The organism is Brucella rhizosphaerae (assembly GCF_002252475.1).
Taxonomy (GTDB): Bacteria; Pseudomonadota; Alphaproteobacteria; order Rhizobiales; family Rhizobiaceae; genus Brucella; species Brucella rhizosphaerae.
Genome location: NZ_NNRK01000035.1, coordinates 230686 through 344550, shown reverse-complemented (window position 1 = coordinate 344550; position 113865 = coordinate 230686). Strand labels below are relative to the sequence as shown.

Here is a 113865-nt window from a genome sequence, read left to right as displayed (position 1 = left end):
GAGCGTGGTTTTCCCTGCTCCGAGAAAGCCCGAAAGAACGGTGACTGGAAGCCTTTTCATGGCATCTCCTTTGCTGGCGGATTTTGTTTAAGAACTGCAAAAGCTCCGGTATGAAGGATTACGCAGTATTGCTGGCTATTAATGTTATATCATTACATTACTTCGGCAAAAAAGAGGCGGCAAAGCCACCCGGTTGAGAGAATGAAGCAGATAATCCAAAGCGCTAAACAATTTGCAGTGACGTCTCTGAAAATCGGCGTGCCGAACTGTCAGATTTCTCCAGCAGCTCGGCACTAAGAACTGATCGCTTCTGGGTGGGGGTCCAGAACGGGGGCGCGACCAGTACTACTTCGACAAACAGTTTTTAAGGGAATCTGCCAGATTTCGGATAAGCTCCGGATACAGATCAGGGCCGTCCTTCAATTCTGAACCAAGAGGATCAAGAACACCGGTTTTGGCATCAGTGCCATCGATGACTGTGTTAACCAGCTTGGGCTCAAACTGCGGCTCGGAGAATACACATACTGCACCGAGCGATTTGATCTTCTCGTGTATGTCCTTGATACGCCCTGCACCCGGCGCTTGTTCAGGGCTCACAGTGATCGAGCCAGCAGCCTTTACCTCGAACCGATTTTCAAAATACTGATAAGCATCGTGAAAGACGATAAAAGGCTTGTCTTTGACTGGCTGGAGTTCACTGCTGATATCTTTTGTCAGAACATCCAGCTTTTCAGCATAATCGGCAGCATTCTTTTCATATTGCGCCGCATGTTCGGGATCATTTTCACTCAGAACTTTAGCGATATCGCCAACCAGAACCTTGCCATTCTGAGGGTCGAGCCAGAAATGCAGGTCGAATTCTGCATGGTGGTGGTGATCATCGGCCTTTTCCGCAGCTTCATTGCCGTGGTCATGGTTATCCTGAGAACTGGCTTCGGCGCTGTGATCATGCCCCTCCCCATCGTGCTTTTCGTGCGCATGACCTTCGTCGCCATGTTCATGTGCCTCGAATGGGCCGCCTTCCCGGAACTTAAGCTTCGTCAATCCATCCGCTTCGCCAAGCGCAACAATTTTTGCACCCTCACCGAGAGTATCGAACGGCTTGTCCAGAAAAGTCTCCATTGAAGGCCCTGCCCAGAAAATGACCTTGGCGTGTTCAATGGCCTGAGCATCAGATGGTTTCAGGCTGTATGAATGTTCGGAACCTGCGCCCTGAACAATAAGCCGTGGGTCGCCAACGCCCTGCATCACGGCAGCGACCAACGAATGTAGCGGTTTGATCGAAACCACGACGCCGCTACGTTCGGCAGCGGAAGCCGCTCCGCCCAAAACAGCCATAAACGCGGATGCCAACAAAAAGGATTGGAAATGTTTCATGGGTCTCTCTTGAACGCCAGCCACAGTTGAACAACATATACAAGTGATATGTTATTCTATTACGTAATTTGCGTTATGCTATAACGTCTGCGATAAGGAGGCACAACCTCTTTTTGGAGAATTGTTCACAGCGCTTAACCGGGCGACGCAAACAAACCCGAATCGGCTTATCGTTCACACATCCTGAGACAAGAATTTCGAGAGCGCCGTTTGTCTTTCAAGACAATGTGCTGACGCTCTCACGAAGGCAGCGAAAGCTCATATTATATGGCCAGTAAGACCGCCCTCCCCGCATATTCCACGCGGGAACCATTGATCGAACTAAAAGGTGCTGGCGTTTATCGCGACGGGCGGTGGCTTGTGCGCAATGTTGACCTGACTATCCATCGTGGTGAAATCGTCACACTTATCGGCCCCAATGGTGCAGGTAAGAGCACGACGGCCAAAATGGCACTGCATATTCTCAAGCCCGATGAGGGCGCAATCCGTCACATAAAAGGCCTGCGAATTGGATATGTGCCGCAGAAGATCAATATTGACCGGACTATGCCGCTTTCTGTCGAGCGTTTGATGACGCTGACGGGTCCCCTGCCCAAGACAGACATTATCGGTGCGCTGGACGCCGTCGGGATCACACATCTCCTCAAGGCAGAGATCGCCAATCTATCCGGTGGCGAGTTTCAGCGCGCTCTGATGGCGCGGGCGCTCGCGCGCAAGCCGGACATTATGGTGCTTGATGAGCCGGTACAAGGCGTTGATTTTTCCGGCGAAGCAGCCCTTTACGAGCTGATTGCCAAATTGCGTGATGATACCGGTTGCGGCGTATTGCTGATTTCCCACGACCTTCATCTGGTTATGGCCGCTACTGACCGCGTCATATGCCTCAATGGTCATGTCTGCTGTAGTGGAACGCCACGCGATGTTACCGCCAGTCCGGAATATGTACGATTGTTCGGGAGCCGCGCCGTCGGCCCTCTCGCCGTTTATGAACACCACCATGATCACACCCATCTGCCTGACGGCCGCGTCTTACATGCCGACGGCTCAGTGACAGATCACTGCCACTCAGAAGACGGCCATCACCATGACGGTGAACATCATCACCATCATGAGGAAGGCAAACCCCATGCTTGACGATTTTTTCACCCGCGCTCTGATTGCCGGGGTCGGATTGGCGCTGACCACAGGCCCGCTTGGCTGCTTCATCGTGTGGAGACGGATGGCCTATTTCGGTGACACCATGGCCCACTCAGCGCTATTGGGCGTGGCTCTGGCGCTGATTCTCGATATCAATCTGATGATTGGTGTTTTTGCCGTGGCGGTCGCCATTTCAGCAATTCTTTTATTGCTGCAAAAAAGGCATTCACTGTCTGCGGATTCGCTTCTGGGCATTCTTTCGCACGCAACATTGTCTCTGGGACTGGTTATCGTCGCCTTCATGACATGGGTGCGCGTCGATCTGCTATCGTTCTTGTTTGGTGATCTGCTCGCCGTTTCGCGTCTCGACATCGCATTCATTTATGGTGGCGGAATTCTGGTTCTGGCAGTGATTGCATGGCTGTGGCGTCCACTGCTTGCCGCAACTGTCAGCGAAGATATTGCACGTGCGGAAGGGCTGAACCCCGCCTTGTCACGGATCATCTTCATGCTGTTGCTGGCACTTGTCATCGCTATCTCGATGAAGATCGTCGGCATTCTTCTGATAACATCGCTTTTGATTATTCCTGCCGCAACAGCCCGGCGGTTTGCCTCCACGCCTGAGCAGATGGCAATCATGGCGTCAATCATCGGCGCACTTGGCGTTATCGGCGGGCTCTATGGTTCGGTCGAATTTGACACGCCATCAGGCCCATCAATCGTCGTTGCCGCACTGGCTATTTTCATTTTAAGCCTCCTGCCATTACATAGGAGAGAGGCTTCACCGAAACGGAACGCTGGACAATGAGCAATCACCACGACCATCAGCACGCCCACAGTCACCCATCGCATGATCTGACCCGCAATCAGACGCTCGTTTTTGATGTGCTGTCCAAGTCGGATGGGCCCCTCAGTGCCTATACGATCCTCGATCAGCTTCGCGATGACGGTTTTCGCGCTCCGTTGCAGGTTTATCGTGCTTTGGAAAAGCTGCTTGATTACGGAATGGTACACCGTCTCGAAAGCCTGAATGCCTTCGTCGCCTGCGCGCACCCGCAATGTCACCAGCATGGCCTGATTGCTTTTGCCATCTGCGATCAATGCGGACAGGTGACGGAATTTTCCGATCCGGCTATCGAGAATCTCGTCAGCGCCTGGAGCGTCCAAAGTGGCTTCAAGTCACGCAAAACGACGCTTGAACTGCGTGGCCGCTGTGAAAAATGCGGTGAGCATTGAACTTAGGTAACGCTTACTAAATTGATGCCTGCTATATTTTCCATCCAGGGGAATAGCAGGCAGATCATTATGGTGCGCAACAAACCGTCTCACGAGCGACGCAGGGAAGAGCGACAGCGCACGCGGCTGCGATCAGGTAAGATTATCGACCTTGATGGACGCTTTATCATCGAGTGCCAGTTCTGCGATATTGCTCCGCATGGAGCAAGATTGAGAATCACTGACGTCCCCAGTCTCCCCGAACGCTTCTGGCTGTTTGACGACTTCTACGCGAGAGCACTTCTGGCCCAGATCGTCTGGCGCGATAAACGCGAAATCGGCGTTCAGTTCATTACCGACGCTTCAGTACCTACTCTCGATGAAGACCGTTTGAGCCAGTTGGCAGGGAAATATTACTCGCTGTGAGTGGCTGCGGCTGCCGCCTGCTTGCCAGCTATTTCCGATGAAGCTCCACCGCGCATGTTCATGGCGCGGATCTCTTCTGCCGAAATGTAGTTGAACTGTTCAACCAGTAAATCCTTGATTACCGGTTCTGGAAAGCGTGCGTTCAAATCGGTGATGACCGACGCCCGCACTGCTTCGAAGTTCACTTTCTCGACTTCCTTGGTATCGGAGTAGCTGCCGTAGAACTTGCGGAAAATCTCATCGCTGATGAAATATTCCAGCGGTACGGTGAGCTTTTTGCGAATATTCGAATCGACCGTATAGACCAGCTGCGCCACGACATATCCCGCAACGCTGCCATTGGAGATGATCGGCACGCTCATGACGTCGGTCTTGACGTAATCGAGCCCGCCAAACGCACCTCCATTCGCTTGCACCTCACCCGACGGCGCATCGTTCTGGCGCACGGCAAAGAACAGCGAACCAAGGGCGACAGCACATATCCAAAGACCGATTGCAATTATGCGGATCATCGGGCGTGACCGAGCCTCGCGCTCTGCATGCTGTAGGTGCCGTCTGCGTCCTGCGTTTCGAGAGCGCCACGGATAAGATCAGCGAGTTCGCCAACCGCACGCAGGTGCAACTGCAAAGCTTCGCAATTTTTCTCCAGCTTCTGCTTGAGGCTGTCGAGCAGTGGCTGCAATCCCTTCATCGTGGCAGGTTCAGCAAGGCTTGCAGCCTTTTTGATTGCCTTGTTGAAATCATAAAGACCGCGGCTTTTGCGCGAGTTGATGTCAGCAAGGTCTGGATGTCCACCTTCAAGCAAAAGGCGAGTTTCCGTATCGATGACGTCTTCAAGACGCTGAATAGCCCGCACAACCGGCTTAAGTACGGGCTGCTGCTCCAGTTCCTCTGCTGGATTGACATCCAATGCTACTTCCGGCGCTTGCGGCAGCAGGCTGATTTCGGAGCTTGTGTCGGTCATGTTCGGGTTTCCTCAATTATATGTATCAGCGGGTCGCGCTCTCGTTCACTCGCCAGAGCGGTTTCGGTAAAGGCGGATCAGCCTTAAGCGCGTTCTCCACTTTCATTGTTTTCCAGTTGTTTTTGAATGAGCTGCCGTTCAAATCCATGAACGATATCCTTCGATACCGTGTCCTGGCTCATTCCCTGTCCCAGATCGTTAACGACATCTCCCAAAGCCAAAGTTGCCGAATTCTCCGCCCGTTGCTTCATCGCTGCCTGCGCTTCAAGCATACGGGCGATGCCTACACCGCCCGTATCTGCCATCTTGTTAGCCATGGCCTCGGCCATCATCGATTTCCAGTAATCACCTGCGATACCCTTGCCAAAGGTGGCTGTCGTATCGCTGGTAAACATCGACTGGACAAAAGATTGCAGCATGAAAGCTTCAAACTTTCGATAGGCCGGATTGGTTGCATTCTGGCCTTCAGGGTTGATTCTTACCCCCGAGCCCAGACTTTCAGAAAAACTCACAAAATCACGTGGCAAACCTGTATCCGCATCAGCCACCATCGGGCCTGTGCTTGCCGATATCGACTTCAGTCGTTCAGTCGCCAAGCGATAGGCTTGCGGATCAGCCGCCCGCGCTACGTCCAGCACCAGATCTGACGGCGGATTGATCGCCATACAACTCGTCCTTCTTCATCTCTTGATTGCACAATAGTTCGCCAAACTTGACTGAAGCTTGCGGTACGAATCGGCTTCAGTTTTATGACAAAGGCGAGGTCAACGCGGTTTAAATAAGCTCACCAGGTTTTAACTAAGTCATTGTTATTATTATATAATAATCTTTACAATCTGTGATCCGATCAATCACGATGAGGACGTTTTCCGGCTGATAAGCTCTTCAATGAGACTTGCGAGCTCTCTTCTTTCGCTATCATTTCGTACCGTTTCCAGCCGATCTTCAAGAAGTTCTACCCGACGTTGTTCTTTTAAGAGGCCGCTGCGCTGTGATTCGATCTGTTGTTCAATGTGCTCACTTTCTGACGCATTGCCTCCGAGACGTTTGATAAGCAACGTGGGATCAACTGTGAATGCACTGCCATCGTATCGCCGATCCTGCATGGCGATCAGTGCTTCTCGCTCCTCATCAAGCACCTTCTTGCGATTATTGGATACAGCAAGGGATGCTTCCAGCCGGGCAGCGCCCAGCTTTTGTAATTCAATCAGCTTTTTGAGATTACGGGCATTGGTTTGGGCCATGAAATCCTCAGAACAGATTGCGCAACTGCGTAGACGTTTCGCCAATAAAAAACCGCAGCAGTTCCGGTAAAATGAAATAGACGACCAGCAAACCACCGCCGAGTACGAAAGGCATCGACACAAAATAGATAGGAATCGTCGGCGTAAGCTTATTGATCAGTCCAATGGCGAAATTGACCAGAATCGCGAAGACGATAAATGGAGCCGCAATACGCAAGGTTGCCAGAAATGCGGACGAAAGCGCGTCGCTGATATCGATCATCGCGGCATCAGGTCTGAAATGACCTTCAACGGGTATCGCGGTGTAGGAACTCAGCAGCGCCCGCAAAATCTCCAGATGCATATCCGTAACGAAAAAAAGAAACAGCGCACTGAACGTGACAATGGTCGCAAGCGTTGCCTGCGGCTCTGGCTCGGTAATCGCATCCGCCGGTGAACCGGAATAGCCCACCGCCATCGCCATCATATTGGCCATGAATTGCAGGGCCCAGAAATAAATATGTGCCAGAATCCCAATCACCGCACCGATGAACATCTCGCTCAACATCAAACGAAACATCGCCAGTGGATGGATGCCATCCAGACGGGGTACGATTGCCTCAATCACCAATGGCAGAACGGCGAATGAACAGGCGAGCGCAATGAACAACCGCACCTGCAACGGAATGCGCCCGCTGGAAATACCTGGCATCAGCATCAGGCAAGCACCAACGCGGCAGAATGCCAGCATGGCTGCGAAGACAAGCTCATTTATTGGCAGCTGTGTGATGGGCAACGGGTTCTCTCCCCGTCAGGAAATCGCGCCGAGCGATTTCACTTCGACACCACGTGCAATTTCAACATGCGACAGAACAGGCAAGGTCGCAAAAAGGCGCTCGATGATCATGCGGATATATGGACGCGCTTCAGGAGAAGAAACCAGAACAAACCGCTCACCGCTATCAAAATGCTTGCGTATGGCAGCCGTGGCTTCTGTTCCAAACTGCTCAAGCTGGCGCGGGTCAATGTCGAACTCGACGATTTCGCCCTTGTTGTCACGCTTTAAGCTCTGATGGAATACCAGATCCCAGCGGTTGCCAAGACGCAGAACATTGAGCACGCCATTATCCGACAGATCGCCACATATCTGCTGCGCCATACGCATACGAACATGTTCGACAATCATTTCAGGACGACGGACCAGGGGTGCGATCTCCGCAATCGATTCAAGAATCAGATGCAGGTTGCGGATTGAAACACGCTCCGCAAGCAGCAGCTTCAAAACAGCCTGAAGCCCTGAATAGGAGATATTTGCGGGGCAGATATCCTCAAGAAGCTTGCGATATTCCGGCCCAAGACGATCCAGCAGAATCCGCATATCTTTATATGAGAGAAGCTGTGCCAGATTGTTGCGAACAATTTCGCTCAAATGTGTGAGCAGCACCGACAGATTATCGACGGTCATATAGCCATCGCGACGCAGGTCAGACGTAAATGTCTCCGGCACAGAATAGGCGCGCATGCCAAAAGCCGGCTCGCGCACTTCTTCACCGGGAATAGACGGAATTGGACGTTCGCCCAGCACGACGAGAATTTCACCGACCCGCAGTTCATGGCTTGCAACCGCAGTGCCATGAATCTTGATGCGGTAGCTTTTGGGTGGCAGAGAAATATCGTCTGTCACTTTGATCTCAGGAATAACGAAACCGTATTCCTGCGCAAACTTCTTGCGCATCTTGGCAACGCGATGTGCCAGCTCCTGCTGCGATGCGATCAGGCGCGCTGAAAGCTGCTTGCCGAGGCACAGTTCAATCTGGGTGGTTTCCAGCGAAGCTTTAACGGAGTTGCGTTCCTGCTCATCGGCGTCTCGCTGCTTTGACTCAGCTTCCGCAGCGAGCGCATCACGTTCCTTGGCTTGTTTGCGTGGAACCGCGATCCCCACAAATGCCATTGCGCCGCCCAACAGGAAGAATGGAAATGCCGGGAGCCCGGGCATGATGCCCAAAACAAACATCAGGAATGATGCAATCAGAAGCGCCTTTGGATAAGCGCCGAGCTGTCCGAAAATCGCCTGATCGGCAGAGCCGCGTGTGCCGCCTTTGGAAACCAGAAGACCAGCCGCAAGCGAAACGATCAGCGCCGGGATTTGCGTGACAAGACCGTCACCAACGGAAAGCTTGGTAAAAACGTCGGCTGCTTCGGAAATATCCATGCCATGGCGGGTGACGCCAATGATGATACCGCCAAAAATATTGACCGCCGTGATGATCAGACCAGCAATCGCATCGCCGCGCACGAATTTTGAAGCACCGTCCATCGAACCGAAGAACGAGCTTTCCTCTTCCAGTTCACGACGACGATGCTGTGCCTGTTTCTCATCGATCAGACCAGAGGAAAGGTCAGCATCGATTGCCATCTGCTTACCGGGAATAGCGTCGAGCGTGAAGCGGGCACCGACTTCCGCGATACGCGTTGCACCCTTGGTGATGACAAGAAAGTTGACGATGATCAGGATAGAGAAAACGACAAGACCGATGACGAAATCGCCACCCATCACGAATTGCGAGAAGCCGTGAATCACATGGCCTGCTGCCTGATAGCCTTCATTGCCGTGCGTAAGAATAACACGCGTCGTCGCAATATTGAGAGACAGGCGCATCATGGTCGCGATCAGCAACACAGTCGGGAAAGCCGAGAAATCAAGCGGACGCTGAATCCACAGCGAAACCATCAGGATAAGCACGGAAAAGGCAATGGAAAAGGCCAGACCAATATCCAGCACAATTGCAGGCACAGGCAGAAAAAGCACAGTCAGAATAATGACCATGCCGGCAGCAAGACCCAAGTCGCTGCCTGTCAGAATTCCACTCTTTTTTGAAGGCTTAACTGCTGCCTGCTGCACGTCCGTCTCCTGTTGTCGGACGGAACATAAACGGTGAAGCTTGCGCGAGGGCTACGTCAGGGAAACAGACGTCTCTTCTGTAGTAAGGTTCTAAAACCCTTTTTCGATGCGCGAATAGGCAAGAAGCGTAAAGGAATTGATTTGTGCACCCACAAATGGGGCAGTAAAGGCAAGAACGACAAAAATGACGATGATTTTCGGCACGAAAGTCAGCGTCATTTCCTGAATTTGCGTCAAAGCCTGAAACAGCGCGATACCAATGCCCGCAAGCATTGCTGCAAGTACGGCCGGACCGCTGGCCATAAGCACGGTCCAGACCGCCGAATTAACGATATCGAGCGCATCAGCTTCGTTCACGAGAGTTGTCCTTAGCTGATCTTGACGCCCTGGCCAATCAGCATCGTCTTGCCGTCTTCCAGTTCGGCAAGCATACCCGATGACTGAATGGTCACGGATTTGACGACACCGGAAACCGTTCCGTCAGCGCTCGTCAAGGTGCGGCCAATCCAGCCTTCAGCCTGCGACAGCGATGAATTTGCGATCAGCGTTTCGAGCTTGCTGTTCATCTGAACAGCCTGCTCAACATTGGAGAAGGTGGCAAGCTGAGAAACATACTGCGTCGCATCCATCGGCTGCGTCGGATCCTGATTCTGCATCTGTGTGACCAGAAGCTTCAGAAAGGAATTGTAATCCACGCTGGCCTTGGCAGCGGCATTACTGCCAGACGAATTGGCTGTATTGTTCGTCGCATTGTTTGCACCGACTGTCGATGTGGTGGTCATAGACTTGCCTCCGTAGGCTTTTCGGATTGTTTGACAGGCGTGGTCGGGACAGTTTCGCCCATCAGCTCTGCCTCGCGCTGGTACTGCGCACGAATTGTCTTCAATGCTTCAAAGACACGCCCATTATGCACCAGCTCATCAACAAGCTTGAGCGCATTGAGGATTTCCGTGTCCTTGAATGCCGCAAACATGCCCTTCAGCATCTGTGCAAATGTATTGCGAGCCTGCTCTCTCAGAGCTGGCTCAATCAGGATCATCTGCGCCGCAAAGTAGAGCTGGCGCAGCGGCGTTGTCGTCTCATCAGGCTGCAGAACATGGTTTTCCAGCAGAAAAGTCGCATCATTCAACAGTTCGAGCGACACTTTCCGATCTGTTTTCAACACCGCGCCGTTGATGTAGATTTTCTCACCCGCGCGCAGCGAAAGACGGATTGCCGACTTGTCGTTGTTCGACTTGCTATTGGTCGTCATGTCAAAGACCATCCCGGATGGACTGGGTTATCTCGACCAGGGTGTCGTAATCGCTGCTTTCGCCCTGCCGAATGCGTTCCATCTCTTTGAGAATGAAGATGCCAACCGAAATGATCGCGGCCTTGAGCTCCTTCGGCAGCACATTTTCTTCTGATCCCAGATCATCAATGATCGTAGTCCAGAGTTTGGTGGTGAAGTAGGAAGCATCAATGCCTTCGCGCGATCCGGCTCCATTAGCCTTGGCAGCGGCAAGCATCTCGATCGAACGGTCAAAAAGCATCCGCTCGCGTTCCTTGGCGCTCGCCATATCATCATTCATGACGTCTTCGTAGCGCAGCTGGTACATATAGTCTCCGTTTTCCGGCACCACGCATACGGACCGCCTCATGCTGCCCGGTGCGTGATGTTCAACTTCGGGGCGGGTTAGCACCCCAGAGCATCGGCCCAAAAATCAGAATCGGTTTTTGGAAAGCGCGATGCGTCGATTCAATCATTCAGAGCATTCTTGTGCAGCGCCAGAACGAGCACACAGCGCTCCAATAGTCTAACTATTTCAAATAGTTGAGCAGGCTCATATTCTGCAGCTGAACTGTCAGTGCATAGGATGTTTCAATCTGTGTCATCAAAGCGTTGACGCGCGTTGCTGCCTCGTATGGATCGACTTCCTCGAGGTTGAGAACCGATTCATTGAGGATCTTCTGCTGTGCTGCGATGCGGGTTGTCGCGGCATTGGTACGTTGCTGCGCGAGGCCAAGCGTTGTCTGCTCTGAAGTTGTTTCCGTGATCGCCTGCGTTGTGGTCTGCATGGCCTGCGTCGTGAGCGCCTGAAACGCGGAATTGTTCAAGCCGATCGCCGCGAATTCGGAAACCATCACTGCCGACATGATGGTTTTGCGGAAACCGTCAGCATTGGCAGAAATCGAAGTTGCGGCAGTTTCGCTTGGTGAAATGCGGCTTTTGATTACCGTGTCAGAGGCGTTCGACCAATTGGCATCCCAGTTGGCATCATTGAATTGTTCAGCAAAATCGCCTTCCAGAAAGGCTTTCATGTCATCGCCGGTAATATTTGCAACCTGCGGGTCGTTCATACTGAAACCGAAATGGTCTTCAAATGCCTGACGCACTGCTGTCTGGGCGGCACTGCCTTCTGTGTAGTCAGCAACCGGCTTCACATCGGTGTTCACACCAGAGAAAATATACTCGCCATTATAGCTGGTATTGAGCAGCCCGGTGACCGAATCCAGCAAGGACTTTGCAGATTTTGCGGCCGTGTCAGCAGCCTCGACTGTACTGTTTGCGCCTGTCAGATCGCCCAGAAAATTCTGCGTGTCTGTAATAATGGTGCTGGTGGCGGTCTGAGTCGTCGTCATCCGCTGCTGGAGCAGCTTGTTCATATCGGTCAACACAGTCAGGCGATCATATTCCTTGCGCAAGGATATGGTCTGGCCAGACTTGGCGCCAAGCGCCAGACCAACATCAAACACCATGCCAGTGGTTGCTTCCTGCTGGGCTTTCCCAAGCTCAGCCTTGGTCTTTGCCACGAGGACCTTGAGAGCTGAAGCTGCACCATAAGTGGAAATAGATTGCGCTTTCATAAGCCTCACACCGCGTTTAGAAGGTCGTCGAGCATGGAGTTGATCGTCGTCAACACCCGGCTCGATGCCTGATAGGAATGTTCAAGATCAAGAAGCAACGCCATTTCAGTGTTGATATCGACACCATTGGCATTGGAGAGAGCCTGGTCGGCCTGCACAGCAACTGTCTGATTGTAGGAGAAATTGGCATTCGCGGCCTTCCGCTTGCCTTCCAGCCAACCAATTGAAGAAGCACTATAATCAATAAGGCTCGAACTTGAGCCGAGCCCTGCTGATGATGTAAAAGTCACCGGCTCCGAGAATGCTTCGTTCAAAGCGCGCAGACGATCACTGAAGCCTGACGCGCCTGTCGCATTGTATTTGTAATTGGCGCCATTCGCACCACCGTCGCGCAAAAGAAGCGAGCTGCCGCCTTCAGATGCCACAAACGCCGAAGACACCTTGATGGTGCCCGCTATGCCAGCCGAAACACCCGCGCCAGGCACTGCCGGGGAGTCTTCCCAGCTGAACAAGCCCGTCTGATCAGGACCTGCGCCTGTCTGGTCAGTTTCAGCAAACATCGTCACCAGACCACGTGCGATCTCGTCAAGCTGCATCTGGTATTGCGGCGCAACCTGATCGCGCAGCTGCAAGAGCCCACTGAGACGGCCTGTGCCATAAGGTTGATCGAACGTGTCGTGTGTAAGCGGCACACCATCAACCAGAACAGCGTTTCCAGCCACGCCGGCAGCCAGACCGCTCGACGTCTGAAAGCTGACCTGACGCGCCGTTGTTTCAAACAGCGTCACGCCGCTTTCTGCGAAAATGACCATGTCATTGTCGCCGCGAACCATCGTTGTAATACCGAGTTCACCGGAAAGCTGTTTGAGAAGTGAATCGCGCTGATCAAGGAAATCGGCAACATCGCTGCCCGCGCGCGTACCACTAACGATCTGCTGGTTGACCTTCTCGAATTTTGCAAGCACGTCGTTGATATTGGCAACTGAATCCGCGATTTCATTATCCGCATCGGTACGCAGCGACTGAATCTGCTTCGTACCGTTATTCAGTGCATTGGCCAGCGACTGCGCTGTCGATACGACGCCATCGCCTAGAGCCGAATTGGATGGTGATGCTGCAAAGACTTGAAGTGCGTCCCGAAGGTCGCCGATCAGAGCTGAGGGAGAGCCGGAAAAATTATCCGCAGAATAAAGCGATGAAAGGCGGTCAAGCCCGCCTGCAAGAATAGAAGAAGAGGATGCCGTGCTGTTGGACTGAATAAAGCGGTTGAACAGCGCCTCATCGGCGGACCTGCTAATGTTCACATAAAGCGAACCATAGGGTCCGGAAGCCAGCGAAGCAGTGCGCCGCGAATAATCGGGATCATTGACCCCCGCAATATTGCGAGAGACGACTGACGTCTGCTTGGACGTTGCCGCAAGCGAGCTTTTGGCCGTCAAAAGAGCAGAACTAAGCGACATCTTTTCCCCATCCTACTTCAAACCGCTTTTGTTGCGAAAACGGTCCAGTTACTTCGAGCATTCCCAGCAAAAGCGAAATGGCTCTGCGTAGGGTAAGTGCATAAAAACAAAGAGTTAGAGCAATTCCAACGATGCATTTTCATCAGGCATCGCTCTAATATCGAAATTCCGGGGAAGGAGGTCCCCACCTGCCCCGGAATTGTTTCAGCTTATCTTTTCAGGTTTACCAGCACGTCCATCAATTCTGAGCCGGTCTGAAAGACCTTCGAATTGGCGGTGTAACTGCGCTGAGCCTCAATCATGTCGGTCAGCTCTTGCGCAATATCAGCGTTGGATTCTTCGAGCGCGCCGGACGAAATCTTGCCCATACCGCCGCCTTCCGGGAAGCCAAGCTGGATGTTGCCGGATTCTGCACTTGGTGAGAACACGTTACCGCTGATAACCGACATGCGATCAGGGCTGGCGACTGTTCCCAATGGAATACGATAGAGCAGCTTCTGCGCGCCATTTTCGTAAAGCGCCACAACTGAACCGTCTTTGCCAATATCAACACCCTTGATCGACGAAGGTGCCTGACCGTTGATAACGGCTTCACTGATCGTATAGTCTTTGGCAAGCTGCTTGGAGGAGCCGAGATTAAGATCCAGTGACTGGCCGTTATAGCCGGTAAGATCAACAGCAACGTCACCGCCCGAAAGCAGCTTACCGTTGGTACCGTCAAAATTCAGCGTCGTTGTGCCGACTTCGACGCCATCAGCGGCATTCTTGATCGAAACATCCCAGGTGTTATCGCCGGTCTTGGTGAAATAGACGTCCAGCGTGATCTTGCCACCCAGATTGTCATAAGCGATCAGCGACGTTTTGTGATTAAATTCGCCGGTAGCGGGAACTTCATCAGTGGATGGCAGATTGACCGTGAAATCGCCCGAAGTACTTGGCGTAGCAACCAGATCGGACTGCTTGACATTCACCCGTTCCAGACCGTCAAAACCATTGGCAACCGTATTAACATTGCCATTTACGTCTGCCGGGTAACCCATCAGGTAGTAACCGGACGTATTGACAAGATTGCCATACTGGTCAGGCACAAACGACCCGGCACGCGTGAGGTAAGGCGTGCCGTCAGCATCGCTTACAACAAAATACCCATTACCATCGATAGCAAGATCGGTGGTTGAAGACGTAGGGCGAATGCCACCCTGATCGGAAATTCCGTAGCGGATATTGGTTTCTACGCTGCCCGAATTATATTGGCCTGCGGTGTTGGGCAGAACGAGAGACGAGAACTGCGCATCAGCGCGCTTATAACCGACCGTGCTCGCATTTGCGATGTTATCCGCGACTGCAGACAAGCGGTTGGCCTGCGCGTTCATACCCGAAACGCCGGTCCGCATCATACCGTAGAGGCTCATTGGCAACTCCTGAGAATTTGAGAATCCGCAGACAAGCTATCGGGCCACGCTTGCGTGAAACTGTAGCCTTTAGGATTTTTACGCTTTTACTGAGGACTCGATCAGTTTCAGGGGATGCCCAAAAAAGGACTACCTTTAAAAACTGCGAAATACTGGGTGTGAGCTTTCAAAGCCCGGAAGGCAGGGCACGAATCTCATTCGATATTGATTGAGTACCCAAGAAAACGTTTTGAATCAACAGGATCAAAACCGAGCTTTTCACGCAATTTCTTGCGGAGCTTGCTAATATGGCTTTCAACGACGTTTTCTTCGACTTCACTGTCGAAAATACCGTAAATCGCGCTGAAAATCTGTGCCTTATTGAGGCGACGACCGCGGTTCGCAATCAAATATTCCAGAATACGGCGCTCGCGACGTGGCAATGGAAAATCCACACCATTTATCTGTGGATCACGGCCATCAGAGAAGACACGGATCGGACCAAGCGCCGTTCCATCGTTGCCAGTCGAGTCCGACGCGCCGGTGCGACGACGGATAGCATTGATGCGGGCAAGTATTTCGCGGACATGAACCGGCTTGCGGACAACATCATCAACTCCGGATTGAAAAAGCTCCAGCGTATGTTCCAGCGATGGGCGATCATTCACGGCAATGACAGGTGCCTTGCAGCGTTCACGAATTCGGGCTGGAAGTCCATTCTGAGCCGCACATTCGCCGATCAGGAAGGCTTCAACAGCCATAATATCCTGATGGGGTACGCTCTCGACCCATTCATTGAAATCATCTGGTGTAAAGCCGGTTGTCGTGATGCCTTCTCGGCCGAACCAAGAGGAGTACCCCTCAGTCACAATATTCCGCTCATCCACGACTACGATCATCGGCCCGCCTTCCGAATCAATATGTTAACCCAAGCAAGACAGAAGTAACGGGCAGGAGGAGTCAGCGGCAATGACAAAAAGTTGCCCGCAATAAATTGGGAGGCATTTTAGTACCATCTAATTTAATGGGAATCGCGATGATTGCAGCGCTTGGGTACTCTTCGACTGAAAACCTTAACGATTGGTTAACGAGCTCACGAAGTTTAACGATTCTTTACAAGCACTTAAAAAATTATCCTCTGTAATAGCTGATATACATATAACCAACCTGTGGTTGTGTGACCTGATTGCGCGTGTATTGCGCCACTCCCTACAACCGGCATTTTTCCTGCTAGCACATTCAACCGGCACAAAAGCTTTTTGCCTGTGGCGTCCAATTTCCGAAGCCTGTGGCGATCATATTTGTCATCACACGACACACATATCGCTTCTGCGCGGGATCATTATTCGGACCCGCATGATAGCGTGCCACGGCCATCGTCCAGTTACCTTCCCGTTCACGAAGACGCTTCAGAAAGCGTGCCGCATAATCCACGTTGAGGCCTGGTTGCAGCATCGCTCCGACGGATGGAAATTCACGCGAATGATAGTAATGATTGATCTGCATGCAGCCCAGATCGATTAGCTTTGCACCCTCGGCGTGTACTTGGGTGAAACGTCTTAAAGCGGCAGCTTGTGAAGGAAAGAATTCGGCCCGGCCCTCAATATTCATTGCATAGGGCTGGAGTGAATTCTTACGTCCGGTTTCGGTCAACCCAACGGCATAGAGAATACCAAGTGGTACATCATAGCGGACAGAGGCTCTGTGCATTTCGCGTTCGCAGACATTCTCTGCTTTGGCTGTTGCTGAACTAGACGACCAGACCGCGATTATGACCACCAAGCCCCAGAGAAGCTTCGCGCTCATTGGCATCAGCCGAAGCACGCGTGCGGGTATTGTTGCGCTCAGTCTGACCGGGTTCGCCATTTTGTCTGCCCTCTCCACCCATGAACTGCGTTTGCGACTGGCCCTGCGCATTACCCCGATTATCCGAGCCATTCTGCATGTCGAATGATTGCTGCCCTTGCTGCTGCGTGCCTGCCTGCTGATGGCCTGCACTCTGGCTTGCCGACGAATGCTGCACTGCGGCAGTGGCACCGCGCTCTGTGACCGTTACAGAAATCTTCGCATCATCGGCGACACCGGCAACCTTCAATGCCTTTTCGATCATTGAACGATCAGCTGCCAGCGCCTGCGCGCCATGCGCTTTATCAGCAACCAGATGCACTTCCACGCCATCGGCGACAAGACGAATACGCGCAGTCACTGCGCCAAGCTCCACCGGGTCGAGCCTGATCTGCAAAGTCTTCACCGCACCGAAGCTTCGCTCGGACAAAAGCTGAATGTCAGCGATGCGCGCTGCTGCGGTCGAGGTCGATTGAGCAGGAGACTTCACATCAACGACTGACGCTGATTTCGCACTTTGCTGCGGTTGTTGCGTGGTCGGACGATCTGGCTCAGCACCATCAGCCAGCGGAATAGAAGCATCGGACTTGAGCGTACTTGCAGCACTATCCGAGGCATTATCGACGGGCTGATCGTTAGATGCAGCAGACACAGTGGAGCTGGTGATATTTTCGCTCTTCTGGGCATTCTTAGGATCAATCAAGGCTGAGGCCTTCTTGTTCGCCTGAACGTTGCTCTTCTGATCCCTTTTCGGTTCCGCTTCAGCCATTGGCATATCAGTAGCAACGGCGCTCGTTGTTTCAGAAGCGACCTCACCCAGATCTGCGAATGCCGACATATTCGCATCCGGCTTGACCGTACTGCCGCCCGCTAAAGCCTGTTTTTCACCCGTCGCGGTCGTTAAGCCTGCGGCGAGGACAAGCAGGTTCTGTGATACGCCAAAGGCAGGTGACTGGGTCGGAGTTTGAGCCGCGGCTTCACGTTCCGTCTTATCGCTATCGTCCGACTGCGTATCGTCCTTCTGCTCGCTATCTCGCGACAACTTGTTCTGCGGCTTTTCAAGAAGCGCGCCAAAGATGTTTGCAGGCTCGGTTTGCTCCTGGTTTTCACCATTCGCTTTCGCCACAGTGCCCTGCTGGGTACCTGTTGCCTTGGCAAGCGAAGCCAATCTTCCAGCCGTATTGAGCAAAACATCTACGCTCATTGAATGGTCTTTCCTAGCAGGGCATCAATCTCCGCAAGCTTGCGCCGCGCGTCATCCATGGTCTTCTGCAAATCATCTTCTGCTTTTGCGGGCGAGGATGGCTTCCATCCAACCGCTGGCGCAACGTCCTGAGCCTCAGTCAATGCTGGCTCTTCTTCAGCATCTGCGATCGGCATTGCAGGAATGTCGGTCTCGCTTTTAACTGGCTTTGCCTTATCCGCCGTCGCAGTGGGCGTACGCGTGACAACCGACCCCACAGCCTCCGCCGCCTGCAAAAGCTGCCTGTCACGCTCCTGCAAGCGATCTGGTGAAATCTGCGATAGTTCCCGCAAGGCGTCTCCAGCGGAATCTGACGCCACATCGCTTGCCGCCGCATAGAGGTTGGCCCGGCTTGGATCAGTCTTCAGATGTTCAGCAAGTTTACGTGCCTCACCCGACATGAAACGGGCTCGCTCAGTCTGGCCGTTCACCAGGGCACCGCGCGCGATTTGCAAATAGAGCGAATATTGCATAACCGGATCGGCAGTACCGATAAGCTTTACCAGCTCTGCATTGCCTATACGGTCATTGAGCTTCAACGCGGCATCAACGAACTGTTTCATGAAATCACGCATGTAGGGCGAACGAGGAAAGCGCTGCAGATAATTGCGCGACAACATGCGTATCTTGTCAGCATCGCCCAACTTGGCCGCAATCGGCATAGAGCGACGGATTGCAGCCTCTTCAAAAAGCGTTCCCGGGCTCTCGAGCCGAACCTGATCAAGCCGCGTGAGGGCTGTGGCAGGATCAAAGGCTGTCATCTGGCTCGCAGTCACCAGAATGATGGAGGATCGCAGCTCTGCCGGCAGCTTTTGCGATAGCGGAACTGAAAACAGTTTCACAACTTCGATGTTCTGCCCCGAAGCATACGCCAACGCGCCTTTAACAAGTTCTAGCGGCACAGTTTCGGTATCCACGCCAGCCAATACTTTGCGTACGGCCTCCGGATTACCGCCATTGAAGAGATAGATAATTGCCGCGTAAATATTCTCAGGCTTCTCCCACACTTCCTTTGGAGCGCGCTCCATGTCGGAACTGACGAAAATGAGAAGCCTGTTGAGCATGACTACTGCTTCGGGTTTTCCCGAGACCAGCTGGTCCTGCAACATGCGCAGCGAACGAACGAGCTTGTACGGCTCGAGAACCGGCAGACTGCGTGGCGCTTCCGTTAAAGGTGTCTGGGCATAGGAAACCGTTCCCCCGCTGGCCAGCGGAAGGCTCGCAACAAATGCCAGCAAGGAACGGGCCACCAGTTTCTTCATGGATTGGACTTGAGGAAAATGTCGATGCGACGGTTTTCAGCGGCGTTCGGATCAGCTGCGTTCTTGGGCTGACGTTCAGCATAGCCTTCAACACGCAACACGCGCTTCTCATCCAGCCCGCCACGGACCAGCATGTAATAGGCCATCTGTGCACGTGCGGATGACAGACGCCAGTTATCATAGGTCGCGCTCTTGAAGGGGCGTGCATCAGTATGACCACTGATGATGACTTCGCCTGGCTGGCGCGAAATAACCTGTGCAATCCGCTCGAGCATCTGCACGACCCGCGCATCCGGCTTGGCCGATCCGATAGTGAACATGCCGAAATCAACCTTGTCAGTCAGCTGGATCATTACACCGCCGTCAACAGGAACCACGGTCACGTCTGGCATAGGCTCAGCTTTCGCGGCCTTGCCTCCATCGGTTACGGTCTCTCCGTCTGCGGCTTTCTTCAGATCAGAAATAAGCTGCTCCTGGCTTTCGGCAGGCTTTTCAACCGCTTCCTTCTTTTCCTCGACCTTCGCATCGGCAGTTTGCTGCGGCGGCGTTGCAGGTGCTGCTTCCGGCTGCGTCAGTTCTTCTGCAGCCTTGCTCGACCAATAATCCGGGCTGAATGGATCACGATAGGCATCACCACCATCGGCACCGGTTTGGGTGCCTGCCTGTGAACTGCCGCCCTCGCCCTTCGTAGACTGATTCTGAAGCACACCCGTCTCATGCGCGAGCTCGGACAAGACCGCATAAGGTTCGCGGAACATCCGGCTTTCTTCCTGCTCAAGCGGCAGAGAAGCTGCGCTGTCATTGATGACTTTGGTGCTGTTCTCTATCTGCTGGTCGCTCTCGAAGCGAACCTTGCCGTTCTGTTCGTCGATATCCTGCACACCTTTGGGGCTCGAATGCCGGTCCATCAGTTTGACGGGATTGAAGTAACTGACAACAGCAGCCTTGCTTTCCTCATTTGCAGCATTGATGAGCCACATGACGAGAAAAAACGCCATCATTGCAGTCATGAAATCGGCATAAGCGATCTTCCAGACGCCACCATGATGGCCGTCATCATCATCGCGCCTGCCGCGACGAACGATAATGATTTCGCGTTTGGTTTCCGGATCGATGCTCATCCTGCGGCAACCCTTAGTTCTTCCAGAACTGGTGCAACGCGCGTTTCAAGCACACGTTCACCAAAGGAAAATGAAAGTTCACCCGATGCTGTTTCCGTAAACCGGCATCCGGTTGGCAGTAGGTCGGCATGCTCCCGCAACGGTTCAAGCAGATGCGGCGGCCCTGCTATTTCCGGCGCTTCCCCCTCAAGAGCAAGCGTACTGATACGCTGCGCGAAACCAGAAACTGCATCGCGTTCCAGCTTTGCTGCGAGAAGAGGCGCAAGAACATCGGCAATCTGTGCTGAAAGGTTGTGTTCCAGACCGCTCAACGCGTCCGTCAAAGCGCCCGCCAGCAGGACTGCCTGTTCGCGGGAGAAATTGGCACGCAATGCCTCGATTTCAGCTTCGTGTTCACGCAAAAGCCTGGTCTTTTCGGCCTCATACAATGCCTCAGCTTCCTTGTGACCGTCTTCGCGACCGGCCTCGAATGCTGCCCGCTTCTCTTCTTCAACCGCGATGATGCGAGCAACTTCAGCCTGTTCGGCAAAAGCCGCCTTTTCTGCCGCTGACGCGTCTTGCACATCTACGCGTCTGGGATGCTCGGCAAGCGGCAAAGGGTGTACGGGCGCCGCAATAATCTCAACCGCATCGTCAGCAATCGGATGCGTTGAAAAATCTGGAAGATAGCGGCTGAGGGCGAGCGTGCTCATAATCAGGCTGCCTCAAGCTCCGGCATGACAGACCGCTGCGTCGATGCGGCTTCCTGCTTAATCGCAGTTTCATGAATCCATTGCTTAAGAACGGCAGCAACACGCTCCTCGTCCATCTCGATCATCTGCTCAAGACGCAACTTGGCTGGCATACGCATGCGCTGGCGCAAATCACTGAGACTGGTTTTCATCTGGTCGGCATAGGCTTCCGGTCCACCGATCACGGCCTTGGCACCTTCACCTGCAATTGCCTGCTGTGTATCGCCGACGAAATTCGGGGCGCCGACATCACCAGCTTCACGCAGAGCAACCTCAGTTCCTGCCGACTTGGCATTCTGGTCGCGCAGCAGCGGACGCACACCGAACCAGATCAGGAGCGCAACAGCCGCAAGGATCGCAAGTGCGTTCACGTAGGAACCGCTCTGACGCATCAGCTGCTCAGACCATGGCGTCGATACCGGGTCCATATCCGCACCTGCCGGATTGAGGAAGTTGACAGCAGTCACGTTGATCACATCACCACGATCAGCATTCAGACCGGCGGCGGTTGCAACGAGATCGCGGATTTTCAGAATCTGCTGGTCAACAAAATCGGCGGGCGGCGGGGTCGTTCCAGCAGTTTCAAGCAGACGCGCCTGATCAATGACCACGGCGATCGACAGACGCTTGACGGCATAGCCATCGCTGACCGTTGAAACAGTCTTGGTGTTCATTTCATAATTGGTCAGCTCTTCACGACGATCGGTCTTTTCCGTGGAGCTTTCGCCATTGCGGTTCTGAATTTCTTCCTGCGGAATATTCTGCTCAACACCCGTCGCATTATCATTGCGGGCGTTGCGGGAATCTCCGCTCTCACGAACAACCCGGACGGAACGTTCAACCCGCGATTCAGGGTCAAAGCTTGTCTCGTTGGTCTGGCGGCGGTCCGTGTCCAGCGAAGCCTGAACGCTGCTCTGGAAATGGCCGATACCAAGATAGGGAGCGAGCGCCTTACGGATGCTTTCGTCCACATTCGAAGCCACTTGCTGCTCAAGTGAGGCGGTCATGAGCGCCGCGCCATTTGCAGCGTCGCCAGCGGATGCCAGCAAACGTCCATTGGTATCAAGAACAGTCACGGAAGATGCATCGAGCGACGGCACTGCGGCAGCAACCAGCTGGCGGATCGACTGAGCGGATTCAGCAGCAAAGCCGCCTTCAGCACGAATGACGACGGACGCCGAAGGTTTCTGATCACCGCGACGGAAAGAGCCTTTTTCGGCCAGAACAATATGGACGCGTGCAGCCTTAACGCCGCGAATAGCCTGAATGGTGCGGGCAATTTCGCCTTCAAGCGCGCGAACGTGGGTGATTTCCTGCATGAAGGAGGTCAGGCCAAGTGAACCCATATTGTCGAACAGCTCGTAACCCGCATTGTTCGAGGTTGGTAAACCCTTCTCAGCCAGATACATGCGGGCCTGCCCAGCCTTACCGATAGGGACAAGCAATGACGAGCCGTCAGATTTGACGTCGAACGCGATTCCCGCTTCGCCGAGCGCCAGACCCATGCGGTTGACGTCATCGCGTGAAAGGCCAACATAAAGCGTTTCATAGGAGGGGCGGCTCAGATAAACGCTTGTATAAAGGATTGCGCCCATCAATGCAGCTCCGACAAGTCCGAGCGCTATAAGCTTTCGCGCGCCAAGCTTGCCGAGCGTTGCCTTAAGCTGTTCGAGTAATTGCTGGAAATTCTGCTGCATCGATACCACCGCCATCCTGATGCGAGCAAAATAGATCGCGAAGCTTGCGCGAAAGTGTCGGCTTGGATGAAGAGGTCATTTAAAAAGAAGAAGGGCGCGGAATGAACCCCGCGCCCTCCAACATAAGCCGTATCAGCTAAGTGATTAGCCGCGGAACAGCGACAGGATCGACTGGCTCGACGAGTTAGCGATCGAGAGAGCCTGAACGCCAAGCTGCTGCTGAACCTGCAGAGCCGACAAACGAGCCGATTCCTTGTTCATGTCGGCATCAACGAGCGTACCAACGCCCTTTTCAACCGAGTCGCTGAGCTTGGAGATGAAGCTCTTCTGGGTGTCGATGCGTGCCTTAGCAGCACCAAGCGAAGCTGCACCAGTGGTGAGCTTGTCCAGAGCAGTTTCAACCGTTTCCAGAGCAGTCTTGATAGCAGCGTCATCAAGCTTTGCAGTCGACGGATCGAAGAAAGTCGCGGCAACGAGATCGCCAGCGATACCGCCGGTACCGGCTGCATCGGCAAATACCTGTACGTCAGCAGCAGCAACGTCAACGGTGTCGATCGTTACAGTGGTGCCGGTACGGTTGTAAGATGCAACAACCTTAAGGTCCGAAGTTGCAGCTGCATCATTTACGAGCAGGTTCGAACCAGCGTAGTTCGCGTTGCTCGCTGACGACTTGATCTGCGACTGGATTGCCTGAAGTTCGGTGGCGACCTTCTTCTGGTCTTCCTGGCTGGCGCCCTGAGCGCTAACCAGAAGCGACTTCATCTTGTCAACCTGGTCCTTGATGTCGTTGATTGCAGTGTATGCAGTGTCAACCTTGCCTGCGCCGAGGCCGAGAGCGTCCTGAACAGCCGAGTTGGCCTTGTTGTCGGACTTCATCGATGTTGCGATCGACCAGTAAGATGCATTGTCAGCAGCTTCACCGATGCGCAGGCCGGTCGAAATACGGTTCTGCGTGGTTTCCAGCGACTTGTTGGTCGAGGAAAGTGTCTGAAGAGCGGTGAGAGCTGAAGAGTTGGTAAGAATGCTAGCCATTGTAATGCCCCTTGGGAAAACAAACTGAGGGACAGGCCGGATTTGAAGTTACCGGCATAGGGGAGCGGCGTCATGCCTGTCTCCACGAAACGCGCGGAGACCCACTATGAGTGCTACCTCTATAACCCAATTGTTAAGAATATATTAATAAAATGTCGATGTTTTTAACGTTCTGCATTTTTGCAATGCAAGCCGCACCCAGATGCTTAACAACCTCTTGATTTAGCACCGTGAACGCCCCGAAACATTCCTATGCTTCGAGGCTAAATTCACGAGAATGATCGTATCAGGCTTCCCACGAGGATATTCCAGCCATCGATCAGCACGAAAAACAATATCTTGAACGGCAAGGATATCACCGTCGGCGGCAACATCATCATACCCATAGACATGGTGAGTGTAGCAACCACAAGATCGATCACCAGAAATGGCAGAACGATCAGAAACCCGATCTCAAAACCGCGACGCAATTCCGAAATCATGAAGGCTGGGACCAGCACGCGGAAATCGACAATACCGTCTTCACCTGTGCGGAATGCCGGATCGGCGAGATCTTCAAACAGGCGCAAATCCTTGTCGCGCACTTCGCGCATCATGAACTCGCGAAACGGGGTCGAAATCTCACGAAAAGCCACTTCCTGTGTAATCTCGTTGCGCATCAATGGCTGCACGCCATTGTTCCAGGCGCGATCAAAAACCGGAGCCATGACGTAGAACGTCATGAACAATGCCAGCGAAATCATCACCATGCTCGCAGGCGCGGTCTGTAGTCCAAGCCCCGAACGCAAGAGGGAAAACGCAATTGCAAAGCGCGTGAAGCTCGTGACCATGATCAGCAGACCAGGCGCTACCGACAGGACAGTCAGAAGTCCGAAGAGCTGCACGATCTGCCCGCTCGCGGCCCCACTGCCAGCAGGCAGAAGATTATCCAGCGACAGGGCCTGTGAATGAGCAGCAGAAATAAATGCCAGCGTCAGCAGGCCAGTAAGGGCAACAATCTTTTTCATTCTACTACCAGCGTCGAAATGAAGACACGGTCCACCGCGCCTTCCGAACGCATCCGCGCCCTCTCTTCAAGATCGGCACGCAAATAAGCCAGCCCCGCCGCCCCTTGCAATTGCATGAGGTTGACGCTGCGCAGGAAGCTCATGAAGTCATCGCCCACACTTGCTGCAACATCTGCGGGAATTTCACGGCCCGGCTTTGCAACAAGTGAAGCCTCCAGCCGGACCCAAGTGGTCTGCGGGATGCCAAGATTGGTAACGATCGGCTGCAATGGCACGATTGTTCCGATGGAACGGGATTCGAATTCACCCTGTTTCGGCTTGTCGTCTTTCGTTGTCGACCTGGCAGCAGCTTGCTGATCGGCGGAAATTACGCCGCCAAGATACCAGCCGCCACCGCCGGCAATCGCGGTCAGCACAGCGACGGCAGCCAGCAGCCCCACCATGGAGGTCTTTGCTTTGCCGTCTTTATCGATTGCTGTATCGCTCATGCCTGCTCAACTTCAGAACGGAGAAATCTGATCGAGAATCTGCTGACCGTATGGCGGCTGCTGAACCTCGCTCAGGCGCCCGCGTCCCCCATAGGAAATGCGAGCTTCGGCGATTTTGTCGTAGGAAATTGTATTGTTTCCGGAAATGTCGCGCGGACGCACAACACCCACGACATTCAATACGCGCAGCTCATAGTTTACGCGGACTTCCTGCGAGCCTCGAATGATCATATTGCCGTTGGGCAATGTGTCGGTAACGATGGCAGCGACCTGCAAACGAATGTCTTCGCTGCGTTCGATCTTGCCTTTGCCCTTGGATGTACTGTTGGAACGGGTATTGACCGATGCATCGATATCACCGCCGCCAGCTGCGCCGGAAAGACTGCTGGTGTCGAACGACGCGCCACCACCGTAAAGGCCTTTCGACACACGCTCGCGGTCGGTCTTGTTATCCATATTCGCCCGATCATTGATCGAGATGATGACGGTCAACACATCCCCGGGCTCAGCTGCACGCGGGTCCTTGAAAAAATTGGTCGATCGCTGATCCCACAATGAATACGACGCCTTGCTCGGACGAGCGGGGTAGCCATTATATTGCGGATTGTTTTTCATGCCGAGATTGGCGGCAACCGGCGACAAGTCTGGCGCACGGCCGATTTCTTCGGGCTTCGTGGCACAACCTGCCAGAAGGGCCAGTATCGCTGTTGCAAGGATCGCTTTGTTCATGCTTCTCGTCATTGCACCGTATTCCCGGTTTCAGCCTGAGCGCTCTGAGCCCTGTTGGATTGAGGCGTTGCAGCCGTGCGCTGTGAACCAACAATGACCCGTGCAAGCTTTGCCGCCTTCTCAGGCGGCATTTCATTGAGAATGATACTCGATACCCGTGGGTTGAGCTTGAGGATCAAAGCGGCAGCCGCTTCATCACCGATAAGCGACATCTGAGCCGCTGCTGCATCGGGTTTCATCTTGGAAATGATATCGACCAGTGAATCCTGCGCCTTGCTGACGAACTCGTCACGACGCTTGAGCCACATCTCATATTCCTTACGCTTGTCTTCCAGCGCACGCATACGAGCTTCCACATCGGCCTTGAGGTCGTTGAGTTGCCTGGTTTGTAGCGCGAAGCGCGCATCTGCCGCCTGGTCATCGATATTGCCGCAAAACTTGCGGATTTCATCGAGATTGCCAATTGGCGCAGACGCCGCAAGCTGCTGCACGGCGGTTGTGGGTGCCACAGCCTTTGCAGACGTCGGGACAGGTGGAAGTGGCTGCTGTGCGAAAGCCGGAAGACTTGCACCAACGAGCAGTGCAAAAGCCGAGCCATAACGGATGATGTTTTTAGCCATGGTCATTGCACCACCAGTTCGGCATGAAGGGCGCCGGACGTCTTGATCGCCTGCAAAATAGCAATGATACCGTTCGGCTTAACGCCAATCTGGTTCAGGCCTTTCACCAGATTCTCGAGATTAGCTCCGGTCAGAATGCCAATTTTGGAATCGGCCTGATTGACGGCGATATCGGTGTTCGGTTCAACTTCCGTCTCGCCATAGCTGAATGGATCGGGCTGGACGACCATCGGCGTTTCTGTGACCCTCACCGTCAAACTGCCATGGCTGATAGCCACTTTGGAGATGCGCACTTTTTCGCCGATGACCACTGTTCCAGTGCGCTCATCCACCACAACACGCGCGACTTCATCGGTCGTAATTGGCAGGCCTTCAAGTTCCGCAAGGAAGCGCGCAGCAGGAACATTCTTCGGACGCTGAAGACGAATGGTTTTGGCATCACGTGCAATCGCCACCCCACGTCCGTAACGACGCTTGGCGAAAACATTGATTGTGTCAGCAGCGCGTACTGCAGTCGTGAAGTCAGGATCACGTAATTCGACAACCATTTCGCTGTCTTTGCCGAAATTGCCTGCAACTTCGCGCTCGACCAGCGCGCCATTGGGGATGCGGCCTGATGTCGGAACGCCTTGGGTTATGCTTGCGGCTTCGCCTTCGGCTGAAAAGCCTGAAACGATCATGTTACCCTGCGCAACCGCATAAATCTGATTATCCGCGCCCATAAGCGGCGTCATAACCAGCGTACCACCTTGCAGTGAGGTCGCATCACCAAGCGAGGATACAGTGATGTCAATACGCGAACCGGTTCCGGCAAAAGCGGGAAGATTGGCCGTCACGATAACAGCTGCTGTATTCTTGGAGCGGGTCGAATTGCGCGGTGCACTGATGCCAAGATTATCAAGCATGGCACGCATGGATTGCTCGGTAAAGGGCGAGTTGCGCAAGCTGTCACCACTGCCTTTAAGACCGATAACGAGACCATAGCCGACAAGCTGGTTTTCACGCACACCCTGAATAGTCGCAATGTCTTTAAGGCGCGCAACTGCGCTGCCCCTGCCAAGCTCGGCATAAGCCATTTTCGACGGATCACCACCAGAGCCGAGCCAGTCCGCATCAGCCTCAACGGCGTTGCCAAACTCACGCGCGTTTTTCGAGGACTCGTCGGCAAAACCAGCGATTGGCTGGAGTGCTATGACCAAAAGAGCGATCAGGGCTGCGCGCGTTTTTCTCACTGCATCCCCACCTGAATGCGACCATCGGCGAGCACAGTGCCTGACACGATGATGCCGCTGTCGATATTGCGAATTTTGATGAAGTCGCCGGCGGAACCTGATTCAAGCGGCGTCCCCATGGCGGTTATGACCAGCGTACCAGAAGTAAATACCAGCGGAGCAGGAACGCCGCGCTTCACCAGCGATGGTTCACCAAGTGCAGAAACGAGGATCGGTTTGCCCGGAAGCAGCGTCTTACGCGCTACTTTGCCTGTGGCCTGTTCCTGAGAGAGAACATACTGGCTTGCCGCTGGTGCACTGATGAAAAACTGCTTTTCCAGAAGTGCGGTATCGCTTACGATCTGACCAGGGTAGACGGTAGCCGATGGAACGACAAAGGCGATACGCTCGGCAGCGCTTGCGCCCGTCACTGCGAACAGCAGAAGGCCGGCGGTGATTGCCAGCCTTGTTTTCCGCGAAAGTGCCTTCGTATAACTCATCGCCATCACCGTTAGCGCAGGTTTTTCGATACGGTCGCAGCCATTTCATCGGCAGCCTGAATGACCTTGGAATTCATCTCATAGGCGCGCTGCGCCGTGATCAGATCAGTGATTTCTTTCACCGGATCGACATTGGATGCTTCGAGATAGCCCTGCTTGATCGCGCCGTAACCCGGATCACCGGGAACGCCGACAAGTGGTCCGCCAGAGGCTTCTGTTTCGCGGTACAGATTACCGCCAAGTGGCTCAAGACCGGCTTCATTGGTAAAATTTGCAAGCGTCAGCTGACCGAGATTGGTCTGATTAACCTGATCCTGCAGCTTGGCAAAGACCTGCCCGGTTTCCGTCACTGTCACCTCGATAGCATCAGGCGGAATAGTGATGGCTGGCTCTATCGCATTGCCATCAAGGGTGACCAGCTGGCCGTCAGCATTCTTGTTGAATGCGCCAGCACGTGTGTAAAGCGTTTCGCCCGTCGGGCTCTGAATCTGGAACCAACCGCGTCCGGTCAATGCCACGTCATACGGATTGCCAGTCTGGTTGAAGCTTCCCTGCATATGGAGATTGCGCACAGCCGCAGTCTGCACACCCAGCCCAACCAAAGCGCCTTCGGGCACAATTGCCTGATTGGCCTGATTGGGGACACCTGCCGTGCGTTCCGATTGATACAGCAAATCAGAAAACTCGGCGCGTGCACGCTTGAAGCCCGTTGTATTGATATTGGCGATGTTATTCGCAATCACTTCCAGATTGAGCTGCTGGGCGTTCATACCGGTTGCGGCAATCGTCAGGGCTTTCATGGCAGGTCCTTAAATCAAAGAGGGAAGCTCAGACTTGACTCAAACCGGCATACGGCTGATTTCGAGATAGGCCTGCACGATCTTGTCGCGGATCGCGATCGCCGTCTGAAGCGACTGTTCAGCTTCCATGACAGAGCTGACTACATCGCGCAGCGGAGCATCGCCTTTAATGCCCTGAATAGAGTTAGCTTCGGCAGCCTGCAGCTTCTGGCCGACCGAATCCGTCATTTGTGACAGGACTTCACCGAACGAAGCGCCCGGAGTGGCAGGAATAGCTTGCGGAGCCGATGTTGAGCCAACGCTCTTTTCAGCAACTGTTTCAGAAAGACGCGACAGGGCGTTGCGCGCCGAAACGCTCATAATCGAGTCGTACATTAAGTGCTCCTCAGGAGATCGATGGTCATCGAGATCAGCTCACGCGCCTGCTTGACGACCTGCAAATTGGCTTCATAAGAACGGTTGGCTTCACGCATGTCCGCCATTTCGACGACCATGTTGACGTTGGGATATTTCACATAGCCACGCGCATCCGCAGCCGGATGGCTTGGATCATATTCTTCGATAAAGGCGGAGGTGTCTTTGCCAACTTCGGCAACCCGGACCTCAGCAGCACCCGTGCTCTGCTCCACTTCCGTGCGGAAGGATACAGTTTTGCGGCGATAGGGATCAGCATCTGCCGTCTTGGCGGTCGCCTGCGCATTGGCAAGATTTTCAGAAACGACGCGCAAACGGGTCGACTGTGCCGACAGGCCCGATGCTGCGATCTTCAAGCTATTCTGCAAAGCGTCTGACATCGCTTACCCCTTCGCCACAGACAGCATCATGCGATGAAACGCTTTGACGATGCTTGTGTTGAGTGAATAGTCGCGGGCGACCTCGCCAGCCTTCATCATTTCGCGTTCAACATCGACCGTATTGCCGGAATGGGTCTGCTCGGTGATGTCTTCAGGACGCAGACGAGCACCCGCAATACCATTCGCTTCGACTTCCAGATGCTGAGGACTGGTTGCAGCCATAGTGAGCTGGGTCTTGTCCAACACATCTGCGAAGGGCTGAACGTCGCGCGCCCGGAAATCCGGCGTATTCGCATTGGCAACATTGCCCGCAACTGTGGCCTGTCGTACCGACAACCACTGCGCCTGCCTTGCAGCCAGATCGAAAAGATGAATGGAGCTCATGGAGTTTCCCGCCTTTATAGTTTGTTAACTTAAAGGTCGGAACTTGCGTCAAGCTTGCGTAGCTTACGTCATAGGGCGTAGGTGCAATGAGAAATTATGTCTTTTGATTAGGTGCGGTCAGTCTTTGGATAAGACCTGCGGTCAACACGAACAATGAGAACACGCAGACAGGTTTCCCTGCGGCTACTTGCGCATCTCAATCACATCACCGGAGGTTGTCGTGAGTTTCCACGTACCCGCCTGGTTGCCTCGCCCGATTGAAACAAGATGGCTGCCATCAGGCAGAAGCGAGCCTCTTTCCACGAACCAATAGCCGGATGTGTCCTCGATCATCGCCATGCCGCCGACCACTTCGCGCAGCGCAAATACCGGCTTTGGGAGAGATTGACCTTCGCCATTGCCATCGCCACCATTCCCAGCACCTGTTCCGGGCAATCCCTTGCCATTGGACATAACCGAACCAGTCGTCGTGCTATCGATGTTCTCATTCGGCGCAACCAGATCGTTGGGCCGGAACGAAGGGAACTGGCGCACAGTCTTCTGTTCCGAACGATCAAGCGGATCAACGATCTTGGTATCCGCCTTTTTGTCAGGACTGAGATCAACGCGCTGCAAATATGTAATGAAAGGAAGCATCGCGCAGCCGACCGCGAGCGTAATAGCCGCGATCTTGAGATAGCGGTCGACCTGGCTTTGCGGCTTTTTAGTTTCCGTTGCGGTAGCTGCTTCCACCTCTGCCGCAAGATCAGCGAGAACGTCCTCTTCCCGCCTCTTGCGAGACCCCTGCATCATGTTCTTCATGTCTGTTTTTCTCCGCGCAACGCTGCGGCAAGGTCGTGATAAGGGTCTTCCGAAAGGCCCGTTTCGGGCGACTGTTGCAGCGCATCATAAATACGCGGCACCAGATCGACGGCCTGATCCAACAACCCGTCATGCCCCTTTTGATAGGCTCCAATTGCGCGCAGATCGCGCGTTTCCTCAAACCGCGCCACCATACTGCGCAACTGTCCTGCAAGCTTGCGCTGTTCCGGCGTCCAGTTATGCTTCGCCAGACGCGATACCGATGCGGGAATATCAACCGCCGGGAACCGCCCCTGAGCCGCAATTGCCCGGTCGAGCACGATATGCCCATCCAGCGTGCCGCGAATGGTGTCTGAAACCGGATCATTATGATCATCGCCATCAACCAGCACCGAATAAATACCGGTGATACTGCCGCCTGCCTCGCTGATGCCCGGTCCCGCCCGTTCAAGAAGGCGTGGCAACTGGCTGAACACACTTGGCGGATAGCCGCGCGAAACTGGCGGTTCTTCAGCGGCAATAGCCACTTCGCGCGCCGCATGCGCAAAGCGGGTGACCGAATCCACGATCAGCAGGACGTTTTGTCCGAGATCGCGGAAATACTCGGCTATCGCCGTCGCGGTATTGGGGGCAAGGCGGCGCATCATCGGGCTCTCGTCACCAGTGGCAACCACCGTTACAGTCTTGTTGAGATGCCCCGCCATAGTCTCTTCAAGCATTTCACGCACTTCGCGGCCACGCTCGCCCGTCAGAGCCAGAACCACAGTGTCAAAATCAGCCGCGCGCGTCATCATGGCAAGCAATGTAGATTTGCCGACACCGGAGCCTGCAAAAATACCGATGCGCTGCCCGAAACAGAGCGGCGTGAAAATATCAATTACATTGACGCCAGTGCGAAGCCCGCGATCAACACGGGCACGGCGCAATGCAGCCAGAGCCAGGCTCTCGGACGCCATGGGCCGTGTGCCAGGCTGTAACGAACCCTTGCCGTCAACCGCTTCACCAAGCGCATTAATGACCCGGCCACGCCATTCCGGTGCCGGGCGAATGCGAAGTGGGCCTTCCTCAAAAACAGCCGCACCAAGTGAAGGAATAATGCGATCATCGAAAGGTTTCACCAGCACCTGACGGTCTGCAACGCGGATGATTTCCGCAAGGCTTTGTCCACCATCAGCACGGATCGCCACCGTATCACCCAAACGCGCATCACGTGACAACCCGCGCACAGCAATTGCCGAACGCGACACATCGCTCACCGTGCCGCCAATGCCGGTCAGCGGCTTTGGTGCTATCGATTGCTGACGTGCAAAAGCGGCGAGCCGCGCGAGCGGGAGGTCAGGTATCATCCGTTTTTGGAGCCCAGCGTTCTGATGGCTTCAGCGACTGTGTTCTCCTGCTGGCCAAGCAGATTGTTGACCTGCTCGAAAGCACGACTGACACTGATCAACCGTGTCATTTCCGTCATACCATCAACATTGGAGCCTTCAATCATGCCCTGCACAACGCCTGCGCTCATATCGTCAACGACTGGCTGCGCGGGCTTGTTCGGCACAACGCCGGAATTGCCCGCATAACTCAAATCCGCATCGGCAGGAATTGAGAATAGGCCGATGGCACCGATCTGCGCACCGTTCTGATAGACCGCGCCATCGCTCGAGATTTTCGGTGCTCCACCATCCGGATTGAGCACAATCGGTGCGCCACCAACGTCAAGAATGGAGTTTCCCGTCACAGACACCAGTTCGCCGGTCGGCATCATCTTCATGCGCCCGTCGCGGGTATAGACCAGACCTTGCGGCGTATTAACCGACATCCAGACATTGCCTTTGACCGCAACATCAAATGGATTGCCAGTTTCAAGCAACGATCCTGCTTCGGTTCGGATGAAGCTCTTGCCAGCAGTCGCAAAGTTTATGTCTTCGCTTGCCTTATTCGACACAATGGTATCGAACTTGGTGCCCTCGCCACGAAAGCCCGGGGTCGAAATATTCGCCACATTATGAGCGATGGCGTTCATCCGCCGCTCGAGCGTTACGAGCGAAGAAAGCCCGACATAGATGGAATTATTCTGCATCGATCAACGTCCGCCCGGCTTGAAGTTTTGCAATGTGGTCAGAATGTTGGCCGAAATGCCAACTGACGACGTTCCACCCAACAGCAGCGACGCAATGGAAGCAGGGCTGCTCGCCGTCGGATTGTTCATTTCATGCATGGCAGTGAAACGCGAAATCAGCTTCGACACATAGTCTGGATCGGACATCTTCGAGAAGTCGACTTTGGCATCGATCATCTTGGCCTGCTTATCGATGTCGGCATTCGACATAGCTGCAGGCCAGCCAAACGTCGTCTGCATCATCGTAAGCAACGCTTTGTCGCCGAGGATTTCGTAAGCATTGGTGATAGTAGATGCCTTGCGCTCAAAATAGAGCGCCAGACGAACGCCTTCATTCTGACTGCCTGCTTCTGTTTCAAGCGTCTGACGGACATATTTGTCCATCACACCTTGCTGTGGAGCAGTGCCTTCCGTCGCCTTGTCACCCTTGCCAGCAAAATCAAACGTTGTTGCGAATTCTTTGTAGCGCTTATCGGTCAGCTTGTTCGCCATGGCGTCATCGTTTTTGACACCTTCGGTAAGGATCTTGCGCACGAAAGCTTTCGCATAGGCCATATCTTCAAGGCCAAATGCCTTCATCGCGTAATTAAAAAGCCGGGTATCAGACATGAAATCGTCAATGGATTTAACCTTGCCGATATTCTCTTTGTAATACGCGGTTTCCCGCTCAACCACAGGCTCCTTCGAGACGCGCTGCAACGACCGCGTCATATCGGACGCAATCAGCCGATAACTCATCATCGTGTTGACCATGCGAGAACCCCCTGAAACTTTTCCCAGCCGTTATGCTCGATCAAGCTTGTCCGAAGCTGATTAAAAATTCAGGTCCACATGATCAGCGTCAAATGGCAAGCTTCGCACAAGGCGCATTCCTTAAGGTGTAAAAATAAGTTCGAACCAACGGGAGTCATGCGCTTTGGGTATTCTCATCGGCCTCGCCATCACACTGGGCTGCATGCTCGGCGGTTTCATCGCCATGGGCGGTCACGTCAGCGTGCTTATCCAGCCATGGGAATTCGTCATTATTCTGGGCGCAGCACTCGGCACATTCTTTGTCGCCAACCCACTCTCGCTGGTTAAAGATACAGGTAAGGCTTGCATGGAAGCCTTCGCAAATGCCGTACCAAAGCAGCGCGATTATCTCGACGTTCTGGGCCTGCTCTACAGCCTGATGCGGGAATTGCGCGCAAAGTCGCGCAATGAGGTGGAAGTCCATATCGACAATCCAAAAGAGTCCGCGATCTTCCAGGCCTATCCGAGCGTTCTGAAAAACGATGACCTCGTACACTTCATCTGCGATTATTGCCGTCTCATCATTGTCGGCAATGTACGTCCGCATGAAATTGAATCGCTGATGGATGAAGAAATCCACACGCTCTCGCGTGACAAGCTGAAGCCCTATCAGGCCATGGTGTCGATTTCGGAAGCGCTTCCGGCACTTGGCATCGTTGCCGCCGTTCTCGGTGTTATTAAAGCGATGGGCGCGCTCAATCAGTCCCCGGAAGTGCTTGGTCACCTGATCGGTGCAGCACTTGTCGGAACATTTGCCGGTATTTTCTTCTCCTATGGTGTCGTTGGCCCAATCGCGACCAAGATCAAATCAACCCGAGACAAGCAAAACCGTCTCTATACAGTCGTGAAGCAGACACTGCTTGCCTACATGAATGGCTCGCTGCCGCAGATCGCGCTCGAATATGGCCGCAAGACCATTTCAGCCTATGAGCGTCCAAGCATCGACGTGGTTGAGCAGGAAACCATGGCGACCACGCCGATCCAGCAGGCTGCCTGATTATGACTACACTGGGCCAAAACCGCAAAAACGACGTGCTTGCAGATAACCTTTTACGCGCAGCCGGACTTTCCGGCGACGACCTCAAATCGCTCGCGCATGTATTCAAGGATGCATCGTCCAATTTTTGTGGCCGTCTCAAACAGGGAAGCGCTGCCGCGTTCGATGCTGAAACTGGTCAGGTAGAAACGGCTGATGATGCCGCCATCAATGCCATTCTCGATCAGGCAGCAATTATCGCACCGCTCAAAGCCGACCGCTGGGGTTGCACTCTCTATCTGACGGCCGACGCAACGCTGGTGTTTTCAGTCATCGAAACCATGTTCGGTGCGCAGGGAAATCTTGGCAGCTTTGATCTCGAACGCCCCTTTGGCATGCTTGAACGCAAGGTTTCCGGCCAGCTGACATCGCATATGGCGGCAGCACTGGATCAGGTGTTTACCGGTGGTGGGCAATCGCTTTTCGCACCCGGCGAATGCTTGGACACAGCCGAATTCAATGGCGAAGACCTTGAGCGCTCGCGCCTCTTCGTCTGCCGGATCGACGTTGTCGCAGCAGGCAAGACCGGTGCTCTGCATCTCCTTTTGCCCAGAAACACGCATAAGCCAATGCAGGATGCAGTGGCTGCTTTCCTGCGCCGTCCGATGAACCAGGCCGACCCTGCCTGGTCCAAGAAGATGCGTAATGAAGTCAGCCGCGCCCGCATTGAGCTTGAGACATTCATTCAACAGGGCAGCATGACGCTGGAAGCCCTTTCAAAACTTGAAATCGGACAGGTGCTGAAACTCCCCGTCGATGCAATGGAGCAGGTACGGCTTCGCGCAGGCGATCAGCAGCTTTTCAAATGCACGCTCGGCAAATCGGGCATCCATTTCACAGTCAAAGTTGGCGACCCTGTCAATCAGGAAGAGGATCTTATCGATGAGCTTGTTGCTGGCTAATCTTCTATCGACGCTTCTGGCGCTCGGCTCGCTTGGCGCACTCATCATCGTGGGCCGCAAGGCCAACGAAACCATCAAACTTGGCAAACTGTTGACGCTGCGCGTGGCTGCGGCCTCTAATGGTCTGGAGCGCGTGGCCAAGTCGCTGCAAAGCCAGCGGACCGACCTGTCGGACGAAACACTCAAGCTGGAAGCCCGTCTTGCTGAAACAAGCCGTGTGCGCCGCGAAATGGACGAAGCAATTGAAGAGCTGAACCGGCTGCGTAAAGCGCTCACGCGCGATATGCGTCAGGCGCGCACCGTCACCGAAACGGCAACACGGATCGATGAGCAGCTGCTTTCGCCTGCAAGCGAGCCTGCGCCAAAAGAAAAAAACGCCTTGCCGGTTTTCGTGCGCCGAGCAGTCAAGAAGGCAACAGTTGAAATTGCGGGGCAGGCATGAGCACCGAAAACAAGGACGAAAATATGCAGCATGAGCTGGAAGAGGCGATTGAAGAATTGCGCGAAGAAAAGCCGCGCAGCGCCAAAGCTGGTGCCTCAAAGCCCAATCTTGAATTGATCATGGGTATCCCGGTTGACGTTCAGGTGGTTCTGGGCGGAACGACCATGCCCGTCGCAAACCTCATGAAGCTTGGTCGCGGTGCTGTCATCACGCTCGACAAGCAGATTGGTGACCCGGTCGATATCGTCGTCAATGGACGCGTGATCGCGCGTGGTGAAGTCATCGTGCTCGAAGACGACTCCTCACGGTTCGGCGTCAGCCTCACCGAAATCATCGGTAAGTAACGGATCGACCATGGCCGATAATGAAACGCAAAAGCCTTCCGACGACAACGTCAGCGGATTGATCGATACACTCACCGGTCCGCAAAAAGCGGCTGCGATCCTTGTCGCCATTGGCCGTCCATCCGCATCACGCCTCCTCAAACATTTCAATGCGGAAGATTTGCGCAAGCTCGCCGGTCATGCCCGAACGCTTGAACCCATTTCACCGCTTGATTTTGAACAGCTCGTAAAACAGTTCGAAGATTCTTTTGCCGAAGGCGCACCTGTGTCAGAAGCAGCGCAGCGTTTTGAAGGCCTGCTGCGTGAAGCACTGCCACAAGACGAAGCAGACGCCGTGTTTGAAGAGCGCGTTCAACCCCAGCTCGTGCAGGAATCCGTCTGGGCCGGGCTTGCACGGCTGCCAATTGAAGGGCTCCAAGCCTATCTCGCTGATCAGCATCCGCAGATCATCGCCTATATTGTTTCCAAGCTTCCATCAGATCTCGCAGCACGCATTTTTGTCGGACTGCCTCCGCAGTTGCGCAGTGCCGTGGTTCAGCGTTCCTTGCATATCGGCAATGTCGCCCCTGCTGCAGCAGATCTTTTGGAAGATGTGCTTCGTCGTGATCTTCTGGGACGCAGCGATGCTGGTCCAGTCAAAGCCCATCACGGCCAGATTGCCAACATCTTCAACCAGCTCGACCGGCAGGAAATGGAAGAGCTCATGGCGAGCCTCAAAGATCTCAGCCAGGACGACATTTCCCGCATCAAAGCAAAACTCTTCAACTTCGAAGATATTGAACGCCTGTCGCAGCGTGCCCGTCTTCTGCTCTTCGATGAAGTACAGACCGAGCAGATCGCAACAGCTCTGCGTGGCGCGGATTCGGCCCTTCAGGAAACGGTGCTTTCGTCGCTTTCTACACGCGGACGCCGCATGGTCGAAAGCGAGCTCGCCGCCGAGCAGGGCAATATCACCAGCCAGAACATTGCCGATGCAAGGCGAACAGTCGCCCGCATCGCGATCGATTTGTCGGAACGCGGCATCATAACGCTCGATTCAGGCGAAGACACAGAATAAGCCGTTGCCGCTTTTCCTGAAATCTTTCTAACTCTTTGTTTTCACGCATGTCTTTATCCAAAAACTGGTTTCCACTTTTGGGAGACATGCTCTAAGAACGCGTGTGACACATGTCCGATGATACCGACAAAGAGAGTAAAACAGAGGAAGCGAGCGAGAAGAAAATCCGCGACGCTCTCGATAAGGGTAATATGCCCTTTTCCCGCGAAGCGCCCATTCTCGCAGGCATCGCGTCCTTTCTGGTTATCGCTGTCTTTGTAGCAGCTCCGGCGACGACAAAACTCGCCGTCTTTTTGCGTGAGTTGATGGACCGCCCGGAGGATTGGACTCTCAACAGCGCAGAGGATGCCAGCCACCTGTTTGGCATTCTGGGAGTGTCAGTCGGTATGGCGCTCCTTCCGATATTCATCATTATTCCGCTGGCGGGTATTGCGGCTTCGGCTTTTCAGAACGCACCACGCATGGTGGGAGAGCGTATCCGCCCTCAGGCTTCCCGGATATCGCTCTTTAAAGGCTGGCAGCGGATTTTCGGGCGTGCCGGTCAGGTTGAATTCCTGAAATCGCTGGCAAAGTTCCTCGCCGCCAGCGTTATTGTTTTCTTCGTCTTCTTCAAAAGTAACAATCTTTTCACTGATGCCATTGCGACCGATCCGAGCGCATTACCGGAATTCCTGCGTGAAAATCTGGTCAGGCTGCTCGTCGCCAATGTGTTGGCAATCACAGCAATTGCCGGTTTCGACCTTGCATGGTCGCGCATTCACTGGAAGCAGGAATTGCGCATGACCAAGCAGGAAGTAAAAGATGAGCACAAGCAATCGGAAGGCGATCCGCTTGTAAAAGCACGCCAGCGCTCTCTGGGACGCGATCGCGCGCGCCGCCGCATGATCAACGCCGTACCGACTGCAACGCTTATTGTCGCAAATCCGACCCATTTCTCTGTAGCACTACGCTATCGACCCAATGAGGATGCAGCCCCAATTGTTGTTGCAAAGGGACAAGACCTGATCGCTCTCAAAATAAAAGAAGTAGCTGCCGCGAATTCGATCCCGGTTTTCGAGGATGTACAATTGGCCCGTGCACTTTATAAACAGGTGAATGTCGACCAGATGATCGCACCTGAATTCTATAAGGCTGTCGCTGAACTCATCCGTGTCATCAATGCTCGACATGCATTACATTGATAGGTTTTAAGATGACTTTAGTATATTCTAATATATTATATCTCTGTTCTTCCGGATCGGCGGTGACAAGATGAAGAGCCTGCAATTCTCAAACGAACGCGAGGCAATCATTGCCGAAAACATCCGCGAAGTCGTTGCTGAACTTCGGTTGGTTGATCCAGCCGACTATATTGCTTTCATCCGCTGCGAGCTGTTTGCCAATATTGCAGATATTGTCAGCTCGGCAACTGAATTGCACTTCTTTCCGGGCACGCTCGAACTGGGGCATGGCGGAGAATTTCACTGTGACTGGTTCACAAGCCCATCCATCGTTCTCGACATGGAGTTCCGTAACAAAGGCGTATATGCCTATTTTCGCCTGACACTTTCGGGGAAAACGGCAAGCGTTGAACTGAGCCATATTGTATTTGACAACCCGGACGACGATCCGGCGCAGAATACGACCCGTCTGATCGATGCTATCGACAATGCCCGCTTGCCTATGCGCAAGACGGCTTAATCGAGAATAACGCTTTTGATCCTGAAAAAGCTACACCGGAAGCTTCACGCATCCGGTGTAATAGTAGTTTTCGTGTAAGCGCGACATCACATCAAATGCTGCACTTCCGGCATTTCAATGATGCCCAGAGAGAGTGCTGTAGCCACTGCAGAAGTACGATTAGAACAATTGAGCTTAATCTTCGCATTTTGAAGATAAGTTACGACCGTCCATCGGGCGATGCTGAGAATTTCAGCGATTTCACCATCTGTCTTGCCGTTGGCTGCCCATCGCAAGCAATCTACCTCGCGTGGGGTCAGAAGAGATGCAGCTGATTTCGTGTTATCACAACCGCACAATGTATTGTGAATAATACCGGAAACACTCAGCAGACGCGGGCGCATCTTGAGAAGAAAATCTTCTCGTGCGACTTGGTCGCCAAGATCAAAGCAGAAAAGTGTACAGCCAACGGCACCCTTCGGGTTGCGGGCTGAGACGGCTATAAACGTATTCCCCAGCCCATGTTTCTCCGCATCTTGCATCATATCCGCGATATCAGGACATGCAGCAGCATCTTCCTTGAGATCGCGCACGATGCCGCTGGAATCATTCTGATAATAGGGAGCGTCATCCTGAAAAATAGGATCAATCAGGAAGTAGTTCTTCGCTGAATATCTCGTCGCCCAGGTCGAAGGAAACGTCATGACAACGGTCAGGTCGGAAGAGTTTGTCTTTGTACAATCACCCATACGCCCACGATATGTGTGCATGATATAGCGACATCCAATCTCGTCACGGATACGCGTCAGAAGCGCAAGCGTGTCGCCCTGGAACGAGGTGCCAAAGAAGGTCTTTTTAAAATTCGGAAAATGAATCAAGTCGAGAGTCATTGCGTAATATCCTTGGTAATAAAGGAAAAAAAGGGCTTCATCTGGTGCCACCCAAAATACCGGTAGCGAATCGACTCCTTCGGACCTTCAATCACTTATAAGTGACATAAAAAATGGGTCACGTTGCAACCCGCAATAAATTGATTGCTAAGTATTACACACAAGAACAGCGCCTAAATATGGCTCCCGCAAATGAAAACTACGTTACTAATGTAACTATGCGGTTTTAACCCTTCGGTAGATGGGCGAATGTTCTATTTTGAAACATCCTGATGGTGTTTCCCGTAAGCCCTGAAGAAGAAATCCAGTGCAGATTCAACATTCTTGATGATTGTCTGCTCAGAAGGAGGCTCACTCAGGACGCCAAAAAGGCGAGGCCGATAAAGGCCGGAAAGAAACAGATCCGAAAGCTGATAAGACTTTTCCAGCGGGTCAAAAGGCTCCAGTTCGCCTGCTTCGATCATCTTGGAAAGATAGTCTGCCATGATCAAATGGCTGCGTTTAGGTCCACGTTCATAAAAACGTGCCGACAGTTCAGGCTTCCGATCGCTCACACCGAGAATGATGCGTTGCGCACGAATTGCAGTCGTCGAAGTTATCAGCGTAACCAGCGTAACACCAAAATCAGCAAGCTCTTCCCGGGTGGAAAAGCCACGATCGATCTTGTCGACCAGCTTGCTGAAAGTCGTCATCCGATAGTGCTCGCACAGAGCGACGAACAGATCTTCCTTGCTGTTGAAATAAACGTAAATCGTTCCCTTTGAGACACCCGCTTCCCGCGTGATGTCGTTCATGCTGGCAGCATCAAATCCCATGCGCAGAAACACATTTTGCGCACCCTCAAGAATCTGCTGGCGCTTTATAGGGTCTTGTCCTGCGGCGAGACGCGTGCGTCCGCCTTCCCCATCAGGTTCAACCGCAAATGTGCCAGCCTCATTGCTATCCAGGGCAGCTGCAGCATTCTCTTCTATGCGGTGTTCACGATTCATTGTACAAAACTCATAATTTTCTCGAACCAATCGGTTCGATGTCACTTGATATGGGCAACTTATTGCTCTAAGTCAACATCGAACCGATTGGTTCGTTGAAGCGGTTATAAAGAAAGTTTCCAAATGTCCGCCCATAAGTCTGTTGATACGGCTGATATCCGTCCATTCCCGACCCCTGCGGCTCAGGGAGAACAGTCCAAAGTGAATGCAGAACCCCTGGGCGAACGGCCAGCACCGCAAACAGCCCCGGATACAGCTGCCCCTGGCGCCACACCTGAAACCGCAAAAGGCGGCAAGAAAAAGGGCTTCGGCAAGCGCGTTGTGCTTCCAGTCGTTATTATCGCTGCTGTAGCAGGTGGACTTTGGTACGGCTATAACTGGTGGACAGTTGGCCGCTTCATGGTTTCAACAGACGACGCTTATGTGCAGGGTGACATCGCGTCTATTGCACCGAAAGTCACGGGCTATATCGAAAATATCCCGGTTGTCGCGAACCAGCACATCAAGGCTGGCGATGTGATCTTCCAGCTTGATGCCGGGGATTACCAGATTGCGCTTAATGAAGCGGAAGCCAAGCTCGAGACACAAACGCAGACGCTTGCCCGGATTAATGCGGAAATCGATGCGGCACAGGCAGTGCTGCAGCAGGCTCAGGCCGATCAGCAGGCTTCGCAGGCTGTGTTGAAAAACGCCGAGAGCACGATGGTCCGCATTCAGAGGCTGCATGATACCCGGTTCTCGGCACAGGCAGAGCTTGATAATGCACAATCATCGCTTGATCAGGCCAAGGCCAAGCTCGCCGGGTCAAAGGCTCAGATTGCTTCCGCGAATGCCAATATCGAAGTTCTGAATGCACAGTACAAGGAATCGGAAAGCGGCATGCGCTCTCTTGAACTTGCACGTGACAAGGCTGCTCGTGATCTGGCATTCACCGCGCTGCGTGCGCCATTTGACGGCGTTGTCGGCAATCTCTCCGGCAAGAAGGGCGATCTCGTTTCGCCAGGCCAGAAGATTGCGGCGCTTGTTCCGGTCAACGAGCTCTACATCGATGCCAATTTCAAGGAAACGCAGCTCGGCCACATCAAAACTGGTGAGACAGCACGTATCTATGTCGATGCCATTGACGGCCCTTACTTTGAAGGAAAGGTCGCATCGGTTGCACCCGCATCGGGCGCTGTGTTCTCGCTGTTGCCGCCAGAAAATGCGACCGGCAACTTCACCAAGATTGTGCAACGTGTTCCTGTCCGCATCACGATTCCACAGGAAGCACTCGATTCCGGCAAAATCCGTGCTGGTCTCAGCGTGACGGTTGACGTGGATACGCGCACAGCCCCTGAAGACAAGACCAACTGACACAGTCGATAGCAGTTTTCCGGATACGCGTGAAAACTGATCATGAGAACATGCGGCGGCGCGGCCAACAGCTTTCGCGCCACCTTCCTCTTCCTTTTCGGAGTGCGCCGTCATGGCTGCAAACACCACGATGGGGCCTATGGCTCCCGCTGATGATCGCATCGATCCCAAGAAGGCGATTGCCTTTCTTGCGATGGTGTTCGGCATGTTCATGGCAATTCTGGATATCCAGATTGTATCTGCGTCGCTGTCTGAAATTCAGGCAGGTCTCAGCGCCAGCTCCGATGAAATTTCCTGGGTTCAGACATCCTATCTGATCGCAGAAGTCATTATGATTCCGTTGTCCGGGTTCCTCGGGCGCCTCGTCTCTACCCGTGTTCTGTTTACTGTTTCAGCTGCGGGCTTCACGCTTGCTTCCATGCTCTGTGCAACCGCGACCAACATCGATCAGATGATTGTTTATCGCGCCATTCAGGGCTTTATCGGCGGCGGCATGATACCAAGCGTTTTTGCCGCTGCGTTTACGATCTTCCCGCCGTCCAAACGTTCTATCGTTTCGCCGATGATTGGCCTTGTCGCAACGCTGGCGCCAACTATTGGACCAACCATTGGCGGCTATCTCAGCCATGCTTTCTCTTGGCACTGGTTGTTTCTGGTCAATGTCGGGCCTGGCATTCTGGTAACAATCGCTGCCTGGAACCTGATTGATTTTGATGAAGGCGACAGCTCGCTCCTGAGCAAGTTCGATTGGTGGGGACTTGCCGGTATGGCGGCGTTCCTCGGCTCCATGGAGTATGTTCTGGAAGAAGGCCCCCGCAATGACTGGCTTCAGGATGACGCGATCTTCGTTCTGTCGGGCGTTATGACGATTGGCGGCATTATCTTCTTCTATCGGGCTTTCACAGCTGAAGAACCCATCGTGGATTTACGAGCCTTCAAAAACGTCAACTTCGCGTTCGGCTCTCTGTTTTCCTTTGTCATGGGTGTCGGCCTTTATGGCCTGACTTACCTTTATCCGCTCTATCTGAGCAGTATACGTGGCTATGATGCACTGATGATCGGGGAAGCGCTTTTTGTGAGCGGTCTTGCCATGTTCTTCACGGCTCCGCTTGCTGGTTTCCTGTCTACACGCATGGATCCGCGTTTCATGATGATGATCGGTTTCCTTGGCTTCGCAGCTGGTACATGGATGGTGACGGGGCTCACCGCAGATTGGGATTTCTACGAGCTTCTGCTGCCACAGATTCTGCGCGGTTGTTCGCTGATGCTCTGTATGGTGCCGATCAACAATCTCGCACTTGGTACGTTGCCACCTTCTCTCATGAAGAACGCTTCCGGCCTGTTTAACCTCACGCGAAATCTCGGCGGCGCTGTCGGTCTGGCTGTCATCAACACGATCCTGATGCGCCGAAACGATATGCATTATGAACGGCTGGCCGAACATGTTCGCTGGGGCAATGCGGAAGCCGAACAGATGCTCGCCAACCTGACTGCCAAATACAATGCAGCTGGCATGGATGGCGCGACTGTCGCCATTGCCAAAATGTCAGGCATGGTGCGCCAACAATCGACGCTTATGTCCTTCATCGATGTCTTTTACATTCTGACGATGATGTTCTGCACACTTGCAATCTGCGCAATCTTGTTGCGCAAACCAAAGCAGGCAGCCGGAGGTGGTGGCGGTCACTAGAGCATGCCTGCCAAAAGCGGGGACCGGTTTTGGGATAATGGCATGCTTAAGAACAAAAAATTAAGGCGTGTCGCATGGATATGATAACACGCGACACGCTTCAGAGCGCCGGGCGCACTGTTGGGCGTACAAAGGTCGCTCTGGTGGTTTAAATCTGCAGCACAATCTACCTGAAACTAATAGAAGTTTGAGGAATTATGCAGTAAAAACCGCAATCATCTTACTCATAATCAGGTTTCATACGAAACTAATTATGCTTCGTCGGTATTTCACAAATTTTCGTTTGTCGGACACTTGCGCGCATCATGCCGCGCGCAGGCAAACTGCTGTCGTTTTGAGAAACGCGTCTTTTTAAAATGTGACAACGACGAAACCTTTGTCATATTTATTGTCATAAAAGTGCAGTTAACCCTTATGGATCAATTGCTAAGTCACTGAAAACGTGTTTCACTTTCTATCGTTGACATTTTGTGACAATCCACGAACTGTCATCCAACCGTCATCTAGGACGGCTATCGGGAGTGCGCGAACACTGGAATCGACCGGAAGCGTTCGCCCGACTTTAACAGGGGAGTCAAACAATGCTTGCATTTACTGCGCGTCTGCTGTCGCTTTCGACGGCAATCGCCGTTGGCGGGGTTTCTATTGCAGCTGCTGAACCATCGGCCGAACTCATCGCTGCGGCAAAGGCCGAAGGCGAACTGACCACGATCGCTCTTCCGCATGATTGGTGCGGTTACGGCGAAATCATCAAGAGCTTCAAAGACAAGTATGGCCTGAAGGTCAACGAGCTCAACCCAGATGCGGGTTCGGGCGACGAAATCGAAGCCATCAAGGCCAACAAAGACAATAAGGGCCCACAGGCTCCTGACGTTATCGACGTCGGCTTTGCCTTCGGCACCACCGCCAAGAAAGACGGCCTGATCCAGCCATACAAGGTCGCAACCTGGGACGAAATTCCAGATAGCGCCAAGGATGCTGAAGGCTATTGGTATGGCGACTATTACGGCGTTCTCGCTTTCGAAGTGAACAAGGACATCGTCAAGGACGTCCCACAGGATTGGGAAGACCTGCTCAAGAGCGATTATGCCAATTCAGTTGCTCTCGCTGGTGATCCACGCGTTTCCGCGCAGGCAATTCTCGGCGTTCACGCCGCAGGTATCGCACGCGGCGCAGAACCAGGTGTAGAAGCCGGCAAAAAGGGCCTTGAATTCTACAAGGAACTCAATGCCAACGGTAACTTCGTTCCTGTTATCGGCAAGGCTGCTTCGCTCGCACAGGGCTCGACCCCAATCGTTATCCGTTGGGATTATAACGCTCTCGCTGACCGCGATACGCTCAAGGGCAATCCGGAAATCGAAACAGTGATTCCTAAGACAGGCGTCATTGCCGGCGTTTACGTTCAGGCGATCAGCGCTTACGCACCGCATCCAAACGCTGCAAAGCTCTGGATGGAGCACATCTATTCGGATGAAGGCCAGCTCGGATACCTGAAGGGCTACTGCCATCCGATCCGCTTCAACGCGATGGCGAAGGCTGGCAAGATCCCTCAGGACCTGCTCGACAAGCTGCCACCGGCTGATTCTTATGAAAAGGCTATCTTCCCAACCCTGGAACAGATTGAAGCCGCTCAGGAAGAAATCACCAAGAGCTGGGACAGCGTCGTCGGCGCAAACGTTCAGTAAGCGACTTCATCTCGCCCTGTTTATGCCTGCGACGACCAGAAATGGTCGTCGCAGTGGTTCCTGAACGATCAGGCCCCAACTGCATAATTCCTTAAATCAATTTCGATTTAAGGAATTATGCAGCGAATTTAAGCTAATGAAGCGACCTTTGTGCATCCATTGGCGCGCGGCGCTCTGATAGAAACTGAGCCGAGAGAGATAATCCGCCTCTTAACTTCACGCATAATCGTCTCCGAAAGCCTATAAGTTTTTCGGGATTATGTTCTAAAGAAAGAACGCATGAGTTCATCAGCCGAAACAACTGCACCAATCAGCGGGGTGCGTAAGCGTCAATTGCCACTTTCGTGGATTGGCGTCGCGCCTTTCTTTCTGTTTGCCATTCTCTTCCTGTTATGGCCAACGATGTATCTTATCGTCGGCGCATTTCAGGACCCCGATGGCAATTTCACGCTTCAGAATGTCCATGATCTCTTCCAGCCTCAGATTCTGAGCGCCTACTGGATTTCGATCAAGGTGAGCCTCGCCTCCGCCCTTGGCGGCGCGTTGATTGGCTTCTTTCTGGCCTGGGCAGTGGTGCTTGGCAATCTGCCGCGCTGGCTGCGCCCGACCGTTCTGACCTTCTCTGGTGTCGCATCCAATTTCGCTGGCGTTCCGCTGGCTTTTGCCTTTCTGGCAACGCTTGGCCGCACCGGCTTTGTGACTATTCTGCTGCGCGAGTGGTTCGGCTTCAATCTTTATTCGACCGGCTTCAATCTGCTTAGCTTCTTCGGTCTGACCATCACTTATCTGTTCTTCCAGATCCCGCTGATGGTCCTGATTCTGACGCCTGCACTCGATGGCCTTAAAAAGGAATGGCGTGAGGCATCTTCGATCCTTGGAGCCACCAATCTTCAATATTGGCGCATGGTCGCGTTCCCGATCCTCTGGCCAAGCCTGCTTGGCACAACATTGCTTTTGTTTGCGAATGCCTTCGGTGCAATTGCGACAGCCTATGCGCTTACCGGGTCCTCGCTCAACATCGTTCCGATCCTGCTCTATGCGCAGATCCGCGGCGACGTCCTGCATAACCAGAACCTGGGTTACGCGCTGGCACTCGGTATGATCGTCATCACCGGGCTTTCCAACCTCCTTTACATCTGGCTGCGGATGCGCGCCGAAAGGTGGCAGCGATGAAAAAGGCGTTTAACGCTCAGAAGATCGGTGCATGGATCGCCTTTCTGATCGGTGCGATCTACTTCCTCGTGCCGCTGATTGGTACCTTTGAATTTTCGCTGCGCATGCGTCGCGGCGAATATTCCTTCGACGCTTACCGGGTCGTTTTCAGCGATCCGAATTTCCAGGCAACCTTCAGTTATTCGATCCTGCTCGGCATTCTGACCATCATATTCGGCGTCCTGCTTGTCGTGCCAACCGCCTATTGGGTTCGCCTGCGTCTGCCACATTTGCGGCCACTGATCGAGTTCATCACCTTGATGCCGCTGGTTATTCCAGCAATCGTCATCGTATTTGGCTACTTGCGCATCTATAATTCGTCATCATGGCTGCCATTCACGTCATCGACGCGGGCAACAGATCTGTTGCTGATGTTCGGTTATATGACCTTGTCGCTGCCATATATGTATCGCGCCGTCGATACGGCTATGCGCACGATTGATGTCCGCACGCTTACCGAAGCGGCACAAAGTCTTGGCGCTGGCTGGGGGCGGATCATGTTCAAGGTGATTTTCCCGAATGTGATGTCGGGCGTCATGAGCGGTGCGTTCATTACTTTTGCCATCGTTATTGGTGAATTCACGCTCGCATCGCTGCTCAATCGTCCAGCTTTCGGTCCGTATTTGCAGCTTGTCGGCGCCAATCGCGCTTATGAGCCTTCCGCGCTGGCGATCATTTCGTTTGGCATTACGTGGGTCAGCATCATCATGTTGCAGCTCGTCTCGCGCCTCAACAAATTCAAGACAACCGCCGGGTAACATTCATGGCTTTTCTTAATCTCAAGCACCTGAAAAAGAGCTTCGGCGCCAATACCGTCGTCCACGATTTTAATCTCGCAGTCGAAAAGGGCGAATTCGTCTCTTTTCTCGGCCCATCGGGCTGCGGCAAGACCACAGTTCTGCGCATGATTGCAGGCTTTGAAACCACCGATAGCGGCGCGATTGAAATCGACGGCAAGGATGTGGTCGATCTCAAGCCCAATCAGCGCAACATCGGCATGGTCTTTCAGGCCTATGCACTGTTCCCGAATATGACGGTTGCACAGAATGTGGCCTTCGGCCTTCGGGTATCAGGCAAGCCAAAAGCCGAAATCGATGCCACCGTTCAGGAAATGCTGAGCCTGATCCGGCTTGAACATCTTGCAGACCGCTATCCATATCAGATGTCCGGCGGACAGCAGCAGCGTGTTGCACTGGCTCGTGCGCTGGCAACCAAGCCTCAGGTGCTTTTGCTCGACGAACCGCTTTCTGCACTCGACGCAAAAATCCGTATTTCACTGCGTCAGGAAATCCGCGCAATCCAGCAGAAGCTGGGAATCACCACGGTTTTCGTGACCCACGATCAGGAAGAAGCGCTATCGATCTCTGATCGCATCGTCGTGATGCACGAGGGCAAGGCAGATCAGATTGGCACGCCTTTTGATATCTATAATCGCCCGGCTTCGCGCTTTGTTGCTTCTTTTGTCGGCACGCTCAACATGCTTGAAGCGTCAGTCAACGAACCCGGACAAAACAGCATTGAGCTCGACGGTTGTACGATCAAGGTCAATGATGAGCTCGGACATCATCCGAAGGGCAAGGCGATCACGCTGGCTCTGCGCCCCGAAGCTGTCAGCCTGGAAGCACGCAAGAGCCACGATACGTCGCTTGATGCAACGATTGAAGACGTCCATTTCCTTGGTTCTGTCATCCGTACACGCGTCGCACTGGGCAAGAATCAACTGTCATTTGACACATTCAATGATCCGACCCAGCAACCGCCACAGCGCGGAGACAAGGTGACTGTGCATTTTGCAGCACACGATCTACTCGTTCTTGCAGACTAAACACCAAACATCGAAACAAAAAAGCCGCCCATTGGGCGGCTTTTTTATATTGGAACTTACGTCTCTGGACTGTTGGGGTTTTGGTCCTGAGGAGACGAAATATCTCAGCCCCAAGGGCCGTGGAAGTCGCCTTCTTTATCCACACGCTTGAAGCCGTGCGAACCGAAGAAATCACGCTGCCCCTGAATGACATTGGCAGTACCCTGTGACTGCGTGAAGCTGTCGAAATAGCTGAGAGCCGAGCCAAGTGCCGGAAGCGGCAGACCAGCAAGGGCGGCCTGTGCCACGATCTTGCGAAGTCCCTTCGATGCTTTGCCCATGCGCTCTACGAATGTTGGAACCAGCAGGAGGTTTTCGATTTCCTGACCTTCAAAAGCTTGCGCAATATCGTCGAGGAACAGCGAACGAATGATACAGCCTTCGCGCCAGATACGGGCGGTGGTTGCGAGCGGGATATTCCAGCCGTGTTCTTTTGAAGCAGCTGACATCACGGCAAAGCCCTGCGCATAGGCTGCAATCTTGCCAGCCAGCAGACCCTGTTCGAGGTCGGCGAGGAAACCTGCCTGATCAGCAATATTAAGCGTACGAGGAGCAGGCTTGTAAGCCTTCTCTGCGGCCTGACGTTCCACCTTGAGCGAAGAGAGCGAACGCGCTGCAACAGCGGCTTCGATACCCGTCGCCGGAACACCAAGCATCTGCGCTTCAATAGCCGCCCAGCGACCCGTTCCCTTCTGACCCGCTTCATCGAGGATCACATCGACCATCGCCTTGCCGGTTTCAGGATCGGTTGCCTTCAGAACCTTGGCAGTGATTTCGATGAGGTAGGAATTGAGCGGGCCCGCATTCCACTTCTCGAACACGTCACCAATTGCCGGAGCCGAAAGGCCCAGACCGTCGCGGAGAATGCCGTAGATTTCGGCAATCATCTGCATGTCCGCATATTCAATACCGTTGTGAACGGTCTTCACGAAGTGACCAGCGCCATCAGGGCCGACCAAGGCGCAGCAAGGCTCGCCCTTATATTTTGCGGCGGCAGCCAACAAGATTGGCGCGATGCGGTCATAGGCTTCCTGTGTGCCGCCAACCATCATCGATGGACCGTTGCGTGCGCCTTCAGCGCCGCCCGATACACCCATACCAACAAAAGTTGGATCATTCGGGCCAAGTGCCTTCAAACGACGCACCGTGTCACGATAGTCGGAATTACCCGCATCGATCATGATATCGCCCTTCTCAAGATAGGCCTTGAGGCGGGTGGTTTCCGCATCAACCGGCGCACCGGCTTTGATGAGGAAGATGATCGGACGTGGCTTGCGGATATTGTCAGCCAGCTCTTCAAACGTAGCGCAAGGGATGATCTTGTCACGCAGCGCGCCAGCTTTTTCGATGAATGCTTTCAGGACAGGCTCGTCGCGGTCATAGACGGCTACCGTGTAGCCCTTCTCGGCGATGTTCAGCGCGAGGTTCGAACCCATCACGCCAAGACCGACCATTCCGATATCTGCTTTTTCCATTTTTTGCCCTTTTGAAACACAGCCAACTGGCTTGTCATACAGAAATAGAGAGCCGACAGACTGGACTGTCGTAGCTGTTGCTGTCGCACTATGTAGCGCCCGCAACGCCAGTCTGTATCCTATTGTTGGATGATCTAGGGCATATGACGCAAATTTGATAGGTCTTTTTCTAAAAAACTAACCGATTTAAATGCTTAGACCCGCTCCAGTTTCTCATGCGGCAACGGTGGCAATTCAATCTTTATCAGGTCTCCTGCCTGCACGGTCCCACCTGCAAGAACCACCGACATGATGCCCGCTTTGCGCACCAGTTCACCGTCATCTTTTTTATCGAGAACAGCGCCCAGCAGACCTTTCTCGAAGTTTTCAATCTGAGAACATGGATTGCGCAAACCTGTGATTTCGAGAACCACATCATTGCCGATTTTGAGAATTGCCGACTTTGGGAGTGCAAGCAGATCAATCCCGCGCGTCGTGATGTTCTCACCCAGCTGCGCTGGCGAAACATCGAAACCTTTCTCAGTCAGCTCGTCGAAGAGCTCTGCCTGAATAAGATGGACCTGACGCAGGTTTGGCTGCGTTGGATCGGCCTTCACGCGTGAACGGTGTTTGACCGTCACACCTTTATGCGCATCACCTTCAACACCCTGCCCCGCAATAATGCTGATCTCAGAGACCAGCTGTTTCGAGAAACGATGCTCGGTGTCACGGGCAACGGCTACAACAATTCCACTCATATTTTTACCTTGATCACATGAAGAGGGAAACGGCAGGCAAAGCCGGTCGTAATCCCGCATATCATGCGATATACAACAGACAAATGACAAGGGTATCGCGAAGGGGTTGGCGGTAAAACCATGACGAGCAAGCAGCACGACGGCAAAAAATTTCGCTGGGGCATATGGGGAACGGGCACGATTGCCAGCACCTTTGCAGCCGATATTCAGGCAAGCCAGGATATGCGCGTAACCGCTGTTTGCTCCCGCTCGATTGACACTGCCGAAGACTTCAAAAGCCGCATCGGAGCAGACCGTGCCTTCGCGGATGCCGAAGCATTTCTAAACAGCGCTGATATCGATGCCGTTTACATTGCCACGCCCAATGCAATGCATGTCCCGCAGACTTTGCAGGCAATCGCCGCTGGCAAAGCCTGTCTTACGGAAAAGCCGCTGACGCTTGATGCTGAGGGTGCAAACCAGATCGCAACCGCAAGCCAAGCGCATAATGTCTTTGCCATGGAAGCAATGTGGAGCCGTTTTCTCCCGGCAGTTCATGCCGCGCGGGAACATATCAAAGTCGGACGGATCGGCACAGTGACGCGCATTGCGGCAGACCTTTCCTATTTCCGCGAGGAGAACCCGGAAAGTCGCTTTTTCAATCCCGCACTTGGCGGGGGTGCCGCTTTTGATCTTGGCGTTTATCCGGTTTCACTCACGCTGAGCTTCCTGGGTTTGCCCGAAGCTGTCAGCGGACGTTGGACGCGTGCCAACAGTGGCGTCGATATGCGTACGGAAATTGAACTGACCTATGCAAGCGCCAAAGCACAGCTCTCTTGCGGCTTTGATCATGACGGCAAAAACCAGATGCTGATTGAAGGCACAGACGGTGCAATTCTGCTGCACGCACAGTTCCTCAAAGCACAGCGCCTCACAATCTTTTCTGCAAAAGCAATGAACTCAGCCATTGGGCCCAAAGGTCCAGGCGGGCTGATTGGCAAGGTTCTCAATCGCTTGCCACTTCCTGGAAGAACGGTCGAGCATCATGGCTTTACGGGCAACGGGCTCCAGTTTCAGGCGCAAGCCGTGCGCGATGCCGTATCACGTGGCGAAATCTCCAGCCCGATCATGCCGCTTGAACACAGTGCTGCTGTTGCAAACATCGTCAGCACTGTGCTTGCGACAAAACCAGATTAGAAAGTGCTCTGCACCTTATAGGGCGCTGCATTTTCACCCGCATTGTTGAGGGCCAGCGCCACTTCTGTGATGTGCAAGGCCACGGCTCCTGAAAAGAATGCTGTGGCACGCGTTTCAATCGCCCGTGCCTGATCGGCCACACCACGCATGAAATCAATCTGCGACGGGAATGAAGGCAGACTGACAGCATCACTTTTGGGATACGACAGTTTGCTTCCAACTGCGGGCTTCCACGCCAGCGTCTTGCCAAGCTTGGCTTCAAGACGTCCAAACACACGCGACATCACGGAACGCTTTCTTTCCGTTGATTCAAGCCGAACCGCGGAACGGTTATCCCAAAGATCATCGACCGTGATAGAGCCCTTGTCGGCCACAATCGTGAGGCTACGATCCTTCGGCATCGCAAGGCCTGAAGTCAGGCGTGCAACCAGACCAGACCTGAAGCGCAGGCAGCCCACGGAAAAATCCGGTGCCATATGAAGATGTTCGGTGCCCGGCCCCTTGTTCTGGAAGGTGATCGAGGAGAAAGCGGTTACGCTTTCGACTGGTCCAAATAGCGACACCAGCCATGACAATGCATAACCCGCATGTTCCAGCGTGCAGCCAATCTCAAATTCATGCAGACCCGGCCAAGGTGCGCCTGATTGCGAGCGCCATGTCGCCCACTTGTCGCGAAACACCGGACCATCCTCCATTTCAGCATAGACCAGACGCGGGGTGCCAATCTCGCTCATCGCGCTTGAAACAAGCTTCTGTGCGTCGCTGAGGCCATTTGCCGGTGCGGCAGCCAGTGTCAGACCGTTGGTGGCAGCAAAATCGACCAGCGCTTTGGCATCATTAAAATCCATCGCCAGTGGCTTTTCCGAATAGACGTGCTTACCTGCCTCAAGTGCTGCGCGCGAAATAGCATAATGGCTTTCCGGCGTCGTAAGGTTCAGGACAATCTGAACATCAGAATCAGCCAGCACAGCCTCGTAGCTCTCATAGGCGCGCACACTGTAATGCGCTGCAAACACCTTGAGCCGTTCCGCAGAGCGATCAAAGACACCAAGCAGGCGCAGTTGCGGGTAGTTGCGCAGCGTGGTCATGTAATAATCGGCGACGAAGCCCGTGCCAATGATAGCAATATTCATGGTAACTCCGATTATATAGACCGCTTCGGGATGGTGATTTTGGCCGTCATGCGCAAACCAAAGATCGCAAAAATGAGCATGAGCCAAACCGGATCCATGCGACGGAAGAAGAAGCTTTCCAGCATCGCATTGAGCGTGCCGAAAAACACAAACATCAAAAAGAAATCAGCAAGAAGCAGGTTCTCGCGGGTTGGTCTGCACCGCGTATAATTGACCAGCGGCATGATGATGATCACGACAATCGCGCAGATAAGGCCGATGAGCCCCATCGAAAGCGTGATATCGAGATAGCCGTTATGGCCGTGCACGATGCCACGCACATCCCAGTCGAGATAATAAGGATTGGCTGCTTGCTTGACGAGGTTAGTTCCCCAGAAGCTCTCATAGCCAAAGCCCACCCATGGGTGACTGCGAAGGGCTTCAATTGCAAAACCCCAGATCGAGGTGCGCCCTGTAAACGTTGGGTCGACCGAGAATTGCAAAACGATCTGATGCAATGGCTCGAACAGCACCGTGCCAATAGTGAAGAGCGCAAAGACCACCTGAATGATGAAAATCATCAGCGGTGCCAGTCCACGCATACCAAACATGCCGGGACCAATCACCAGCAACATTGCGAATGGAACCAAAGCGGCAGTGGTTTTTGAGCCTGTATGGGCGACAAAGAACAACGCAAATAAAGCGATCAGCGCGCCACTGATCCGCCATCCACGCCGCCAAAGATAAATGCCTGCAAAAGCGAAAATCGCCATGACAGGCCCGGCGATGTTTTTGTGGGTGAAAACACCACGCCAAAGAAAGGAGTTCTGCGGCTCACCAGCATCAACACCATGTGTGCCAAGATTGGGTAAAAGCACCACACCAGCATAGGAGATGAAAATGACGATGGATGCCACAACAAGCAGCATCCATGAATAACCATCGGCATCTTGCGGCAAGGCAAGAACAGCGACGATGGCCAGCACACCGATCAGCGTCAGCATGATGCCACGAATGGCGGTCGATGGATCGGGACTAACGAAAGCTGATGCCAGCAAAAGGCCAAACATCAGCATCCATCCAAGGCTGACGAGCCGCAAAACCTTGCCAGGATCGGCAAACATTGCAAGCGATGCCAATGCAATGGCCCCGACAAGGCCAAAGCCAAGCTGATTGACGGCATCACCCGCCTGTTGACCATCGGCCGGAACAGCCGGTGAAAACGGGCGAAAAGAAATCAGCAGAATGCAGAATATAACCGTCGCGGTGACGAGCGCTATCTGGCGCATCGTCACTCGCAACGGTTCGGACGAACCTGGATTAGTTCTTGTCCGGGTTGCGGTACTGCTCATTCAAATATCCAAAATGCGCCATCACCCGGCCCAGACCAATATGGATGAAGTAGGTACCAGCGGGCGCAAAACCAGCAGCATAGCCCCTTCTGACAGCCTTGATCGGTGAATAGGCCAGAAGAGCCAGGCTCTTGAGGAAAACGCGCACCTGACCGAGCGGTTCATCTTTGCGCTTGCGCTGTTCGATCAAGGTCGAAAGAACGCCGTTGCGCAAACCGCGTGATCTGATCCAGTCGTTTTCGAGACGACGTGCCGGAATGGTTTCGCGCACGATACCTTCTGCACACCAGGCAACTTTGAAGCCCTTAGCGATTGAGCGGGACAAGAAGTCGGAATCGCCACCGCCGGTGAAGTTGAACTTCAGATCCATGAACGGATAGCCATGCGCTTCAAGCACAGGCCGCGCAATCAGCAGGTTGCCCGAAGAATAGATAATCGGAACCGGGCCGGTCTTATTATAATGCGGCAGGAAAACCGGATGCTTTGCCCACTGTTCCGAATTCGGCTTTTCAAAAATCGGATACTGCGGACCGCCAACCAGACTAACGTCATAACGCTCGGCTGTTGCGACCATGTTTTCGATCCAGTCCGGATCAGCCAGTTCATCATCATCGATGACGATGACATATTTGAAGTTCGGGAAAAACTTCGTCGCGGTCAGCCAGCCAGCATTATAGGCGTTGCAGTTGCCACGATGAGATTCACCGATAAGCATACCCTGATACTTGCCAGCCTCGAAAAGCGGAGCGGCGACGGTTGCGCCTTCCTTCTTTTCTGTTTCGTTCTCGATCACGACAACGGCCCATTTACGCTTGGTTGTCTGCGCATTCAGCGTGTCGAGCGTGCGTATCAGGTGCTCAGGACGCATAAATGTCGGGAGCGAAACGACGACTTCGATATCTTCATGACGAAGACCGGGTGTTTTAGCGATTACTTCAATATGATCCGGTAAATCTGGCATCTCAGCTTCCGATTATTTCAGAGAATTATGATTTTATGTTTATCTTGCCACTATTGATAAACGCTTAAAGAAAAGTTCACTGCATGGCTGTAGACACTATCTTCAATAAACATTCATTAAGAGCCGTCAGGAGTTGAATTGCAACCGTTTCGTCTTGTCTTCGTGACGTCACTTGTTCCTCATGCCGTCGCCTCAACGGGTTATGAAGTTGCGAACGCAGCTGTTATCGATGGCCTTCGTCGCGCAGGCGCCCATGTGACCGTGTTGGGCTTCACATGGCCGGGGCATAAAGCTGCCGAAAGTGCAGACACAATCGTGCTTGGCGAAGTGGAAGTACGCACGGAAGGTGCTGGCATCAAGCGCAAGATAGGTTGGGTGCTGAAATCCTTCCTCACGGGGCTTACGGTTTCTTCGGCAAAGTTGCGCGTGATTCCTGCGATCGAGCTGCACAATGCGATCACCGAACTTGGTGATTTCGATGCCTATGTGCTCAATGGTGTCACGTTGCCCGGAGCGTTTGAAGAAATTTTCAGGAACAAGCCTTCGCTGTTCATTGCGCATAATGTCGAGTATCGCTCGGCAGAAGAAAATGCGGCGGACGCCAAAGGTAAAGTACAGAAGTTCCTGTTCGGTCGTGAAGCCCGTATTCTGAAAAAACTGGAAAACAGACTGTGCAAACAGGCGAGTTTCGTTTTCACATTCGCGGAGGATGACGGTGCGGCACTCGGCCTCGGCACCGAAAAATTTGCGACACTCCCGCTTGTCATGCCGGGGAACGCTGTGGCCGCAACAGTGCCTGAAGCCAAATACGATCTGGCACTGATCGGAACATGGACATGGCACCCGAACCGCATTGGTCTTGAATGGTTCCTGCGCGAAGTAAAACCTTTACTGCCGAAAGACATTTCAATTGCTATTGCTGGAAATACACCGGCTGATCTGATTGCGGCATGGCCCGGCGTCAATTTCGTCGGCAAAGTGCCGGACGCGACCGAATTTGTTGAAGGCGGCAAGCTTGTGCCACTGATCAGCCGCGCGGGTACTGGTGTTCAGCTCAAGTCTATCGAGACGTTTGAACTTGGCATGCCAAGTGTCGCGACCGCCCATTCGGTTCGCGGCATTGGCAATGTTCCTGCTAATTGTACAATTGCCGACAAGCCTGCGGAATTTGCGGCAGCTGTTGTTGAGCGTCTAAAAGCAATAAACGATGGGGACCGCCAAAAACTTGATGGCAAAGCCTTCAAACAAGCACAAATCAAAGGCATGGACAGCGCTATCGCCCGAGGCCTTAAAACACTTCAGGACGTGACAGGAAAAGCAGACTGACATGACGAATAGTTCACCCGAAAAACTCGAATATCGAAATATTCTCGGCATCAAGGTTGTCTGTTTCGACTGGGACAGTTCGTTCGCCTATTTTGAAAAGCGGATTGAGAACCGCGAATTCATGAAGCAAGGTTGGCTCAATGCCAACAATGCCAATATTGCGCATGAAGACCCGGCCTATATGGCAGCTTTGAAAGATTTCCTGATTCTGCCTGATGGTATTGGCGTCGATATTGCCAGTAAAGCCGCCTATGGCGCGAAATTCCCGGCTAACCTGAATGGTACGGATTTCGTTCCGGGCCTGATGCAGCACATCAAGCGTCCTATGAAGATCGCCCTGTTGGGCGGTGGTCCCGGTGTTGCTGCAGAAGCCGCAGAGCTTTTCAAGCAGCAAATACCGCAGCACGAATTTCGCGTGATCTCAGATGGTTATTTCAAGCCAGCCGATCTTGATGGCATTCTGGGCCAGCTTGCCGATTATCATCCCGATATTCTGCTCGTCGCCATGGGCGTCCCACGGCAGGAGCTGTTCATCGACAAATACATCACAGCGGAACATTGCACGATAGCAAGCGCTGTCGGCGCCCTGTTTGATCTGCACACCGGCCGCGTACAGCGTGCGCCACACTGGGTCCGCACACTCAAAATGGAGTGGGTACACCGTTTGTTGCAGGAGCCTCGTCGTCTGGCAAAGCGCTATCTCGTCGGCAATCCGGTCTTTCTCTGGCGTGTGGCCAAGGAAAAGCTGTCAGGGGGCAAGCCTTGAAGACAGCTATCGTCACCGCAAGCTGGGATCAGGATTTTGAGCGTTGCAAGCTCCTATGCGAGACCATGGACAAACATGTCACCGGTTTCACCAAGCATTACATACTTGTTGACAGCAAAGATGTGGCACTGTTCCGGCAGATAGAAAGCGCCAATCGCATCGTGATTGATGAACGCGATCTGTTACCCTCATGGCTGCGCGCATTTCCCGATCCCACCTATCTCGGACGCCGCCGCGTCTGGTTGTCGTTCAAGACCAAGCCGTTGCGCGGATGGCATGTGCAGCAATTGCGGCGCATAGCGCTGGCAAGCAAGGTGGAAGAAGACGGTCTTCTCTATACCGATTCCGACACTGCTTTCGTGCGCGCCTTTGATTGCAGCACGCTCTGGCAAGGCGAAAAACTGCGGCTGTTCTACCGGCCCAATGCGCTAGCAAATCCTGAATGGCCCGAACACCCTGTCTGGGCGGAAAATGCTGGAAAGCTTCTTGGTGTCCCGAATGGCAAAAGCGCGCTCAACGACTATATCGGCCAGCTTGTTTCATGGCGCAGAGATTCAGTCGTCGGCATGTGTGACCGCATCGAGAAGCACACCGGCCAGCATTGGGTAGCTGCAATCGGAAACGTCCGCCGTTTCTCCGAGTGTTTTATCTACGGCCACTATGTCGATGACGTTCTGGAAGGTGCAGGCCACTTTCACGACACCCATGATTTGTGCCGGATGCAGTGGTTTGCACCACCGCCCACGGAAGAAGAATTCCGAACCTTCATTGCCGAAATGGAACCGCACCAGGTTGCCATCGGCATGCAGTCCTTCCTCAGCCTGTCGGTCAATGATATCCGCCGAATCATAGGTGGTTGAAATCTCAGGAAACCGGAGCGCCTGATACCAATATCCGATGAGTGCAACTCATTGGATATTGGCTAAGCTCGTGTGACGACAGAACATTTTCAAGGCGCAATGCGTCAGCATCGTAGCGCCTTGGTTTAATTGCGACGCTCTGGCTTTCAGACCCGCTTCGCAGGCCGCTTGATACTCGTATAGGTGAAAACCAGCGACAGGATGTAAATCCCAGCAAATACGAAATTGAGGCCAGCAATCCAGTCAGTGCTGTCCCCATAGTAAACCAGCAAAAGCCACACGAACAAAGCCTTGGCTGCGGTCATCAACATCATGTTCAGGGTGCGCAGACCAGACTGACCCCGCGCGTAGAGAATCTCGGTCTGATACTCGATAAGGTTGCGGAACCCCGGCACCAGCAACACCAATGGCAGCAGCCCCACAATTGGCGCAACGCTGGCGCCCAGTGCCTTCGGGAAGAATTGCAGAAAGACCACCATTGCACCCAAACCTGCCACCGATATGGCAAAGACCGCAAACTCCAGCCCTGCCCGGATACGCAGCGACGCCAGCATATCAGGCGTTCGCATCAGCTTCTGCACAAGCATCATATTGAAGGAACGAATCGGCAGTGCCGTGAGGTCGACAAGGCGCATAATGATCGCATAGATACCTGCCGTCGTTGGCCCACCGATGCTTAACACCAGAAGCTTATCGAGTTCGCTCTGAATATAGAACAAAAGCTCGGCACCCATCACAGCGATGGAATCAGATATGCGCCGGGCATAAAGGCGAGGTTCAAAACGCAGCTTCACCCTTGGGTAAAAGCGAAGCGCCACAATCAGCGCCACAGCATTGGCCCCAAAATACCACCATGCCCAATGAGCGACATCGTGCGTTGTTGCCAGAAACATGAACAAGACAGCGGCTACGGCGCGCGTCACTGTCCCAAAAATCACAAGCAATGCTGAAATGCCGAACCGCCGCAGCCCATTATTGACGATGATGATCATTTCCGTTGAGCGCCACAAAAGCGCTTCGGCAATAACCACAATGGCAAACGGCAAAAATGAAATGTCGCGGCTAAAAAAGACGAAGTAAACCAGCCACGAACAAATCGCAAAAAGCGGGAGGGAGGCCACAACCGCCGCGAGATAGCCGGCTGTGTATGTGCCAAGCAACAGCGGCTTCACCGTCGAAATACGATAAAGCGGCGAACTGAACCCCAGCGAAACAAGGCGCGATAAAACCACGCCAGTGCCTGACGCCGTGGCAAAGATACCGAAGTCTCCAGTCGGCAATGTATTTGCTAGCGCGATAAAATAAAGAAGCGAAACAACCAGTCGCCCGGCAGAACCAGAAAAGAGCGAGAAATAATCCCGCACCACTGCACCGCGGCTACCTGATAATTTCTGGAGTGCTTTCGCGATCACCCGAGGGCCTCGTCTTATCTTGCCTGTTATCTGGAGGCCGTGTCGCCGACCTGAGAGGGCAACTTAGCCAAAAAGGCTTAATTAAAAAGTACTAACCTGATTATCGATACGCATTTTAACCATTTGTTCTCCATAAAAAATCTATAGTCGAAAGCGTGAAGACTATTCTGGGGTACGGACATCTTTGACGATGAGTGGTGACGACAAGCGCAATAAGGGAAGAGAGGAAAAACCTCTTCTTGCATTTTCAGACGCGCCCGAGACAAGCCGCGAAGAATCTGACACGTCCAAACGTGAGCCTCAATCTATAACTCCTCCATGGACCCCGCCTGCAACCCCTGAGGAACGCGCTGAACTGTTTCGCTCCCAGCAGGAAAGCAAAACCGCCAAGGAAGAAGAGGTTTCCGAGCTTCGCAGCCGCATGGCCTCGATCAAGGCTGAACTTGAGCGCAAGATCGCAGAACGCGAACAGGGTGCAAATTCGTCCAGGGATGAAGTGGCTAAGGTCAACGCACAGGAGCCCACGACACCGGAACTCAAGGCACCAGAACCCAAGGCACCAGAACCCAAGGCAATTGTCGCGGACAACACCTGGCCAGCACCGCAACGCGAATCGTCGGGTACGGAATGGAAGCCGCTGGTTGATCCGCGTGTAGCGATTGAAATCGTCCGGGGCTCACGCAAACTGCTGATCGCGACAACGCTGATCGGCGGCATTGCTGCAGCACTCTATGCGATGACCATCCCGCAAATGTATATTGCATCGACTGATATTCTGGTCGACCCACGTAGCATCAAGACCGTTGGTACGGAATTGACCCCTGGACAATTACCAACCGATGCATCGCTTGCTATTGCTGAAAGCCAGGCGCGACTACTCGATTCGAGCAGTGTTCTGCTCAAGGTCATCAATCAAGCCGATCTGACCAAAGATCCGGAATTCAACGGAAGCTTTGTGCCCACCGGTATCGCTGGCTTTTTCGCGCAGCTTAAAAGTATGGTGAAGCCAAATACCGCGAGCGAGGGTCAGGCACTTGAAACCCGCGTTCTATATAATCTCTACGACAGCCTGACGATCGGGCGCGACGCCAAGACCTTCATCTATTCGATTTCGGTCAAGACACGCAGCCCTGAGAAATCGGCCGAGATAGCCAATCTCATTGGCACCGTGTTCCAGACAGAGCTCGATTCTCTTCAGTCCGATGCCGCCCGCCGTAATGCAGAAGAGCTTTCAAAACGCCTCGCCGATATGCGTGCAAGCGTCGAAAAAGCCGAACAAACCACAGCGGATTTCAGGGCGTCGCGTGATCTTGTCGATGTTGACGGCAAACTGATCAGCGACAATGACCTGACACGTCTGAATGATCAGCTTACCAATCAGCGTGCTGAGACCATGCGTCTTCAGGCACGTGTTCAGGTTCTCAATGATGCAACAACGGGCAGCGTCATTTCCGGCACTTTGCCGGAAGATTTGCGTTCCAACACGCTGACGGCTCTGCGAGCACAATATGCGCTGGCCAGTCAGAATGCGAATGGAGCATCCACTCAACTCGGGCCACGCCACCCGCAACTCATTCAGCTACAGTCTCAAAAGCAGACCGTTTTGAATGATATCGATGCCGAATTGCGCCGTATCCGCGCCTCCCTGCAAGTTGAAGTACAGCGCTCTGCGCAGCAGGAGCGTGATCTCAGTGCACGCCTCGCACAGCTCAAATCGCAACAGGCGAATAGCAATGATGATCGGGTGAAATTGCGAGAACTGGACCGTGAAGCTTCAACGCTTCGCTCGGTCTATGAGGCCTTCCTCCTGCGCTCGCGTGAAACCACCGAGCAGCAAGGCATCACGACCACCAATGTTCGTGTAATTTCCGAAGCACGCCCCCCGCTTGATCCAGCCGGGTCTTCACGCAAGCTGATTGTGATCGCCGGATTGATAGCTGGCTTTCTGGCTGGTCTCGCGATTACAGCCGTCCGCAACTTCGGACGGCTGGTGCGTTTATCCTAAAGCATGTCTCCCCAAAGTGGGAACCGGTTTTGGGACAAAGACATGCGTAAAAATAAAGAATTAAAGCGTGTCACATGGATATGATAAAACGTGACACGCTTTAGAAAAGGTCCAGCGATTTTGTGTCAGGCTGTCTGGCGTGAAGCTGTTTCAACACGCGGCAGCTTGCGACCGCTCGCACGCAAAATCCCCTGCGCTCCATCAAGATGGCCGGGCTTCAGCTCAATTGCCAGAAAGCGACGCTTCTCGAAAGGGCCTGGCATAGCAAGCTCGCCGGTCTTTGCCGCTGAAAAGCCAAAGCGCTCATAATATTCCGGATCACCGACGAGCAAAACGGCACTGTGGCCAAGCCGCTGGGCTTCGTTCAAGGCATGGCGCATCAGAGCCGAGCCAATACCGCAGCCAGCAGCTGATGGTTCAACCGCAAGCGGACCAAGCAGCAAAGCCGTAACAGGAAAACCGAAAGCATCAAGTCCGGCATGGACATTCCACAAGCGCACTGTACCTGCCAGCGAACCATCAGAACCGTTAGCAACGAACGCAAGACCTTCAGCCGGCAAACGACCACGACGCAGCTTTTCCGACGATTTTCTACGGCGGCCCTCGCCCATGGCGCGGTCGAGCAGCGCTTCACGTGCTGCAACATGCTCCGCCGTTTCGCTGACAATAGCGAAAGCGGCCTGAAAGCGCTGCGACAGGCTGGTTACAATATTTTCCTGAATTTCCGGATTTGTATTCATGACATCTATCCCCGCTGAGCGGCAGCAGCACATCCTGCCCGGCACTTTTCAGTGCCAGACAGATTGAGAGGATCGTTCAGGTTAAGCCCGAGCGATCAGATGACGTAGGATCGGAGTGGTTCAAAGCCATTGAAAGCCACCGCCGAATAGGTCGTGGTGTAGGCGCCCGTGCCTTCGATGAGGATTTCGTCACCAATGGTCAGCGAAACCGGCAGCGGATACGGTGTCTTTTCATAAAGAACATCCGCACTGTCGCAGGTTGGGCCAGCCAGCACGCAAGGTTCGGTTTCACCGCCGTCACGTGGGGTTACGATCTGATAGCGGATCGCTTCGTCCATGGTTTCGGCAAGACCACCGAATTTTCCGATGTCGAGATAAACCCAGCGCACATTGTCGTTGTCGGACTTGCGCGAAACCAGAACCACTTCGGTCTTGATCACGCCTGCATTGCCAACCATGCCGCGGCCCGGTTCGATAATGGTTTCCGGAATACGGTTGCCGAAGTGCTTGGACAGGGCATCGAAAATCGCCATGCCGTAAGCCTGAGCGGTTGGTACGTCCTTGAGGTAGCGGGTTGGGAAACCGCCGCCCATGTTGACCATGCGCAGAACAATGCCTTCGTCAGCCAGCGTGCGGAATACCGATGCTGCATCGCTCAATGCGCGATCCCATGCAGTAAGGTCCGTCTGCTGCGAGCCGACATGGAACGATACGCCGTAGGAGTCGAGGCCGAGCGCCTTTGCATGGCGCAGAACGTCGATTGCCATGGCAGGCACGCAACCGAATTTGCGCGACAGCGGCCATTCAGCGCCTTCACCGTCAGTCAACACGCGGCAGAATACGCGGCTGCCAGGAGCAGCGCGAGCAACCTTTTCGACTTCTTCAACGCAATCAACTGCATAGAGACGAATCCCCAGCTCGAAAGCACGCGCAACATCACGTTCTTTCTTGATGGTGTTGCCATAAGAAATGCGGTTTGGCGTTGCGCCAGCTTCGAGTGCCATTTCGATTTCAGCAACTGATGCCGTATCGAAGCACGAGCCAAGCGATGCCAGAAGGCGCAGGACTTCAGGTGCAGGATTTGCCTTCACAGCATAAAAAATGCGCGAATAAGGCAGTGCCTTCTCAAAATTCTGATAGTTTTCGCGCACGACATCGGTGTCGACGACGAGGCATGGGCCATCGGGACGGCGGGTGTTGAGGAAATCAATAATACGCTGCGTTGCCATGGTCGTTCTCCCGCGCGGCTTGATCTGCCGCATCTAGAGCGTGATCCCGGAAAGTCACAGACTTTCGAACAAAATCACGCAGAAAAAACACTTAGGGAATCTGACCAAACCACTAGAGGCCAAGAAATTCTCTAAGAGACAAAGTATGCATAAGCGCATCCGCGGTGAGGCCAGCCTTTGGAGATGCTGAGGTCACGCGAAAACTCATGCGGCGGTGGAACAACGCTAAACCCGCGTTACTCCGCTTTGTCTGCCTTGGATTGGAATTGGAGAACCGCATCCGCACTTTTGGCAATGAAGGTGTGCCTCTTCAGTAATTCCGGCTTTTGGACAGCCGAAAGACACCAGAAAGGCCCGCACCGTCGTTGCTTCAAGATGTCCTCGATCTGGCGGTTGGCCTACAGATCGACTGGAGCGGTTAGGTCCAGGTACCGTACCGAATTCCTCACCATTCGAGGATCGGCGGACACCCACAGGCACGTGCGACTTTGGGCAAGGGCGATATAATCTCAAACATGTGTTGATTCAATGACAAATGCGGGTCGTGCGAAAATAATTTTTAAGACAGACTTGCTGCCGAGTGCGCTTGCCATTGTTCAACATTAGTGAAACAATCGACCGCGTTAATTTCCCTTTCTTTAACCATAAATGCTGATTTCGGCAGCAAGTCGTGAACAATGACCCGCCTCGATTCCTTCAATGCTCTCATCGCCAAAGCTGAAAATGCACCTGTTCACGCAGCTTCTGGCCCGCTTCAAGGGGCAACTCTTGCGGTCAAGGACATCTATGATGTGGCTGGAATGAAAACTGGCTGCGGAAATCCGCAGATTTTGGCCGAATCACCTGTCGCCACCAGATCGGCACCAGCGGTTGAAAAACTGCTTCAGGCAGGCGCTTCTTTCATCGGTAAAACCCAGACTGATGAGCTGGCTTTTTCCCTGATGGGACAGAATTCCCACTACCCTTACCCAATCAATCCCGCTGCCCCTGATCGGGTCACGGGTGGTTCATCTTCAGGTTCGGCGGCGGCTGTTGCAGGCAGACTGGCAGATATCGCGCTTGGATCAGATACGGGTGGCTCAATCCGCGCACCAGCAAGCTTCTGCGGCCTTATTGGCCTGCGTTCCACTCATGGTCGCATCCCGCTCGAAGGTATCATGCCGCTTGCGCCATCTCTGGATACGATCGGTTGGTTTGCGCGCGATATCGATCTTTATGAAAAGGTTGGCGAACTGCTGCTCGGCGATGACAAGCAGACATTCGCTTTCTCGCAGCTTCTTTATATGCCTCTGCTGGAGCATCTGCTGCTCGACCATCCGGAAACCGACGCATACCGGGCGATGTTTGCTGCGGTGCGCCCGCATTTTGAAGGCCTCAAGGCCGCAAGCCAGCCAACGCTTTCGATAGACGAGCTGTATCTGACTTTCCGCCAGATACAGGGAGCAGAAGCGTGGGCAACGCATGGCGCATGGATTTCGTCGGACGACCGCCAGCTTGGCCCGGGCGTCGCGGATCGCTTCGCTTACGGATCAGAAATCACTGAAGAAGCCCTCACGCACCATCACAATCGCCGCGTGCGTTTCAGCCTCGAATTGGAAACAATCATCGGTGACAATGCGGTGCTGGCTCTGCCAACCGTACCAGGTGCCGCGCCTTTTTCCAAAGAACCATTCGAGGCACAGCAGGCTTATCGCGAACAGGCGTTACGCCTTCTCTGCCTCTCCGTTCTTTCCGGGCTGCCGCAGATTACAGTGCCTCTCGGAACGGTTCACGGCGCGCCGATGGGCATATCCTTTATCGGGCCGCGCGGCAGTGACCGCGCTTTGATTACACTCGCTAAAAACATTCTTATTCAGACACAAGGCTGAGCCATGGACACCCTCACACGTATGCGTGCATTTATCGACGTGGTCGAAGCGGAAGGCTTTTCCGCCGCTGCGCGAAAAATCGGACGTTCAAAGGCGCTGCTTTCCAAATATGTGCGCGAACTGGAAGACGAGCTCGGGGCGCGACTACTCAACCGTACAACACGCCAGTTCTCGCTCACCGAAGCCGGTCATACCTATTATCACCGCGCCATCGAAATCATTCGCGAGATTGATGCGCTTCAGGATGCTGTCAGCGAAACCAGTTCCGATGCACGTGGACGCATAAAACTTTCCGCCCCGCGTACCTTTGCCGATGCGGTTATCGGGCAATCGCTGATCGATTTCTGTCTCGCACACCCGGACATTGTACTCGATGTGCGGCTGGATGATCGTTTTGTCGATCTGGTGGAAGAAGGGTTCGACCTCGCAATCCGCATCACACGTCTGCAGGATTCATCGCTCATCGCAAAAAGGCTTTCACCCTTCCATTCTGTGCTGTGCGGTGCGCCAGAGCTTATCGCTCGCGTCGGTAAGCCGGAGCGGCCAGAAGATCTGGCGGACAGGCCGTGCATCATTGATACCAATGCGCGCTCGCGCAACAACTGGCATTTCCGCAATACGGACGGCTCAATGATGACCGTCAATGTGCATGGTCCGATTGAGGTCAACAGCCCCGTCGCCACCAAAACGGCGGCCATCGCCGGGCTTGGTTTCTGCTCACTGCCGGCGTTCATCGCCGAAGAGGAGATTGAGCGCGGCAGACTTATTCCATGTCTGGATGAATTCATCGTCAAGGATGGTGGTATCTATGCGGTTTACCCGCACCGTCGCTATCTGCCAGCCAAAATCCGCGCACTTGTCGACTTTCTGGCCCAGTGGTTTAAGGAGCGGGAACTGCGCGAAGACACAAAACTGTAGGTAAGTGCGGTTTAAAAGACGGTTATCGTCCCACTTTCGCCGCCTTCGCGGTTATGCCTTGCAGAAGAATTCACGGAACCCGTACATGCTTGATTTGCGCACATGGCTGAAAAGCCGCCTTGGCCCAGCCATAACACTGACGGCAGTGTTGGCGCCCTTGGCTGTGCAGGCGCATCCGCATGTTTTTGCCGATGCAAGGCTGGAGTTGACGATTGCGCCGGATGGTACGGTGGACAAGCTCGCTCATATCTGGCGTTTCGACGATGTTTTCTCGTCGACCGTTCTTATGGAGTTTGACAAGAATGGCGATTTACAACTCGACAAAAATGAGCTGATCGACCTCGGGCATGTCATCAACAGCTCCATTGCCGAGTTCAAATATTTTCAGACTGTGCTTGCCGATGGCAAAGATGTCAAAATGGCTCGCCCGAAAGATCTGGCGGCCGATTTTACCGACAATCACCTGCTGATTATCTTCACGAGCAAGCCTGAAAAACCGCTGAAGCTGGAACCCGGTCATACGGTGAGCTTTGGAGTTTACGATCCAACATTTTACACAGCCATCGACTATGTAAATGATAGCGAACTTGTCATCAAAGGCTTGCCGAAGGGATGCACGTCCAAAGTCGTTCGCCCTAATCCGGATGAAGCCATCGCCCAAAACCAGGCGTCGCTAACAGATGCTTTCTTCAACGACCCGGCTGGCACCGACATGTCGAAGATTTTTGCCACCCGTCTTGAAGTAACCTGCGCACCAAAAGGATAGACAGCCTTATGAAAAGAACGGTCCGTTTCATTCTCACCGCTACCCTCGTGATGATCGCTGCCAATGCGCTGGCACAATCGTCTCTGGGCATTGGTGCCAATGAAGTTGCCATGAAGCCGACCGGCCCGTTCGCGCATATCATCCTATGGATGAACGAACAGCAGCGCACATTCTATCTCGCCATGACCAATGCACTCAAAGCCATGCGCGACGATCCATGGCAGGCTTCTGTGCTGATCGGACTGTCGTTTATTTATGGCATCTTCCATGCGGCTGGCCCCGGCCACGGCAAAGCGGTCATTTCATCCTACATGATTGCCAATGAAACCGCGCTTCGCCGCGGCATTTTCCTGTCCTTCGTATCCTCGCTGTTGCAGGCCGTCATGGCCGTCTTCGTCGTGGGACTGGCATGGCTTGTCCTGCGCGGTACGGGAATTTCCATGAACCAGACCGCACGCTATATGGAGATTGCGAGCTTTGCGCTTGTGCTGCTCTTTGGCATGTGGCTGCTGGCGCGCAAATTGCCGCTTCTGTTTAAAAAGCCCGACAATGCAGACCCGTCGCCGACAAGCGCACTTTTAGCAATGGCACCGCAGACCGCGATGGCTGCCGGTCCAGCCTGGCAAGGAAGCGTTTCACAAAGCACACGGGCGCTCGCATCAAGCAGCACAGTCAAGCTTAACTATAAGCGCACAAACGCCGCAACTGATCATGTCTTCATCGGCGAAGGCGAGATTTGCGCAGACTGCGGCAATGCACATATTGCCGATCCATCGAAACTTGGTGATGATTTCAACTGGAAAACGGCATGGTCAGCCATTTTCTCTGTCGGTCTGCGTCCATGCTCCGGCGCACTCATCGTGCTCACCTTCGCGCTTCTCAATGGCTTGTTGGTCGGTGGTTTACTCTCGGTCTTTGCCATGGCCTTCGGCACATTTCTGACCGTCGCGTTTCTCGCAACGCTTGCCGTGACCGCCAAGAACACAGCATTGCGTTTTGCAGGCAGCAACGCCATGTCGGGCCGCCTGAAGGCGCTCATTGAAGTTGGCGCTGCTTTGTTTATTGCGCTGACCGGCGCTCTGCTGCTGAGCGCCGCCTTAGTTGGTTAGTCCCTGTTCTGGCGGCGCGAGCGCAGCCAGAATATGCCAAAAAAACCAAGCACGAAGAGTATCGCGAAGAGAGCCGCTGCAACATGCGAGCGTTTGCCAAGAGCAATCATGATGCTCGGCACGAAATAAGCGAGCACACCAAAGCTTATCAGGATGATTGCTGCGGCAATTGCCGGATTGCTCTTCTTCGGTTCAGCCACCAATGCGAAAATCCTCTAATTTTCTAAACTGCTGACCCTCATTATCAAAATTTTCTGGCGCAAGCCATGCCTGATAGGCCTGTTTCAGCTCGGGCCATTCACTGTCGATGACAGAAAACCATGATGTGTCGCGGTTATTTCCCTTTGTCACCATGTGCTGACGGAAGGTGCCTTCAAAATGAAAGCCGAACCGCTCCGCAGCGCGCTTGGAAGGTGCATTATTGTCGTTGCACTTCCATTCATAGCGACGATAGCCAAGCTCGTCGAAAATATACTGCATGAACAGGAACTGCGCTTCAGTCGCAGCCGGTTTGCGCGACACAAGCGGTCCCCAGTAAATATTACCGATCTCGATCGCTCCATGAACCGGATCGATACGCATCAATGCCTGACGACCAGCGACCTTGCCACTTGCCTTATCGATGACTGCAAAGAACAGTGGATCTTCGCTGCTCGATACCTTTTCAAGCCAGGGTTCAAAAGCCTCGCGTGTCGCAGGCGGAACCTCGAACAGCCATGTGAACCGCTGATCCGCGTCGGTCACGGACGAAGCGGCAAAAAGCTCGTCACCGTGTTTGGCTGCATCGAGCGGTTCAAGCCTGACATAACGGCCTTCCAGCGTTTTACGTTCAGGTTTCGGGCGAGTGGTCCAGTTCCGCAAATCAGTCATTTCTATGCTCCCATGTACCAACACAAGGAGCATAAAAGATGCGCGACTAAAACAGGAAAATTGTCACCCTTACTTTTCCCTGATTGCAGCCCGATCAACCGAAACAGCCTTGATCAGGGCGACAACCCGATCACCCACTGCCAAGCCAAGATCATCAACCGAACGACGTGTCAGACGGGCTCCGAGACGACGCCCCTGAAAATCGAGCGCAATATGCGCGTTCGGTCCCTCACTGGTTTCGATTGCAGTGATGGAAACAGGCAGCACGTTGCGAATGCTGATCGCATCGGGTGCTTTGCGTGCAATGGAAACATCGCGCGCGCGGACGCGAAGACGCACATGCATGTTCTGCGTCAGACCCGCGTCGCTAAGCTGGAACGTGCTTCCGCCGAGATCAATGTCCGCCAGTTTGTAGCGCTCGTCATAAGTTGAAACTGTGCCTTCGAGCAACACGCCAGCTCCCTCGCTCTCGCCGTCGATCAGCGGAAAAATGTCAGCCGCCCCGCCGCTTGCCTGCACTCTGCCGCCCGATAGCAGCACGATTTCGTCTGCAAGCCGCGCCACCTCATCAATTTCGTGGCTTACATAGACGATGGGTACATGGCTTTCATCGCGCAACCGCTCAATAAACGGCAATATTTCCTGGCGACGTGCATGATCGAGCGATGAAAGCGGCTCATCGAGCAGCAGGAGTGCCGGATCAGACAAAAGCGCACGACCAATCGCCACACGCTGCCGTTCACCACCAGAAAGCGTTGATGGACGACGGTCCAAAAGAGGTTCGATGCCGAGCAGTTTTACAACTTCATCGAAGCTGCGTGTGTTCTGCCGCTTTCCAGCCCAGCGCGCATAAGTCAGATTGCGCTTCACGCTCATATGCGGAAACAACCGCGCTTCCTGAAACACATAGCCGATGCGCCGCTTTTCAGGCGGCAGATTTATGCCCTTCTCAGCATCGAAAAGCGTGAAGTCGCCAACGGCTATCCGTCCACTTTCCGGGCGCAGCGTCCCGGCTATCATCTTGAGCAACGTTGTTTTGCCAGCACCCGAATGGCCGAACAATGCCGTGACACCCCAGCGAGCGGCGAAATCGGCTTCGACAGCAAATTTGCCGTTGCGTCCTGCGACGGAAACTTCGAGCCCACTCATTTCGCTTCTCCTGCAAGCCTGCGCTGCAACCACTCGGACAAGACAACGGCGGCAATGGAAATGCCTGCGGAGATCGCAATCAGACGGAAGGCTTCGGCATCACCGGTTGGCGTCTGCAACAATGCATAGATCGCCAGCGATAGCGTTTGCGTTTCGCCGGGAATGTTGGAGACAAAGGTTATGGTTGCGCCAAACTCTCCCAACGCTTTGGCAAAGCCCAAGACTGCGCCGGCCAGAATGCCGGGCAGCAATGGCGGCAAAATCACTGTGCAGAATGCGACGAACCTGTTTGCGCCAAGTGTGCGCGCCGCTTCTTCAAGTCCACGATCTAACCCTTCGATTGAAAGACGTATAGGGCGGACAAGCAGCGGAAACGCCATGACCCCGGCAGCCAGTGCTGCACCGGTCCAGCGGAAAGAGAAGGAAAGGCCGAGCCATTCCTGCAAGGGTGCACCAAGAGACCCGCGCGATCCGAACAGGATCAGCAGCAGGTAGCCCGTCACGACCGGTGGCAGAACCAGCGGCATGGTGACGACGGCTTGCACCAGTGACTTGCCCGGAAAATTGAACCGGGCAAGAATCCACGCGACGAGAAAGGCGACTGGCAGCGCGACAATGATGGCTATTCCGGCAACCCGGAGCGACAGAGCAACAATCTGCCAGACATTACTTTCCATCGTTATTGGCCATCATTACTCAGCAGCCTCTGCAGCTCCGACAAAACCCTTGTCCTTGATGATAGCCTGTCCGGCATCACTTTCAAGGAAAGCAAGGAATGCCTTTGCGGCATCGCTTTCATTCTTTGCAATCAGAGCTGCCGGATAAAGGATAGGCGCATGGCTGGAGGCCGGGAAACGATAAGCTTCTACGAGTTCAGGTGCTGCAGCGCGATCGGATGCATAGACAATCGCCGCCTTCACTTCTGCACGGCTCACATATTGCAGTGCCACACGGACATTCTCAGTGAAGACCGCATTCTTTTCGACGTCTTTCCAGATATCGAGCTTTTCAAGTGCGGCCTTGCCGTACTTACCGGCGGGCACATTTGACGGATCGCCCATTGCGAAACGACCAGCGTTCAGCAATTCCTTGGCCTCACCCTTTGGTGTTTCCTTCTGTGTCGCAATAACCAGCGCATTGCCGGCAATCACCTTGCGCGAAGCCTTGTCGATCTGATCGGCTTTCTCGACGTAATCCATCCAGTCGAGATCGGCAGAAATGAAAATCTGTGCTGGCGCACCCTGTTCAATCTGCTTCGCCAGAACCGAAGACGATGCAAAGGAAGCAACGACTTCTGTACCATCCTTGGCCTTGATCTGCCTGGCGGCTTCCTCAATCACATCCTTCATGCTGGCTGCGGCAAAAACCGTAACCTTGTCGGCGGCATGTGCAACCGAAGCAACACCAGCGGCAACTGTGATAAGCAATGCGGCGATAAGTTTTTTCATTGTAAGCCTCCATAGTGCCCGTAATTTTGGGCAAACATCATCACACGCCGGAGAAATCCGACGCTGTTTTGTTCGAGCATCACGTTTCAGTTTGATGCTTCGACTTGCGATGATGGGTATGATGGAGGCAAACGCGACCCGGATGCCGTCAGACCCTTTTCACACGGGCGTCCATGCAAAAGCCGCCCAAATTTCCATAACGAATTCATATCGTTCTGAAAACGAGGTCACCTTAAAGAGGTGTTTTAGCTTTGGCTAGTCCTGACGGGAACAATGCGGCAAAAGAACCGCATCAGAATGAAGCTCGTGCCCGAAAAGGGTAGAGCGGTTTTCGAGTAAAGACGCGCATTAACAAGTAAGAACGCGGTTAGCGTCCTATGTGCTTGTGGCTTGAGCCGCGCAGCTTGGCAAGTTTGACCTGCTTTTCACGCTCGGCAAACCGTGCACGATCTTCCGGGGTGCGCTCGTCATAACAACCCGCGCAAGAAATGCCTTCCTCGAAAAACCTGGAAAGCTTGTCTTCAGCGGTGACCGGACGACGGCAGGCGCGGCAAAGCTCGATGTCGCTTTCGGTCAGACCATGGCCGATAGCAACGCGCTCGTCGAACACAAAGCATTCGCCATTCCACATGCTTTCTTCGCTCGGTACTTCCTCAAGATACTTAAGAATGCCGCCCTTAAGGTGAAATACGTCGTCAAAGCCCAGACCTTTGACGAATGCAGTCGCCTTTTCGCAACGAATACCGCCTGTGCAAAACATGGCAATCTTCTTGCCTTCGAGCTTGTCGCGGTTCTGCTCAACCCATTCCGGAAATTCACGAAAGGTCTTGGTGTTCGGGTCAAGCGCACCTTCAAACGTGCCGATTGCATATTCGTAATCGTTGCGCGTATCGACGACGACTGTGTCTTCATCGGCAATTAGTGCATTCCAGTCCTTCGGCGCAATGTAAGTGCCAACGCTGTTCAGCGGATCAATCCCGTCAACGCCCATGGTGACGATTTCGCGCTTCAGCCGCACTTTCATACGGTAAAACGGCATTTCACTGGCATGAGAGTATTTGAGTTCCGGATTGGCCAGTTCCGGGATTGCCGTGATGTAAGCAACCAGCTTCTCAATCGCTGGCTGAGTGCCTGCAACTGTGCCGTTGATGCCTTCGGCTGCGAGCAGCAGCGTTCCCTTGATCCCGTTCGAGCAGCAAAGTTCGGCCAGCGGCTCACGCAGGCTTTCATATTGCGGCAAACGCGCAAAGCAATAAAGGGCAGCAACAGTAAAAGGCAGATTGCTCATCGTTCGATCTCTTCCAAATTTCCTTCGAACTAGTCCTCGAACGCGGCAAATTCAAGTTATTTATCCCCCTAGTCTTCAGAGCAGCGACAATCTGGCCTCGATAAACGCAGTTTGCAGAGGATAATTCAGATGTTTGACACCGATACGTTCGCAGCAATCATTTCAATGGCGGGTCACGCGGGAATTGAAGCCGCTGCCCTTCTGGCAGTCGCAGAAGTGGAAAGTGGCGGCCGCGCCCTCTTTGATATCAATGGCAAAAAGGAACCGGCTATCCGCTTTGAAGGGCATTACTTCGACCGCAGGCTTTCGGGCCGCATTCGCGATCAGGCCCGTCAGGCGGGGCTATCCGCTCCTGATGCCGGGCGCATACGCAATCCCAAGACACAGCGGGAGCGCTGGCTTCTGCTGGAACGAGCCATGTCGATCCACAAAAAGGCGGCGCTCGAATCCACATCCTGGGGTCTGGGCCAGGTGATGGGCGCACACTGGAATTGGCTTGGTTACCAGAATGTCGATGAACTGGTTGCAGAAGCGCGCAGCGACGTTGCGGGCCAAGTCCGGTTGATGTTGCGCTTCATTGAAAAGGCCGGGTTACACGAAACACTGCGGGCGCGCGACTGGCGCACATTTGCCCGTCGCTATAACGGACCGGCATTTGCGCGCAACCAATATGACAGCCGCATGGCGTCAGCCTTTGAGCGATGGAACAGAAGTCTGAGCCACATGTTGCAAGCGGCCTGAGCGCTCAATAGCCATGCCCACGCATCGGTTTTGATGCCCAGCATTCTGGCAGCTACGGTAGACAAACAAGCCAGCGCACTCTAAATCGATTTTAGCCATTCAATTTCAAGCAGAAGAGCAAGCCCATGCCACAGAAAACCGATCTTCTCGTTCCCGTGTTGCAAGGCCAACCAGTTATTCCAGTATTGCTGATCGACAAGGTCGAACATGCCGTTCCACTGGCCCGTGCGCTTGCCAAAGGTGGTTTGCCCGCAATCGAGATCACCTTGCGCACTGCTGCTGCACTGGACGCAATCCGCGCGGTTGCATCGGAAGTGCCAGAGGCAATCGTCGGCGCAGGCACAATTCTCAATGCAAAACAGTATGAAGATGCTGCCAAAGCAGGTTCACGCTTTATCGTGAGCCCGGGTGTCACGAAATACATTATTGCTGCAGCCAACGACAGCGATGTGCCACTTTTGCCTGCTGCTATCACGCCAAGCGAAATGCTGGCATTGCGTGAAGAAGGTTATACGCATCTGAAATTCTTCCCGGCCGAACAGGCGGGTGGCGCGCCTTTCCTGAAAGCGATGTCATCGCCATTGGCGGGCACCTTCTTCTGCCCAACAGGTGGCATTAGCCTTGCAAACGCTAAAACCTATCTCTCGCTGCCAAACGTTATTTGCGTCGGCGGCTCATGGGTTGCACCAAAGGAATTGGTTGAAGCAGGCGACTGGGACGCCATCACCAAACTGGCAAGTGAAGCCGCAGGTCTAAAAGGCTGAAAGCGCATCCCGAAAAGTGCGAAACGGCTTTCGGGGTGCGTGGGAGCACAAAAAAATAAGAGCTCCGATCTGGCTGATCTTACTGAATCAGTTCGGCGCTAAGAAAAATGAATTTCATGAACAAAAAAAGGGGCCTCAAAGGCCCCTTTTCTTTAATCTGTTAAGCGATCAATTGGTTTCAGTGAACTTTGCCACCGTCAGGAAGGTGACGGCATTGCCACTGAACTGATTAGCACGTTCGCTTGGCAGGTCACCACGCTGGAAGCCAGCTGTGTAGACCATTGCAGGTGCGGTACGCATCGCGTCATTGCGCAGGTTCGGATTGGTCGCTGGTGCCGTCTGCGAAACGGAATCAGAAGACATAGCAACAGCAGAAGCTGGGATCGCTGCCGGCTGCACAACAGGGCTTGGACGCGAACTTGCCTTGGCGGCGTGGCGATCACCCTTGCCCGAAGAACGGGCACTGTTCTTGGCTCCACTGCCAACGGCTGCAACATGCTGACGCGCTGGAGCAGGCACTGCTCTGGCTATCGAAGCCGTCTTCACTGGCACAATCTTTGCAGGTTCACGCTTTGCAGATGCCACGGGCTGGGTGTCGAAATCATCTTCCGGCGGGGCAATCAGCTCACCGATTTCATCTTTCTTCGAGACCATGGCCAGTTGCGTATTAGCACGCGGGGCCTCCTTCGGAACAGGATAAGCTGCGGCGGCACCCTGCTGAATTGCGTTGCCAGCATCGGCGACAGTCGTTGCCCCATCAGGAGCGTTATTCACGATCTGAGCAATTGCATCCTGCGGGTTCAACTGGTCGCGTTCAGGACGGGTACTCGGAACTGCAGCAGCAGAGGCAATCTGTGTAGCGGCTTCCTGCTGCGGACGTATGGACGGAATTGGAACGAAACCGGTCATCAGCGGATTAGTACCAGCGTCGGCGATCTCTTGCGCAGCAGCATCACCAGGTTGGGCAGCGGATGCAAGTGCAATCGCTTCCTGTACGGCGTTTGCCGGTTTACGGGCCGGGATCGGAACATTGAGAGCAGCAACAGGCACTTCCTCAGCCTGTTGTGGCACTTCAACGGTTGCTTCAGGACGTGGGGCCTGCATAGGCACTGGTGCCGCACGGGTCGGCAAGGCCGCAATCATAGCTTCCGGCTGCTGGACAGGTGCAGGCGGCGCGACTGCCGGAGCCTGACGCGCAGGCGCAGCACGGGCCGGACGAACCGTCGCCGGAGCGGGCGCGGAATCATTGCCGTTATCTTCTTCTTCGTCAGCACCACCGCCGCCGAACAGCGCACCAAACAGCGTCTTGCTCTTACGTGGTGCAGCATTGCTGGCCATCATGACGCCACCGCCACCAGCCTTACGCTTTTCAATCATCGCAAGTGCCTGCTCATAGCCCGGCAATGGCTTGCCATCAGCCGGAAGGTGGGCAGTCTTGCCGTCAGGGAACAGCGCGAGCAATTCGCGTCGGCTCATACGTGGCCAGGAGCGTACATTGCCCACGTCCATGTGCACGAAAGGCGAACCGGAACGCGGATAATAGCCAACGCCGCCGATCTGATAGCGCATACCGATGCCGCGCAGTTTTGCAAGCGGAACACCGGGAATGAAAAAATCCATGGCGCGACCCAGCGTATGCTGGCTCTTCTTGGCCACACCACTGGTTTTCGAGCGCAACATGTTGTTGGTCGCCGGCGAACGATAGGCGGAAACAACGGTTATATACTGGCTGGAGCCTGAAGAGCGATAAACCTGCCAGACCAGATCGAACAGACGCGGGTCCATCTTGGTCGGTTCATTGCGACGCCAGTCGCGGAGGAACACGTTCAGCTTCTTCAAACCATCAGGCAGAAAGCGTCCGTCCCGCTTGAAGGTGATTTCTGCTTTTTCGCCGGTATGGACATAATAAAGTCTGAGCGTACGGGTTTCGGCAGAAGCCTGCGACGGCGCCAATACCGTAACGACTGCGGCTGCAACCAAAGATACGGAAACAGAAGAACGAACCCGACATACGGAAGCTGACAATCCAGTCCATACTTTCGTCAAGCGCGCTTTAATGGTCGATATCCTGCTCATTGAATTATATCGCCTTACCGTGTTGTCCGCCCTAAGGGCCGTATCAGAGTTCGAGAAACGAATATGCTTGAACCCTGATTGTCGGATTTAATGGTTAATGGACGCTTAGTGAACAACAAATGAGGAAACACCATGGCAAAAAAGCCACACAGGTGCATCTATTTTCGTCATGGTAAATAAACTATTAACAATCTTCGTCGATGCTTACATTCTGGCAACACCGACAGGTGGCGGCCTATAAATTAATAAATTTCAATAATTTAAGTGCCTTTTAGCCGTTCATAACACGGTCCTGATCGGCATCATTATCGTCATCTGCGTCGTAGCGACCCTTGCCAGCTATCGACGCCACATCGATGCCATATTCCTTCAATTTTCGATAAAGTGTCGTTCTTCCGATCCCAAGACGACGCGCGACCTCGCTGATTTGGCCATCGTAATGGGCGATAGCGAAGCGGATCATCTCTTCTTCGGTGGCAGCAAGCGTGCGAACTTCTCCTTCAGGCGTAATCCCGCTTATCGATCCCACGCCGAAATTATCTTTATCCTGCGCTGATGGACTGTCGGCTAAAATTGAATTCAGGGACGCGCTTGCGCGAGCAGCGAACGCACTTCCTTCACCCATGTGGCGGAAGTCACGCACCGTCAGCGCATGTTCATCGCACAAAAGCACGGCGTGATAGATTGCGTTCTTAAGCTCCCGCACATTGCCGGGCCAATCATAGCTCTTGAGGCTTTCCAAAGCATAGGGCGTGATGCCGGTAATATGACCAAGCCGCTCTTCGCCCGCAAAGTGCATCAGAAACTGATGCGCAAGAATTGGAATATCTTCGAGGCGATTTCTCAGTGATGGCACTTCGATCGAGAACGACGAAATAAGATGATAGAGGCCGGGATGAAATCGGCCCATATGCACAAGCTCGGCCATCGCCTGACTGTTCGATGCAATAATACGTGTATCGGAAAGAGGTACACTGCCGTCTGTGGCAGTCGCATACTGCGATGCCTGCATAAGTTCGAACAGGCGAAGCTGGGTGCGATAGGGCAAGGCGCTCACCTCATCCAGAAACAATGTTCCGCCCTGCGCTTCCGCAAGCTTGCCTGCAATCTGGATAGGTGTGTTGTCCGGCTTCAAAGCACTTTGACTGCCCAGCTGTCCGAACAGGATCTGGTCGGCATTGCCCTTCGCAAGAGAACGACAATCGATCGCAACAAACTGGCCCTGCCAGCGAGTACCGCCACTGCTGATGGCACGGGCGAGCGTTTCTTTGCCTGTTCCGACTTCTCCCTCGATAAGCAACGGCGTATCCAGAGGCGTTACGCGGCGCGCAAGGACCGCCACCTTTTCCATTTCCGGGCTTTTCGTTACCATCTCGGAAAGCAGAATATGCGATTTCTGAGACGAGCGGGTTCGCTTGAGTTCTTGTGTCAGCGAATCAAGCTTGAAAGCATTAGCAACGGAAACCTGCATCCGCTCGACGACGACAGGTTTGGTCATGAAATCGACCGCACCAAGCCTGATCGCCTGCATCGCCTTTTCCATGTCGTCGTTCTGTACAAGAGCAATGACAGGAATATTGATGCCAGCTTCCCGCATTTTGGTGAGAACTGCGCAACCATCCATATCCGGCATGGTCAAATCGAGAAGTATGAGAGCGATATCCTTGCGATTGCCGATAAAGCTGAGCGCACTTATTCCGCCATCCGCAAGGATGGTTCGATGCCCCATGCGCAATACGGCCGCTTCAAGGCTCCTGCGCTGTATCGGATCATCATCCGCTATAAGAATACGCGTACTCATGGATGCTTCACTACCAGTGGTCTATGTGCCGGAACATCCCAATATTTAGTATGTGTCATATTTCAGGCATATCATTTGGAGCATCGTTCCGGATTAATGCAAGCCCGATGCACAGACATTCCCCCGTCATCCTCAGAATAGTCGGCCGGTCGAGCCCAGGCGTGCCCTCTTGGCGCCACGAAAAAGACATGCGAGAAGGGGGCAACAGGAGAATGCCAATGACCAATGCGATGAACCGTTTTTCAAAGCCCGCCATGTTGGACGCTACTCTTCATATGCCAGCCGGGGATGCCGGGGCCTCCAAGAAGCCCAATCTTGGAAATCTGCCGGAATGGAATCTGGCCGACCTTTATCCTTCTGCCGATAGCACAGAGCTAAAAGCCGACCTCGAAAAAGCAGCGAAGGATGCGGTAAACTTTGAAACGCGCTGGAAGGGCAAACTCGGAGACGAGGTTGCAAAATCCGATGGTGGCAATTTCGCTGATGCCATCAAGGAATACGAAGCGCTCAGTGAGCTGATGGGGCGTATCGGATCCTTCGCAGGCCTTTATTACTATGGCGACACGACCGATCCCCAGCGCATGAAGCTTTTTGGCGATGTGCAGCAGAAACTGACTGATACCAGCACGCCACTCATTTTCTTCAGCCTTGAAATCAACCGTATCGACGATGCGGCTCTGGAAAAGGCGATGGCTGCCAACCCAGCAATTGGTCACTATCGGCCATGGCTGGAAGATCTGCGTCTCGACAAGCCATATGAGCTGGAAGACAAGCTCGAACAGCTTTTCCATGAGAAGTCGATCACTGGCTATAGCGCATGGAACCGCCTGTTCGATGAAACCATGTCGAGCCTGCGCTTTGATATCGATGGCGAAGAACTGGCCATTGAGCAGACGCTTAATCTGCTGCAGGATTCCGATGGTTCAGTGCGAAAAAAGGCGTCCGAAGCACTTGCTAAGACCTTTGGCGCAAACCTGCGCACCTTTACCCTGATCACCAACACGCTTGCCAAGGATAAGGAAATTTCCGACCGCTGGCGTGGATTTGAAGATATTGCCGACAGTCGCCACCTTGCGAACCGCGTCGAACGTGATGTCGTTGATGCGCTGGCCAAGGCGGTTGAAGATGCCTATCCACGCCTTTCACATCGCTATTATGCCTTGAAAGCCAAGTGGCTCGGTCTTGAAAAGCTGGAGAACTGGGATCGCAATGCGCCTCTTCCAGAAACGCCGCAGGCATTGATCTCATGGGATGAAGCACGCGAAACAGTCCTTTCGGCTTATGGCAATTTCGCACCCGAAATGGCGCAGATTGCGCAAGACTTCTTCGACAAAAACTGGATTGATGCGCCGGTTCGTCCAGGCAAGGCTCCGGGCGCCTTCGCACATCCAACCGTACCGTCTGCCCATCCTTATGTGCTGCTCAACTATATGGGCAAACCGCGCGATGTCATGACGCTTGCGCACGAGCTCGGCCATGGCGTGCATCAGGTTCTGGCTGGTGAACAGGGTGCGCTGATGGCTTCAACACCGCTGACGCTGGCAGAGACCGCATCTGTGTTCGGCGAAATGCTGACCTTCCGCTCATTGCTGGAGCGGACGAAGGACAAGCGTGAGCGCAAGGCTATGCTGGCACAGAAGGCCGAGGACATGATCAATACGGTCGTGCGCCAGATCGCCTTTTATCAGTTCGAGCGCCGTGTCCACACAGAACGTCGGGAAGGCGAGCTTACGTCAGACCGCATCGGTGAAATCTGGATGGATGTGCAGCGCGAAAGCCTTGGCGATGCAGTCCACCTCAACCCGGGTTATGAGACCTTCTGGACCTATGTCCCGCATTTCATCCATTCGCCGTTCTACGTCTATGCCTATGCATTCGGTGATTGTCTGGTAAACTCGCTTTATGCCGTCTACCAGAATTCGGAAAAAGGCTTCCAGCAGAAGTATTTCGACCTGCTCAAAGCCGGTGGTACCAAGCATCACAAGGAATTGCTGGCGCCTTTCGGCCTTGATGCAACCGATCCGGATTTCTGGAGCAAGGGCCTGTCGGTGATTGAAGGCATTATCGATGAACTTGAAGCCATGGAAGACTGAGCACTGACGTGACATTGTCGGTTTCAGACAAACCGCTTATTTTGTTTCGAGATGACAAGGCGGGTCGTGAAGTTATCTTCACGACCCCTTCTGCAATCATCCGTGCTGATAGGCCGGAAGAATTCGATACCGCGTGGGAAGCGATGCAACGCGCCCATGAGGAAGGAAAGTGGCTTGCAGGCTATCTCTCCTATGAGGCTGGTTATCTGCTTGAACCAAAACTCAAGTCACTCCTGCCTGACGGACGGAAAGCGCCCCTCCTCTGCTTTGGTGTCTTTGATGGTCCGGCGGATACAAGCCTGCATCATCGCTGCAACGACAACATCACACATCTGCACGAGCCCGTCGCGCAATGGTCGTTCGAGGACTATGCGCCGCGCTTTGAAAAACTGCATCAGCATCTTCGTGCCGGCGATTGCTATCAGGGCAACCTGACCTTCCCGGTTCATGCTGAATGGGACGGCGACCCGCTCGTATTGTTCAACGCACTCGCAAAGCGCCAACCGGTCCGCTATGCCACCTATTGTGATCTGGGTGGGCCAATCGTTTTATCGCGCTCGCCGGAACTGTTCTTTGAAGTCGATAATGACGGCTGGATCGAAACCCACCCGATGAAGGGCACCATGCCACGCGGGGCGACATCTGAAGAAGATGAGAACAATCGACAGTTTCTGATGCACGATCCAAAGAATCAGGCGGAGAACCGCATGATTGTCGATCTTTTGCGCAATGATATTTCACTGGTGAGCGAAGTCGGAACGCTCGATGTGCCGGAACTGTTCAGGGTGGAAACTTATCCAACTGTCCATCAGATGATCAGCCGGGTGCGAGCGAAGCTGAAAGCCAATGTTTCACTCCGTTCGCTTTTTACAGCCCTTTTCCCATGCGGCTCCATCACGGGCGCTCCCAAAATCAGCGCCATGGAAATTCTGCGCAAACTGGAAACCGGGCCACGTGATATTTACTGTGGTTCATTGGGCTGGATTGAACCGGGCGGGCGTATGCGATTCAATGTCGCCATCCGAACGCTCTCGCTTCACAGCCAAAATCGTGCGATTTTCAATGTCGGGGGCGGTGTGGTCTTCGATTCCACAGCGCAAGCGGAGTATGAGGAATGTCTTCTGAAAGCGCGGTTCGCGACGGGTCAAGTGCCAGCAATGCGCAACCCGATTATCAACTGATCGAAACAATGCGCTGGGAGCCGTTATCCGGCATCCTGCGTTTCGATCTGCACATGGCACGGCTTGCAAAATCGGCCCGGGAGCTCGGTTTCCACTACAATATGGAGACCGTGCATCAGAAAATCGCCGAAATCGGTGCAGGCGACACCCCGCTCAAACTGCGGCTGACACTGGCACCTGATGGGCTGGTTACAATTGCAGCCCTGCCTTACGTGCCACTAGAGCCTCAGGCTGTCTGGCGTATTGCCGTTGCGCGTACACGCCTTAAACACGACGACCCGCTGTTGCGCCACAAGACAACACGGCGTCAGGTCTATATCGCGGCCCGTGAAGAATATTCGACGGCGGAAGTGGATGAAGTCATCCTCCTCAACGATCTTGATGAGGTCTGCGAAGGAACCATCACCTCGATTTTTCTCGATATCGGGGGTACCGCTTGCGTCACTCCAGCACTGTCTTGCGGACTGCTCGACGGCGTGCTGCGACGAGAACTTCTGAACAATGAAGTGGTTCAGGAGGGGACGGTCAAAGTCGATGAGCTTGCCAAAGCGCGCAACATTCTTGTCGGCAATTCCTTGCGTGGAATGATCCGCGCGCAACTGGTCACGATCTAAATTCATTAAACACGTATTCATGTCATAGGCTTGTGACGTTTCTTTCTTTCTATGAACCTGTGCTATCGTGGCAAATTAGCATTGTCCAACTCGTGACAATGCCAAGCGCTGCACCCTTGCAGCAGGAGAGAGAAAGAAAATGGCGAAAGCGAAATGGCCAGTCTATGGCGAAATTACCGGCCCTCTTATCATGATCGGCTTTGGCTCGATCGGGCGCGGTACCCTGCCGCTGATTGAACGCCACTTCAAATTCGACAAATCTCGTATGGTCGTCATCGATCCATCCGAGAAAAACCGTAAAATTCTCGACGAAAAGAAGATCCGCTTCATCAATGAAGCAATCACCCCTGAAAATTACAAGGACGTGCTCGGCCCGCTCTTGAAGGACGGAGGCGGTCAGCCTTTCATCGTCAATCTGTCGATTGATACCGGCTCGCTTGATTTGCTGCGCTTTAGTCGCGAACAGGGCGCGCTTTATATTGATACGGTCGTCGAACCCTGGCTGGGCTTTTATTTCGATACAGAGGCCGACAATGCTTCGCGTACAAACTATGCATTGCGCGAAACCGTCCGCGCCGAAAAGCGCAAACATCCCGGTGGTCCGACCGCCGTTTCCTGTTGCGGTGCAAATCCCGGGATGGTGTCCTGGTTTGTGAAGAAAGCGCTGATCGATCTCGCAACCGAGCTCAAACTCGACTTTGAAGAACCTGCGACGGATGATCGTCAGGGCTGGGCGAAGCTGATGAAGAAGGCTGGCGTGAAGGGTGTTCACATCGCCGAACGCGATACGCAGCGCGCCAAGGAACCAAAACCTTTCGATACGTTCTGGAACACCTGGTCTGTCGAAGGCTTCATCGCAGAGGGCTTGCAGCCGGCTGAGCTTGGCTGGGGCAGCCATGAAAACTGGAAGCCCAAGAATGCCCGTAAGCAGAAAAAGGGCAACAAGGCAGCGATCTTCCTCGAACAGCCCGGTGGCAGCACGCGCATTCGCACCTGGTGCCCGACCCATGGCGCGCAATATGGTCTGCTTGTCACCCATAATGAAGCGATTTCGATCGCGGATTTCTTCACAGTCCGCAACAAGAAGGGCAAGCTCGAATACCGCCCTACCTGCAATTACGCCTATCATCCGAGCAACGACGCCATCTTGTCGCTGGATGAAATGTTTGGCGCCAATGGCAAGGCACAGCCAGCGCAGCACGTGCTGGATGAATCCGAAATCCTCGATGGTTCGGATGAACTTGGCGTGCTTCTCTATGGTCACGACAAAAACGCCTATTGGTATGGCTCACAGCTAAGCGTTGAAGAAGCGCGCAAGCTCGCTCCTTACCAGAACGCAACCGGCTTGCAGGTATCATCCTCAGTACTGGCTGGCATGGTCTGGGCGCTGGAAAACCCTGAGCGCGGCATCGTTGAAACCGACGAAATGGATTATCGCCGCTGCCTCGAAGTGCAGTTGCCTTATCTCGGCCCGGTCAAAGGCTATTACACCGACTGGACCCCGCTTGAAGGACGCGGCAAGCTGTTTGAAGAAGATATCGACACCAAGGACCCTTGGCAGTTCCGCAATATTCTGGTGCGATAAATGGTCAGGATTGCCGGGCATTCGTCAGGCAATCCTCATTGCGACAGATGCGCAACAGTCTCATAATCCTCTTCAAAGGGGCTTGTATTCGTGTAAATTTCCATACATCACACGGTAAACACTCTTACGGAGAAGATGGACATGAAACGCTTCCGCATCATTGGCTCTACGGCAATCGTATCGCTCGCGCTTGCAGGATGTGTTGCAACCGGCCCGGGCGGCGGTGGCAATGTCCCTGTCGTTGATCGTGCACCAGCGGGCATCGACGGCAGATGGGCCGATCCTAATGGTATCGTTTCCTCCTTCAATGGTGGCATTTTCGAAACCCGCTCCACTGATACAAACGAAAAGCTGGCTGAAGGTAACTATCGTTACCAGTCGCCACAGCTCGTTGAGATCGACATGCGTTCAATCGTCCGTGGAACTTCATCGCGTGTAAATTGTGCGCTGGTTTCACAGAACCAGCTCAACTGCACCTCCTCGGCAGGCTCGCGTTTCTCGCTGACACGCCGCGCTTAAAGCGCTTCTGAAGGATAAAAATAACGGCATACGCTTTTAGCGTGTGCCGTTTTTTCATGGGTTCTTTTGTCGATTACCCGACAATTCGACTGCCGTCCCTATTGTTAGGATTGTAATTTGCCTGTTTTTGTCTAGTTTTCCGGCAAAGCAGGAGTCGGAACATGAGTGAGACGGATAAAGTGACCGCCAATCTGAACACCAGCAGGACGAAACAACCTAAAGTGGGTGTTCTGATTGTCAATCTCGGCACGCCCGACGGCACAAGCTATGCACCGATGCGCCGTTATCTGGCCGAATTCCTTTCCGACCGCCGTGTCATCGAATGGTCGCGTCTTTTCTGGTACCCGATCCTTTATGGCATTGTGCTCAACACGCGTCCGAAGCGCTCCGGCGCCCTGTACGACCGCATCTGGAACCACGAAAAGAATGAATCGCCGTTGCGTACCTACACGCGCGCGCAAGGCGAAAAGCTGGCTGTAGCACTCAAAGATCAGCCAAATGTCATTGTTGACTGGGCCATGCGCTATGGACAGCCCTCAATCGAAGAAGTGACGGATCGCCTGTTGAAACAGGGCTGCGAACGCATCGTCATGTTTCCGCTCTATCCGCAATATTCAGCGACAACCACAGCAACTGTGAATGATAAATTCTTTGAAGTGCTGATGAAAAAGCGCTTTATGCCAGCAATCCGCACGATCCCTTCTTACGAAGTGGAGCCTGTCTACATCGAAGCGTTGGCGCAGTCGATTGAGAAGCATCTGGCATCGCTCGATTTCAAGCCGGAAGTAATTCTTGCTTCCTATCACGGCATTCCAAAAAGCTATTCCGACAAGGGCGACCCATATCGCGCGCAATGCCTTGAGACATCACGACTTTTGCGTGCGCGCCTTGGCATGGATGACAAGCAGTTCCGCTCCACCTTCCAGTCCCGTTTCGGACCGGAGGAATGGCTCCAGCCTTACACGGATGAGACCTTGGAAGAACTGGCTAAGCAGGGCGTGAAATCAGTTGCCGTACTCAATCCTGGCTTTGTGGTAGACTGTCTTGAAACCGTTGATGAAATCGGTCACGAAGCTGCTGAGTCTTTCCATGAGGCCGGCGGCGAAAATTTCAGCCACATTCCATGTCTCAACGATAGTGAAGAAGGCATGAAAGTTATTGAAACGCTCGTGCGACGCGAATTGCAGGGCTGGGTCTGAGGCAGCAGGCATCACGTTTGCCCATCCCTCACTGCCTTTATTAAGGGGACGACATAATGACTGGTTTTGATATCACGCTGTTGATTTTAGCTGCACTTGTTCTGGCAACGCTGTTTGCCGGGATCAAGACGGTGCCGCAGGGCTACAATTACACGGTGGAGCGCTTTGGCCGCTACACGCGTACGCTTATGCCCGGCCTCAACCTGATCGTTCCGTTCTTCGACCGGATCGGCGCACGGCTCAATATGATGGAGCAGGTGCTCGACGTTCCAACACAGGAAGTCATCACCCGCGACAACGCCATTGTTGGCGTCGATGGCGTTGCCTTCTATCAGGTGTTGAACGCAGCTCAGGCCGCCTATCAGGTCTCCAATCTGCAATATGCAATCCTGAACCTCACCATGACCAACATCCGTAGTGTTATGGGCTCCATGGACCTTGACGAACTGCTCTCCAACCGTGATGCGATCAATGATCGCCTGCTGCGTGTTGTCGATGAAGCAGCGCACCCATGGGGTTTGAAAATGACCCGCGTCGAGATTAAGGACATCAATCCTCCCGCCGACATTATCAGTTCGATGGGCCGCCAGATGAAGGCCGAACGCGACAAGCGCGCACAGGTTCTGGAAGCAGAAGGCGACCGCAATGCGCAAATTTTGCGCGCTGAAGGTCAGAAGCAGTCCCAGATTCTGGAAGCAGAAGGCAAGCTGGAAGCTGCAAAGCGCGAAGCTGAGGCTCGTGAACGTCTGGCGGAAGCGGAAGCTCGGGCAACCACGCTCGTTTCCGATGCTGTGTCTTCCGGTAACGTGCAGGCGCTGAACTATTTCGTTGCGCAGAAATACACAGAAGCACTCGGCAATATTGCAAGCGCCAAGAACCAGAAAGTCATTCTGATGCCGCTTGAGGCGAGTGCTCTTATTGGCTCGCTGGCCGGTATTGGTGCAATTGCCAAGGAAGTGTTCGGCGATAGCGGCAATCCGGTTGACCCGACACCAGCCGCACCAAACCCACGCACCCGCAGCGTACCAACCACCAATCGCAGCTAAAGAGGCAGGGCGCCATGATTATTCATTTCCTGTCACAGCTTGGGCTTTGGGGCTGGTTCGTTTTAGGACTTGTCCTGCTCATTCTGGAAATTATGGCGCCCGGCTTTTTCTTTATCTGGTTTGGCCTGGCGGCCCTCGTCACCGGCGGGCTCGCTTTTCTGCTCGGCTCCATAATCGGCTTTGGCTGGCAAGTTCAGACAGTGCTGTTTCTGGTTCTGGCCATTGGGTTCGTGCTGGCGGGCCGCCGTTTATTCGGCTTCAGCGATCAGCAGGAAGAGCCGTTGCTCAACCGCCGCGGAGACCAGCTTGTCGGTCAGCGCGCGACGTTAAATGAGCCTATCGTCAATGGACGCGGACGCATCCACATCAACGACACGACATGGCGCGTCAGAGGCCCTGACCTCCCCGCAGGCACAGAAGTGCGGGTAGTGTCATTTGATCCGATTACGCTGGAAGTTGAAGTAACGGTCTAAGGCAATCCCGCTTTAGGACGACATGATCCAGGGAAGAATAAGTATTTCATCAATACCTATTCTCCCCGGACCTGTTCTATTGCGTCAAGCGACCCCTATGCGCAGCAGATCGTGGAAATGTACAAGGCCAATCGGACGATTGTCCTCAACCACGATCAGTGCACCTATATGATGTTCGTTGAGTATGCTCAACGCAGCACTGGCAAGCAGATTCTGGTCAACCGTCCGGGGCTTGCGTGTCATGATATCGTCGACAGCAAGTTCTGAGAGGTTGAGGCTCAGATTGCGCGAAATATCACCGTCCGTGATTATTCCGGCCAATGTGCCATCGTCGTTGACAACAATCACGCAGCCGAAGCTCTTTTGAGCCTGAACCTTCATAGCATCTGGCATCAGCGTGCCAGCCGCGACCAGCGGCAGACGTTCGCCTCTATGCATGATCTCGCGAACATGGGTAAGGCTCGCGCCAAGCGAGCCGCCCGGATGGAATGTCTTGAAATCTGTCGGGCTGAAGCCACGCGCTTCCAGAAGAGCGATAGCCAGTGCATCGCCAATGGCCAGCTGCATCATAGTGGATGTGGTAGGTGCCAGCCCATGCGGACAGGCCTCCTGTGCCTTTGGCAAGATCAAAGCGACGTTTGCCGCACGACCAAGCGCCGATTCTTCGCCTGACGTAATTGCAATCAGCGGAATGCGGAAGCGCTGCGAGTAATTGACAATGCCTTTGAGTTCAGCCGTTTCGCCTGACCATGAAAGGGCAAGGATCACATCATCGCGGCCGACCATGCCAAGATCGCCGTGATTGGCTTCCGCCGAATGCACAAAAAAAGCCGAAGTCCCGGTCGAGGCAAATGTAGCGGCAAGCTTGGTGCCAATATGGCCACTTTTCCCGACGCCCGTAACAACCAGACGACCTTTCGAGGCAACAATCGTCCTGACCGCTTCTGCAAATGGGGCAGAAAGGCCATTATTCAAGGCTTCTTCCAGCGCCACAAGGCCAGCATTCTCGGTCTTGATCGTACGCAGAGCCGAGGCAATCAAATCCTCCGCACGCGCGGTTGCATGTGTCGTGTCGAGCTTTGTCATGGCGCACAGGGTTAGCGCCTTCAAAGCTGGTTGTCCAAGCATTTGTTGCCGCAGAATACGGACACTCAAAACACAATTATCAATAAAGAATTAACCATGTCCGTTTACCGTTCACTTACCACGTTGCAACGGTTTGAAGACAATATGCTTTTTGCCAATCACCCATCCGGCGGATCATCGCCTTTTGCCCGCAGGTTGCGATGCCTGCTGCTGGCAGGGTGCGCCTTGGCAATCAGCCACTCGACAGCCTTTTCTCAGGATGCCCAGCTGCGTGGCAGTATGGACGAAGACACCCTCTCCGCTTCTTCGCCGGACCAGACCACAAATAGCGATATTGATCCGACAGATCCGAATGCGCCCGCATCTGCTGATTTCGCGGATAGTTCCTATACGCCCCCTGCCGACAGCACTGCCCAGCCGCCGCCCACCGAACCAGCACAGACCGCGCCAATTGCGAACGAGGAAGCACAGCGCTTCCTTACGACCGACAATATGCGCGTTGGTGCTGTCACCACTGAAGAGCAGAACGACACAGGTCGCGCCCGTCGCGAAAACCTGCCCGCAATTCCTGAACAAGGTCGCCGCGCTACACCTGAAGCTGATCCCTTTGCTCCGTTGGGCATTCGTGCAGGCACATTCGTGCTGCGCCCTTCTTTGGAACAGGGGATTCGTGCCACCACAAATGGCGATAACAGCTCAACCGGTTCGAGCGCCATCCTCTCGGAAACGACGCTGCGCCTCAATGCAGAATCCGATTGGGGACGCCATCATGCAACGCTGGATGCTTCGGGCACTTTGAGCAAATCGATCTCCGGTCAGGACGTGTCGGAACCACGCGTCGATGTTCAGGGCAATTTGCGACTGGATCTCAGCGACCAGACAACCGTCAATGCGGGAACGGGTTACCGCCTGCGCCGCGAAAGCGCGTCGAGCCCCAATGGTGTGACGGATGCTCTCAAACGCCCGCTTGTTCACACCATAAACGGAAGCCTTGGTATCGAACGCGACACAGGCCTGATCTTCGGTCGTGCAACGGGCCGCGTTGAGCATGAAATGTATGGCGATGCAGAACTGTCTTCAGGTGGCACCGTCAGCCAGAAAGATCGCGACAACACCTATGCCAGCATAACCTTGCGCGGTGGATTTGCCATTTCGCCAGCGCTTAAGCCTTTTGCCGAAGTCGAGCTGGGCAAGCGTATGTTCGATGAACGGGTGGACAGCAACGGCTATGAACGCAGCGGCGCGCAATATGCGGTGCGCGGTGGCCTGATGTTCGACCGGGGCGAAAAGTTCAATGGTGAATTCTCCGCTGGCTTCATGCGTGCCAATAGCGACGATTCCCGCCTGAGCGATGTGAGCGGACCGTCGCTTGCAGCAAGCATCAACTGGTCGCCGCTGCGTGGAACTGACGTGCAGCTTTACGCACAAACCACCGTTGATACTTCAACAACACCCGGCGTTGCTGGAGCACTCCTGCATTTCGCAAGCCTTGAAGTTACGCGCCGCGTGCGTTCAGATTTGAGCCTCAACGGTAAGCTCGACCTCAATGTCCGCGACAACAAGGATGGCACTGGAACCGACTATACCATCGGCGCTCAAGTCGGCGCGACCTACTGGATCAATCGCTTTGTCGGCATCGACGCGCGCTTGCGTCATGAGTTTCAGACCAGCCAAATCTCGGATAGGGAATATCGCGCCAACAGCATCTATGTCGGCATGAAAGTGCAGCGCTAAACCCAATCAAGACAAAGGACGGCTTTCGCCGTCCTTGTTATTTTTAATCCCAATTTCAGTCCCACTGAGGTGCCAACCCATCCGGGCTGACAATGCGGCCATCAGGCTTTGCAAGTGCATATATTGCCTGCATTTCCGTCTCGCTTAATGCAAAGTCGAAAATAGCCAGGTTTTCCAGAATTCGAGCTTCGCTAACCGTCTTGGACAAGGCAATCACATTATCCTGCTGTACCAGCCAGCGAAGAACCACCTGCGCGACCGACTTGCCGTGCGCGGCAGCAATGTCCTTAAGCACTGCATCACTGAACACTTTACCATCAGCCATCGCATAATAGCCGGTGATCGACATGCCTGAAGCGGCAGCCGCTTCTATCACGCTACGCTGGTTCAGATAGGGATGGTATTCGATCTGATTCGTCACCAGCGGCAGATCGGAAAGCGCCTTTGCTTCTGCCATCAGTGTTGTGTTGAAATTTGACACACCAATGTGTCGAACCTTGCCAGCCTTTGCCACTTCGTTCAGCGCACCGATCTGTTCGGCAAGCGACACAGCTTCATTCGGCCAATGCAAGAGCAGCAGGTCGACATAGTCGGTCTTGAGCTTGGCCAGACTTTCATCCACAGATGCGATGAATGCGTCATGCTTGTAGTTCTCGACCCAGACTTTTGTAGTCAGGAAAATGTCGTTTCGCTGAATGCCCGAACCGGCAATTGCTTCACCGACTTCAGCTTCATTTCCATAAATCTGCGCAGTATCGACATGGCGAAAACCAGCCTTGAGCGCATAAGGAACGATACGAAGAACTTCTTCGCCGGGCATACGGAAAGTGCCGAGGCCCAACGCCGGAATGGTCGCACCATTGGTTGTGACATTATGCATTTTTGTTTTTCCTTTGATTTTTAAGCAACCGCGACGCGGGTTTCGGCGCGGCGATCAAGAGCGCCGCTTAAGACTGTAAGCCCGAGTGCACCAACGACGAGAATTGCACCAACCCATGGGGTGGCTATCAGACCAAGCTGGCTTTCCACCACCAGACCTCCGAGCCAGGCGCCAAGCGCAATGCCCAGATTGAAGGCAGCAATATTGAGTGCCGAAGCGACATCGATAGCACCGGGGCGATGTTCCTTGGCAAGCTGCACGACATAGAGCTGAAGACCGGGAACATTCGCGAATTGCAGGAAGCCGAGAGCAGCAAGAGTGATCAGCGTGAAGAGCGGCGAAACGGCGCTGAAACTGAACAACACAAGCACTATCGCCTGCAACGCAAACAGTATGGTCAGTGCGCGAACCGGATTGTCATTTGAAATGCGACCGCCAACAATGTTGCCGATAGCAATCGCAATGCCATAGAACATCAGAATGTAACTGACATAGCCTTCCGAAAAGCCGGTAATGTCTTGCAGGATCGGCGTGAGGTAGGTGAAGGCCACAAAAGTGCCGCCATAACCAAGCGCGGTCATGCCATAGACAATCAGCAGGCGTCCGGAGCCAAGCACACGCAGCTGATCCATGAGCGATGCAGGTTCTGCCTTCTGAAGCGTGCGCGGCAAAAGTGCAGCAATACCGACAAGTGCGACCAGGCCAATTGCCGAGACGGCCCAGAAGGTTGCACGCCAGCCGAAATTCTGGCCGATCCAGGTACCAAGCGGCACGCCGGTCACGATTGCAACCGTCAGACCCATGAACATCATGGCGATGGCAGAACCACGCTTGTTTTCCGGCACGAGATCAGCGGCAATCGTTGCACCGACCGAGAAGAAGACACCATGCGCGAACGCGGAAAGTACACGTCCGATCATGAGGATTTCATAGCTTGGTGCAGAGGCCGCCACCATGTTGCCTGCAATGAACAGCGCCATGAGGCCAAGCAACAATGGCTTGCGTTCAAGACGGCCGGTCAGAGCAGTCAGAATAGGGGCGCCGAAGGTAACGCCAAGCGCATAAACGCTGACGATCAGGCCAGCGAGAGGAAGAGTGATATGCAAATCCGAAGCAACCGTTGGCAGCAGACCAACGATCACAAATTCGGTTGTCCCGATCGCATAGGCCGCGATCGTAAGAGCGATAAGAGCGACAGGCATGGGAGGAGTTCCTGTGATTAATGTTGCCCTCATATCGCTCTCTGGATATCAAATGATAAGACTGATAATATTGCATATAACTGTTCATTAGATTCACAGGTGATGTTTTGGATAATCGCTTCGGTGAAATGGAAGTCTTTGCACGCGCAGTAGCAACGGGCAGTTTTTCGGCAGCAGCCCGCCAACTCAACATGACGCCCTCTGCGATAAGTCGCCTTGTGTCGCGGCTGGAGGATCGTTTGCAGGTGCGATTGCTGGTGCGGTCCACACGCAGCCTGACACCGACGCCCGAAGGCGAGATTTATCTGGCGGAAGCCCGCAGCTTGCTCGACAAGCTCACAGATATGGAAGCCCGGATTACCGATGGGGCACAGGCCGCAGTGCGTGGCCCCTTACGTGTCAGTTCGACGGTCGGCTTCGGTGCTACGGTGATTATGCCACTGGTGCCTGAATTTCTAAAACTATATCCAGAGGTTGAGCTGGATATCACGCTGAATGACAGTATCATCGATCTCTGGCAGGAGCGAACCGATCTGGCAATCCGCTCCGGTGCATTGAAGGATTCGGCTTTGAAAGCCCGTCCCATCACGCTGATGCGACGGTTGGTAGTCGTCTCCCCCGGCTATCTCGAAAAACATGGCACACCAGAAAGACCAGAAGACCTCCGGGGACATAATTGCCTGCGCTATAATTTTCAGCCAAGCGAGTGGGAGTTCGCAGACCCCGAAACCGGCCAAACATTACGCCAGGTTGTTTCAGGCAATTTTCTTGGCAGCGACGGAACCATCCTGCGCCGTATCTGCATTGAAGATGGTGGGTTGATGAAAACCGGCGAACATACTGTCGCGGATGATCTGGCAACAGGTCGGCTCGTTGAAGTTCTTGCGCCATGGTCGCCAAAGGAGCCCGAGAAAATCCACGCTGTTTTTCCCGGCCACCCTCACCTTGCAGCACGCATCCGCGCCTTTATCGATTTCCTTGCGGCGAAAGTTTGAACCTTGATCGCATGGGGCCCGCCATTCGTGAAAGGATGCCATCTTTCAGCACAAATCGATGGAACAGCGCTGCCATAATATGCGCGACAATCAAAACGCAAAGAACCCAGGATAGCAGGCTGTGCAGCATGTTCGCGGGCGCCATCATCCATTCGACTTTCTCGCCGGTCGCAGGCACGATATTGATACCCCATTGCTCGCGTCCCTTGCCGCTGCCATAGGCACGAAACAATGCAAGCGACGGAATGGCAAAGAGCAGCACATAAAAAGCATTGTGTGCCGCGCGCGCCAATTGACCCATGAACCCTGCCGCATGTGGTGGACGCTGGTTGCGATTGATGAATGTCCAGATGGCACGCACGGCAATCAGAACAATCGTCAGAAATCCGACAGTCCCATGCCCCGGACCAAAACCACTGATCACATCAAGAACCGGCGATGGGCCAACCAGTTTCCATGACAGGATCATCACGAACTGCCAGAGCAGAATATAGGCCATTCCCCAATGCAGAGCACGGCTTACAAGCCCGTAGTGCTCCGGTGAATCCATCCAGAGCGGCGTGTTCGTGTTCATCAGATTATCCTTTTCGCCCTAAAGCCCAAGCCAAATAAGGCGCACCGACCAGTGCTGCAAAGAGGCCCAGCGGCAATTCATAGGGGAAGGTCGCATTGCGCGAACCAAGATCGGCAATCACCATCAAAAGCGCGCCAAGCACTGCTGACGCGACCACGTGCGATCGTGCCTGATCAAAGCCCATGCGACGCGTCATGTGGGGCGCCATCAACCCCACGAAACTCAATGGCCCGACCAAAAGCGATGCGGCGGCACTGGCAATACAGGCCAGCAATATTGTGAGCATCCGCGCCGTCCGCACAGGCAAACCGAGCGAGATCGGAATGGTTTGCCCCAGCGGCAGGATCGTCAGCCAGCGCGAAGCAAGCAATGCAAGTGCTGTGATCCCCAATGCCAGAACCACGAGGAAAACTGCGCTTTCAGGCGTTGCCGTAGCAGATGAACCGCTCAGCCATGCAAGTATCTGCCACGAACGCTGATCGCCGATAGAAAGAAAGATACTCAAGATAGCCGAGGCGAGCGAGCCGACCGAAATGCCGGCCAGCAACAGGCGCGAGGATGACAGTCTTCTCCGGCTTGCAAAACTCAACACGACCAGCATGGCAATCAAAGCGCCGATCCCCGCACAAAGCAGTAGTTCCGCATTATTGGGTGAGGCAAAAATGGTCAGCGCGATTGCAAAGCCAATGCCTGCACCACCGCTCACGCCAATGACCTCGGGACTTGCGAGCGGATTTCCGGTAAGACGTTGCAGAACTGCACCGGCCATCGCAAGCAGGCTCCCAGCGGCAGCCGCGGCCAGAAGACGTGGCCAGCGCAAATGCAAAATCTCGCGGAATTCTTCACCGGTCAGCAGCAGCCAGCCCTGCGGCGTGCGTGCGAGTGATAAGGCAAGAAAGGATGCTATCAGCAGCGCCGCAAGAAGTGCGGCAAGTTTCTTATTGGATGCACGCTTGAAGACCTGTGCAGGACCAGACTGTTGCGAAGCAGCCGTCCGCACACGAGGGATAAGCCACAGCAGCAAGGGCCCGCCGATGAGTGCCGTAACTGCGCCTGTCGGGAAAGTCTCACCGAGACGACCCCCAAAAAACTGTACCGCTCCGTCACAAATCCAAAGCAGAACCGCACCGGCAATTGGTGAAGCAAGCAATATCGAGCCTGGCTTCCGGACGCCGAAGCCACGTACGATTGCAGGCGCTGCCAAGCCGATAAAGCTGATAAGGCCAACATTGGCCGCAACGCCCGCACTAAGGATTACAGCAACAGCTACAACAGCCACTCGAAGCCATGCCAGCGGGACGCCAAGCGAGCGGGCGCTGCTATCTCCAAGACCCGCAAGTGTCAGCGGGCGGCTCAACATGATAGCGGCAATAAGACAGACAATGAATTGCAGTGCGAGAGCAACGGTCGACGACCAATCCTGCTGGCTTAGCGAACCACCATTCCATGTCACCAGCGACATCAGATATTCGCCCTGCGATAATGTCATTGCGGCTGAAATCGCACTGCATGTGACACCAATCAACAAACCGGAGACTACCATCGTAACGGGGTCAAGCCGGCTACGCCAACCTAAAAGAAACACGATTGCAGTCGCCAAACCGGCCCCAGCAAGGGCAACGGCCCAACGAAATTGATCGAGCAATGTCGGAAAGAAAAGCGTCGCCGTGACAATCGCCAACTGTGCACCCGACGACACACCCAAAGTGGATGGATCGGCAATCGGATTATTCAAAAGCCGCTGCAACAAAGCGCCTGCTAATCCCAGAGCAGCTCCGGCAAAAATCGCAACGGAGGCGCGCGGCAACAATGCATAGACCAAAATGACCTGTTCGGTGCTCATTTTCTGCGGATCAAACGGCAGTGTGGGCCACCCACCAAATGGCAGAAACGCGTTGGCGTTCCAGAGAAACAGTCCAAGAGCAATCGCAACGCCGACGACAGCGTTTGAAATGAGTTTGGCATTAGTCACAGGGATGCCTCCCTGCTGGTCTGCAAGGCTTCTTTCAGGAGCCGGGCGAACCGCAATCCCGCAGTTATACCGCCATAGGGATTGATATTATCAAGCATATAGACCCGTCCTTCACGGACTGGCTTAAGCGACTGCCATATCACGCTGTTGCGCAGACTATTGCGCGATTCCACCGGAATTTCGGATATGATGATGATGCGAGCATCTGGATTTGCAGCCAGATTCTCCAAAGGAACAGGTGCTGCAAACGTATAGCGCGAGCGATCCGTCCAGGCATTCGGCAGTCCGAGCCTCTCCAGAATATCGCCGAACATACTGTCATTGCCAAAAGCACGGAAATGACGCGCGTCGCCTATATTGATGAGATAGGTCGGGCGGGAAGCAAACGGTTTCAGCGCCTCTTTTGTATCGAAGAGAAAGTTGGCCTGATTATTCAGAACTTCGACCGCTTTAGCATTCAGATCGAGTTTTCGCCCAAGTTCCGAAACGGCCTCAAGTGACTTCGCATAGGGTCCCTCGCCCCGCACATAGAACGGCAAGGACATGACAGGCGCTATCGATTTCAGTGCATCCTCATGCCGTGTGTAAAAAGGAGAACTCAGGATCAGGTCCGGTTTGAGCAGATAGAGAAGCTCAAAATTTGGCGAACCGCGCAAGCCAAGATCGATGACCGAAGCGGGGATTGCTGGTTCAACCGCATCTTCACGGAAGCGAATGAGTTCCGTGACAGCAGTTGGCGTGACGCCCAGCACCATCAGACATTCAAGCATGGCCCAATCGATTGCTGCAATGCGCGCAAATGGATTGGCACGCGCCACATTTGGCAAGGCCAAAGCCGCCAGAAGGCCAAGGGCTTTCCGGCGGCTGATTTTAGAGCGCTGTGCGTCCAAACCGCCGCACAAAGGAGCCTCTGACTTGCCGAACCTACGCATCGTGCTTTCCTAAAATCCATTCCGATTTTTGGGCCGATGCTGTTGGAGCAGCGAATATCGATCCGCGCTGCGGGTTTGTTACCATGTAAATGTCAGCTTGCTCATATAGGTTCTGCCGTCACCATAGTTACATCCGAAAGAACTGCAACTTGCGAGATACTTCTTGTCCGCAATATTCTTAATATTCAGCGACCCCTTGATGCCATCTTTCTGATAGTGGATCGCGGCATCTGCCAAGGTCACACCGTCAAGATCGAACGTATTTCCGGTATCGCCATAACGCTGGCCGAGATATCGCATCCCCCCGCCCACTCCAAATCCTTCAAGCGCCGAACCTTCCTGAAAAGTATAGTCGAGCCACAGGCTGGCTGCATGTTCCGGTACGTTTGGCGGGCGATTGCCATCATCCTTACCGCTAATAATTTCAGCCTTCATGTATGTGTAGGCCGCACGCAGGTCGAGGCCTTGGGTAAGGCTGGTCACACCTTCAAGCTCAAGTCCTTTAACTTGTATTTCGCCAATCTGTTCGGTGGTCGAGCCAACGCCGCCCGGCAGCGGAACGCTGGTCGGTACATTTTGCTGGCGCAGATCGTAGATCGAAGCAGCAAAGTAACCATCCCAGCCATTGGGCTGATATTTCACACCCGCTTCCCATTGTTTGCCGGTAGTCGGCTGGAGCACACCAGCCGTCGCTGATACGGCAACGGGTTCAAACGAAGTTGCATAGCTGACATAAGGCGCGATGCCATTATCGAACACATAGCCAAGGCCTGCGCGACCACTCAGCTTCTGGTCATCCTGATCAAGTGGACGCGGTGTATTGGTGTTGCGATTGGTTGAGGTGCCGCGTGTCGAGGCCCAATCCTGACGCAGACCAAAAGTGGCACGCCAGTTTTCATAGGCAAGCTCATCCTGTGCATAGACACCGACTTGCGTCATGCGAGAATCGACAAGTGTGTTCACAGACGGTCTAGCCGTCAGGTATTTGATCGGCCCACCATAAACAGGGTTATAAGCATCGAGTGTCGTAGCGCTCCAGAACTGCGTTCCGGCACTGTTGTCGAAATAACGATAATCGACACCGACAAGGAACTTGTGTTCGACCGGGCCTGTATCGAACTCGGCAACAAGGTTGTTGTCGATATTGAACGTGTTCAGACGCTCGTTCTGAACTGTTGCCGTACGATTGATAGTACGGCCATCCTTAGCAAGCCCGGTGGAAGCCATGCCCAGAGCGGTATAATCCCAGCGCTGATTTGTGTAGCGCGCATTCTGCCGGAAGGTCCATGTTTCGTTGATACGATGTTCAAGCTCATAGCCAAGATTGACGACGTTGCGGCTTGAATCATCATAGCTTGGATCACCGACAGAGAAGTCGCGCGGCAGGCTGTAATTGGTCGCATTCAGCGTGAGCTGCGGCGGCAGGCCCGAGGGCGAGCTTGGATTGTCGTGCTGGAAGCTCGTGAGGATCGTCAGTTTGGTGTCCTCGTCCGGCTTCCATGTGAAAGCCGGCGCTATGAAATAGCGGTCATTATCAAGATTGTCGGTCTGAGTGCCTGCTTTGCGCACCATCCCCGTCAAACGATAGGCGAAATGGTCGTTTTCCATAATCGGACCGCCGACATCGAAAAACGTACCATAGGTATTGTAACTACCGGCCTGAACGCCGATTTCGCCGAACTTCTCAAACGTTGGACGCTTGCTGATCATATTGATCAGGCCGCCGGGATTGCCCTGACCGAACATCACCGAGGCAGGACCACGCACAACTTCAATGCGTTCCAGCATGTAAGGATCGACGGCCGAGGCACCTGCAGTCCGCATAAGGCGAAGGCCATTGAGGAACTGCACCTGACGACCATCGAAACCACGGATCAGCGGTGAATCAAACCGCGGATCAGAACCATAGGGTTCTGAAACCACACCCGGTGTGTAGCCAAGCGCTTGCCCGAGTGTCTGGGCATCCTGTGCTTTCAACTGATCGGCTGTAATGACCGAGATCGACTGCGGAGTTTCAACCAGCGGAGTACCGGTCTTGGTCGCGCTGATGCTGGTCCTGGCCACATAGCCTTTAATGGGCGCTGTGGGATCTTCCGAACCGCCATTCACGACGATCGGCGCAAGCACAGTCGGGCTTGCGGGTTCCTGTGCATGCGCTCCGACAAGGGCGGCAAATGTGGTGCCGGACAGTATGACAACCGATAATGCGTGGCGGTTTCGGGCCAGGATTTTCACTTTGATCCCCTCAAAATTTAAACTGGACTCCAATAATCATCTTTTCTGAATCTATCCAATAATTCAAGGAGGTATTTTTCATAAGTATGAGTTATGATATTTAAAATCGTCATTGTTTTGAATTATTCAAAGAAACGATCATGCCAGAACAGCGCAGCAAACTCCTATCCTCCAAATCCTTTGAATTGCGCCATTTGCGCTATTTCTGTGCGCTTGTTGAGGAGAAAAACTTCGAGCGGGCAGCTGCAAAACTCGGCATCGCACAGCCCGGCCTGAGCCAGCAGATTATGGCTTTGGAAGCGATCCTCGGGGCGCCGCTTCTCGATCGCTCCCGCCGTGCCGTTCAACTCACGCAATCAGGGGAAGTGCTATACCGCGAGGCCGACAAAATTCTCATGCAGGTCGACGCCACCATGATTGCGGTCAACCGGGCCGGACGGGGAGAAATCGGACAAATTTCAATCGGTTATGTCGCCTCTGCAGCCTATTCCGGCATCGTGTTTGAGACCATCCGCACATTTAAGGATGAATATCCCGACGTCGCCGTCAATCTGGTGGAGATGGAGTTGCGGATGCAATTAACGCGCATTTCCGAAGGCTTGCTCGATATAGGTTTTGTACGCTGGCCCGCTCTTCTGCTGCCCGGTCTCACCAGTCTTGTTGTGCGCCGAGAACCGCTTATTGCGGTGCTCAGCGAAATGCATCCGTTGGCGCATCAATCGACTATTGAACTCACTGAACTCAAAGACGAGATTTTCATCACACCTCGGCAGCCAGCCGATATCGGGTTTCACGGAACAACACTGGAAGCGTGTCGCAGCGCTGGTTTTGAGCCGAATACCAGTGCACAGGCGCTTGATTTTACCGAGATCGCAAGCCGCGCCTCCATTGGAATGGGCGTGGCATTGGCTCCAAAATCGCTCAGCGCCGTTGGCCTGCCCGGCATCCGCTATATTGATGTCGCGGGCATTCCGACCACATCCGATGTGGCACTTGCCTTCCGTAAAAGCGAAGCATCACAGGCCGTCAAAAGCTTTATCGCCATGTGCCGCAGGATGGGGCTTTGATCTAAAGATTGCCATTCTCTACGATGAAATCAACGACCTCCTGCACGCCTTTACCGCGATGGAGATCAGTGAACCCATAAGGGCGCCTGGCGCGCATCCTAGCCGTATCACTTTCCATAACCTCAAGGTCCACATGAACATAAGGCGCAAGATCGCTCTTGTTGATGACCAGAAAATCGGAACGCGTAATTCCCGGCCCGCCTTTGCGCGGTATTTCCTCGCCCTGACAGACCGAAATCACATAAAGCGTCAGATCGGCCAAATCCGGCGAAAACGTCGCCGCAAGATTATCGCCACCAGATTCAATGAAAACAATATCAAGATCAGGGAACCGCTTGTTCATCTCAGCAATTGCCTGGAGATTGATCGAGGCGTCTTCGCGGATCGCTGTATGTGGACAGCCGCCAGTTTCCACACCCATAATGCGGTCTTCGGACAATGCCTGATGCTTTGCGAGGATAAGCGCATCCTCACGCGTATAGATATCGTTTGTGATAACCGCGATGGAATATTTATCGCGCAGCGCCTTACAGAGTTTTTCCGTCAACGTCGTCTTGCCTGAACCAACGGGTCCGCCAATACCAACGCGCAAAGGTCCGTTTCTCTGTGTCATGAGCGGAAAAGCCTCGAATGCTGTGTTTCATGTTTCATGGCGGTGATATCGGCAAGGAACGTCGCCGAACCGAGATCATCGAGTGTAGATTGCGCGGCACGTGCAGCCGTTGTTAGCAAGGTTGTTTCCAGTGCAGCCATCAAGGTAGTCACGCCACTTTGCCCTGTGACCGAAAGGCGGATCGACGCCTGCAAGAGATTGATACAATACGCCTGCAGATAGGCGCTCAGTGCTGACACCAATGGAATACCGTGCGCACCGGAGATAGCACCTACCGCCACCGGATAAGCGCAATCGGCAGGCAATTGCGCGAAGATTGCATGATCCCAGCTTCGCGCTGCCGTCACAAATGCAGCGCCTTGCAACATGGTTTCCATATGTCGCTCGCGCGACCCGCCAAGCGCTTCGGCAAGTTCCGCCACCGCATTAAGTTCATCATTTGATGCCCCAAGCCGCCAGCTTTCAGCAAACAGCACCGCATCGTTCCAGCCAGACCCATAGCTGACCAGCGAGTGCAACCAGTCCTTCAGGCTCTCAACGCCACTGACCAGACCGTCATGAACAGCACGCTCCAGCCCATTGCTATAGCTGAACGAGCCGACCGGAAACACCGGCGAAAGCCAGGCCATCAGACGCAGCAATGCGGTGTTGTGATCAGTCGTGATCGTGGTGGTGATGGTCATGATGGTGATGGTTGTGCCCGTGGCCATGCGACGAACGCCCACCGGAATAAGCGCCGCGCAGTGGGCTGAAGATGTCGACTGTATCCGTAACTTTGGCACCAAGCCCTTCAAGCATGGCTTTGATTACATGATCGCGCAGAATGAAAATACGATCAGGCTCGATCTGCGCGGCAAGGTGCCGGTTGCCGATGTGCCATGCAAGTTCGGCAATATGGAGCGCGTCACGTCCGTGAATTTCATAAAGCGCCTCTCGTGCAGCACGAATTTCGATTTCGCGCCCGTCTTCCAGCACCAGCCGATCACCATGATCGAGCACCACCGGCTCTGCAAAATCCACGAAGATTTTCTCACCATCTTCAAGCGCAATGGCTTTGCGACGCAGATGGCGCTCGTCGCGTTCGAGAATTGCGTGACCGGCCGGGACGGCATCAATCACTTCATGTGCACGAATTATCGATTTTACTTCTATCATTTCAAACCTTTGAAGCATTTGAGCCAAAAGCGCGAAGCAGTTTTGTGTAGGATAATGCGTAAAAACAAACCGTTAGAGCGGCTCCAACGATTCAGTCTTAGCGGGCATCGCTCTAATACAGGAAGTAGCGTTGGGCCATTGGGACGATATCGACAGGTTCACAGGTCAAAAGCTCGCCATTGGCACGCACTTCATAAGTCTCTGGATCTACTTCCATCTCCGGCATGGCGTCGTTTAAAATCATTGAGCGTTTGCCGATGCCATCTCGTGTATTTTTCACCGCAACCATCTGCTTGTCGACGCCAATTGCCTCACGCAGTCCCGCACTCATTGCGGCTTCCGAAACAAATGTGATGGAGCTGTTGGTGCGTGCTTTGCCGAACGAGCCGAACATTGGCCGGTAATGCATGGGTTGTGGTGTGGGAATGGATGCATTCGGATCGCCCATAGGTGCCGTTGCTATCCAACCTCCAAGCAAGACAAAATCCGGCTTTACGCCAAAGAATGCAGGGTTCCACAACACCAGATCGGCACGCTTTCCGACTGCCACTGAGCCAATTTCATGTGACATGCCATGGGCGATTGCCGGATTGATCGTATATTTCGCTACATAGCGACGGACACGATAATTATCATTGCCCGGTGTATCGTCTGAAAGAGAGCCGCGCTGGCGCTTCATCTTGTCGGCTGTCTGCCAGCAGCGGATGATCATTTCGCCCACACGACCCATAGCCTGACTGTCAGATGAAATGATTGAAAACGCACCCATGTCGTGGAGAATATCCTCCGCAGCGATTGTCTCCTTGCGGATACGGCTTTCGGCAAAGGCAATATCCTCCGGGATCGAAGGCGACAGATGATGACAGACCATCAGCATGTCGAGATGTTCGGCCACCGTGTTGACCGTATAAGGCCGTGTCGGATTGGTCGAAGCGGGCAACACATTCGGATATTGGCAGACCCGAATAATATCCGGCGCGTGCCCACCGCCTGCGCCTTCCGTATGGAATGAGTGGATCGTGCGCCCTTTGAATGCCGCCAGTGTATCTTCGACAAAGCCGGATTCGTTGAGCGTATCGGTATGGATTGCCACTTGCACATCAAAGCGATCCGCAACCGAGAGGCAATTATCAATGGAAGCAGGTGTCGTGCCCCAATCCTCATGCAATTTCAGACCGCAAGCTCCGGCAAGCACCATTTCTTCGAGTGCACCCGGCAAGGATGCATTACCCTTGCCAAACACGCCAAAATTCATCGCCATGCCATCAAAGGACTGGATGAGACGAGCAATATTCCATGGCCCCGGCGTGCATGTGGTTGCCAGCGTGCCATGAGCCGGACCGGTGCCACCACCAACCATACAGGTGACGCCGGAAGTAAGCGCTTCTTCCACCTGCTGCGGTGAAATGAAGTGAATGTGCGAGTCTATCGCGCCCGCAGTCAAAATACGGCCTTCGCCTGCAATAATCTCCGTGCCCGGCCCGATGATAATCGTCACGCCCGGTTGGGTATCGGGATTGCCAGCTTTGCCGATACCCGCAATGCGCCCATCGAGCAGCCCGACGTCAGCCTTGTAGATGCCAGTATGATCAAGGATCAGCGCATTGGTGATGACTGTATCCATGGCACCTTGTGCACGTGACAGCTGGCTTTGCCCCATACCATCGCGGATCACCTTGCCGCCGCCGAACTTCACTTCCTCACCATAAACGGTCAGGTCCTTCTCGACTTCGATGAACAGCTCCGTATCTGCAAGCCGAACCTTGTCACCGGTCGTTGGGCCGAACATCTGCGCATAGGTTGCGCGACTAATTCTGGCTGGCATGAAACTCCCCTTTTCCCGAGGTTAAAGCTTGCCCATGACAAGCTGACGGAAGCCATAAATCTCGCGTTTGCCACCGATCGGTACCAGCGTCACATCACGCTCCTGTCCCGGTTCAAAACGCACCGCTGTTCCCGCCGCAATGTCGAGCCTGAACCCGCGCGCCTGTTCGCGATCAAAGGACAAAGCCGCATTGACCTCATAGAAGTGGTAATGGCTGCCAACCTGGATTGGGCGGTCGCCGGTGTTGGCAACCTTGATGATTATAGTTGGCCGACCTTCATTGAGTTCTATGTCGCAATCAGCTGTAATGATTTCTCCAGGTATCATTGCTCACCTCACCCAGCCATCAGCATAAGACCGCCAAGCGCAGTCGCACCACCTGCAACGCGCAACGCAAGGCGTCCATTCGGTCCGCCCATCAAACGCCCCACTGCCAGACCCACGCCAATGCCTGCGACATGAAGCAGGATCGTCGCCAGAGCAAAACCAGCCCCATAGGTGAGAAATGCTGCACCACCAATTTCGCCACCATGCGCATGTCCATGGAAAAAGGCGAAGAACCCGACGATCATCGCGCCGACGACTGCTGAAACCGGCAAAGCCAAAGCGACCAGCAAGCCAATCACCACCACCGAGGCCAGAATTACAGGCTCAACGAATGGTACAGGAAGGCCTGCAAGTGCAGCCACGAAGCCCAGCAACATCACTCCGACAAAGGCTGCAGGCACCGCTAACAGCGCCCGCCCGCCCAGCATCGCTGCCCAAAGACCAACCGCCACCATCGCCAGAATATGATCCGCACCTGAAAGCGGGTGCGTGAAACCAGCCGCGAAAGAGCCATGCTCTGCCGGATTAAGATGTGCGAAGGCCGGGCTCGCAGTTAGTGCCAGAACTGCTGCTGCAAAAACCGTTGATTTCTTCATATTTATTCCCTCTTTTATGACTTTCCCGCCTCAGCGGATGGGTTCGTGCACGGTGACCAGCTTCGTGCCATCTGGGAACGTTGCCTCAACCTGAACGTCGTGGATCATCTCGGCCACACCTTCCATCACCTGCTCACGCGTAATCACATGCGCTCCAGCTTCCATGAGGTCGGCGACAGAGCGTCCATCTCGTGCACCCTCAACCACGAAGTCGCTGATCAACGCGATCGCTTCGGGATGATTGAGCTTAACGCCACGTTCAAGACGACGGCGTGCAACCATGGCTGCCATGGCGATCAGAAGCTTGTCTTTTTCTCTCGGCGTCAAATTCATAACTTTGTTCCAAATCGTCTTTCTTTAAAGCTGCGAAGCGTCACCTGACTTAAATTGACCAAACTTTAGGCAACCCTGCCTTTCCATTGAGCAGCGCCAGTAACGGGACCAGCCGCTTGCGCAGTTCATAGCTATCCGGCGCAATGAGCCGGATAATCAGCTTGGACGCCCGATTTGCATCCACAAGGCTACACCCGCCATCGTCGCCCACAATCACCCGTGCGGCATCAAGATGCCGTTCGGCTTGATCAGAAACCATCAGAACCGTAGCAATCGCCAACGCACCATTTGCTACCGCTCTGGCCTGCAATTGCTCTGCAACATCAGGCCCAAGGCGCAATTCTTCGGCGTGGACCAATCGCCCTTCCAGCCGCACGCGCCAGCGATCATGAAACAAGGCGCGCTCAACCGTTTCGCCCATGGCGAGACGCCCGAAGACATTTGCTTCCACCACCAGAAGATCAGCACCTTTCTCCATCTCGATATCGAGCCTGCGTGTGAGTGCAGATCGATTGAAAAGAATGGTCTCCTGTGGGAGCCATGCAAGACGCGTGCCTTTTGCAAGTTTGAGGCTTGTTGCAATGCGAGCTTCGCCACCGCCTGAGCGATATATGCGCTCGCAAGCCTGTGTGGTGACGACAGCAGACGCGTTTTCGCTTAATTCCACATCCCATCTCAGGCGGTCTCCGCCTGTTAAACCGCCGGAAGTATTGATGAGAATTGCTTCAAGAGGATCAACCAGCGTGCGCGGCATGCGTATCTTGGCTGCGCCCTCCTGATAAAGCTTTGCGATGCGTGTACGACCATCCCTGAACTGAAGCGACAATTGCCCCAGCCCATTAACGCGTTGCGACGAAAGCGCTTTCAGATGATCATCTGTTACTGTCATGTTCTCAACCTTCAGAGCGCACCACAAAAATCTGGAAGCGTCTTTGAAGTTTCAGTATGCGAGTTTCATGCCAGAAGAACGAAAAGCTTGTTTCAAACAAAAACCCCGCCATCATTTCTGAAAGCGGGGTCCGTTAGGTTCTGAACTACTATCAGGCCTATTCTGGCTTTATAGTCTTGAGAAGATCGGCAATCGAGACTTCGACCGTTGGGCGAATATCCTTCCGCCACAAGGCAAAAGCCACGTTGGCTTCGATGAACCCGGATTTCGAGCCGCAGTCGAATGTGCGGCCATGATAATCGAAACCGTAAAATTTCTGTGCGTCGGCAAGCTTCAGCATCGCATCAGTCAGCTGGATTTCATTACCCGCACCCTTTTCCTGCTTGCTCAGCAGTTCAAAGATTTCCGGCTGAAGAATATAGCGGCCATTGATATAGAGATTGGATGGCGCCGTGCCCTTGGCAGGCTTTTCAACCATCTGGTTGATTTCAAAGCCGTTGCCGATTGCATCGCCCTTGCCGACGATACCGTATTTGTGGGCTTCTTCAGGATTGCATTCCTGCACAGCAATGACATTGCCGCCGGTCTGCTCATACAGCTCGACCATTTCCTTCAAGCAGCCCTTTTTCGACTGCATGACCATATCAGGCAGGAGCAGAGCAAAAGGTTCATCGCCAACCAGCTCGCGGGCACACCATACGGCATGACCCAGACCCAGCGGAACCTGCTGGCGGGTAAAGCTCGTCGTGCCAGGCTGCGGCTGCAATTCCTGCAGATGCTCAAGCTCTGCCGTCTTCCCGCGCTCAGCCAGGGTCGCGTAGAGCTCAACCTGCGCATCGAAATAATCCTCGATGACAGCCTTATTGCGTCCGGTGACGAAAATCAGATGTTCGATACCCGCTTCGCGCGCTTCGTCCACCACATACTGGATGACAGGCTTGTCGACGACGGTGAGCATTTCCTTGGGGATGGACTTGGTCGCTGGAAGAAAGCGGGTGCCAAGACCGGCGACGGGGAAAACTGCCTTGCGGATTTTGCGGATCGAACTCATTCGTCTCCTCGATTTTTTTCACTAACGCTGATGTGCTATCAAAGCATTGAAACCACTGCATTTCAAATAGGGCGTTTTCATTAAGGAATGACGAAATTTCGTCTTATTCCTCATCACATTCGATGACCTTACCTTAATCTTACTTGATTCAAAAATTTCGCAAAACTTTCTGCAATTTTTTCGATGATCTCACCATGGTAAACCAAATGCTAACCTCAAGCCTCTAATGTGAACATGAAAAGGGTCGGCCCCAAATTCAACACTGGATAGTATTAATAACTTAATGCAATCTGATTGAAGCAGGCCCGGCATGACAGGCAACTCGCCGTTCGACACGGCAGAAACATGATTGCAGAAGGGAAACACAGAATGCTGCGATTTCCATTCACTCTGGGACGAGGAATGCGCGCCAAGATTACAGCAACCGTTGCGGTGGCAATGCTTGTATCTGGTCTGACGACCGGCAGCGCTTTGGCTGATGCCAATTTTCGAAAATGGGTTTCCAGTTTCCGCACAACAGCGATCCAGAATGGCGTATCCCCATCGACGTTCGACCGCGCATTCAGAGGCGTCGAATCGCCCGATCCTGAAGTTTTGCGCAAAGCCCGCTTTCAGCCGGAATTCAGCGAACCTGTCTGGAACTATATCGACAATCGCGTGAATGAACATTCCGTGGCTGTCGGCCAGAGCATGGCGAAAAAATGGGGCCCATGGCTCCAGCGCATAGAACAGCGCTTTTCAGTTGACCGCAATATCCTGCTTGCCATCTGGTCGATGGAAAGCAATTACGGCGAGATTCTCAAGCGCGACGATGTCATGATGGACACGATCCGTTCGCTTGCCACACTGGCCTATGCCGACCAGCGCCGTGCCAAATTTGGCCGCACTCAGCTGATCGCCGCTATGAAAATCCTCCAGACTGGCGATATTGATCGCGGTCACCTGACTGGTTCGTGGGCCGGAGCGATGGGTCACACCCAGTTCATCCCGACGAGCTATCAGGCTTATGCAGTCGATATGGATGGCAATGGCAAGCGCGATATCTGGAACTCGGTTCCTGATGCTCTTGGCACCGCCGCCAACCTTCTGCACCGCAATGGCTGGCAGCCCGGCCGCACATGGGGTTATGAAGTTGTACTTCCGGCCGGACGCAAGTTCCCATCTGGTGCGCTTTCCGCAGCCGAATGGCAGAAGCTCGGCGTTGTTCGTGCCAATGGCCGCCCTTTCCCGGATGCCAATGAGAAAATCACTCTGAAAGTCCTCGACGGTCGCCAGGGACCCGCTTTCCTGATGACCAAGAATTTCTTCATGATCAAACGCTATAACAACGCCGATAAATATGCGCTCGCAGTTGGCCTGCTTGCAGATCGTATCGGTGGTTATCAGGGTCTGCGTCAGGATTGGAACCGTCCTTTCACCCCCATCACCATGAACGAGCGCGAAGAATTGCAGACGCATCTCAAAGCTCTCGGCTATTATGATGGCAAGATTGACGGCAAGATCGGCTCGACATCGCGCAAAGCGATCGAGGCTTTCCAGCAACGCAATGGTTTGCAGCCAGACGGACATCCAAGCGCCGAAGTGCTTACGGTTCTCCGTCGTCGTTAAGAGCCACTTTAAAGCAAAGGAGCGTACATCAAATGTACGCTCCTTTTTCTTTTTGATGATCAGCGCTACTATTCTGGAAGCATGAAGGTGAGAGCAATGCAGGCAGAGCAGTTCAAAAGCACAACCGGCAGCGTTTTGAGGACGATGCTCGTTACCTTTGCAATAGCGCTGACTTCCTTGTCTTCCGTATCGGCACAGGAACGGCCTCGCACGATTTTTGATCTCTTGTTCGGACCAAAGCAGGCGCAACCGCAACGCCAGTATGAACAACCAAAACCACAACGCGTGCGCCCTGCAAAACCCAAACGCGCACCCAAGGCAGCCACCCCGACTGTACGATCTGCTAATGTTCCGGCTCCACAACCTGAAATCAATTTCGTAGAAAAGAACCCTGATGCCAAAAAGGTTCTGGTTGTCGGCGACTTCATTGGCAACGGTCTGGCGGAGGGGCTGGACATCGCCTTTGCGTCCAGTACCGACATGCAGATCGTGAGCCGCATCAATGGTTCATCCGGCTTTGTGCGCGATGACCATTTCGATTGGCCTGCAAATATCGGTAAAATTCTCGAAGAGGAAAAGCCTGCAGCCGTGGTCGTGATGATAGGCTCCAACGACCGGCAGGCGATCACCGTCAAAGGACAAAGCCTGACCGCCCGTTCACCAGAATGGACAGCTGAATATCAAAGCCGCGTTTCCAAATTCACGAAGGCAATCACGGATAAAAACTATCCGCTGATCTGGGTTGGGCAGCCGCCATTTCGTCCTCGCGGCATGTCGCAGGATATGCTGGCGCTCAATGAAATTTACCGCACCACATCCGAAAAGGCAGGCGCGAAATTTATCGATGTTTGGGATGGCTTTGTCGATGAGGAAGGCAATTTCAGCCAGACCGGCTTTGATATCAACGGCCAGACCGCGCGTCTGCGCGGCAATGACGGTATCAACACCACATCTGCTGGCAAACGCAAGCTCGCCTTCTATGCAGAAAAACCTCTGAAAGCTCTGTTTGGCGGCAACAAGGATAGTGAGCAACTGCTCCCGGCGGCTGGAACGCAGGATCCTTCAAAGCCTGTAGACCGGATTGCTCCGGTCAGTCTGCGTGACATTGATCGCGACAATAGCGGTGTTTTGCTGGGTGGCGTACTGGCTTCGCGCAAGAAGGACGATAAAAAGCCGTCCACCGAGCAAAAAAACGCGCCCGGGCGCGCCGACGATTTCTCCTGGCCACAACAAAGCGTAAATCCCTGAATAATAAGATTATTCGCGATCAAGCCATCAGGGATTGGCCGCAAATGCCGTGAAATATGCGGTATTTCTCAGCCTAAATGCTATATTTCTCGCGGTTCACATTTCAGATGAGCTCGTCTATCAGAAGATCGCGCAGTCCAATCTGGCCTTAAGGCATTTCCAGCAAACGTGCGAAGCGGTTTTGCGTTGGATGCTGCGTAAGAACTGAATAGTGAGATGCGGTTCCAAAGATTCAGTCTTAGCCGGAACCGCTCGAAGCGCGTCGCTGCATTGCATAAGAGGCATCTGAATGAATATTGCATCGAAGCCTCCCGTTGAAAACAACCGGGAGGAGGAACCCCATCTTGCACGCAATCTGTCCAATCGACATCTCCAGCTGATCGCTATTGGCGGCGCTATCGGCACAGGCCTTTTCATGGGCTCCGGCAAGACAATCTCGCTGGCCGGCCCATCCATTCTGCTGGTTTATGCGATCATCGGCTTCATGCTGTTCTTCGTGATGCGGGCACTTGGCGAAATCCTTCTTTCCAATCTGGAATACCGCTCCTTCGCCGATTTCGCGGGTGACTATCTCGGTCCCTGGGCGCAGTTCTTTACCGGCTGGACTTACTGGTTGTGCTGGATTGTAACCGGCATCGCCGATGTGGTGGCCGTATCAGGCTACGTATCGTTCTGGTATCCGGAATTGGCTCTTTGGGTCCCGGCACTGGGTCTTATCGGTGTGCTGCTGCTGCTCAACCTGCCGAATGTGCGCAATTTCGGTGAAATCGAGTTCTGGTTCGCGCTCATCAAGATCGTCGCCATTGTCGCTTTGATCATCGCGGGCGTTTACATGCTTTCGACAAGCTTCATGCTGCCCAATGGTACCAGGGCATCGGTCGAGCATCTGTGGTCACATGGCGGGTTCTTCCCCAACGGCTTCTTCGGCTTTGTCGCTGGTTTCCAGATAGCTGTTTTTGCATTCGTCGGTATCGAGCTGGTCGGCACGGCTGCCGCTGAAACCGAAAATCCGATGCGCAATCTGCCAAAGGCGATCAACTCTATCCCGATCCGCGTCGTACTTTTCTATGTTGGTGCGTTGTTCGTCATCATCACGGTCATTCCTTGGGATCAGGTCGATCCTAACTCCAGCCCGTTCGTGGCTATGTTCTCGCTTGCAGGCCTCGGCATTGCAGCGCATGTCGTGAATTTCGTGGTGCTAACCTCGGCAACGTCGAGCGCCAACTCCGGCATCTATTCAACCTCGCGTATGATCTACGGTCTGGCGACGGCGCGTCTGGCTCCGAAACTACTCGGCAAGCTCAACAGCCGTAAGGTGCCAGTGAATGCACTGTTCTTCTCCTGCATTTTCCTGCTTGCAGGCGTTGTGCTGCTTTATGCGGGCCAGAGCATCATCGAAGCATTTACAATCGTCACGACGATTTCAGCGCTTCTGTTCATCTTCATCTGGTCAATCATTCTGGCGTCCTACATTCAGTACCGCCGCAAGCGCCCTGATCTGCATGAACAGTCGACCTTCAAGCTGCCCGGCGGACGCGCTTCTGTCATTATGGTTTTTGCCTTCTTCGCCTTCATCCTTTGGGCGCTGGCACAGGAACCGGATACAGCCGTTGCGCTGAAAGTGACGCCCGTCTGGTTTGTGCTTTTGGCAGTTATCTATCTGATAGTTCGCAAGAAACGCCAACAAGACTAAAACGCAAAAAGCCCGGCTTAGCGCCGGGCTTTTTTATTACGCAACCGTTCTTGATCAGCGTGGCAATACAGACGAACCCATCAGATCGGCGTCAATCGCATGCGCTGCCTGACGGCCTTCACGGATGGCCCACACAACCAGCGACTGGCCGCGACGGACGTCACCAGCTGCATAGAGCTTGTCGACATTGGTGCGGTAATCATGCTCATTGGCCTTCACCGAAGTTCCGCCGCGGCGATCCGTTGCGATTTCCAGCTTCTCGCCCAGTTCCCTGAGCACGCTGTTATCTGCCGGACCGAAGAAGCCGATAGCGATGAATGCAAGATCAGCCTTGATGTAGAATTCAGAGCCTGCAATCGGCTTGCGCTTATCGTCAACCTGGCAGCACTTCACATGGGTCAGCTTGCCGTCTTCGCCGACAAATTCGAGTGTCGCTACCTGAAACTCGCGATTTGCACCTTCTGCCTGACTGGAAGAAGTACGCATCTTGGTGGCCCAATAAGGCCAGACGCTAAGCTTGTCTTCTCTTTCAGGCGGCTGCGGGCGAATATCGAGCTGTGTGACGTTGACAGCGCCCTGACGGAAAGCCGTTCCGACGCAGTCGGAAGCCGTATCACCACCACCAACAACGACAATGTGTTTGCCGCCAGCGAGAATTGGCGCTTCATGCCACGCAACCGATTCAATGTTTTCACGGCCAACGCGACGGTTCTGCTGAACCAGATAAGGCATGGCATCATGCACGCCTTCAAGGTCCGCACCCGGAATGCCCGCAGGACGCGGCTTTTCCGAACCGCCTGAATAAAGCACAGCATCATAAGTATCGAGCAGACCGCGCAGAGGCTTGTCGACACCGATATTTACGCCGCAAAGGAAGCGAACGCCTTCGCCTTCCATCTGCGTGACGCGACGGTCGATGAGATGCTTTTCCATCTTGAAGTCTGGAATACCATAACGCAGCAGCCCACCCGGACGGCTTTCGCGTTCATAGACGTCGACCATGTGTCCGGCACGCGCGAGCTGCTGCGCTGCAGCAAGACCCGCAGGCCCCGAACCGATGATTGCGACCGACTTGCCCGTCTTCTGTGCTGCAGGCTGTGGCACGATATGACCAAGCTCATAAGCCTTGTCACCCAGTGCCTGTTCAACCGTCTTGATTGCAACCGGTGCGTCTTCAAGGTTCAGCGTGCAGGCTTCCTCGCAGGGAGCCGGGCAGACGCGACCCGTGAATTCAGGAAAATTGTTGGTCAGATGCAGGTTGCGGATCGCCTGATCCCAGTTGTTGTTATAGACGAGGTCGTTCCAGTCCGGGATCTGGTTGTGTACGGGGCAGCCCGTCGGACCATGACAGAACGGAATGCCGCAATCCATGCAACGTGCCGCCTGCTTCTGCACTTCACCATCCGTCATGGGAAGCGTGAATTCGCGGAAGTGACGAATACGATCCGATGCAGGCTGGTACTTTGCTACCTGCCGGTCGATCTCAAGAAAACCAGTTACCTTACCCATTTTATGCTCCTCTCGCGGTGCGAGGCTCCCAGCGTCGCGCGCCTTTCAAGGCGCGCCGAAACGCCGGTCAAGATTTGTGACTTTTATTCCGCTGCAACGCCGATCTGCATGCATGCGCTCCATCTCTTCCAGAGCGCGGCGATATTCGACCGGCATGACCTTCACGAATTTCGGGCGATAGCTCTCCCAATTATCGAGAATGTCCTTGGCGCGCGTTGAGCCGGTGTAATGCAGATGATTGGCAATCAACTGCACCAGACGTTCTTCGTCATGGCGCGTCATGTTTGCCGAGACATCTACACGGCCCTTGTGCATCAGGTCACCGCCGTGATGGTGCAGCTTTTCGAGAATATCATCCTCTTCCGGCACCGGTTCCAGCTCGACCATCGCCATGTTGCAGCGCTGTGCGAAATCACCAACTTCATCAAGCACATAGGCGACGCCGCC

General features: G+C 53.8%; 115 protein-coding genes (2 of these 115 cut by a window edge). 42 read left to right on the top strand and 73 right to left on the bottom strand.

The features are described 5' to 3' along the window. A protein-coding gene (gene zigA, locus CEV32_RS23255; RefSeq protein WP_094579494.1) for a zinc metallochaperone GTPase ZigA crosses the window boundary here: on the bottom strand, positions 1-60 show its start. It extends 1140 nt beyond the left edge of the window; 60 of the gene's 1200 nt are visible here — the first part of the coding sequence; the start codon lies at positions 58-60; its stop codon lies off the left edge, out of view. A 285-nt stretch (positions 61-345) separates the two neighbouring features. Further along, positions 346-1377 (bottom strand): zinc ABC transporter substrate-binding protein ZnuA, encoded by a 1032-nt coding sequence (gene znuA / locus CEV32_RS23250; RefSeq protein ID WP_094579493.1) that lies wholly within the window; start codon positions 1375-1377, stop codon positions 346-348. 267 nt (positions 1378-1644) lie between these two features. Between znuA and CEV32_RS23245 the strand changes: the two genes are divergently transcribed. From CEV32_RS23245 to CEV32_RS23230, 4 genes are all read left to right on the top strand, one after another. Further along, complete coding sequence (locus CEV32_RS23245) at positions 1645-2511, top strand: ATP-binding cassette domain-containing protein (protein WP_094579492.1); 867 nt, start codon at positions 1645-1647, stop codon at positions 2509-2511. Beyond that, positions 2462-3322: a zinc ABC transporter permease subunit ZnuB gene (gene znuB, locus CEV32_RS23240; RefSeq protein WP_374882989.1), complete on the top strand. Its 861-nt coding sequence runs from the start codon at positions 2462-2464 to the stop codon at positions 3320-3322. The genes CEV32_RS23245 and znuB overlap by 50 nt, the downstream gene beginning before the upstream one ends. After that, positions 3319-3750, top strand: a complete 432-nt coding sequence (locus CEV32_RS23235; protein ID WP_094579490.1) for a Fur family transcriptional regulator — start codon at positions 3319-3321, stop codon at positions 3748-3750. The genes znuB and CEV32_RS23235 overlap by 4 nt, the downstream gene beginning before the upstream one ends. A gap of 69 nt (positions 3751-3819) precedes the next feature. Further along, positions 3820-4155: a PilZ domain-containing protein gene (locus tag CEV32_RS23230; protein ID WP_094579511.1), complete on the top strand. Its 336-nt coding sequence runs from the start codon at positions 3820-3822 to the stop codon at positions 4153-4155. Here the strand turns inward: CEV32_RS23230 and CEV32_RS23225 are convergent. From CEV32_RS23225 to CEV32_RS23055, 35 genes are all read right to left on the bottom strand, one after another. Continuing rightward, the gene (locus CEV32_RS23225; RefSeq protein ID WP_094579489.1) at positions 4143-4667 is read right to left on the bottom strand and encodes a hypothetical protein; all 525 of its coding nucleotides are present in this window, start codon (positions 4665-4667) and stop codon (positions 4143-4145) included. The genes CEV32_RS23230 and CEV32_RS23225 overlap by 13 nt on opposite strands. Then, a complete protein-coding gene (locus CEV32_RS23220) occupies positions 4664-5119 on the bottom strand; it encodes a flagellar protein FlgN (RefSeq protein ID WP_094579488.1) in 456 nt (151 codons plus the stop codon). The genes CEV32_RS23225 and CEV32_RS23220 overlap by 4 nt, the downstream gene beginning before the upstream one ends. An 83-nt stretch (positions 5120-5202) precedes the next feature. After that, positions 5203-5784 carry a rod-binding protein gene (locus CEV32_RS23215; RefSeq protein WP_094579487.1) on the bottom strand — a complete coding sequence of 194 codons (582 nt, stop codon included), beginning with the start codon at positions 5782-5784 and terminating at the stop codon, positions 5203-5205. A 186-nt stretch (positions 5785-5970) separates the two neighbouring features. After that, a complete protein-coding gene (locus CEV32_RS23210; RefSeq protein WP_094579486.1) occupies positions 5971-6363 on the bottom strand; it encodes a hypothetical protein in 393 nt (130 codons plus the stop codon). Positions 6364-6370: 7 nt separating this feature from the next. Further along, the gene (gene fliR, locus CEV32_RS23205; protein WP_094579485.1) at positions 6371-7138 is read right to left on the bottom strand and encodes a flagellar biosynthetic protein FliR; all 768 of its coding nucleotides are present in this window, start codon (positions 7136-7138) and stop codon (positions 6371-6373) included. 15 nt (positions 7139-7153) lie between these two features. Next, entirely contained in the window at positions 7154-9244 is a 2091-nt protein-coding gene (gene flhA / locus CEV32_RS23200; protein ID WP_094579484.1) for a flagellar biosynthesis protein FlhA, read from the bottom strand. Between the two features lie 90 nt (positions 9245-9334). Further along, positions 9335-9601, bottom strand: coding sequence for a flagellar biosynthesis protein FliQ (fliQ, locus tag CEV32_RS23195; protein WP_024895881.1), 267 nt, complete (start codon positions 9599-9601; stop codon positions 9335-9337). Between the two features lie 11 nt (positions 9602-9612). Further along, positions 9613-10026 carry a flagellar hook assembly protein FlgD gene (gene flgD / locus CEV32_RS23190; protein WP_094579483.1) on the bottom strand — a complete coding sequence of 138 codons (414 nt, stop codon included), beginning with the start codon at positions 10024-10026 and terminating at the stop codon, positions 9613-9615. Continuing rightward, entirely contained in the window at positions 10023-10496 is a 474-nt protein-coding gene (gene flbT, locus CEV32_RS23185; RefSeq protein WP_094579482.1) for a flagellar biosynthesis repressor FlbT, read from the bottom strand. The genes flgD and flbT overlap by 4 nt, the downstream gene beginning before the upstream one ends. A 1-nt stretch (position 10497) precedes the next feature. After that, entirely contained in the window at positions 10498-10842 is a 345-nt protein-coding gene (gene flaF / locus CEV32_RS23180) for a flagellar biosynthesis regulator FlaF (RefSeq protein ID WP_094579481.1), read from the bottom strand. 202 nt (positions 10843-11044) lie between these two features. Continuing rightward, entirely contained in the window at positions 11045-12091 is a 1047-nt protein-coding gene (locus CEV32_RS23175) for a flagellar hook-associated family protein (RefSeq protein WP_094579480.1), read from the bottom strand. A 5-nt stretch (positions 12092-12096) separates the two neighbouring features. Then, on the bottom strand, positions 12097-13551 hold the full coding sequence (gene flgK, locus CEV32_RS23170; protein WP_094579479.1) for a flagellar hook-associated protein FlgK: 1455 nt from the start codon (positions 13549-13551) through the stop codon (positions 12097-12099). A gap of 209 nt (positions 13552-13760) precedes the next feature. Beyond that, positions 13761-14963: a flagellar hook protein FlgE gene (locus CEV32_RS23165; RefSeq protein WP_094579478.1), complete on the bottom strand. Its 1203-nt coding sequence runs from the start codon at positions 14961-14963 to the stop codon at positions 13761-13763. 194 nt (positions 14964-15157) lie between these two features. Then, positions 15158-15841: a flagellar transcriptional regulator FtcR gene (ftcR, locus tag CEV32_RS23160; RefSeq protein WP_094579477.1), complete on the bottom strand. Its 684-nt coding sequence runs from the start codon at positions 15839-15841 to the stop codon at positions 15158-15160. A 340-nt stretch (positions 15842-16181) separates the two neighbouring features. Beyond that, positions 16182-16748, bottom strand: coding sequence for a transglycosylase SLT domain-containing protein (locus CEV32_RS23155; protein WP_094579476.1), 567 nt, complete (start codon positions 16746-16748; stop codon positions 16182-16184). Beyond that, entirely contained in the window at positions 16693-17991 is a 1299-nt protein-coding gene (fliK, locus tag CEV32_RS23150) for a flagellar hook-length control protein FliK (RefSeq protein WP_235818870.1), read from the bottom strand. Before fliK ends, CEV32_RS23155 begins: the two co-directional genes overlap by 56 nt. After that, a complete protein-coding gene (locus CEV32_RS23145) occupies positions 17988-19292 on the bottom strand; it encodes a chemotaxis protein (RefSeq protein ID WP_094579475.1) in 1305 nt (434 codons plus the stop codon). Before CEV32_RS23145 ends, fliK begins: the two co-directional genes overlap by 4 nt. Further along, positions 19289-20413, bottom strand: coding sequence for a flagellar motor protein MotB (locus CEV32_RS23140; protein WP_094579474.1), 1125 nt, complete (start codon positions 20411-20413; stop codon positions 19289-19291). The genes CEV32_RS23145 and CEV32_RS23140 overlap by 4 nt, the downstream gene beginning before the upstream one ends. Then, the gene (locus CEV32_RS23135; RefSeq protein WP_094579473.1) at positions 20410-21105 is read right to left on the bottom strand and encodes a hypothetical protein; all 696 of its coding nucleotides are present in this window, start codon (positions 21103-21105) and stop codon (positions 20410-20412) included. Before CEV32_RS23135 ends, CEV32_RS23140 begins: the two co-directional genes overlap by 4 nt. A 2-nt stretch (positions 21106-21107) precedes the next feature. Then, complete coding sequence (gene fliF, locus CEV32_RS23130) at positions 21108-22856, bottom strand: flagellar basal-body MS-ring/collar protein FliF (protein WP_094579472.1); 1749 nt, start codon at positions 22854-22856, stop codon at positions 21108-21110. A gap of 129 nt (positions 22857-22985) precedes the next feature. Further along, entirely contained in the window at positions 22986-23873 is an 888-nt protein-coding gene (locus CEV32_RS23125) for a flagellin N-terminal helical domain-containing protein (protein WP_094579471.1), read from the bottom strand. A 269-nt stretch (positions 23874-24142) separates the two neighbouring features. After that, positions 24143-24880 carry a flagellar type III secretion system pore protein FliP gene (gene fliP / locus CEV32_RS23120; protein ID WP_094579470.1) on the bottom strand — a complete coding sequence of 246 codons (738 nt, stop codon included), beginning with the start codon at positions 24878-24880 and terminating at the stop codon, positions 24143-24145. Then, positions 24877-25368 carry a flagellar basal body-associated FliL family protein gene (locus CEV32_RS23115; RefSeq protein WP_094579469.1) on the bottom strand — a complete coding sequence of 164 codons (492 nt, stop codon included), beginning with the start codon at positions 25366-25368 and terminating at the stop codon, positions 24877-24879. Before CEV32_RS23115 ends, fliP begins: the two co-directional genes overlap by 4 nt. 12 nt (positions 25369-25380) lie before the next feature. Beyond that, positions 25381-26109, bottom strand: coding sequence for a flagellar basal body L-ring protein FlgH (flgH, locus tag CEV32_RS23110; RefSeq protein ID WP_094579468.1), 729 nt, complete (start codon positions 26107-26109; stop codon positions 25381-25383). Then, positions 26106-26723 (bottom strand): MotE family protein, encoded by a 618-nt coding sequence (locus CEV32_RS23105; RefSeq protein ID WP_094579467.1) that lies wholly within the window; start codon positions 26721-26723, stop codon positions 26106-26108. The genes flgH and CEV32_RS23105 overlap by 4 nt, the downstream gene beginning before the upstream one ends. Further along, entirely contained in the window at positions 26720-27949 is a 1230-nt protein-coding gene (locus CEV32_RS23100) for a flagellar basal body P-ring protein FlgI (protein WP_094579466.1), read from the bottom strand. The genes CEV32_RS23105 and CEV32_RS23100 overlap by 4 nt, the downstream gene beginning before the upstream one ends. Then, positions 27946-28428 carry a flagellar basal body P-ring formation chaperone FlgA gene (gene flgA / locus CEV32_RS23095; RefSeq protein WP_094579509.1) on the bottom strand — a complete coding sequence of 161 codons (483 nt, stop codon included), beginning with the start codon at positions 28426-28428 and terminating at the stop codon, positions 27946-27948. Before flgA ends, CEV32_RS23100 begins: the two co-directional genes overlap by 4 nt. 11 nt (positions 28429-28439) lie before the next feature. Next, a complete protein-coding gene (flgG, locus tag CEV32_RS23090; protein ID WP_094579465.1) occupies positions 28440-29228 on the bottom strand; it encodes a flagellar basal-body rod protein FlgG in 789 nt (262 codons plus the stop codon). 39 nt (positions 29229-29267) lie between these two features. After that, a complete protein-coding gene (locus tag CEV32_RS23085; protein ID WP_094579464.1) occupies positions 29268-29603 on the bottom strand; it encodes a flagellar hook-basal body complex protein FliE in 336 nt (111 codons plus the stop codon). Then, positions 29603-30022 carry a flagellar basal body rod protein FlgC gene (flgC, locus tag CEV32_RS23080; protein WP_094579463.1) on the bottom strand — a complete coding sequence of 140 codons (420 nt, stop codon included), beginning with the start codon at positions 30020-30022 and terminating at the stop codon, positions 29603-29605. Before flgC ends, CEV32_RS23085 begins: the two co-directional genes overlap by 1 nt. A 3-nt stretch (positions 30023-30025) precedes the next feature. Further along, entirely contained in the window at positions 30026-30406 is a 381-nt protein-coding gene (gene flgB / locus CEV32_RS23075) for a flagellar basal body rod protein FlgB (RefSeq protein WP_094579462.1), read from the bottom strand. Positions 30407-30589: 183 nt separating this feature from the next. Then, positions 30590-31198, bottom strand: a complete 609-nt coding sequence (locus tag CEV32_RS23070; RefSeq protein WP_094579508.1) for a hypothetical protein — start codon at positions 31196-31198, stop codon at positions 30590-30592. A gap of 5 nt (positions 31199-31203) precedes the next feature. Continuing rightward, the gene (fliI, locus tag CEV32_RS23065) at positions 31204-32553 is read right to left on the bottom strand and encodes a flagellar protein export ATPase FliI (RefSeq protein WP_094579461.1); all 1350 of its coding nucleotides are present in this window, start codon (positions 32551-32553) and stop codon (positions 31204-31206) included. Beyond that, positions 32550-33281, bottom strand: a complete 732-nt coding sequence (gene flgF / locus CEV32_RS23060) for a flagellar basal-body rod protein FlgF (protein WP_094579460.1) — start codon at positions 33279-33281, stop codon at positions 32550-32552. The genes fliI and flgF overlap by 4 nt, the downstream gene beginning before the upstream one ends. 3 nt (positions 33282-33284) lie before the next feature. After that, positions 33285-34073, bottom strand: a complete 789-nt coding sequence (locus tag CEV32_RS23055; RefSeq protein ID WP_094579459.1) for a DUF1217 domain-containing protein — start codon at positions 34071-34073, stop codon at positions 33285-33287. A 163-nt stretch (positions 34074-34236) separates the two neighbouring features. Between CEV32_RS23055 and motA the strand changes: the two genes are divergently transcribed. From motA to CEV32_RS23020, 7 genes are all read left to right on the top strand, one after another. After that, complete coding sequence (gene motA / locus CEV32_RS23050) at positions 34237-35109, top strand: flagellar motor stator protein MotA (protein WP_094579458.1); 873 nt, start codon at positions 34237-34239, stop codon at positions 35107-35109. A 2-nt stretch (positions 35110-35111) separates the two neighbouring features. Further along, positions 35112-36050, top strand: coding sequence for a FliM/FliN family flagellar motor switch protein (locus tag CEV32_RS23045; RefSeq protein ID WP_094579457.1), 939 nt, complete (start codon positions 35112-35114; stop codon positions 36048-36050). Next, positions 36031-36492 (top strand): BAB2_0123 family type IV secretion system effector, encoded by a 462-nt coding sequence (locus tag CEV32_RS23040; RefSeq protein ID WP_094579456.1) that lies wholly within the window; start codon positions 36031-36033, stop codon positions 36490-36492. The genes CEV32_RS23045 and CEV32_RS23040 overlap by 20 nt, the downstream gene beginning before the upstream one ends. Further along, positions 36489-36836 carry a flagellar motor switch protein FliN gene (fliN, locus tag CEV32_RS23035; RefSeq protein ID WP_094579455.1) on the top strand — a complete coding sequence of 116 codons (348 nt, stop codon included), beginning with the start codon at positions 36489-36491 and terminating at the stop codon, positions 36834-36836. The genes CEV32_RS23040 and fliN overlap by 4 nt, the downstream gene beginning before the upstream one ends. A gap of 10 nt (positions 36837-36846) precedes the next feature. Further along, complete coding sequence (locus CEV32_RS23030; RefSeq protein WP_094579454.1) at positions 36847-37893, top strand: flagellar motor switch protein FliG; 1047 nt, start codon at positions 36847-36849, stop codon at positions 37891-37893. 110 nt (positions 37894-38003) lie between these two features. Then, a complete protein-coding gene (gene flhB / locus CEV32_RS23025) occupies positions 38004-39074 on the top strand; it encodes a flagellar type III secretion system protein FlhB (protein ID WP_094579453.1) in 1071 nt (356 codons plus the stop codon). A gap of 70 nt (positions 39075-39144) precedes the next feature. Further along, on the top strand, positions 39145-39573 hold the full coding sequence (locus tag CEV32_RS23020; protein ID WP_094579452.1) for a hypothetical protein: 429 nt from the start codon (positions 39145-39147) through the stop codon (positions 39571-39573). Positions 39574-39659: 86 nt separating this feature from the next. Here CEV32_RS23020 and CEV32_RS23015 read toward each other — a convergent pair whose 3' ends face one another. Both CEV32_RS23015 and CEV32_RS23010 read right to left on the bottom strand, forming a co-directional pair. Then, positions 39660-40442, bottom strand: a complete 783-nt coding sequence (locus tag CEV32_RS23015) for a helix-turn-helix transcriptional regulator (protein ID WP_094579451.1) — start codon at positions 40440-40442, stop codon at positions 39660-39662. A 254-nt stretch (positions 40443-40696) separates the two neighbouring features. Then, positions 40697-41431 (bottom strand): TetR/AcrR family transcriptional regulator, encoded by a 735-nt coding sequence (locus CEV32_RS23010; RefSeq protein WP_094579450.1) that lies wholly within the window; start codon positions 41429-41431, stop codon positions 40697-40699. Positions 41432-41554: 123 nt separating this feature from the next. On the opposite strand from CEV32_RS23010, the gene CEV32_RS23005 reads away from it, so the two are divergent. From CEV32_RS23005 to CEV32_RS22980, 6 genes are all read left to right on the top strand, one after another. After that, positions 41555-42784: an HlyD family secretion protein gene (locus CEV32_RS23005; RefSeq protein ID WP_094579449.1), complete on the top strand. Its 1230-nt coding sequence runs from the start codon at positions 41555-41557 to the stop codon at positions 42782-42784. A 112-nt stretch (positions 42785-42896) separates the two neighbouring features. Continuing rightward, positions 42897-44474 (top strand): DHA2 family efflux MFS transporter permease subunit, encoded by a 1578-nt coding sequence (locus tag CEV32_RS23000; protein WP_094579448.1) that lies wholly within the window; start codon positions 42897-42899, stop codon positions 44472-44474. A gap of 581 nt (positions 44475-45055) precedes the next feature. Further along, on the top strand, positions 45056-46159 hold the full coding sequence (locus CEV32_RS22995; RefSeq protein WP_094579447.1) for an ABC transporter substrate-binding protein: 1104 nt from the start codon (positions 45056-45058) through the stop codon (positions 46157-46159). 279 nt (positions 46160-46438) lie between these two features. Continuing rightward, positions 46439-47332, top strand: coding sequence for an ABC transporter permease (locus tag CEV32_RS22990; RefSeq protein ID WP_094579446.1), 894 nt, complete (start codon positions 46439-46441; stop codon positions 47330-47332). After that, positions 47329-48129 (top strand): ABC transporter permease, encoded by an 801-nt coding sequence (locus CEV32_RS22985; protein WP_094579445.1) that lies wholly within the window; start codon positions 47329-47331, stop codon positions 48127-48129. Before CEV32_RS22990 ends, CEV32_RS22985 begins: the two co-directional genes overlap by 4 nt. Before the next feature lie 5 nt (positions 48130-48134). Beyond that, a complete protein-coding gene (locus CEV32_RS22980; protein ID WP_094579444.1) occupies positions 48135-49196 on the top strand; it encodes an ABC transporter ATP-binding protein in 1062 nt (353 codons plus the stop codon). Positions 49197-49300: 104 nt separating this feature from the next. On the opposite strand, the gene gndA is transcribed toward CEV32_RS22980, so the two are convergent. Then, positions 49301-50710: an NADP-dependent phosphogluconate dehydrogenase gene (gndA, locus tag CEV32_RS22975; protein WP_094579443.1), complete on the bottom strand. Its 1410-nt coding sequence runs from the start codon at positions 50708-50710 to the stop codon at positions 49301-49303. Positions 50711-50904: 194 nt separating this feature from the next. Next, complete coding sequence (locus CEV32_RS22970) at positions 50905-51447, bottom strand: MOSC domain-containing protein (RefSeq protein ID WP_094579442.1); 543 nt, start codon at positions 51445-51447, stop codon at positions 50905-50907. 120 nt (positions 51448-51567) lie between these two features. On the opposite strand from CEV32_RS22970, the gene CEV32_RS22965 reads away from it, so the two are divergent. After that, positions 51568-52623 (top strand): Gfo/Idh/MocA family protein, encoded by a 1056-nt coding sequence (locus CEV32_RS22965; protein ID WP_094579441.1) that lies wholly within the window; start codon positions 51568-51570, stop codon positions 52621-52623. On the opposite strand, the gene CEV32_RS22960 is transcribed toward CEV32_RS22965, so the two are convergent. Genes CEV32_RS22960 through CEV32_RS22950 form a run of 3 tightly spaced genes read right to left on the bottom strand, consistent with a single transcriptional unit; the run spans position 52620 to position 56048 of the window. Next, a complete protein-coding gene (locus CEV32_RS22960) occupies positions 52620-53756 on the bottom strand; it encodes a Gfo/Idh/MocA family protein (protein ID WP_094579440.1) in 1137 nt (378 codons plus the stop codon). The two genes, CEV32_RS22965 and CEV32_RS22960, sit on opposite strands and share 4 nt — an antisense overlap. A gap of 11 nt (positions 53757-53767) precedes the next feature. Next, the gene (locus CEV32_RS22955; RefSeq protein ID WP_094579439.1) at positions 53768-55087 is read right to left on the bottom strand and encodes an O-antigen ligase family protein; all 1320 of its coding nucleotides are present in this window, start codon (positions 55085-55087) and stop codon (positions 53768-53770) included. Further along, a complete protein-coding gene (locus CEV32_RS22950; RefSeq protein WP_094579438.1) occupies positions 55056-56048 on the bottom strand; it encodes a glycosyltransferase family 2 protein in 993 nt (330 codons plus the stop codon). Before CEV32_RS22950 ends, CEV32_RS22955 begins: the two co-directional genes overlap by 32 nt. Before the next feature lie 138 nt (positions 56049-56186). Here CEV32_RS22950 and CEV32_RS22945 point away from each other — a divergent pair, with 138 nt between their 5' ends. The 3 genes from CEV32_RS22945 to CEV32_RS22935 are packed head-to-tail and all read left to right on the top strand — an operon-like array spanning position 56187 to position 59000. Continuing rightward, a complete protein-coding gene (locus CEV32_RS22945; protein ID WP_094579437.1) occupies positions 56187-57374 on the top strand; it encodes a glycosyltransferase in 1188 nt (395 codons plus the stop codon). Between the two features lies 1 nt (position 57375). Next, complete coding sequence (locus CEV32_RS22940) at positions 57376-58140, top strand: WecB/TagA/CpsF family glycosyltransferase (RefSeq protein WP_094579436.1); 765 nt, start codon at positions 57376-57378, stop codon at positions 58138-58140. After that, positions 58137-59000 (top strand): DUF6492 family protein, encoded by an 864-nt coding sequence (locus CEV32_RS22935; protein ID WP_094579435.1) that lies wholly within the window; start codon positions 58137-58139, stop codon positions 58998-59000. The genes CEV32_RS22940 and CEV32_RS22935 overlap by 4 nt, the downstream gene beginning before the upstream one ends. A gap of 146 nt (positions 59001-59146) precedes the next feature. Here the strand turns inward: CEV32_RS22935 and CEV32_RS22930 are convergent, their stop codons facing one another. Continuing rightward, positions 59147-60412, bottom strand: a complete 1266-nt coding sequence (locus tag CEV32_RS22930; RefSeq protein WP_094579434.1) for a lipopolysaccharide biosynthesis protein — start codon at positions 60410-60412, stop codon at positions 59147-59149. 190 nt (positions 60413-60602) lie between these two features. Here CEV32_RS22930 and CEV32_RS22925 point away from each other — a divergent pair, with 190 nt between their 5' ends. After that, entirely contained in the window at positions 60603-62417 is a 1815-nt protein-coding gene (locus tag CEV32_RS22925) for a GumC family protein (RefSeq protein WP_094579433.1), read from the top strand. A 125-nt stretch (positions 62418-62542) separates the two neighbouring features. Here the strand turns inward: CEV32_RS22925 and CEV32_RS22920 are convergent, their stop codons facing one another. Together CEV32_RS22920 and odc2 are read right to left on the bottom strand one after the other, a co-directional pair. Beyond that, the gene (locus tag CEV32_RS22920) at positions 62543-63157 is read right to left on the bottom strand and encodes a GNAT family N-acetyltransferase (protein WP_094579432.1); all 615 of its coding nucleotides are present in this window, start codon (positions 63155-63157) and stop codon (positions 62543-62545) included. A gap of 95 nt (positions 63158-63252) precedes the next feature. Continuing rightward, positions 63253-64386, bottom strand: coding sequence for an ornithine/lysine decarboxylase (gene odc2 / locus CEV32_RS22915; protein ID WP_094579431.1), 1134 nt, complete (start codon positions 64384-64386; stop codon positions 63253-63255). 677 nt (positions 64387-65063) lie between these two features. Between odc2 and CEV32_RS22910 the strand changes: the two genes are divergently transcribed. The 4 genes from CEV32_RS22910 (at position 65064) to CEV32_RS22895 (ending at position 69047) form a co-directional block, all read left to right on the top strand. Next, positions 65064-66254, top strand: a complete 1191-nt coding sequence (locus CEV32_RS22910; RefSeq protein WP_094579430.1) for an amidase — start codon at positions 65064-65066, stop codon at positions 66252-66254. 3 nt (positions 66255-66257) lie between these two features. Next, positions 66258-67172 carry a LysR family transcriptional regulator gene (locus tag CEV32_RS22905; protein ID WP_094579429.1) on the top strand — a complete coding sequence of 305 codons (915 nt, stop codon included), beginning with the start codon at positions 66258-66260 and terminating at the stop codon, positions 67170-67172. A gap of 85 nt (positions 67173-67257) precedes the next feature. Further along, positions 67258-67938: a DUF1007 family protein gene (locus CEV32_RS22900; RefSeq protein WP_094579428.1), complete on the top strand. Its 681-nt coding sequence runs from the start codon at positions 67258-67260 to the stop codon at positions 67936-67938. 8 nt (positions 67939-67946) lie between these two features. Further along, entirely contained in the window at positions 67947-69047 is a 1101-nt protein-coding gene (locus tag CEV32_RS22895; protein WP_094579427.1) for a nickel/cobalt transporter, read from the top strand. On the opposite strand, the gene CEV32_RS22890 is transcribed toward CEV32_RS22895, so the two are convergent. The 6 genes from CEV32_RS22890 to trhO all read right to left on the bottom strand — a co-directional run bounded on the left by CEV32_RS22890 (position 69044) and on the right by trhO (position 73802). Continuing rightward, on the bottom strand, positions 69044-69247 hold the full coding sequence (locus CEV32_RS22890; RefSeq protein WP_094579507.1) for a hypothetical protein: 204 nt from the start codon (positions 69245-69247) through the stop codon (positions 69044-69046). The two genes, CEV32_RS22895 and CEV32_RS22890, sit on opposite strands and share 4 nt — an antisense overlap. Next, positions 69240-69917, bottom strand: a complete 678-nt coding sequence (locus CEV32_RS22885; protein ID WP_094579426.1) for a GNAT family N-acetyltransferase — start codon at positions 69915-69917, stop codon at positions 69240-69242. Before CEV32_RS22885 ends, CEV32_RS22890 begins: the two co-directional genes overlap by 8 nt. A 69-nt stretch (positions 69918-69986) precedes the next feature. After that, complete coding sequence (gene modC / locus CEV32_RS22880; protein WP_094579425.1) at positions 69987-71066, bottom strand: molybdenum ABC transporter ATP-binding protein; 1080 nt, start codon at positions 71064-71066, stop codon at positions 69987-69989. Further along, the gene (gene modB / locus CEV32_RS22875; RefSeq protein WP_094579424.1) at positions 71063-71749 is read right to left on the bottom strand and encodes a molybdate ABC transporter permease subunit; all 687 of its coding nucleotides are present in this window, start codon (positions 71747-71749) and stop codon (positions 71063-71065) included. Before modB ends, modC begins: the two co-directional genes overlap by 4 nt. A gap of 9 nt (positions 71750-71758) precedes the next feature. After that, a complete protein-coding gene (gene modA / locus CEV32_RS22870) occupies positions 71759-72514 on the bottom strand; it encodes a molybdate ABC transporter substrate-binding protein (protein ID WP_094579423.1) in 756 nt (251 codons plus the stop codon). A 367-nt stretch (positions 72515-72881) separates the two neighbouring features. Further along, positions 72882-73802 (bottom strand): oxygen-dependent tRNA uridine(34) hydroxylase TrhO, encoded by a 921-nt coding sequence (trhO, locus tag CEV32_RS22865; protein WP_094579422.1) that lies wholly within the window; start codon positions 73800-73802, stop codon positions 72882-72884. A 129-nt stretch (positions 73803-73931) separates the two neighbouring features. Between trhO and CEV32_RS22860 the strand changes: the two genes are divergently transcribed. Both CEV32_RS22860 and CEV32_RS22855 read left to right on the top strand, forming a co-directional pair. After that, on the top strand, positions 73932-74543 hold the full coding sequence (locus tag CEV32_RS22860) for an N-acetylmuramidase family protein (RefSeq protein ID WP_094579421.1): 612 nt from the start codon (positions 73932-73934) through the stop codon (positions 74541-74543). 125 nt (positions 74544-74668) lie between these two features. Then, positions 74669-75307, top strand: a complete 639-nt coding sequence (locus CEV32_RS22855; protein WP_094579420.1) for a 2-dehydro-3-deoxy-phosphogluconate aldolase — start codon at positions 74669-74671, stop codon at positions 75305-75307. 168 nt (positions 75308-75475) lie between these two features. Here CEV32_RS22855 and CEV32_RS22850 read toward each other — a convergent pair whose 3' ends face one another. Both CEV32_RS22850 and CEV32_RS22845 read right to left on the bottom strand, forming a co-directional pair. Beyond that, positions 75476-77383 carry a DUF882 domain-containing protein gene (locus tag CEV32_RS22850; protein WP_094579419.1) on the bottom strand — a complete coding sequence of 636 codons (1908 nt, stop codon included), beginning with the start codon at positions 77381-77383 and terminating at the stop codon, positions 75476-75478. Positions 77384-77654: 271 nt separating this feature from the next. Beyond that, positions 77655-79184: a sigma-54-dependent transcriptional regulator gene (locus CEV32_RS22845; protein ID WP_094579418.1), complete on the bottom strand. Its 1530-nt coding sequence runs from the start codon at positions 79182-79184 to the stop codon at positions 77655-77657. Positions 79185-79438: 254 nt separating this feature from the next. Here CEV32_RS22845 and CEV32_RS22840 point away from each other — a divergent pair, with 254 nt between their 5' ends. From CEV32_RS22840 to CEV32_RS22805, 8 genes are all read left to right on the top strand, one after another. Next, positions 79439-81277, top strand: coding sequence for a M3 family oligoendopeptidase (locus CEV32_RS22840; RefSeq protein WP_167382851.1), 1839 nt, complete (start codon positions 79439-79441; stop codon positions 81275-81277). Between the two features lie 14 nt (positions 81278-81291). Continuing rightward, the gene (locus CEV32_RS22835; protein WP_094579505.1) at positions 81292-82458 is read left to right on the top strand and encodes an aminodeoxychorismate synthase component I; all 1167 of its coding nucleotides are present in this window, start codon (positions 81292-81294) and stop codon (positions 82456-82458) included. Further along, positions 82392-83072, top strand: coding sequence for an aminotransferase class IV family protein (locus tag CEV32_RS22830; RefSeq protein ID WP_094579417.1), 681 nt, complete (start codon positions 82392-82394; stop codon positions 83070-83072). The genes CEV32_RS22835 and CEV32_RS22830 overlap by 67 nt, the downstream gene beginning before the upstream one ends. Before the next feature lie 139 nt (positions 83073-83211). Beyond that, a complete protein-coding gene (locus tag CEV32_RS22825; RefSeq protein ID WP_094579416.1) occupies positions 83212-84657 on the top strand; it encodes a homospermidine synthase in 1446 nt (481 codons plus the stop codon). Positions 84658-84798: 141 nt separating this feature from the next. After that, entirely contained in the window at positions 84799-85176 is a 378-nt protein-coding gene (gene omp10 / locus CEV32_RS22820) for an outer membrane lipoprotein Omp10 (RefSeq protein WP_094579415.1), read from the top strand. Positions 85177-85337: 161 nt separating this feature from the next. Next, positions 85338-86375 (top strand): ferrochelatase, encoded by a 1038-nt coding sequence (gene hemH, locus CEV32_RS22815; protein ID WP_094579414.1) that lies wholly within the window; start codon positions 85338-85340, stop codon positions 86373-86375. Positions 86376-86431: 56 nt separating this feature from the next. Beyond that, positions 86432-87421 carry an SPFH domain-containing protein gene (locus CEV32_RS22810; RefSeq protein ID WP_094579413.1) on the top strand — a complete coding sequence of 330 codons (990 nt, stop codon included), beginning with the start codon at positions 86432-86434 and terminating at the stop codon, positions 87419-87421. A 14-nt stretch (positions 87422-87435) separates the two neighbouring features. Then, positions 87436-87894, top strand: a complete 459-nt coding sequence (locus tag CEV32_RS22805) for an NfeD family protein (RefSeq protein ID WP_094579412.1) — start codon at positions 87436-87438, stop codon at positions 87892-87894. A gap of 84 nt (positions 87895-87978) precedes the next feature. On the opposite strand, the gene CEV32_RS22800 is transcribed toward CEV32_RS22805, so the two are convergent. Continuing rightward, complete coding sequence (locus CEV32_RS22800; protein ID WP_094579411.1) at positions 87979-88980, bottom strand: KpsF/GutQ family sugar-phosphate isomerase; 1002 nt, start codon at positions 88978-88980, stop codon at positions 87979-87981. Between the two features lie 144 nt (positions 88981-89124). Here CEV32_RS22800 and CEV32_RS22795 point away from each other — a divergent pair, with 144 nt between their 5' ends. Next, on the top strand, positions 89125-90714 hold the full coding sequence (locus CEV32_RS22795; RefSeq protein ID WP_094579410.1) for an outer membrane beta-barrel protein: 1590 nt from the start codon (positions 89125-89127) through the stop codon (positions 90712-90714). Positions 90715-90769: 55 nt separating this feature from the next. Here CEV32_RS22795 and CEV32_RS22790 read toward each other — a convergent pair whose 3' ends face one another. Together CEV32_RS22790 and CEV32_RS22785 are read right to left on the bottom strand one after the other, a co-directional pair. After that, the gene (locus tag CEV32_RS22790) at positions 90770-91594 is read right to left on the bottom strand and encodes an aldo/keto reductase (protein ID WP_094579409.1); all 825 of its coding nucleotides are present in this window, start codon (positions 91592-91594) and stop codon (positions 90770-90772) included. A gap of 20 nt (positions 91595-91614) precedes the next feature. After that, entirely contained in the window at positions 91615-92796 is a 1182-nt protein-coding gene (locus tag CEV32_RS22785; RefSeq protein WP_094579408.1) for an MFS transporter, read from the bottom strand. Positions 92797-92903: 107 nt separating this feature from the next. Between CEV32_RS22785 and CEV32_RS22780 the strand changes: the two genes are divergently transcribed. Then, positions 92904-93791: a LysR family transcriptional regulator gene (locus tag CEV32_RS22780; protein WP_167382846.1), complete on the top strand. Its 888-nt coding sequence runs from the start codon at positions 92904-92906 to the stop codon at positions 93789-93791. Here the strand turns inward: CEV32_RS22780 and CEV32_RS22775 are convergent. The 4 genes from CEV32_RS22775 to CEV32_RS22760 all read right to left on the bottom strand — a co-directional run bounded on the left by CEV32_RS22775 (position 93763) and on the right by CEV32_RS22760 (position 99462). Then, the gene (locus CEV32_RS22775; RefSeq protein WP_094579406.1) at positions 93763-94365 is read right to left on the bottom strand and encodes a cytochrome b; all 603 of its coding nucleotides are present in this window, start codon (positions 94363-94365) and stop codon (positions 93763-93765) included. The two genes, CEV32_RS22780 and CEV32_RS22775, sit on opposite strands and share 29 nt — an antisense overlap. Before the next feature lie 4 nt (positions 94366-94369). After that, positions 94370-96337, bottom strand: coding sequence for a Fe(3+)-hydroxamate ABC transporter permease FhuB (fhuB, locus tag CEV32_RS22770; RefSeq protein ID WP_094579405.1), 1968 nt, complete (start codon positions 96335-96337; stop codon positions 94370-94372). Then, positions 96334-97269, bottom strand: coding sequence for an iron-siderophore ABC transporter substrate-binding protein (locus tag CEV32_RS22765; protein ID WP_094579404.1), 936 nt, complete (start codon positions 97267-97269; stop codon positions 96334-96336). Before CEV32_RS22765 ends, fhuB begins: the two co-directional genes overlap by 4 nt. A 78-nt stretch (positions 97270-97347) precedes the next feature. Further along, positions 97348-99462: a TonB-dependent siderophore receptor gene (locus tag CEV32_RS22760; RefSeq protein ID WP_374883070.1), complete on the bottom strand. Its 2115-nt coding sequence runs from the start codon at positions 99460-99462 to the stop codon at positions 97348-97350. A gap of 182 nt (positions 99463-99644) precedes the next feature. Here CEV32_RS22760 and CEV32_RS22755 point away from each other — a divergent pair, with 182 nt between their 5' ends. Continuing rightward, positions 99645-100571, top strand: a complete 927-nt coding sequence (locus tag CEV32_RS22755; protein ID WP_094579402.1) for a LysR family transcriptional regulator — start codon at positions 99645-99647, stop codon at positions 100569-100571. Position 100572: 1 nt separating this feature from the next. Here the strand turns inward: CEV32_RS22755 and ureG are convergent, their stop codons facing one another. From ureG to galU, 9 genes are all read right to left on the bottom strand, one after another. After that, positions 100573-101184, bottom strand: coding sequence for an urease accessory protein UreG (gene ureG, locus CEV32_RS22750; protein ID WP_094579401.1), 612 nt, complete (start codon positions 101182-101184; stop codon positions 100573-100575). Next, positions 101181-101867 carry an urease accessory protein UreF gene (locus CEV32_RS22745; protein ID WP_094579400.1) on the bottom strand — a complete coding sequence of 229 codons (687 nt, stop codon included), beginning with the start codon at positions 101865-101867 and terminating at the stop codon, positions 101181-101183. The genes ureG and CEV32_RS22745 overlap by 4 nt, the downstream gene beginning before the upstream one ends. Continuing rightward, positions 101839-102339 carry an urease accessory protein UreE gene (ureE, locus tag CEV32_RS22740; protein ID WP_094579399.1) on the bottom strand — a complete coding sequence of 167 codons (501 nt, stop codon included), beginning with the start codon at positions 102337-102339 and terminating at the stop codon, positions 101839-101841. The genes CEV32_RS22745 and ureE overlap by 29 nt, the downstream gene beginning before the upstream one ends. 112 nt (positions 102340-102451) lie before the next feature. Further along, positions 102452-104164, bottom strand: coding sequence for an urease subunit alpha (gene ureC / locus CEV32_RS22735; RefSeq protein ID WP_094579398.1), 1713 nt, complete (start codon positions 104162-104164; stop codon positions 102452-102454). Positions 104165-104185: 21 nt separating this feature from the next. Beyond that, positions 104186-104491, bottom strand: coding sequence for an urease subunit beta (locus CEV32_RS22730; protein ID WP_094579397.1), 306 nt, complete (start codon positions 104489-104491; stop codon positions 104186-104188). 8 nt (positions 104492-104499) lie between these two features. Next, complete coding sequence (locus tag CEV32_RS22725; RefSeq protein ID WP_094579396.1) at positions 104500-105087, bottom strand: HupE/UreJ family protein; 588 nt, start codon at positions 105085-105087, stop codon at positions 104500-104502. A gap of 30 nt (positions 105088-105117) precedes the next feature. Beyond that, on the bottom strand, positions 105118-105420 hold the full coding sequence (locus tag CEV32_RS22720) for an urease subunit gamma (protein WP_094579395.1): 303 nt from the start codon (positions 105418-105420) through the stop codon (positions 105118-105120). A gap of 49 nt (positions 105421-105469) precedes the next feature. Next, positions 105470-106309 (bottom strand): urease accessory protein UreD, encoded by an 840-nt coding sequence (locus CEV32_RS22715; RefSeq protein WP_094579394.1) that lies wholly within the window; start codon positions 106307-106309, stop codon positions 105470-105472. 157 nt (positions 106310-106466) lie between these two features. Beyond that, positions 106467-107360, bottom strand: a complete 894-nt coding sequence (gene galU, locus CEV32_RS22710) for a UTP--glucose-1-phosphate uridylyltransferase GalU (protein WP_094579393.1) — start codon at positions 107358-107360, stop codon at positions 106467-106469. A 369-nt stretch (positions 107361-107729) separates the two neighbouring features. On the opposite strand from galU, the gene CEV32_RS22705 reads away from it, so the two are divergent. The 3 genes from CEV32_RS22705 (at position 107730) to CEV32_RS22695 (ending at position 111909) form a co-directional block, all read left to right on the top strand. Further along, positions 107730-108968 (top strand): lytic murein transglycosylase, encoded by a 1239-nt coding sequence (locus CEV32_RS22705; protein WP_094579392.1) that lies wholly within the window; start codon positions 107730-107732, stop codon positions 108966-108968. 96 nt (positions 108969-109064) lie between these two features. Then, positions 109065-110216 carry an SGNH/GDSL hydrolase family protein gene (locus CEV32_RS22700; RefSeq protein ID WP_094579391.1) on the top strand — a complete coding sequence of 384 codons (1152 nt, stop codon included), beginning with the start codon at positions 109065-109067 and terminating at the stop codon, positions 110214-110216. A gap of 289 nt (positions 110217-110505) precedes the next feature. Then, positions 110506-111909 (top strand): amino acid permease, encoded by a 1404-nt coding sequence (locus tag CEV32_RS22695; RefSeq protein ID WP_094579390.1) that lies wholly within the window; start codon positions 110506-110508, stop codon positions 111907-111909. Positions 111910-111963: 54 nt separating this feature from the next. Here the strand turns inward: CEV32_RS22695 and CEV32_RS22690 are convergent, their stop codons facing one another. Both CEV32_RS22690 and gltB read right to left on the bottom strand, forming a co-directional pair. Beyond that, positions 111964-113418, bottom strand: coding sequence for a glutamate synthase subunit beta (locus CEV32_RS22690; RefSeq protein WP_094579389.1), 1455 nt, complete (start codon positions 113416-113418; stop codon positions 111964-111966). A 45-nt stretch (positions 113419-113463) separates the two neighbouring features. Beyond that, on the bottom strand, positions 113464-113865 hold the final stretch of the coding sequence (gltB, locus tag CEV32_RS22685) for a glutamate synthase large subunit (RefSeq protein ID WP_143128865.1). Its footprint extends 4395 nt past the window's final position; 402 of the gene's 4797 nt are visible here — the last part of the coding sequence; the start codon falls outside the window, past its right edge — the gene reads right to left on this strand; the stop codon is at positions 113464-113466.

What these genes read in the sequence shown, in the direction of transcription:
- CEV32_RS22855 (WP_094579420.1), top strand. Translation starts at nt 74,669, where the DNA reads ATGCCACAGAAAACCGATCTTCTCGTTCCCGTGTTGCAAGGCCAACCA.
- CEV32_RS22960 (WP_094579440.1), bottom strand. Translation starts at nt 53,756, where the DNA reads ATGAATATTGCTATCATTGGCACGGGCTTCGTCGCCGATTATTACATG.
- ureG (WP_094579401.1), bottom strand. Translation starts at nt 101,184, where the DNA reads ATGACACAGAGAAACGGACCTTTGCGCGTTGGTATTGGCGGACCCGTT.
- ureE (WP_094579399.1), bottom strand. Translation starts at nt 102,339, where the DNA reads ATGATAGAAGTAAAATCGATAATTCGTGCACATGAAGTGATTGATGCC.
- CEV32_RS23085 (WP_094579464.1), bottom strand. Translation starts at nt 29,603, where the DNA reads ATGTACGACTCGATTATGAGCGTTTCGGCGCGCAACGCCCTGTCGCGT.
- flbT (WP_094579482.1), bottom strand. Translation starts at nt 10,496, where the DNA reads ATGACGACCAATAGCAAGTCGAACAACGACAAGTCGGCAATCCGTCTT.
- fliI (WP_094579461.1), bottom strand. Translation starts at nt 32,553, where the DNA reads ATGATACCTGACCTCCCGCTCGCGCGGCTCGCCGCTTTTGCACGTCAG.
- CEV32_RS23105 (WP_094579467.1), bottom strand. Translation starts at nt 26,723, where the DNA reads ATGACCATGGCTAAAAACATCATCCGTTATGGCTCGGCTTTTGCACTG.
- CEV32_RS22985 (WP_094579445.1), top strand. Translation starts at nt 47,329, where the DNA reads ATGAAAAAGGCGTTTAACGCTCAGAAGATCGGTGCATGGATCGCCTTT.
- flaF (WP_094579481.1), bottom strand. Translation starts at nt 10,842, where the DNA reads ATGTACCAGCTGCGCTACGAAGACGTCATGAATGATGATATGGCGAGC.
- CEV32_RS22965 (WP_094579441.1), top strand. Translation starts at nt 51,568, where the DNA reads ATGACGAGCAAGCAGCACGACGGCAAAAAATTTCGCTGGGGCATATGG.
- CEV32_RS23125 (WP_094579471.1), bottom strand. Translation starts at nt 23,873, where the DNA reads ATGGCTAGCATTCTTACCAACTCTTCAGCTCTCACCGCTCTTCAGACA.
- CEV32_RS23155 (WP_094579476.1), bottom strand. Translation starts at nt 16,748, where the DNA reads ATGAGCGCGAAGCTTCTCTGGGGCTTGGTGGTCATAATCGCGGTCTGG.
- CEV32_RS22700 (WP_094579391.1), top strand. Translation starts at nt 109,065, where the DNA reads ATGCAGGCAGAGCAGTTCAAAAGCACAACCGGCAGCGTTTTGAGGACG.
- CEV32_RS22825 (WP_094579416.1), top strand. Translation starts at nt 83,212, where the DNA reads ATGGCGAAAGCGAAATGGCCAGTCTATGGCGAAATTACCGGCCCTCTT.
- CEV32_RS22730 (WP_094579397.1), bottom strand. Translation starts at nt 104,491, where the DNA reads ATGATACCTGGAGAAATCATTACAGCTGATTGCGACATAGAACTCAAT.
- CEV32_RS23030 (WP_094579454.1), top strand. Translation starts at nt 36,847, where the DNA reads ATGGCCGATAATGAAACGCAAAAGCCTTCCGACGACAACGTCAGCGGA.
- CEV32_RS22840 (WP_167382851.1), top strand. Translation starts at nt 79,439, where the DNA reads ATGTTGGACGCTACTCTTCATATGCCAGCCGGGGATGCCGGGGCCTCC.
- modA (WP_094579423.1), bottom strand. Translation starts at nt 72,514, where the DNA reads ATGAAAAAACTTATCGCCGCATTGCTTATCACAGTTGCCGCTGGTGTT.
- flhB (WP_094579453.1), top strand. Translation starts at nt 38,004, where the DNA reads ATGTCCGATGATACCGACAAAGAGAGTAAAACAGAGGAAGCGAGCGAG.
- CEV32_RS22970 (WP_094579442.1), bottom strand. Translation starts at nt 51,447, where the DNA reads ATGAGTGGAATTGTTGTAGCCGTTGCCCGTGACACCGAGCATCGTTTC.
- fliP (WP_094579470.1), bottom strand. Translation starts at nt 24,880, where the DNA reads ATGAAAAAGATTGTTGCCCTTACTGGCCTGCTGACGCTGGCATTTATT.
- CEV32_RS23115 (WP_094579469.1), bottom strand. Translation starts at nt 25,368, where the DNA reads ATGAGCGATACAGCAATCGATAAAGACGGCAAAGCAAAGACCTCCATG.
- CEV32_RS23225 (WP_094579489.1), bottom strand. Translation starts at nt 4,667, where the DNA reads ATGATCCGCATAATTGCAATCGGTCTTTGGATATGTGCTGTCGCCCTT.
- CEV32_RS23000 (WP_094579448.1), top strand. Translation starts at nt 42,897, where the DNA reads ATGGCTGCAAACACCACGATGGGGCCTATGGCTCCCGCTGATGATCGC.
- CEV32_RS23210 (WP_094579486.1), bottom strand. Translation starts at nt 6,363, where the DNA reads ATGGCCCAAACCAATGCCCGTAATCTCAAAAAGCTGATTGAATTACAA.
- CEV32_RS22850 (WP_094579419.1), bottom strand. Translation starts at nt 77,383, where the DNA reads ATGAGCAGGATATCGACCATTAAAGCGCGCTTGACGAAAGTATGGACT.
- CEV32_RS22995 (WP_094579447.1), top strand. Translation starts at nt 45,056, where the DNA reads ATGCTTGCATTTACTGCGCGTCTGCTGTCGCTTTCGACGGCAATCGCC.
- CEV32_RS23040 (WP_094579456.1), top strand. Translation starts at nt 36,031, where the DNA reads ATGAGCTTGTTGCTGGCTAATCTTCTATCGACGCTTCTGGCGCTCGGC.
- CEV32_RS22920 (WP_094579432.1), bottom strand. Translation starts at nt 63,157, where the DNA reads ATGAATACAAATCCGGAAATTCAGGAAAATATTGTAACCAGCCTGTCG.
- CEV32_RS22805 (WP_094579412.1), top strand. Translation starts at nt 87,436, where the DNA reads ATGATTATTCATTTCCTGTCACAGCTTGGGCTTTGGGGCTGGTTCGTT.
- flgH (WP_094579468.1), bottom strand. Translation starts at nt 26,109, where the DNA reads ATGACGAGAAGCATGAACAAAGCGATCCTTGCAACAGCGATACTGGCC.
- CEV32_RS23145 (WP_094579475.1), bottom strand. Translation starts at nt 19,292, where the DNA reads ATGAAGAAACTGGTGGCCCGTTCCTTGCTGGCATTTGTTGCGAGCCTT.
- CEV32_RS23005 (WP_094579449.1), top strand. Translation starts at nt 41,555, where the DNA reads ATGTCCGCCCATAAGTCTGTTGATACGGCTGATATCCGTCCATTCCCG.
- CEV32_RS22895 (WP_094579427.1), top strand. Translation starts at nt 67,947, where the DNA reads ATGAAAAGAACGGTCCGTTTCATTCTCACCGCTACCCTCGTGATGATC.
- znuA (WP_094579493.1), bottom strand. Translation starts at nt 1,377, where the DNA reads ATGAAACATTTCCAATCCTTTTTGTTGGCATCCGCGTTTATGGCTGTT.
- fliK (WP_235818870.1), bottom strand. Translation starts at nt 17,991, where the DNA reads ATGAGCGTAGATGTTTTGCTCAATACGGCTGGAAGATTGGCTTCGCTT.
- CEV32_RS23015 (WP_094579451.1), bottom strand. Translation starts at nt 40,442, where the DNA reads ATGACTCTCGACTTGATTCATTTTCCGAATTTTAAAAAGACCTTCTTT.
- CEV32_RS22765 (WP_094579404.1), bottom strand. Translation starts at nt 97,269, where the DNA reads ATGCGTAGGTTCGGCAAGTCAGAGGCTCCTTTGTGCGGCGGTTTGGAC.
- CEV32_RS22800 (WP_094579411.1), bottom strand. Translation starts at nt 88,980, where the DNA reads ATGACAAAGCTCGACACGACACATGCAACCGCGCGTGCGGAGGATTTG.
- fliF (WP_094579472.1), bottom strand. Translation starts at nt 22,856, where the DNA reads ATGGCGGTGGTATCGATGCAGCAGAATTTCCAGCAATTACTCGAACAG.
- CEV32_RS22950 (WP_094579438.1), bottom strand. Translation starts at nt 56,048, where the DNA reads ATGCCAGATTTACCGGATCATATTGAAGTAATCGCTAAAACACCCGGT.
- fliN (WP_094579455.1), top strand. Translation starts at nt 36,489, where the DNA reads ATGAGCACCGAAAACAAGGACGAAAATATGCAGCATGAGCTGGAAGAG.
- flgA (WP_094579509.1), bottom strand. Translation starts at nt 28,428, where the DNA reads ATGAGTTATACGAAGGCACTTTCGCGGAAAACAAGGCTGGCAATCACC.
- ftcR (WP_094579477.1), bottom strand. Translation starts at nt 15,841, where the DNA reads ATGATCGTAGTCGTGGATGAGCGGAATATTGTGACTGAGGGGTACTCC.
- CEV32_RS23245 (WP_094579492.1), top strand. Translation starts at nt 1,645, where the DNA reads ATGGCCAGTAAGACCGCCCTCCCCGCATATTCCACGCGGGAACCATTG.
- CEV32_RS22720 (WP_094579395.1), bottom strand. Translation starts at nt 105,420, where the DNA reads ATGAATTTGACGCCGAGAGAAAAAGACAAGCTTCTGATCGCCATGGCA.
- CEV32_RS22830 (WP_094579417.1), top strand. Translation starts at nt 82,392, where the DNA reads ATGTCTTCTGAAAGCGCGGTTCGCGACGGGTCAAGTGCCAGCAATGCG.
- CEV32_RS22810 (WP_094579413.1), top strand. Translation starts at nt 86,432, where the DNA reads ATGACTGGTTTTGATATCACGCTGTTGATTTTAGCTGCACTTGTTCTG.
- CEV32_RS23165 (WP_094579478.1), bottom strand. Translation starts at nt 14,963, where the DNA reads ATGAGCCTCTACGGTATGATGCGGACCGGCGTTTCGGGTATGAACGCG.
- trhO (WP_094579422.1), bottom strand. Translation starts at nt 73,802, where the DNA reads ATGAGCAATCTGCCTTTTACTGTTGCTGCCCTTTATTGCTTTGCGCGT.
- CEV32_RS22955 (WP_094579439.1), bottom strand. Translation starts at nt 55,087, where the DNA reads ATGAGCAGTACCGCAACCCGGACAAGAACTAATCCAGGTTCGTCCGAA.
- modC (WP_094579425.1), bottom strand. Translation starts at nt 71,066, where the DNA reads ATGAGTGGGCTCGAAGTTTCCGTCGCAGGACGCAACGGCAAATTTGCT.
- hemH (WP_094579414.1), top strand. Translation starts at nt 85,338, where the DNA reads ATGAGTGAGACGGATAAAGTGACCGCCAATCTGAACACCAGCAGGACG.
- CEV32_RS22925 (WP_094579433.1), top strand. Translation starts at nt 60,603, where the DNA reads ATGAGTGGTGACGACAAGCGCAATAAGGGAAGAGAGGAAAAACCTCTT.
- CEV32_RS23020 (WP_094579452.1), top strand. Translation starts at nt 39,145, where the DNA reads ATGAAGAGCCTGCAATTCTCAAACGAACGCGAGGCAATCATTGCCGAA.
- znuB (WP_374882989.1), top strand. Translation starts at nt 2,462, where the DNA reads ATGACGGTGAACATCATCACCATCATGAGGAAGGCAAACCCCATGCTT.
- CEV32_RS22785 (WP_094579408.1), bottom strand. Translation starts at nt 92,796, where the DNA reads ATGCCTGTCGCTCTTATCGCTCTTACGATCGCGGCCTATGCGATCGGG.
- CEV32_RS22775 (WP_094579406.1), bottom strand. Translation starts at nt 94,365, where the DNA reads ATGAACACGAACACGCCGCTCTGGATGGATTCACCGGAGCACTACGGG.
- CEV32_RS23045 (WP_094579457.1), top strand. Translation starts at nt 35,112, where the DNA reads ATGACTACACTGGGCCAAAACCGCAAAAACGACGTGCTTGCAGATAAC.
- CEV32_RS23140 (WP_094579474.1), bottom strand. Translation starts at nt 20,413, where the DNA reads ATGAGCATCGATCCGGAAACCAAACGCGAAATCATTATCGTTCGTCGC.
- flgK (WP_094579479.1), bottom strand. Translation starts at nt 13,551, where the DNA reads ATGTCGCTTAGTTCTGCTCTTTTGACGGCCAAAAGCTCGCTTGCGGCA.
- omp10 (WP_094579415.1), top strand. Translation starts at nt 84,799, where the DNA reads ATGAAACGCTTCCGCATCATTGGCTCTACGGCAATCGTATCGCTCGCG.
- CEV32_RS22690 (WP_094579389.1), bottom strand. Translation starts at nt 113,418, where the DNA reads ATGGGTAAGGTAACTGGTTTTCTTGAGATCGACCGGCAGGTAGCAAAG.
- CEV32_RS23135 (WP_094579473.1), bottom strand. Translation starts at nt 21,105, where the DNA reads ATGAGCACGCTCGCCCTCAGCCGCTATCTTCCAGATTTTTCAACGCAT.
- gndA (WP_094579443.1), bottom strand. Translation starts at nt 50,710, where the DNA reads ATGGAAAAAGCAGATATCGGAATGGTCGGTCTTGGCGTGATGGGTTCG.
- CEV32_RS23175 (WP_094579480.1), bottom strand. Translation starts at nt 12,091, where the DNA reads ATGAAAGCGCAATCTATTTCCACTTATGGTGCAGCTTCAGCTCTCAAG.
- CEV32_RS22715 (WP_094579394.1), bottom strand. Translation starts at nt 106,309, where the DNA reads ATGACAGTAACAGATGATCATCTGAAAGCGCTTTCGTCGCAACGCGTT.
- CEV32_RS22940 (WP_094579436.1), top strand. Translation starts at nt 57,376, where the DNA reads ATGACGAATAGTTCACCCGAAAAACTCGAATATCGAAATATTCTCGGC.
- CEV32_RS23010 (WP_094579450.1), bottom strand. Translation starts at nt 41,431, where the DNA reads ATGAATCGTGAACACCGCATAGAAGAGAATGCTGCAGCTGCCCTGGAT.
- CEV32_RS23055 (WP_094579459.1), bottom strand. Translation starts at nt 34,073, where the DNA reads ATGGTCAACACGATGATGAGTTATCGGCTGATTGCGTCCGATATGACG.
- CEV32_RS22725 (WP_094579396.1), bottom strand. Translation starts at nt 105,087, where the DNA reads ATGAAGAAATCAACGGTTTTTGCAGCAGCAGTTCTGGCACTAACTGCG.
- CEV32_RS22695 (WP_094579390.1), top strand. Translation starts at nt 110,506, where the DNA reads ATGAATATTGCATCGAAGCCTCCCGTTGAAAACAACCGGGAGGAGGAA.
- flgC (WP_094579463.1), bottom strand. Translation starts at nt 30,022, where the DNA reads ATGTCAGACGCTTTGCAGAATAGCTTGAAGATCGCAGCATCGGGCCTG.
- CEV32_RS22860 (WP_094579421.1), top strand. Translation starts at nt 73,932, where the DNA reads ATGTTTGACACCGATACGTTCGCAGCAATCATTTCAATGGCGGGTCAC.
- CEV32_RS22845 (WP_094579418.1), bottom strand. Translation starts at nt 79,184, where the DNA reads ATGAGTACGCGTATTCTTATAGCGGATGATGATCCGATACAGCGCAGG.
- ureC (WP_094579398.1), bottom strand. Translation starts at nt 104,164, where the DNA reads ATGCCAGCCAGAATTAGTCGCGCAACCTATGCGCAGATGTTCGGCCCA.
- CEV32_RS22705 (WP_094579392.1), top strand. Translation starts at nt 107,730, where the DNA reads ATGCTGCGATTTCCATTCACTCTGGGACGAGGAATGCGCGCCAAGATT.
- flgD (WP_094579483.1), bottom strand. Translation starts at nt 10,026, where the DNA reads ATGACCACCACATCGACAGTCGGTGCAAACAATGCGACGAACAATACA.
- CEV32_RS22755 (WP_094579402.1), top strand. Translation starts at nt 99,645, where the DNA reads ATGCCAGAACAGCGCAGCAAACTCCTATCCTCCAAATCCTTTGAATTG.
- CEV32_RS22990 (WP_094579446.1), top strand. Translation starts at nt 46,439, where the DNA reads ATGAGTTCATCAGCCGAAACAACTGCACCAATCAGCGGGGTGCGTAAG.
- CEV32_RS22745 (WP_094579400.1), bottom strand. Translation starts at nt 101,867, where the DNA reads ATGACCATCACCACCACGATCACGACTGATCACAACACCGCATTGCTG.
- odc2 (WP_094579431.1), bottom strand. Translation starts at nt 64,386, where the DNA reads ATGGCAACGCAGCGTATTATTGATTTCCTCAACACCCGCCGTCCCGAT.
- CEV32_RS22790 (WP_094579409.1), bottom strand. Translation starts at nt 91,594, where the DNA reads ATGCATAATGTCACAACCAATGGTGCGACCATTCCGGCGTTGGGCCTC.
- CEV32_RS23070 (WP_094579508.1), bottom strand. Translation starts at nt 31,198, where the DNA reads ATGATGCAGGGGTCTCGCAAGAGGCGGGAAGAGGACGTTCTCGCTGAT.
- CEV32_RS22910 (WP_094579430.1), top strand. Translation starts at nt 65,064, where the DNA reads ATGACCCGCCTCGATTCCTTCAATGCTCTCATCGCCAAAGCTGAAAAT.
- CEV32_RS23215 (WP_094579487.1), bottom strand. Translation starts at nt 5,784, where the DNA reads ATGGCGATCAATCCGCCGTCAGATCTGGTGCTGGACGTAGCGCGGGCG.
- CEV32_RS22905 (WP_094579429.1), top strand. Translation starts at nt 66,258, where the DNA reads ATGGACACCCTCACACGTATGCGTGCATTTATCGACGTGGTCGAAGCG.
- flgF (WP_094579460.1), bottom strand. Translation starts at nt 33,281, where the DNA reads ATGCAGAATAATTCCATCTATGTCGGGCTTTCTTCGCTCGTAACGCTC.
- CEV32_RS22795 (WP_094579410.1), top strand. Translation starts at nt 89,125, where the DNA reads ATGCTTTTTGCCAATCACCCATCCGGCGGATCATCGCCTTTTGCCCGC.
- flgB (WP_094579462.1), bottom strand. Translation starts at nt 30,406, where the DNA reads ATGAGCTCCATTCATCTTTTCGATCTGGCTGCAAGGCAGGCGCAGTGG.
- CEV32_RS23220 (WP_094579488.1), bottom strand. Translation starts at nt 5,119, where the DNA reads ATGACCGACACAAGCTCCGAAATCAGCCTGCTGCCGCAAGCGCCGGAA.
- CEV32_RS22980 (WP_094579444.1), top strand. Translation starts at nt 48,135, where the DNA reads ATGGCTTTTCTTAATCTCAAGCACCTGAAAAAGAGCTTCGGCGCCAAT.
- CEV32_RS23230 (WP_094579511.1), top strand. Translation starts at nt 3,820, where the DNA reads ATGGTGCGCAACAAACCGTCTCACGAGCGACGCAGGGAAGAGCGACAG.
- flgG (WP_094579465.1), bottom strand. Translation starts at nt 29,228, where the DNA reads ATGAAAGCCCTGACGATTGCCGCAACCGGTATGAACGCCCAGCAGCTC.
- CEV32_RS22885 (WP_094579426.1), bottom strand. Translation starts at nt 69,917, where the DNA reads ATGACTGATTTGCGGAACTGGACCACTCGCCCGAAACCTGAACGTAAA.
- CEV32_RS23235 (WP_094579490.1), top strand. Translation starts at nt 3,319, where the DNA reads ATGAGCAATCACCACGACCATCAGCACGCCCACAGTCACCCATCGCAT.
- CEV32_RS22900 (WP_094579428.1), top strand. Translation starts at nt 67,258, where the DNA reads ATGCTTGATTTGCGCACATGGCTGAAAAGCCGCCTTGGCCCAGCCATA.
- galU (WP_094579393.1), bottom strand. Translation starts at nt 107,360, where the DNA reads ATGAGTTCGATCCGCAAAATCCGCAAGGCAGTTTTCCCCGTCGCCGGT.